110 protein-coding genes (2 of these 110 only partly in view) are annotated in these 115,343 nt (G+C 29.4%); 61 read left to right on the top strand and 49 right to left on the bottom strand.

The window, feature by feature from the left end:
• A protein-coding gene (locus tag L2Z92_RS17780) for a T9SS type A sorting domain-containing protein (RefSeq protein ID WP_236455962.1) crosses the window boundary here: on the bottom strand, nucleotides 1-539 show its 5' portion. It extends 1,087 nt beyond the left edge of the window; only the first 539 of its 1,626 coding nucleotides appear in the window; the start codon lies at nucleotides 537-539; its stop codon lies beyond the left edge, outside the window.
• 201 nt (nucleotides 540-740) lie between these two features.
• Nucleotides 741-1,802, bottom strand: a complete 1,062-nt coding sequence (gene aroC / locus L2Z92_RS17785; RefSeq protein WP_236455963.1) for a chorismate synthase — start codon at nucleotides 1,800-1,802, stop codon at nucleotides 741-743.
• Between the two features lie 208 nt (nucleotides 1,803-2,010).
• Between aroC and L2Z92_RS17790 the strand changes: the two genes are divergently transcribed.
• Both L2Z92_RS17790 and L2Z92_RS17795 read left to right on the top strand, forming a co-directional pair.
• Complete coding sequence (locus L2Z92_RS17790; RefSeq protein ID WP_236455964.1) at nucleotides 2,011-2,805, top strand: hypothetical protein; 795 nt, start codon at nucleotides 2,011-2,013, stop codon at nucleotides 2,803-2,805.
• A gap of 90 nt (nucleotides 2,806-2,895) precedes the next feature.
• Nucleotides 2,896-3,405 (top strand): hypothetical protein, encoded by a 510-nt coding sequence (locus L2Z92_RS17795; protein ID WP_236455965.1) that lies wholly within the window; start codon nucleotides 2,896-2,898, stop codon nucleotides 3,403-3,405.
• A gap of 40 nt (nucleotides 3,406-3,445) precedes the next feature.
• Here L2Z92_RS17795 and L2Z92_RS17800 read toward each other — a convergent pair whose 3' ends face one another.
• From L2Z92_RS17800 to L2Z92_RS17850, 11 genes are all read right to left on the bottom strand, one after another.
• Complete coding sequence (locus tag L2Z92_RS17800) at nucleotides 3,446-3,880, bottom strand: protease complex subunit PrcB family protein (protein WP_236455967.1); 435 nt, start codon at nucleotides 3,878-3,880, stop codon at nucleotides 3,446-3,448.
• Nucleotides 3,881-5,014 (bottom strand): N-acetyl-alpha-D-glucosaminyl L-malate synthase BshA, encoded by a 1,134-nt coding sequence (bshA, locus tag L2Z92_RS17805; protein WP_236455969.1) that lies wholly within the window; start codon nucleotides 5,012-5,014, stop codon nucleotides 3,881-3,883. It lies immediately after the preceding gene.
• Between the two features lie 64 nt (nucleotides 5,015-5,078).
• On the bottom strand, nucleotides 5,079-5,534 hold the full coding sequence (locus L2Z92_RS17810; RefSeq protein WP_236455970.1) for a DUF1801 domain-containing protein: 456 nt from the start codon (nucleotides 5,532-5,534) through the stop codon (nucleotides 5,079-5,081).
• Between the two features lie 2 nt (nucleotides 5,535-5,536).
• Nucleotides 5,537-8,455: a glycoside hydrolase family 3 N-terminal domain-containing protein gene (locus L2Z92_RS17815; RefSeq protein WP_236455971.1), complete on the bottom strand. Its 2,919-nt coding sequence runs from the start codon at nucleotides 8,453-8,455 to the stop codon at nucleotides 5,537-5,539.
• Nucleotides 8,456-8,528: 73 nt separating this feature from the next.
• Nucleotides 8,529-9,011 carry an ABC transporter ATPase gene (locus L2Z92_RS17820; RefSeq protein ID WP_236455972.1) on the bottom strand — a complete coding sequence of 161 codons (483 nt, stop codon included), beginning with the start codon at nucleotides 9,009-9,011 and terminating at the stop codon, nucleotides 8,529-8,531.
• Between the two features lies 1 nt (nucleotide 9,012).
• The gene (locus tag L2Z92_RS17825) at nucleotides 9,013-9,606 is read right to left on the bottom strand and encodes a hypothetical protein (RefSeq protein ID WP_236455973.1); all 594 of its coding nucleotides are present in this window, start codon (nucleotides 9,604-9,606) and stop codon (nucleotides 9,013-9,015) included.
• A gap of 30 nt (nucleotides 9,607-9,636) precedes the next feature.
• Nucleotides 9,637-10,428 carry a (Fe-S)-binding protein gene (locus L2Z92_RS17830; protein ID WP_236455974.1) on the bottom strand — a complete coding sequence of 264 codons (792 nt, stop codon included), beginning with the start codon at nucleotides 10,426-10,428 and terminating at the stop codon, nucleotides 9,637-9,639.
• A gap of 58 nt (nucleotides 10,429-10,486) precedes the next feature.
• Nucleotides 10,487-10,933 (bottom strand): LNS2 domain-containing protein, encoded by a 447-nt coding sequence (locus L2Z92_RS17835; RefSeq protein WP_236455975.1) that lies wholly within the window; start codon nucleotides 10,931-10,933, stop codon nucleotides 10,487-10,489.
• 1 nt (nucleotide 10,934) lies between these two features.
• Nucleotides 10,935-12,266, bottom strand: a complete 1,332-nt coding sequence (locus L2Z92_RS17840) for a (Fe-S)-binding protein (RefSeq protein ID WP_236455976.1) — start codon at nucleotides 12,264-12,266, stop codon at nucleotides 10,935-10,937.
• A 27-nt stretch (nucleotides 12,267-12,293) separates the two neighbouring features.
• Nucleotides 12,294-13,238, bottom strand: a complete 945-nt coding sequence (locus L2Z92_RS17845) for an MlaD family protein (protein WP_236455977.1) — start codon at nucleotides 13,236-13,238, stop codon at nucleotides 12,294-12,296.
• A 34-nt stretch (nucleotides 13,239-13,272) separates the two neighbouring features.
• Nucleotides 13,273-14,397: an N-acetylmuramoyl-L-alanine amidase family protein gene (locus L2Z92_RS17850; RefSeq protein WP_236455979.1), complete on the bottom strand. Its 1,125-nt coding sequence runs from the start codon at nucleotides 14,395-14,397 to the stop codon at nucleotides 13,273-13,275.
• Between the two features lie 100 nt (nucleotides 14,398-14,497).
• Here L2Z92_RS17850 and L2Z92_RS17855 point away from each other — a divergent pair, with 100 nt between their 5' ends.
• Together L2Z92_RS17855 and L2Z92_RS17860 are read left to right on the top strand one after the other, a co-directional pair.
• Nucleotides 14,498-17,194, top strand: coding sequence for a putative LPS assembly protein LptD (locus L2Z92_RS17855; RefSeq protein WP_236455982.1), 2,697 nt, complete (start codon nucleotides 14,498-14,500; stop codon nucleotides 17,192-17,194).
• A 30-nt stretch (nucleotides 17,195-17,224) separates the two neighbouring features.
• Nucleotides 17,225-17,605, top strand: a complete 381-nt coding sequence (locus L2Z92_RS17860; protein WP_236455983.1) for a RidA family protein — start codon at nucleotides 17,225-17,227, stop codon at nucleotides 17,603-17,605.
• Between the two features lie 91 nt (nucleotides 17,606-17,696).
• Here L2Z92_RS17860 and L2Z92_RS17865 read toward each other — a convergent pair whose 3' ends face one another.
• The 5 genes from L2Z92_RS17865 to L2Z92_RS17885 form a co-directional block, all read right to left on the bottom strand.
• Nucleotides 17,697-18,083 (bottom strand): methylglyoxal synthase, encoded by a 387-nt coding sequence (locus L2Z92_RS17865; RefSeq protein ID WP_236455984.1) that lies wholly within the window; start codon nucleotides 18,081-18,083, stop codon nucleotides 17,697-17,699.
• Nucleotides 18,084-18,125: 42 nt separating this feature from the next.
• On the bottom strand, nucleotides 18,126-18,977 hold the full coding sequence (locus L2Z92_RS17870; protein ID WP_236455985.1) for an N-acetylglucosamine kinase: 852 nt from the start codon (nucleotides 18,975-18,977) through the stop codon (nucleotides 18,126-18,128).
• Nucleotides 18,978-19,081: 104 nt separating this feature from the next.
• Nucleotides 19,082-20,092, bottom strand: coding sequence for a type I glyceraldehyde-3-phosphate dehydrogenase (gene gap / locus L2Z92_RS17875; RefSeq protein WP_236455986.1), 1,011 nt, complete (start codon nucleotides 20,090-20,092; stop codon nucleotides 19,082-19,084).
• 53 nt (nucleotides 20,093-20,145) lie between these two features.
• Nucleotides 20,146-21,132 carry a 6-phosphofructokinase gene (gene pfkA / locus L2Z92_RS17880; RefSeq protein ID WP_236455987.1) on the bottom strand — a complete coding sequence of 329 codons (987 nt, stop codon included), beginning with the start codon at nucleotides 21,130-21,132 and terminating at the stop codon, nucleotides 20,146-20,148.
• Between the two features lie 134 nt (nucleotides 21,133-21,266).
• Nucleotides 21,267-25,697 (bottom strand): translocation/assembly module TamB domain-containing protein, encoded by a 4,431-nt coding sequence (locus tag L2Z92_RS17885; protein WP_236455988.1) that lies wholly within the window; start codon nucleotides 25,695-25,697, stop codon nucleotides 21,267-21,269.
• Between the two features lie 182 nt (nucleotides 25,698-25,879).
• Here L2Z92_RS17885 and tsaD point away from each other — a divergent pair, with 182 nt between their 5' ends.
• The 8 genes from tsaD (at nucleotide 25,880) to L2Z92_RS17925 (ending at nucleotide 33,736) form a co-directional block, all read left to right on the top strand.
• Nucleotides 25,880-26,899: a tRNA (adenosine(37)-N6)-threonylcarbamoyltransferase complex transferase subunit TsaD gene (gene tsaD / locus L2Z92_RS17890; protein WP_236455989.1), complete on the top strand. Its 1,020-nt coding sequence runs from the start codon at nucleotides 25,880-25,882 to the stop codon at nucleotides 26,897-26,899.
• A 1-nt stretch (nucleotide 26,900) separates the two neighbouring features.
• Nucleotides 26,901-27,605 carry a 16S rRNA (uracil(1498)-N(3))-methyltransferase gene (locus L2Z92_RS17895; RefSeq protein ID WP_236455990.1) on the top strand — a complete coding sequence of 235 codons (705 nt, stop codon included), beginning with the start codon at nucleotides 26,901-26,903 and terminating at the stop codon, nucleotides 27,603-27,605.
• 1 nt (nucleotide 27,606) lies between these two features.
• A complete protein-coding gene (locus tag L2Z92_RS17900) occupies nucleotides 27,607-28,248 on the top strand; it encodes a DUF4159 domain-containing protein (RefSeq protein WP_236455993.1) in 642 nt (213 codons plus the stop codon).
• A gap of 289 nt (nucleotides 28,249-28,537) precedes the next feature.
• Nucleotides 28,538-29,488 carry a zinc metalloprotease gene (locus tag L2Z92_RS17905; RefSeq protein ID WP_236455995.1) on the top strand — a complete coding sequence of 317 codons (951 nt, stop codon included), beginning with the start codon at nucleotides 28,538-28,540 and terminating at the stop codon, nucleotides 29,486-29,488.
• Nucleotides 29,489-29,832: 344 nt separating this feature from the next.
• Nucleotides 29,833-30,786: a zinc metalloprotease gene (locus L2Z92_RS17910; protein ID WP_236455997.1), complete on the top strand. Its 954-nt coding sequence runs from the start codon at nucleotides 29,833-29,835 to the stop codon at nucleotides 30,784-30,786.
• A gap of 69 nt (nucleotides 30,787-30,855) precedes the next feature.
• Nucleotides 30,856-31,944, top strand: a complete 1,089-nt coding sequence (locus tag L2Z92_RS17915) for an AI-2E family transporter (RefSeq protein ID WP_236455999.1) — start codon at nucleotides 30,856-30,858, stop codon at nucleotides 31,942-31,944.
• Nucleotides 31,944-33,122 (top strand): THUMP-like domain-containing protein, encoded by a 1,179-nt coding sequence (locus L2Z92_RS17920; protein WP_236456001.1) that lies wholly within the window; start codon nucleotides 31,944-31,946, stop codon nucleotides 33,120-33,122. Before L2Z92_RS17915 ends, L2Z92_RS17920 begins: the two co-directional genes overlap by 1 nt.
• A gap of 44 nt (nucleotides 33,123-33,166) precedes the next feature.
• Nucleotides 33,167-33,736 (top strand): hypothetical protein, encoded by a 570-nt coding sequence (locus L2Z92_RS17925; protein ID WP_236456003.1) that lies wholly within the window; start codon nucleotides 33,167-33,169, stop codon nucleotides 33,734-33,736.
• An 81-nt stretch (nucleotides 33,737-33,817) separates the two neighbouring features.
• Here the strand turns inward: L2Z92_RS17925 and L2Z92_RS17930 are convergent, their stop codons facing one another.
• Entirely contained in the window at nucleotides 33,818-35,584 is a 1,767-nt protein-coding gene (locus tag L2Z92_RS17930; RefSeq protein ID WP_236456005.1) for an MFS transporter, read from the bottom strand.
• A gap of 344 nt (nucleotides 35,585-35,928) precedes the next feature.
• On the opposite strand from L2Z92_RS17930, the gene L2Z92_RS17935 reads away from it, so the two are divergent.
• Nucleotides 35,929-36,447, top strand: a complete 519-nt coding sequence (locus L2Z92_RS17935) for a hypothetical protein (RefSeq protein WP_236456007.1) — start codon at nucleotides 35,929-35,931, stop codon at nucleotides 36,445-36,447.
• Nucleotides 36,448-36,547: 100 nt separating this feature from the next.
• Here the strand turns inward: L2Z92_RS17935 and L2Z92_RS17940 are convergent, their stop codons facing one another.
• Together L2Z92_RS17940 and L2Z92_RS17945 are read right to left on the bottom strand one after the other, a co-directional pair.
• The gene (locus L2Z92_RS17940) at nucleotides 36,548-37,102 is read right to left on the bottom strand and encodes a Smr/MutS family protein (protein ID WP_236456009.1); all 555 of its coding nucleotides are present in this window, start codon (nucleotides 37,100-37,102) and stop codon (nucleotides 36,548-36,550) included.
• Complete coding sequence (locus tag L2Z92_RS17945) at nucleotides 37,095-37,280, bottom strand: hypothetical protein (protein ID WP_236456011.1); 186 nt, start codon at nucleotides 37,278-37,280, stop codon at nucleotides 37,095-37,097. Before L2Z92_RS17945 ends, L2Z92_RS17940 begins: the two co-directional genes overlap by 8 nt.
• Before the next feature lie 92 nt (nucleotides 37,281-37,372).
• Between L2Z92_RS17945 and L2Z92_RS17950 the strand changes: the two genes are divergently transcribed.
• The 3 genes from L2Z92_RS17950 (at nucleotide 37,373) to L2Z92_RS17960 (ending at nucleotide 38,900) form a co-directional block, all read left to right on the top strand.
• Nucleotides 37,373-37,648, top strand: a complete 276-nt coding sequence (locus L2Z92_RS17950; protein WP_236456012.1) for a DUF2752 domain-containing protein — start codon at nucleotides 37,373-37,375, stop codon at nucleotides 37,646-37,648.
• A gap of 20 nt (nucleotides 37,649-37,668) precedes the next feature.
• On the top strand, nucleotides 37,669-37,995 hold the full coding sequence (locus L2Z92_RS17955; protein WP_236456013.1) for a CCC motif membrane protein: 327 nt from the start codon (nucleotides 37,669-37,671) through the stop codon (nucleotides 37,993-37,995).
• Between the two features lie 200 nt (nucleotides 37,996-38,195).
• The gene (locus L2Z92_RS17960) at nucleotides 38,196-38,900 is read left to right on the top strand and encodes a hypothetical protein (protein ID WP_236456014.1); all 705 of its coding nucleotides are present in this window, start codon (nucleotides 38,196-38,198) and stop codon (nucleotides 38,898-38,900) included.
• 107 nt (nucleotides 38,901-39,007) lie between these two features.
• Here L2Z92_RS17960 and L2Z92_RS17965 read toward each other — a convergent pair whose 3' ends face one another.
• From L2Z92_RS17965 to L2Z92_RS17985, 5 genes are all read right to left on the bottom strand, one after another.
• Entirely contained in the window at nucleotides 39,008-40,468 is a 1,461-nt protein-coding gene (locus L2Z92_RS17965) for a lipopolysaccharide biosynthesis protein (RefSeq protein ID WP_236456015.1), read from the bottom strand.
• 30 nt (nucleotides 40,469-40,498) lie between these two features.
• Nucleotides 40,499-41,092, bottom strand: coding sequence for a hypothetical protein (locus tag L2Z92_RS17970; protein WP_236456016.1), 594 nt, complete (start codon nucleotides 41,090-41,092; stop codon nucleotides 40,499-40,501).
• A complete protein-coding gene (locus tag L2Z92_RS17975) occupies nucleotides 41,092-42,381 on the bottom strand; it encodes a glycosyltransferase family 4 protein (RefSeq protein WP_236458877.1) in 1,290 nt (429 codons plus the stop codon). Before L2Z92_RS17975 ends, L2Z92_RS17970 begins: the two co-directional genes overlap by 1 nt.
• Nucleotides 42,382-42,485: 104 nt before the next feature.
• A complete protein-coding gene (locus tag L2Z92_RS17980; RefSeq protein WP_236456017.1) occupies nucleotides 42,486-44,927 on the bottom strand; it encodes a YfhO family protein in 2,442 nt (813 codons plus the stop codon).
• A gap of 88 nt (nucleotides 44,928-45,015) precedes the next feature.
• The gene (locus L2Z92_RS17985; protein ID WP_236456018.1) at nucleotides 45,016-45,294 is read right to left on the bottom strand and encodes a DUF4834 family protein; all 279 of its coding nucleotides are present in this window, start codon (nucleotides 45,292-45,294) and stop codon (nucleotides 45,016-45,018) included.
• A gap of 107 nt (nucleotides 45,295-45,401) precedes the next feature.
• Here L2Z92_RS17985 and L2Z92_RS17990 point away from each other — a divergent pair, with 107 nt between their 5' ends.
• Both L2Z92_RS17990 and L2Z92_RS17995 read left to right on the top strand, forming a co-directional pair.
• Nucleotides 45,402-46,364: a transporter gene (locus tag L2Z92_RS17990; protein WP_236456019.1), complete on the top strand. Its 963-nt coding sequence runs from the start codon at nucleotides 45,402-45,404 to the stop codon at nucleotides 46,362-46,364.
• A 1-nt stretch (nucleotide 46,365) separates the two neighbouring features.
• Nucleotides 46,366-47,484, top strand: a complete 1,119-nt coding sequence (locus tag L2Z92_RS17995; protein ID WP_236456021.1) for a GTP cyclohydrolase — start codon at nucleotides 46,366-46,368, stop codon at nucleotides 47,482-47,484.
• 85 nt (nucleotides 47,485-47,569) lie between these two features.
• On the opposite strand, the gene L2Z92_RS18000 is transcribed toward L2Z92_RS17995, so the two are convergent.
• The 3 genes from L2Z92_RS18000 to L2Z92_RS18010 form a co-directional block, all read right to left on the bottom strand.
• Nucleotides 47,570-48,826 carry an aminotransferase class I/II-fold pyridoxal phosphate-dependent enzyme gene (locus L2Z92_RS18000; RefSeq protein ID WP_236458878.1) on the bottom strand — a complete coding sequence of 419 codons (1,257 nt, stop codon included), beginning with the start codon at nucleotides 48,824-48,826 and terminating at the stop codon, nucleotides 47,570-47,572.
• 321 nt (nucleotides 48,827-49,147) lie between these two features.
• Nucleotides 49,148-50,632 (bottom strand): aminotransferase class V-fold PLP-dependent enzyme, encoded by a 1,485-nt coding sequence (locus L2Z92_RS18005; RefSeq protein ID WP_236456022.1) that lies wholly within the window; start codon nucleotides 50,630-50,632, stop codon nucleotides 49,148-49,150.
• A gap of 145 nt (nucleotides 50,633-50,777) precedes the next feature.
• Complete coding sequence (locus tag L2Z92_RS18010) at nucleotides 50,778-53,840, bottom strand: GEVED domain-containing protein (protein WP_236456023.1); 3,063 nt, start codon at nucleotides 53,838-53,840, stop codon at nucleotides 50,778-50,780.
• A gap of 481 nt (nucleotides 53,841-54,321) precedes the next feature.
• On the opposite strand from L2Z92_RS18010, the gene L2Z92_RS18015 reads away from it, so the two are divergent.
• Nucleotides 54,322-54,819, top strand: coding sequence for a hypothetical protein (locus tag L2Z92_RS18015; protein WP_236456024.1), 498 nt, complete (start codon nucleotides 54,322-54,324; stop codon nucleotides 54,817-54,819).
• Nucleotides 54,820-54,895: 76 nt separating this feature from the next.
• Here L2Z92_RS18015 and L2Z92_RS18020 read toward each other — a convergent pair whose 3' ends face one another.
• A complete protein-coding gene (locus tag L2Z92_RS18020; RefSeq protein WP_236456025.1) occupies nucleotides 54,896-57,523 on the bottom strand; it encodes a valine--tRNA ligase in 2,628 nt (875 codons plus the stop codon).
• Between the two features lie 343 nt (nucleotides 57,524-57,866).
• On the opposite strand from L2Z92_RS18020, the gene L2Z92_RS18025 reads away from it, so the two are divergent.
• Nucleotides 57,867-58,244 (top strand): DUF1573 domain-containing protein, encoded by a 378-nt coding sequence (locus L2Z92_RS18025; RefSeq protein WP_236458879.1) that lies wholly within the window; start codon nucleotides 57,867-57,869, stop codon nucleotides 58,242-58,244.
• 6 nt (nucleotides 58,245-58,250) lie between these two features.
• Here the strand turns inward: L2Z92_RS18025 and L2Z92_RS18030 are convergent, their stop codons facing one another.
• From L2Z92_RS18030 to L2Z92_RS18060, 7 genes are all read right to left on the bottom strand, one after another.
• Nucleotides 58,251-59,003 (bottom strand): LytR/AlgR family response regulator transcription factor, encoded by a 753-nt coding sequence (locus L2Z92_RS18030; protein ID WP_236456026.1) that lies wholly within the window; start codon nucleotides 59,001-59,003, stop codon nucleotides 58,251-58,253.
• Nucleotides 59,004-59,024: 21 nt separating this feature from the next.
• Nucleotides 59,025-59,417: a 2TM domain-containing protein gene (locus L2Z92_RS18035; RefSeq protein ID WP_319800383.1), complete on the bottom strand. Its 393-nt coding sequence runs from the start codon at nucleotides 59,415-59,417 to the stop codon at nucleotides 59,025-59,027.
• Nucleotides 59,348-59,650 (bottom strand): 2TM domain-containing protein, encoded by a 303-nt coding sequence (locus L2Z92_RS18040; protein WP_236456027.1) that lies wholly within the window; start codon nucleotides 59,648-59,650, stop codon nucleotides 59,348-59,350. The genes L2Z92_RS18035 and L2Z92_RS18040 overlap by 70 nt, the downstream gene beginning before the upstream one ends.
• 2 nt (nucleotides 59,651-59,652) lie before the next feature.
• Nucleotides 59,653-59,988 carry a 2TM domain-containing protein gene (locus tag L2Z92_RS18045; protein ID WP_236456028.1) on the bottom strand — a complete coding sequence of 112 codons (336 nt, stop codon included), beginning with the start codon at nucleotides 59,986-59,988 and terminating at the stop codon, nucleotides 59,653-59,655.
• A complete protein-coding gene (locus L2Z92_RS18050) occupies nucleotides 59,979-61,316 on the bottom strand; it encodes a 2TM domain-containing protein (protein WP_236456030.1) in 1,338 nt (445 codons plus the stop codon). Before L2Z92_RS18050 ends, L2Z92_RS18045 begins: the two co-directional genes overlap by 10 nt.
• A gap of 8 nt (nucleotides 61,317-61,324) precedes the next feature.
• Entirely contained in the window at nucleotides 61,325-61,951 is a 627-nt protein-coding gene (locus L2Z92_RS18055; RefSeq protein WP_236456031.1) for a hypothetical protein, read from the bottom strand.
• 358 nt (nucleotides 61,952-62,309) lie between these two features.
• A complete protein-coding gene (locus L2Z92_RS18060; RefSeq protein WP_236456032.1) occupies nucleotides 62,310-64,463 on the bottom strand; it encodes a TonB-dependent receptor in 2,154 nt (717 codons plus the stop codon).
• Between the two features lie 157 nt (nucleotides 64,464-64,620).
• On the opposite strand from L2Z92_RS18060, the gene L2Z92_RS18065 reads away from it, so the two are divergent.
• From L2Z92_RS18065 to L2Z92_RS18080, 4 genes are all read left to right on the top strand, one after another.
• Nucleotides 64,621-65,847 (top strand): T9SS type A sorting domain-containing protein, encoded by a 1,227-nt coding sequence (locus L2Z92_RS18065; protein WP_236456033.1) that lies wholly within the window; start codon nucleotides 64,621-64,623, stop codon nucleotides 65,845-65,847.
• Between the two features lie 93 nt (nucleotides 65,848-65,940).
• Nucleotides 65,941-66,855 (top strand): glutaminase, encoded by a 915-nt coding sequence (locus tag L2Z92_RS18070; RefSeq protein WP_236456034.1) that lies wholly within the window; start codon nucleotides 65,941-65,943, stop codon nucleotides 66,853-66,855.
• An 84-nt stretch (nucleotides 66,856-66,939) separates the two neighbouring features.
• Nucleotides 66,940-67,467: a plasmid pRiA4b ORF-3 family protein gene (locus tag L2Z92_RS18075; RefSeq protein ID WP_236456035.1), complete on the top strand. Its 528-nt coding sequence runs from the start codon at nucleotides 66,940-66,942 to the stop codon at nucleotides 67,465-67,467.
• 93 nt (nucleotides 67,468-67,560) lie between these two features.
• The gene (locus L2Z92_RS18080; protein WP_236456036.1) at nucleotides 67,561-68,619 is read left to right on the top strand and encodes a nucleoid-associated protein; all 1,059 of its coding nucleotides are present in this window, start codon (nucleotides 67,561-67,563) and stop codon (nucleotides 68,617-68,619) included.
• Nucleotides 68,620-68,821: 202 nt separating this feature from the next.
• Here the strand turns inward: L2Z92_RS18080 and clpB are convergent, their stop codons facing one another.
• Nucleotides 68,822-71,410: an ATP-dependent chaperone ClpB gene (clpB, locus tag L2Z92_RS18085; RefSeq protein ID WP_236456037.1), complete on the bottom strand. Its 2,589-nt coding sequence runs from the start codon at nucleotides 71,408-71,410 to the stop codon at nucleotides 68,822-68,824.
• A gap of 209 nt (nucleotides 71,411-71,619) precedes the next feature.
• Here clpB and L2Z92_RS18090 point away from each other — a divergent pair, with 209 nt between their 5' ends.
• From L2Z92_RS18090 to ytxJ, 3 genes are all read left to right on the top strand, one after another.
• Nucleotides 71,620-72,114: a hypothetical protein gene (locus tag L2Z92_RS18090; protein ID WP_236456038.1), complete on the top strand. Its 495-nt coding sequence runs from the start codon at nucleotides 71,620-71,622 to the stop codon at nucleotides 72,112-72,114.
• Nucleotides 72,115-72,116: 2 nt separating this feature from the next.
• On the top strand, nucleotides 72,117-72,545 hold the full coding sequence (locus L2Z92_RS18095) for an archaemetzincin (RefSeq protein WP_236456039.1): 429 nt from the start codon (nucleotides 72,117-72,119) through the stop codon (nucleotides 72,543-72,545).
• A gap of 89 nt (nucleotides 72,546-72,634) precedes the next feature.
• Complete coding sequence (gene ytxJ, locus L2Z92_RS18100; RefSeq protein WP_236456041.1) at nucleotides 72,635-73,033, top strand: bacillithiol system redox-active protein YtxJ; 399 nt, start codon at nucleotides 72,635-72,637, stop codon at nucleotides 73,031-73,033.
• 47 nt (nucleotides 73,034-73,080) lie between these two features.
• On the opposite strand, the gene L2Z92_RS18105 is transcribed toward ytxJ, so the two are convergent.
• The 3 genes from L2Z92_RS18105 to L2Z92_RS18115 all read right to left on the bottom strand — a co-directional run bounded on the left by L2Z92_RS18105 (nucleotide 73,081) and on the right by L2Z92_RS18115 (nucleotide 76,733).
• On the bottom strand, nucleotides 73,081-74,547 hold the full coding sequence (locus L2Z92_RS18105; protein WP_236456043.1) for an N-acetylmuramoyl-L-alanine amidase: 1,467 nt from the start codon (nucleotides 74,545-74,547) through the stop codon (nucleotides 73,081-73,083).
• A 6-nt stretch (nucleotides 74,548-74,553) separates the two neighbouring features.
• The gene (locus L2Z92_RS18110; protein WP_236456045.1) at nucleotides 74,554-75,414 is read right to left on the bottom strand and encodes a TolB-like translocation protein; all 861 of its coding nucleotides are present in this window, start codon (nucleotides 75,412-75,414) and stop codon (nucleotides 74,554-74,556) included.
• A 137-nt stretch (nucleotides 75,415-75,551) separates the two neighbouring features.
• Complete coding sequence (locus tag L2Z92_RS18115; protein WP_236456048.1) at nucleotides 75,552-76,733, bottom strand: hypothetical protein; 1,182 nt, start codon at nucleotides 76,731-76,733, stop codon at nucleotides 75,552-75,554.
• Nucleotides 76,734-76,928: 195 nt separating this feature from the next.
• Between L2Z92_RS18115 and L2Z92_RS18120 the strand changes: the two genes are divergently transcribed.
• The 7 genes from L2Z92_RS18120 (at nucleotide 76,929) to L2Z92_RS18150 (ending at nucleotide 84,314) form a co-directional block, all read left to right on the top strand.
• On the top strand, nucleotides 76,929-77,489 hold the full coding sequence (locus L2Z92_RS18120; protein WP_236456050.1) for a hypothetical protein: 561 nt from the start codon (nucleotides 76,929-76,931) through the stop codon (nucleotides 77,487-77,489).
• Nucleotides 77,490-77,738: 249 nt separating this feature from the next.
• Nucleotides 77,739-79,517: a 1-deoxy-D-xylulose-5-phosphate synthase gene (locus tag L2Z92_RS18125; RefSeq protein ID WP_236456052.1), complete on the top strand. Its 1,779-nt coding sequence runs from the start codon at nucleotides 77,739-77,741 to the stop codon at nucleotides 79,515-79,517.
• Entirely contained in the window at nucleotides 79,514-80,458 is a 945-nt protein-coding gene (locus tag L2Z92_RS18130) for a DUF3078 domain-containing protein (protein WP_236456054.1), read from the top strand. Before L2Z92_RS18125 ends, L2Z92_RS18130 begins: the two co-directional genes overlap by 4 nt.
• A gap of 205 nt (nucleotides 80,459-80,663) precedes the next feature.
• Nucleotides 80,664-81,920 carry a Y-family DNA polymerase gene (locus L2Z92_RS18135; protein ID WP_236456056.1) on the top strand — a complete coding sequence of 419 codons (1,257 nt, stop codon included), beginning with the start codon at nucleotides 80,664-80,666 and terminating at the stop codon, nucleotides 81,918-81,920.
• Complete coding sequence (locus L2Z92_RS18140) at nucleotides 81,914-82,357, top strand: LexA family protein (RefSeq protein WP_236456057.1); 444 nt, start codon at nucleotides 81,914-81,916, stop codon at nucleotides 82,355-82,357. Before L2Z92_RS18135 ends, L2Z92_RS18140 begins: the two co-directional genes overlap by 7 nt.
• Nucleotides 82,358-82,569: 212 nt before the next feature.
• Entirely contained in the window at nucleotides 82,570-83,580 is a 1,011-nt protein-coding gene (locus tag L2Z92_RS18145) for an SAM-dependent methyltransferase (RefSeq protein WP_236456059.1), read from the top strand.
• A gap of 98 nt (nucleotides 83,581-83,678) precedes the next feature.
• The gene (locus L2Z92_RS18150; protein WP_236456061.1) at nucleotides 83,679-84,314 is read left to right on the top strand and encodes a peroxiredoxin-like family protein; all 636 of its coding nucleotides are present in this window, start codon (nucleotides 83,679-83,681) and stop codon (nucleotides 84,312-84,314) included.
• A 63-nt stretch (nucleotides 84,315-84,377) separates the two neighbouring features.
• Here the strand turns inward: L2Z92_RS18150 and L2Z92_RS18155 are convergent, their stop codons facing one another.
• Nucleotides 84,378-84,779 carry a TerB family tellurite resistance protein gene (locus L2Z92_RS18155; RefSeq protein ID WP_236456063.1) on the bottom strand — a complete coding sequence of 134 codons (402 nt, stop codon included), beginning with the start codon at nucleotides 84,777-84,779 and terminating at the stop codon, nucleotides 84,378-84,380.
• A 75-nt stretch (nucleotides 84,780-84,854) separates the two neighbouring features.
• Between L2Z92_RS18155 and L2Z92_RS18160 the strand changes: the two genes are divergently transcribed.
• The 14 genes from L2Z92_RS18160 to ribB all read left to right on the top strand — a co-directional run bounded on the left by L2Z92_RS18160 (nucleotide 84,855) and on the right by ribB (nucleotide 99,502).
• Nucleotides 84,855-85,277 carry a DUF1456 family protein gene (locus tag L2Z92_RS18160; RefSeq protein ID WP_236456065.1) on the top strand — a complete coding sequence of 141 codons (423 nt, stop codon included), beginning with the start codon at nucleotides 84,855-84,857 and terminating at the stop codon, nucleotides 85,275-85,277.
• Nucleotides 85,278-85,589: 312 nt separating this feature from the next.
• Complete coding sequence (locus tag L2Z92_RS18165) at nucleotides 85,590-87,518, top strand: vWA domain-containing protein (RefSeq protein WP_236456067.1); 1,929 nt, start codon at nucleotides 85,590-85,592, stop codon at nucleotides 87,516-87,518.
• The gene (locus L2Z92_RS18170) at nucleotides 87,515-88,768 is read left to right on the top strand and encodes a dihydroorotase (RefSeq protein WP_236456069.1); all 1,254 of its coding nucleotides are present in this window, start codon (nucleotides 87,515-87,517) and stop codon (nucleotides 88,766-88,768) included. Before L2Z92_RS18165 ends, L2Z92_RS18170 begins: the two co-directional genes overlap by 4 nt.
• 50 nt (nucleotides 88,769-88,818) lie before the next feature.
• Nucleotides 88,819-89,145, top strand: a complete 327-nt coding sequence (locus tag L2Z92_RS18175) for a DUF4870 domain-containing protein (RefSeq protein ID WP_236456070.1) — start codon at nucleotides 88,819-88,821, stop codon at nucleotides 89,143-89,145.
• Nucleotides 89,146-89,505, top strand: a complete 360-nt coding sequence (locus L2Z92_RS18180) for a hypothetical protein (protein ID WP_236456071.1) — start codon at nucleotides 89,146-89,148, stop codon at nucleotides 89,503-89,505.
• A 46-nt stretch (nucleotides 89,506-89,551) separates the two neighbouring features.
• Nucleotides 89,552-90,067, top strand: coding sequence for a hypothetical protein (locus L2Z92_RS18185; protein ID WP_236456072.1), 516 nt, complete (start codon nucleotides 89,552-89,554; stop codon nucleotides 90,065-90,067).
• A 291-nt stretch (nucleotides 90,068-90,358) separates the two neighbouring features.
• On the top strand, nucleotides 90,359-91,315 hold the full coding sequence (locus L2Z92_RS18190; RefSeq protein WP_236456073.1) for a hypothetical protein: 957 nt from the start codon (nucleotides 90,359-90,361) through the stop codon (nucleotides 91,313-91,315).
• A gap of 268 nt (nucleotides 91,316-91,583) precedes the next feature.
• On the top strand, nucleotides 91,584-92,228 hold the full coding sequence (locus L2Z92_RS18195; protein ID WP_236456074.1) for an alpha/beta hydrolase: 645 nt from the start codon (nucleotides 91,584-91,586) through the stop codon (nucleotides 92,226-92,228).
• 89 nt (nucleotides 92,229-92,317) lie between these two features.
• The gene (gene tpx, locus L2Z92_RS18200; RefSeq protein WP_236456075.1) at nucleotides 92,318-92,815 is read left to right on the top strand and encodes a thiol peroxidase; all 498 of its coding nucleotides are present in this window, start codon (nucleotides 92,318-92,320) and stop codon (nucleotides 92,813-92,815) included.
• Between the two features lie 7 nt (nucleotides 92,816-92,822).
• Nucleotides 92,823-93,197, top strand: coding sequence for a diacylglycerol kinase family protein (locus tag L2Z92_RS18205; protein ID WP_236456076.1), 375 nt, complete (start codon nucleotides 92,823-92,825; stop codon nucleotides 93,195-93,197).
• A 32-nt stretch (nucleotides 93,198-93,229) separates the two neighbouring features.
• A complete protein-coding gene (locus tag L2Z92_RS18210; RefSeq protein ID WP_236456079.1) occupies nucleotides 93,230-95,701 on the top strand; it encodes an FtsK/SpoIIIE family DNA translocase in 2,472 nt (823 codons plus the stop codon).
• Nucleotides 95,702-95,707: 6 nt separating this feature from the next.
• Nucleotides 95,708-96,352, top strand: a complete 645-nt coding sequence (locus L2Z92_RS18215) for a LolA family protein (protein WP_236456081.1) — start codon at nucleotides 95,708-95,710, stop codon at nucleotides 96,350-96,352.
• A gap of 7 nt (nucleotides 96,353-96,359) precedes the next feature.
• Entirely contained in the window at nucleotides 96,360-98,342 is a 1,983-nt protein-coding gene (locus tag L2Z92_RS18220) for an LptF/LptG family permease (protein ID WP_379678241.1), read from the top strand.
• Between the two features lie 23 nt (nucleotides 98,343-98,365).
• The gene (ribB, locus tag L2Z92_RS18225) at nucleotides 98,366-99,502 is read left to right on the top strand and encodes a 3,4-dihydroxy-2-butanone-4-phosphate synthase (RefSeq protein ID WP_236456083.1); all 1,137 of its coding nucleotides are present in this window, start codon (nucleotides 98,366-98,368) and stop codon (nucleotides 99,500-99,502) included.
• Nucleotides 99,503-99,505: 3 nt separating this feature from the next.
• On the opposite strand, the gene L2Z92_RS18230 is transcribed toward ribB, so the two are convergent.
• On the bottom strand, nucleotides 99,506-100,258 hold the full coding sequence (locus L2Z92_RS18230; RefSeq protein ID WP_236456085.1) for a sulfite exporter TauE/SafE family protein: 753 nt from the start codon (nucleotides 100,256-100,258) through the stop codon (nucleotides 99,506-99,508).
• A gap of 165 nt (nucleotides 100,259-100,423) precedes the next feature.
• Between L2Z92_RS18230 and L2Z92_RS18235 the strand changes: the two genes are divergently transcribed.
• The 13 genes from L2Z92_RS18235 to L2Z92_RS18295 all read left to right on the top strand — a co-directional run bounded on the left by L2Z92_RS18235 (nucleotide 100,424) and on the right by L2Z92_RS18295 (nucleotide 110,059).
• Complete coding sequence (locus L2Z92_RS18235; protein ID WP_236456087.1) at nucleotides 100,424-101,446, top strand: M28 family metallopeptidase; 1,023 nt, start codon at nucleotides 100,424-100,426, stop codon at nucleotides 101,444-101,446.
• 164 nt (nucleotides 101,447-101,610) lie between these two features.
• Entirely contained in the window at nucleotides 101,611-102,570 is a 960-nt protein-coding gene (locus tag L2Z92_RS18240) for a S41 family peptidase (protein WP_236456088.1), read from the top strand.
• Nucleotides 102,571-102,579: 9 nt separating this feature from the next.
• A complete protein-coding gene (locus L2Z92_RS18245; protein ID WP_236456090.1) occupies nucleotides 102,580-103,152 on the top strand; it encodes a hypothetical protein in 573 nt (190 codons plus the stop codon).
• 11 nt (nucleotides 103,153-103,163) lie between these two features.
• Complete coding sequence (locus L2Z92_RS18250; RefSeq protein ID WP_236456092.1) at nucleotides 103,164-103,697, top strand: HD domain-containing protein; 534 nt, start codon at nucleotides 103,164-103,166, stop codon at nucleotides 103,695-103,697.
• On the top strand, nucleotides 103,672-104,529 hold the full coding sequence (blaOXA, locus tag L2Z92_RS18255; protein WP_379678244.1) for a class D beta-lactamase: 858 nt from the start codon (nucleotides 103,672-103,674) through the stop codon (nucleotides 104,527-104,529). Before L2Z92_RS18250 ends, blaOXA begins: the two co-directional genes overlap by 26 nt.
• 22 nt (nucleotides 104,530-104,551) lie before the next feature.
• Complete coding sequence (locus L2Z92_RS18260; protein ID WP_236456096.1) at nucleotides 104,552-105,214, top strand: hypothetical protein; 663 nt, start codon at nucleotides 104,552-104,554, stop codon at nucleotides 105,212-105,214.
• A 103-nt stretch (nucleotides 105,215-105,317) separates the two neighbouring features.
• On the top strand, nucleotides 105,318-105,698 hold the full coding sequence (locus L2Z92_RS18265; RefSeq protein WP_236456098.1) for a hypothetical protein: 381 nt from the start codon (nucleotides 105,318-105,320) through the stop codon (nucleotides 105,696-105,698).
• A gap of 40 nt (nucleotides 105,699-105,738) precedes the next feature.
• Complete coding sequence (locus L2Z92_RS18270) at nucleotides 105,739-106,467, top strand: helix-turn-helix transcriptional regulator (RefSeq protein ID WP_236456100.1); 729 nt, start codon at nucleotides 105,739-105,741, stop codon at nucleotides 106,465-106,467.
• A 37-nt stretch (nucleotides 106,468-106,504) separates the two neighbouring features.
• Entirely contained in the window at nucleotides 106,505-106,963 is a 459-nt protein-coding gene (locus tag L2Z92_RS18275; RefSeq protein ID WP_236456102.1) for a GyrI-like domain-containing protein, read from the top strand.
• Nucleotides 106,960-107,304 carry a DUF1801 domain-containing protein gene (locus L2Z92_RS18280; protein WP_236456103.1) on the top strand — a complete coding sequence of 115 codons (345 nt, stop codon included), beginning with the start codon at nucleotides 106,960-106,962 and terminating at the stop codon, nucleotides 107,302-107,304. Before L2Z92_RS18275 ends, L2Z92_RS18280 begins: the two co-directional genes overlap by 4 nt.
• 68 nt (nucleotides 107,305-107,372) lie before the next feature.
• Nucleotides 107,373-108,161 carry an alpha/beta hydrolase gene (locus L2Z92_RS18285; RefSeq protein ID WP_236456104.1) on the top strand — a complete coding sequence of 263 codons (789 nt, stop codon included), beginning with the start codon at nucleotides 107,373-107,375 and terminating at the stop codon, nucleotides 108,159-108,161.
• Nucleotides 108,162-108,213: 52 nt separating this feature from the next.
• Nucleotides 108,214-109,083 carry a helix-turn-helix domain-containing protein gene (locus tag L2Z92_RS18290; protein ID WP_236456105.1) on the top strand — a complete coding sequence of 290 codons (870 nt, stop codon included), beginning with the start codon at nucleotides 108,214-108,216 and terminating at the stop codon, nucleotides 109,081-109,083.
• Nucleotides 109,084-109,183: 100 nt separating this feature from the next.
• Entirely contained in the window at nucleotides 109,184-110,059 is an 876-nt protein-coding gene (locus tag L2Z92_RS18295) for a nuclear transport factor 2 family protein (RefSeq protein ID WP_236456106.1), read from the top strand.
• A 73-nt stretch (nucleotides 110,060-110,132) separates the two neighbouring features.
• On the opposite strand, the gene L2Z92_RS18300 is transcribed toward L2Z92_RS18295, so the two are convergent.
• From L2Z92_RS18300 to L2Z92_RS18325, 6 genes are all read right to left on the bottom strand, one after another.
• A complete protein-coding gene (locus tag L2Z92_RS18300; RefSeq protein ID WP_236456107.1) occupies nucleotides 110,133-110,585 on the bottom strand; it encodes a hypothetical protein in 453 nt (150 codons plus the stop codon).
• A gap of 35 nt (nucleotides 110,586-110,620) precedes the next feature.
• Nucleotides 110,621-111,526, bottom strand: a complete 906-nt coding sequence (locus L2Z92_RS18305) for a ribonuclease Z (protein ID WP_236456108.1) — start codon at nucleotides 111,524-111,526, stop codon at nucleotides 110,621-110,623.
• A gap of 69 nt (nucleotides 111,527-111,595) precedes the next feature.
• On the bottom strand, nucleotides 111,596-111,928 hold the full coding sequence (locus L2Z92_RS18310) for a ribonuclease Z (protein ID WP_236456110.1): 333 nt from the start codon (nucleotides 111,926-111,928) through the stop codon (nucleotides 111,596-111,598).
• A gap of 177 nt (nucleotides 111,929-112,105) precedes the next feature.
• Nucleotides 112,106-113,035, bottom strand: a complete 930-nt coding sequence (locus L2Z92_RS18315) for an aspartate carbamoyltransferase catalytic subunit (protein WP_236456112.1) — start codon at nucleotides 113,033-113,035, stop codon at nucleotides 112,106-112,108.
• 25 nt (nucleotides 113,036-113,060) lie between these two features.
• Nucleotides 113,061-113,603, bottom strand: a complete 543-nt coding sequence (pyrR, locus tag L2Z92_RS18320; RefSeq protein ID WP_236456114.1) for a bifunctional pyr operon transcriptional regulator/uracil phosphoribosyltransferase PyrR — start codon at nucleotides 113,601-113,603, stop codon at nucleotides 113,061-113,063.
• A 166-nt stretch (nucleotides 113,604-113,769) separates the two neighbouring features.
• On the bottom strand, nucleotides 113,770-115,343 hold the 3' portion of the coding sequence (locus L2Z92_RS18325) for an ABC-F family ATP-binding cassette domain-containing protein (protein WP_236456117.1). Its footprint extends 43 nt past the window's final position; only the last 1,574 of its 1,617 coding nucleotides appear in the window; its start codon lies beyond the right edge, outside the window; its stop codon occupies nucleotides 113,770-113,772.

The following is a 115,343-nucleotide window of genomic DNA, read 5'->3' on the forward strand; positions in this document are numbered from 1 at the left end:
GCACTTTTCAACCCATTTGTTAAAGTTGTACTACAAGATGCTACATTACCTGTTGTTGCAACAGTACCTGATGCATTTTGATAATCAAATGCAATATAAAGTCCTCCACCAGTATATGTAAAAGCAGATCCACCAGCAAACATATGATTTAACTGACCCACTGATGCTGGAATAGTAAGTGTACTATTACTGACAGTAGTCATACCAGTAATTGCTGTAGCCCAAGTATTCGATTTTAAATTTGTTGCATCAGTAGTATTTTGCATATACACTGTATAATTACCTGTAGTAGCAACATTTTGAGCTGTTGAATAACTAAAGCCTATTGCATTAATTACATCTCCATTTATCAAACCAGATGCAGTTACTTCTGTGGCAGTAATCAAATATACAGTTCTGGAATAACGTTGTAGACCTTGAGGTGCTCTTGAATTACCCGAAGTTGAGCCATTGCTTAAGAGTGCATTATAAAATTGAGTCTCTTGTGAGTGAGAAAAAAAACTAACAAAAGTTAGCAATAATAGTAATAATTTTTTCATTTTTTTCATTTTTAGTTTAGACAAATCTATACTAAAAAACATTGCGAAATATCTAAAAATTAATACTACACAAAGATTTATTCTTTAAACAAAAAAGAGGCAATAAAGAGCCTCTTTTATATTTTAAAATCAGTAAAACGTTAAAAAAACAATAATTTTTTAACAAAAATTACTTATTTTAACATTAATAATTTACATTTATTACAAATAAGTCTTAGAGAATAAATAAAAATCCGCGAGTACTATTGCTGCCATCGCTTCAACAATAGGTACAGCTCTAGGAACAACACATGGATCATGTCTTCCTTTTCCTTGTTGTTCAATAATATTACCTTTATTGTCTAATACTTCTTGTTTTTGTAAAAGTGTAGCTACTGGTTTAAACGCTACCTTGAAATAAATATCCATTCCATTACTAATCCCTCCTTGAATTCCTCCAGAAAGATTTGTTTTAGTAGATCCATCTGTGTTGAAAGAATCATTATGGTCACTTCCTTTCATTTTAGCTCCTTCAAACCCACTACCATATTCAAATCCCTTTACTGCATTAATAGAAAGCATAGCTTTACCTAATTCTGCGTGTAATTTATCAAAAACAGGTTCTCCTAATCCAATAGGAACATTTTGAATAACACAACTAACAACACCACCAACAGTGTCTCCTTGTTTTTTTATCTCTTTTATATGGGCTTCCATTTCTAGAGCTAAATCCAAATCAGGACATCGAACAGCGTTATTCTCTATTTGAGATAAATCTAATTCTTGATAGTTTTTATCTAACTCAATAACACCTACAGCAGAAACATAAGCACTTATTTTTATGTTTGGTATTACCTGCTTGGCAATTGCACCAGCTACAACCCTACTTGCAGTTTCCCTAGCAGAACTTCTTCCACCACCTCTATAATCCCTAATTCCATATTTTTTTTCATACACATAATCTGCATGACTTGGTCTATATGTATCTTTTATATGCGAATAATCGTCCGATTTCTGGTTTGTATTTGGGACAATAAAACCGATTGGAGTACCCGTTGTTTTTCCCTGAAAAATACCAGATAAAAACTGAACTTCATCTTCCTCTTTACGCTGTGTAACTATCGAAGATTGTCCTGGTTTTCTCCTTTGCATTTCCTTTCTTATCGCATCAATATCTAATTCTATTCCAGCTGGACAACCATCGATAATACCTCCTAATGCTTCTCCATGAGACTCTCCAAATGTTGAAAGTTTAAATAATGTCCCAAATGTATTTCCTGCCATACTATTTAATTCCTAATTGTTTTACGATTGAGAACTCATATTATTCTCTTTAAATTTACTGGCAAATTTAACTAATAAATACAAACTTTTGCTGACTATTGGTTAACATTTCAAATGAAATAAGTTAAAAAGTATTAGTTACCTATAAAACTGATTACTATTATATTATGAAAATAATTGTTATATTAGTCAAATATTTATTTATTTTATGAAAAAAATACTATTTTTAATACTTAGCTCGTTATTTTTCTCATGTTCTAGTGATGAAACAGTAGAAGATAATAATTATCCTCTATTTGAAATACCTTTAGTCGATGGAAACTATTGGACTTACGATATAGAAACAGAAACAAACACATCTAGAGATTCTTTATATGTAGCTAATGATACACTGATAAACAGCATTCTACATAAAAAAATGAAGGTAAAAAACAATATAGCTACAGGTTTTTATTCAAATTCATTAAAAAACAATGGATTAAGAGTTTCTGGAAACAAATTATTATTATCTGGAGATTTATCGTTGAGTGCAGGCCAAACTTTACCTTTCAGTTTGGATTTAGAACTTTTTGAATTTATTGTATTTAATGCTGATGTAAATTCTGGAGAAACACTTTCAACAAAATCTGGAACTATACAAGAAACTGTTAATGGTTATCCTTTAACTATTAACTATACATTAAAATCTGTTTCTGGAAATACATTTGAAAACTATACTGCTCCAAATAATGATACTTACAGTAATGTAAAATCAAATAAAATTATACTAACTGCACGAATTGAAACAAGTGTTAGTGGCTTTTCTGTATTTCTTCTTAATGAACAAGATGTTATGGTTTCAGAGCAGTTTATTGCTAAAAATATTGGTGTCGTACACACAAACACAGTAACTACTTACACCTTAAACCCTAGTATTCCTGCACAATTACTTAATCAAATACCATTTCCAAATAATCAAACACAAACACAATCAGAATTTCTTGATACTTATCAAGTAAACTAAAGTGTAATAATTAGTAATTAATTTATAATAATAATAATTTTATATCGTTTAATGGTTTAATTTTGCTTAAACACTTTAAATTAAATTAGAATGAAAAAATTAATGTTTTCCGTTTTTATGCTATTCGGAATGATGCTTTGCACACAAGGACAGGATATTTCTAAAAATGCCATTGGTTTAAGACTTGGTGACAGCGATGGATTTGGAGCGGAAGTGTCTTACCAAAGAGGACTTTCTCAAAAAAATCGTTTAGAGTTTGACTTAGGATGGAGAAATAGAAACAACTACTACTACAACAATGCTCGATTTGTTAAATTAACTGGTTTGTACCAATGGGTTTGGAATATTGAAGGAGATTTTAACTGGTATGTTGGTGCTGGTGGTGGAATTGCTAATGGAAGTTATAATTATAAGGACGAAGGAAAAAGATATACAGATAATTATACATATGCATTTATTGCAGGTGATATTGGTATTGAATACTTATTCGATTTTCCTCTACAATTGTCGTTAGACTTTAGACCTGAAGTATATTTTTCTGATAGAGTTAAAGATGACTATGGATCAGATATTGGAATTAGTGCTAGATATAGATTCTAAAAAAAAGTAAAAGAGGAAATCGTTTTGATTTCCTCTTTTTTTATTTAACACTGTATTTTTTTGCTTTTGGAATAATGGTTATACAAAATGGATTTGTAATTGCCATTGTTACATTTCCACCTTTTTCAGGAACACTAAGTTTAGTTTGAATTATTAAGGTCTCTTCTTCAAATTCGATTTTTTCAACATCAATACCATAGCCACCTGTATTCTTCTCTCCTAAATGTGCTATTAAAATTACATTATCTTTAAAATCAATATTTGAATTATCAATAACTTCGCTAGGAACATTAAGCCTTGCAAACTCTTGTTTTAAATCATCATAGGAACTAATAATTTGATGACCTTTAGATTCATCTCCGCCATAACCAGATACATAAATCGTTTTAAATTCATTATCCATAATCATTTCTTTTTTAGTTGAACTACAAGCGAGAAATGAAAAAAAAGTAATGCAAAATAGAATTGATTTCATTTATTTATAAGAGTTAATTGCTGTTTGATACACTTCTTCATAAAGCGGCAAAATCTTCTTTATATCGAATTCACTAGCTTCTTTAAGTGCATTTTTCTTAAAAGCATTCAGTTTAACATCATCTTTCAAAATATAAATAGCGTTTTTACTCATTCCTTCTATATCTCCAACATTGCTTAAATATCCCGTAATTCCGTCTTTATTTACTTCTGGTAAACCTCCAGAATTACTTGATATAACTGGAACTCCACAAGCCATAGCTTCTAATGCTGCCAATCCAAAACTCTCTGTTTCAGAAGGAAGAAGAAACAAATCAGTATAACACAAAATTTTATCTATTTCATTACTGTTTCCAAAAAAGATAACTTTATTATGAATACCTAATTCTACACATAAGTTTTCTGCAGCTTCTTTTTCAGGACCATCTCCAACCATCATTAGTTTTGAAGGTATTGTTTTTTGCACTTCATAAAAAATCTTAACCACATCACTAATTCGCTTTACTTTTCTAAAATTTGATATATGAGTTAATACTTTTTCTTCGGCTGTTGCCATTAAAGAACGATGACAAGGATCATTCTCATCTAATCTTTCTTTACTAATTTCTATAAAATTAGGAATAACTTTTATATCGTTCTTAATATCAAAAAGTCTATATGTATCTTCTTTTAAACTCTTTGAAACACTTGTAACAACATCTGACTTATTGATACTAAAACTTACTGCTGGTTTATAGAACGGATGATTTCCTACAAGTGTAATATCGGTTCCATGTAAAGTTGTAACCATTGGAATTCTTATGCCATCTTCTTCAAGCATTTTTTTTGCCATATATCCTGCATATGCATGAGGAATAGCATAATGTACATGCAATACTTCTATTCCATGCAATTTAACCATATCGACTAACTTACTTGACAAAGCAAGTTCATAAGGCTGATAATGAAATAAAGGATATTCTGGAACGTGTACTTCGTGATAATGAATGTTTTGATTCAGCAAAGCTAATCTAACTGGCTGACTGTAGGTAATAAAATGTATTTCGTGACCTTTTCTTGCTAATTCAAGACCTAATTCTGTTGCAACAACTCCACTCCCTCCAAATGTAGGATAACAAACTATAGCTATTTTCATTGATTCTATTTAAATGATAAAAATACTATAATTTTATGGGGTACTTTTTTAAAAATTAGTTAAATTATTTTTTAAATGCATTTTCATAAATAGAAATCCAATCTTGCACTTCTATTTTTGAAACCAATTCACCAATTAAATCATATGGAATGTCTTCTGGTTTTTTAAAACGCATACAACTTTTCCCCATATCTAGTTTTTTCTTTGAATATTTAGGGTATTCAGAAACAAACCAATCATATAAGTTTTTATTTGCATAAATTCCCATATGATAAAAATTGATACTATTTTTTTGAGAAGCAAAACTCATAAAAGGTAATGGCAATTTTGGATCGCAATGATAGCCAGCTGGATAAATATTATGAGGAACAACATAACCAATCATTCCATAACTCATAGCTTCTTTAAAATCTTTTGGTAGATTTTTTAAAATTGTATTTCGCAACTTAATTACAGCTTCTTTTCTATCTTCTGGTAGTTCTTTAATATACTCTTCTGGTGAACTTGCCTTTGATGTCATAATTAACGAATTATTGATTCATAAATTATTTCTTGGATATTTTCCCTAATATTTTCTCTAGAAAGCACATTCGTATTGGCTTCTGGATAGGTTCTATTAGACAAAAATATATAAACTATTTCATTCTCAGGATCTGCCCATGCCATCGTTCCCGTAAAACCAGTATGTCCAAAACTTGTCATAGAAACACAACCACATGTTGGCCCAGATCGTCCTAATTGAGGCTTATCAAAACCTATTCCTCTCCTATTTTCATCTTTACAATAATAACAAGTATTAAATGCATTAAATGTTTTTTCTGAGAAAAATTGATGTCCACCATAATTACCTCTTTGCAGATACATTTGCATAATCTTAGCAACATCTAGTGAGTTTGAGAACAATCCAGCATGTCCACCAACTCCTCCTTGCATAGCTGCACCCATATCATGAACATAACCTTGAACAGTTCCATAACGGTAATAGTTATCTTCTTCCGTTGGGATAGTTTCACTAATATCGAACTTATGAAGTGGATTATATGTTGTTCTATTTGCTCCTAACTTAAAATAATAGTTCTCATTCGCCAGATCATCAAGTCCCATACCACTTGCTTTTTCTAAATATTCTTTCATCAAAATAAAAGAAAAGTCACTGTATTTATATTTCACTCTTGGCAATAAATCACTATCGGCAATCGCTTTTATTATGGTATCATTATAATCTTTTCTCAAATATAAATTTTCTGAAACTTGAATAGGAAACTCTTTAGAAAATGACTTTCTATAATATTTTTCGCTTGGCTTATTTGTTTCTTTATCTAATGTAGCCTTATAAAAAGGTAACCAAGGCTTAAATCGAGCTTGATGCGTTAACATATCTACTAAAGTTGCATCTGCTTTATTTGTTCCTTTAAAAACAGGTAACATAGTACTCAACTTTGTATCTAATTTAATTTTTTCTTTATCAAATTGAATCATCAAATTGGGTAGTGTAGATAGGATTTTTGTTAAAGATGCAACATCATATAAATCTGTGTTTTTTACTTCCTGCTTAGTATCGTAAGTATGATGACCAAAAGATTTTTGATAAATAACTTTACCTTTTCTTGCAACCAAAACTTGAGCACCTGGTGTCATTTTTTTATCTATTGCATAATTTACTACAGAATCAATTTTAGATAAAATCTTAGAATTCATTCCTACATTTTCAGGGCTTTCAAAACCTAAACGCTTTAAACTATTCGTTTTAATTCCGTCATTTATATAAAAATCATTATTAATTGAAACTGGAATTTTTCCTTTAGTATCAATTGCTCCAAAAATAGCTTCAGCAGCAACTGTATGTGCGAATTCATTATTTTGATAAGCTAGGATAAAACCTTCATAATCATCAAACTTATCAATCCTTAACAAGGAATAAGGTTTAGTAAAAAAAGTAACAATAACTTTATTTTGCTTTGCTATTTTATCTAGGAAAGAAATTTCACTTGAATTTAAATTGTGATTTTTCCAAGCACCATCTTCTTTATGAAATCCTACAATTACTTTGGTGAAATTCTGTAACTCTACTAAAACAGTTTTATAATCCTTTACTTCAATTTCCTGTACATTAGCATATTTATTTAATACAGCTAAAAACCCTTCATGATCAGAATCTCCAATCTTTACATATGCTATCTTCTCCTTTTCAATATTCTTTATTGGGATAATTTTATCTTTATTCTTTAAAGTTGTAATAGCATTTTCATATAAAGTATAATTCATTGCATTAAACTCCGATTTATTTAAATCCTCGTATAAATTTTTAAGTTCTATTGGTTTGTATTTATTTAAACCTACTTGGAATTTATACTTTAGAATTTTTTTAACCGAATACGACAAACGTTCTTCAGAAATTCTTTTATCATCAAAAGCTTCTTTAAATCTTTGAACAGCAACAGGAACATCTTCTGGGAAAAGTAAAATATCATTACCCGCAAGAAAAGCTTCTAAATCTATATCTCCAGGTTGTTTAAAATTACTTGCTCCTTTCATATTCAAAGCATCTGTAATTACTAATCCTTCAAATTTCAATTCATTTTTAAGAATATTTGTAATTACATTATAAGAAATAGATGTTGGAAATCCTTTTCTAGACTCTATACTTGGCACATCTAAATGAGCAACCATTACACTTGCTAATCCATTTTTAATTAATTCTCTATAAGGGTATAATTCTATAGAGTCTAATCTTTGTTTAGAAAACTTAACAACAGGAAGCGTGTGATGCGAATCTGACTCTGTATCTCCATGACCTGGAAAATGCTTTGCAGTTGCCAACACACCTTCACTTTGCAATCCTTTAATTAATGCAATAGAAGCATTTGTTACGTTCACTTTGTCTTCTCCAAACGAACGATTTCCAATAATAGGATTTTTGGGATTTGTATTTATATCTACAACGGGTGCAAAATTAAAATGAATACCTAATCTTTTAGATTGTTGTCCCATTTGCTTCCCCATTTGCATAATCAAATTATGATCTTGAATTGCCCCAAGTGTCATATTCCAAGGATAACGATAAGTCGAATCTAAACGCATACTTAATCCCCATTCAGCATCTATACCTATAAATAATGGAATTTTTGATTTAGATTGATACCTATTAGTCAATTGTGCTTGGCGGATTGGACCACCTTGAAAGAAAATCAACCCTCCAACTTTATAATCTTCAATTAATTTTTGAACACTTGAATAATGAGCTTCATTCTTGTTAGAATACGCAGCAACCATAAACAATTGACCTACTCTCTCTTCGAAGGTAAGTGTATTATATACGCTATCAACCCAACGTTGTTCAGCATTTTCAATTTTATTCTTCTGTTGGAAACTTTTAACCTTCTTAGATTTAGTTACAAAAGGAAAAATTGATAAAAATAGTAGAGCAGTATATTTTAACATGAAGCTATTAATTTAAAAAAAATCATCATTAAGTTGATTTAATGATGATTTTCAAATATAATAAAAATTTAATTTAAAAAAATCGATTGTGCCAACTATCACTAGCTGGAACTTCCCAAAAATCTTGCCATTCTTCTATAGTATTTACTAAGTTATTAAAAACTACAGTATTAGCAGAAACAGCTTTTTCTTTTGCCATTTTTTTAAAATCAATTAATGTTTTGTGTGCAATATGTTCTCCTAACTTGAAAGTAACATTCATTTTATCTAATAAATCAACTTGGTATTTACTTTCTAGACTAAGAATAAATTGAACAGAAGCATCTATAGAACAACCTGTTGCAGCTTGAACATCTTGATTTACAGCAATTATTATAAAACGATCGTATACCGTTTTAAATGAAGCCTCTAAACCTTGACCATGTGCAGACCAATTCTCAATAAAATTTTTCATTGACGATTCAATTTCACTTACTTCCTCTTCTGAAAATTTTCTATTCGATTGGTAGATCCAAACTCTAGAATGCAATGGTAATTTATCAAACTCTATATACATATTATTCTTTTATAATGTCTTGAACGACTTTAAAAGTTACAAATTTTTTGGTTTTAGCATCATATAAATCCGCTTCATAATAGGATACTTTAACTTTATCTTTAGGTTTTATAACTGAATCTGTAATTAGATAAGAATTTTCAAATTCTTCCAATAATAATACAGTGTGAGATTTCCCAGATTCTTCTTTTACAGTAAATGTTAAAAATTGCTCCAATTGAGTAGCAGTAATTTTACCATCTATGTATAACAACTCTTCTTCTTCAAACTCTCCTTCACCCATTTTCATGATTATTTCTAGAAAAGCTGGACATGTGAAAGCCATTTTTGCTCCTACACCTTCAGCCAGTTCACCCATTTTTTCTTCATCAGCAATTATGTTTTTGCCAAAATGTTTTTCAACATCTTTTTCATACTTTGTAATAGATTCTAAAATACAAACACCAAGAGTAATATCCATATTTTCTTGGGTAATACCTTTTTCTGTTGTACAATTACAAGTATTTTCAGAAATCTTATCGATCAACTCTTCCTTAGTTAATTTTTGTGCAAATAACACTTGAGTTACTAATAAAAGTACAATTATTTTTTTCATAAAGACAAATATTTATCTATTGTTTATATTTTACAAATCTTGTGCATTCGCAATTAATTCAGCAACATCCATTACTTTTACTGAGCTTTCCTTTTCCTTAAACTTAACCCCATCAGTCATCATAGTATTACAGAAAGGACATCCGGCTGCAATAATATCTGCTTTAGTTTCTATAGCATCTTCGGTACGCTCTACATTGATATCTTTATCCCCTTTTTCAGGTTCTTTAAACATTTGAGCACCACCTGCACCACAGCAAAGACCATTAGCACGAGAACGCTTCATTTCAACCAATTCTGCGTCTAGCTTTTGTATTAACTCTCTTGGAGCTTCATAAACATTATTTGCTCTTCCTAAATAACATGGATCATGAAAAGTGATTTTTTTCCCTTTAAACTGTCCACCTTCTATAGTTAAACGCCCATCATCTAGAAGAGATTTTAAAAATTGTGTGTGATGCACAACTTCATATTGACCACCTAATTCTGGGTATTCATTTTTTAAAGTATTGAAACAATGAGGACAAGCTGTAACTATTTTCTTAACTTCATAAGCGTTCATAACTTCTATATTCGTCATGGCTTGCATTTGAAATAAAAATTCGTTACCCGATCTTTTTGCAGGATCACCAGAACAGCTTTCTTCAGTTCCTAAAACCGCAAAAGGAACATTTGCTCTATTTAATATTTTAACAAATGCTTTTGTAATTCTTTTTGCTCTATCATCGAAGCTTCCAGCACATCCAACCCAAAATAAAACTTCTGGTTGTTTTCCTTCCGCCATCATCTCGGCCATTGTAGGCACTATAATATTTTCAGACATTTTATTATTTTTTTAAAGGAATCTATTTTTAAAATAATCAACTCCTAATTTTTATATTTTACTCGTGATGTTCGTCATCAAAAACCTGAATTGTTACTTCTTTATCAACTAAATCGGTAAACTTTCCTCTATATCTTGTTGCTTTAACCAAATGATTATCTATCCAATGATAATTTCCTCCACGAGGTTTTCCCATTAACATTCCATGATATTTAAAGCCAAATTTATTCAACCAAGCTTCAGTAACTTCTCTATGTGCCTCAGTTCTGGATGTGAAAAAGAAAATAATATGTCCTTCATCATACCATCTATTAAGTGTAGCTAAAGCATCAGGATATACTTCTGCCGTAGCCATTCTTTCAGGTTCTTCATTTGGAATATCATCACAAATAGTTCCATCAATATCGATTAAATAATTCTTGATTCCTTCTGATAAAACAGGACTCAAATGCTCACCATTAACAGTTAAAGCTTGTAAATTCCCGTCGATTTTTTCGTTTTTCATATTAATCTTCGTTTTTCCAGTTTAATCTATCCATTTGATTGTATTGCCATGGTGCACCATTATTTTCAATATTCGTCATCATGTTGTTCAATTCCATAGGTGCAGCACTTTGCTCCATAACTAAGTAACGTCTCATATCCATAATAATAGATAAAGGACTAATGTTTACAGGACATTCTTCAACACAAGCATTACAAGATGTACAAGCCCAAAGTTCTTCTGGTGTAATAAAATCATTTAAAAGAGACTTACCGTCTTCTACAAATACTCCTTTATTCAAGTCTATATTTTTACCAACTTCTTCTAATCTGTCACGCGTATCCATCATAATTTTACGTGGAGATAATTTTTTCCCAGTTAGATTCGCAGGACAAGAGGAAGTACATCGTCCACATTCTGTACACGTATATGCATTAAGTAACTGAACCCAATTTAAATCTTGAACATCGGAAGCTCCAAATTTAGCAGGTACTGCATCAGGATTTGCTGGTGCTGCAAACGGATCGGCTGAAGGATCCATCATCATTTTAACTTCATTTGTTACGCTTTCTAAGTTATCAATTTTTCCTTTTGCATTTAAATCTGCAAAATAAGTGTTTGGAAACGCTAATAATATATGTAAATGTTTAGAGAAGTATAAATAATTTAAAAAAACTAATATACCTGTAATATGTAGCCACCAAGTTATTCTTTCAATCATAAAAACAATACTACTATCCATTCCATCAAAAATTGGTGCAATAAACTGAGATATTGGAAAACTTCCAGCTTGATGATAATGTCCAAAAACTTCTGGTAAATTTTGAAGATGATAATCTGCTGCATTCATAAACAGGAATAACGACATTAAAACTACTTCAAAATATAAAATATAATTTGCGTCATTCTTTGCAAATCCTTCCATTTCTGGTTTCCAAAAACGTTTAATTTTAACAACATTTCTTCTTATCCAAAAAACAACAACAGCAACTAATACTAACAAAGCTAAAACTTCAAACGAACCAATTAATACATCATAAAGTCCTCCTAAAAAACTAAAGACTCTATGCGTTCCAGTCAATCCATCTATTATAATTTCTAATACTTCAATATTAATAATAATAAAACCTACATAAACAATAATATGCAATATTCCTGAAATTGGTCTTTTTACCATTTTAGATTGACCAAGAGCTATCATAACCATATTCTTCCATCTTTCGGAAGCATTATCTTTACGATTTACATCTTGTCCTAATTTAATATTTCTAATTAACTTTTTTACATTTCTAGCAAAATATCCTATTCCTAAAAATAATAGAATGGCAAATAAAATGTTTGGTAAAATACTCATAGTAGATTAGTCTTTATAATTGGTTTGTTATTTTTCTTCTTCAGGTTTTACGTATGGTTTATCTTTTTTTCCAAAAAGCGATACGTTTACATAGCGTGTTGGATGCAATCTTAAATCTTCTAATAATAGCTCTAATTCTTTGGAAGCATTAGTGAAATTAGTATACATTTGTTCATCCTTCATTAATTTCCCCATTGTACCTTTACCAGATTCAATGTCTTTCATAATTTTATCTACACTAGCCAAGGTAGTTTCCAGATTCTTAACTGTTTTTCCAAGATTTGCATTCACTAATGAATCTGAAATCGACTCAAAGTTAGAAACCGTTTTATCTAAACTTGTAAATGTATTGTCTAATTTAGATTTATTTGCTGCCAATAAATTATTCAAATTTTTTGATGCACCACTAAAGTTTGACATTGTAGTATTTAATTCTGCAATAGCATTCTTTAAATCCGTTTTAGATTTATCATTTAAAACATCATTTACATTTTCAAAAAGTATGTTTGCATTATCAAACAACTTTTCTATTTTATCTTTTAAAGGAACCATTTGTTCCGCTAAAGCATCTGTTAAACCTAGTTTTGATGAACCTTTTAAGTAATCACCAGAAACAGAATAATTTTTATCTTTAAAATTTGGTATGATTGCAACTTCTCTACCTCCAACTAATCCAGAATCAAATATTTCAGCAACACTTGTTTTGGAAATTGGAAATTCAGTTAAAATCTGTAATTCTACTAACAGCTTACCATCTGGTTGGATATTTATAGAATTCACTTTACCAATTTTCAAACCGTTTAAAGTTACTTGAGCTGAATTTTCTAAACCTGCAACATTATCATATACAACATACAATTTTTTATTTGTATCAAATAGGTTTCTTCCTTTTAGAAAAGAATATCCCCAATAGAACAATAAAATTGAAGATATGACCAGTATGGCTGTTTTTATTTCTCTAGTTATTTTCAAAATTTACAATTTTTAACAAAAATAAAACTTTATTTTATTTAATCGCTTCTGATAAGCTTATTTTTACTCCATCTTTATAAGCAACTAAAAAGGCAGATTCATATCCTTTTTCTTTTGCTTCATCTAATTTCTTCTTTGCTTGCGCATATGTTGTTTCACTTCCGTAAAAATACTTATATATTTTACCTATTTGATCATAACTTAAGTCATTTAATCCTTTAAAATTAGAAGGAATTGTTTCAATTTTTTTACTGCTTGCAGCTAATTGAACTTTAAATACTACTCCTTTGGCATCTTTCACTACAACAGGCTCTTCTTTTTTAACTTCTGTAATTGTTTTAACTGAAGTACTTATTGTTGTTGATTTGAAATAATTTTTTTTATATAACAAAATTGCTTCTGCAATAGCTTTAGAAATTTCATTTTGTCCTTCTTCAGTATTTAAATACGTTCCTTCCACTTTATTTGACAAAAAACCGATTTCTATCAGAACACCAGGCATATATGAGGCATCTAATACCCACAAAGGAGCCTGTTTAACTCCTCTACTCTTTTTACTCAAATCATTTTTAAAATTCTCTTCTACAAAACCTGCCAATTCTATACTCTGATTTAAATATTCTTCTTGCAATATTTTAAGTCCTAATAATGATTCTGGCTTATTGGGATCAAAACCTTTATAATTTTCTTTATAATCATCTTCAAGTAAAATTACAGAGTTTTCGTTTTTAGCAACTTCTAAATTTGTTGAACTACGACTTAATCCCATCACAAAAGTTTCTGTTCCAAAAGCAGAATAGTTTTTGGCAGCATTACAATGAATTGAAACAAACAAATCTGCATCTTGTTTATTTGCGTTTATAGCTCTATCTTTCAATTCTACAAAGACATCGGTTTTCCTAGAAAAGATAAAATCGAAATCAGCATCTTTTCCTAAATACTCTCCAACTTTGAGCGTTACAGCGAGTGCTATTTTTTTTTCTATGAATCCGTGATGCACGTTTCCATAATCTTTACCTCCATGTCCGGCATCTAAAACCACTTTAAATTTGGATTTAGTTTGCGCAGCAAGACCAAAAGAAGAAAATAAAAATAGTACTATTAGAATTGATTTGAAACTATTTTTTAGGGATATAAAACAACTTGTTTTTATTAGCATAGTTATAATTTTATTAAAAACTTATTTTTGCAAAAAAATATATGTAAGTTTGACACTTCAAAAAGTGAGCCAATTTTTTACAAAAATACTATTAATAGTCTTGCATACAAAGTTATTTTATATCGTTTTTTTAGTAGTTTTTCTAATATTTGGAAAAACAGCTAGCTATTCTCAAGAAATTAAGCCCAAAAATGCTTCTAATGTTGAGACAAAGACCGTACAGTTTAATGAAAAAGGGAAGATAATTATTGAAGATTCTCTTAAAACGCCAACAAACAAAACTACTGAAGATGTAAAAATCAAGAAAGACACCGTTAAAAAGAAAGCTTTACTAGAAGGAATCGTTAAAAGAAAAGCTAAAGATTATGAAAAAGCCAATCAAAAAACTAAAGAGCTAACACTTTATAATGAAGCTGAACTATATTATACAGATATTGAATTAAAAGCGGGTATAATTGTTCTTAATTATGAAAAGAATGAAGTTTATGCTGGAAGAATTAAAGATAGTGCTGGAAATTACATACAAAGACCTGTTTTTAAACAAGGAGAAAATATTATTGAGCCCGATTCTATACGTTTTAACTTTAAAACAAAAAAAGCTTTAGTTTGGAATTCTAGAACCAAGCAAGGAGAAATGAATATTAAAGCCGAAATCTCTAAGAGAGAAAACGATTCTACTTATTTCATGAAAAATGCTAGAATTACTACAGCAAAAGATATTGACGATCCTGAATATTATTTTTTCGTATCTAAAGTAAAATTTGTTCCTAACAAAAAAGTTGTAGTTGGCCCAACCAATCTTGTAATTGCAGATGTTCCAACTCCAATATTCCTACCTTTTGCTTATTTTCCAATGACAGAAGAAAGCACTTCTGGTTTTATTGTTCCAACACCGGGACAAACCAATCAACAAGGTTATTTTCTACAAAACGGTGGATATTATTTTGCTTTGAGCGATTATTATGATTTAGCTGTGTTAGGTGATTATTACACTAATGGAAGTTATGGCTTACGAGTTGAAAGTAGCTATGCAAAAAGATATAAATACAATGGTAGAGTTAATTTTAGGTTAGAAAACAATATACAAAGTGAAAAAGGTTTACCAGATTATTTAAGATCTTCCCAATATAATATTCAATGGTCACACAGCCAAGATGCAAAAGCATCCGCTAATTCTCGTTTTTCTGCAAACGTTAACTTAGGTAGTAGTCAATATTTTAGACAATCTGTAAATTTAGCAAACATAGGTTCTGGTTTAAATAATAATTTGAGTTCTTCAATTTCATATTCCAAAACATTCCAAACTGTGCCACAAGTAAACATGTCGCTAACGGCTACTCATAATCAAAATACAAATACAGAAATTATCAACATGACTTTGCCTACTCTACAATTAAATGTTGATCGAATTTCTCCTTTTGCACCGAAAGATGGTACTAAAAAAGGTTTTTTTCAAAATATTAATTTACAATATAACCTAAAAGGGGATAACAAAATTGCTACAACTGATGAGTTTTTCTTTAAATCTGGAATGTTTAGAGATGCTAAGACAGGTTTTCAACATACAATTCCAATAAATACCAATTTTAAAATTTTCAAGCATTTTAATGTCTCAACAACTGCAAATTATAATGAAGTTTGGACTTTAAATACTATAGAAAAAAAATATGATCCTTTAGTAAACAAAGTTGTTACAGAAGATTTAAAAGGTTTTGATGCCTACAGGACTTATAATTTCAATGCAAGTTTAGGAACAACTATTTATGGAACATTCGATTTTGGAGAAGAAAAAAAAATACAAGCAATACGTCATGTAATGCGACCAACTGCATCATATAATTATACTCCAAGTTTTGAAAAGTATTATGATACTTATGCTGTTGATGCGACTGGAAATACTTTAGATTATTATTCTCGATTTCAAGGTAGTGCCTATGGAGCACCGGACAGAGTATATTCAAGCAGTGTTGGACTTCAATTATCCAATACGTTTGAAGCAAAAGTTAGAGATGATGAAAGCACAACGGGTGAACCTAAAAAAGTAATGCTATTAAATAATTTAAACTTCTCTACAAGTTATAATTTAGCAGCAGATTCATTAGCTTTTGCACCTTTAAGAATAAGTGGTGGAACTCAGCTTTTAAAACAAAAAATGAACGTTAATTTTGGAGCTACTTTAAATCCGTATGCTATTGACAATACTGGTAATGAAATTAATCGTTTCAATATAGACAATGGTGGTAGCTTATTTAGAATGACAAGTGCAAATATGACTGTTAATTATGCTTTTTCAAGTTCGGATGGAAAGAAAAAAGGTAATGCATCTGAACAAACAGCACAAAATGGAGGAAGACAAGATGATTTATTTGGTACAGGTACTGATTTAAATGATAACAGACAAAGCCTTTTTAATAAAGACGATGATGAGGATGAGAATAAAGACAATGGATGGTACTCAACTGAGTTACCTTGGGATTTAAACTTTGCTTATTCGGTCACGTACATTAACAATAACAGGCAGAATGAAATTGGCTCAAATTCGTTAATGGTATCTGGTAATATAGAGTTAGCTCCTAGATGGAAAGTAGGGATGTCTTCTGGATATGATTTTAAACAAAATGGTGTCACATTTACTCAATTGCGTTTTGAAAGAGATTTAGAAAGCTGGAGAATGAGTTTCAATTGGGTTCCTTATGGAACAAACAGTTATTGGGGCTTCTTTATCGGTATTAACTCTTCTATGTTGAGTGATATTAAATGGGAAAAACGAGAATTACCTGATAGAGTTTTTAGATAAAATACAACCAACTCATAATAATTTTACAACATGAAAAAAATAATATTTACAGATAAAGCTCCTGCTCCAATAGGGCCTTACAATCAAGCGGTTTTAGTAGGAAATACATTATATACATCTGGACAAATTGCTATTAACCCAGCAAATGGTGAACTCGTTTTAGACACTATCGAAATAGAAACAAAACAAGTAATGGAGAATATGAAAGCTGTTTTAGAAGCTGCTGAAATGACTTTTGACAATGTCATAAAATCTACGATTTTTATTAGTGACATGAACGATTTTTCAAAAATTAATACTGTTTATGGAAGTTATTTCGATGAAAAAACTGCTCCTGCAAGAGAAACTGTACAAGTTGCTTGTTTACCAAAAAATGTAAATGTTGAAATTTCGATGTTAGCTATAAAATAATTATTATCTAATTCATAAAACAACAAAATCCAGTTCTAGAACTGGATTTTGTTGTTTTATTTTAGTAGCTGATCCATTTACGACAAATAAATTATCTAATTTCATCTAAGCCAAAAAGTAATAATTGAGCAGTCGCTTCATTCGTACCCAAAGGAACATTGTGTACATCGCAAATTCTAATTAACATTGATATATCTGGTTCATGTGGATGAGCTGAATTAGGATCTTTAAAAAACAGAACCATTTTCGTTTTTCCTTCCGCTACTCTTGCAGCAATTTGAGCATCACCACCTAAAGGACCAGATAACATTTTTTTTACTTTTATTCCAATACTTTCTATTTTTCCTCCAGTAGTTCCTGTAGCAATGATTTTTATATTTTCAGTTAATAAAATGTTCTTATTTTTATTTACAAACTGAACCATATCAGCTTTTTTTCCATCATGTGCAATAATTGCAATTTCAAATTGTTTCTTCATGAGGCAAATATAAAAAAAACGACGCTTAGTGTGTGGCAAATATTATGTGTTTAAAACATGATAAGCTATCAAACCATCAATTGGTCTTCGAAGAACATTTCCTATTTTAATATCATTTTTCTGTAATATTTCTGTAAGCTCTTCTTTTAAGTAAAAAGCAATAGAACCTACAAAATGTACAGGTACTTCTCTATAATTATCAAACTGCTTAATGTAGTTTTCAACAAATGCTTCCAACTCTTCATTAATATAAATTTTACAAAAATCGGTATCTTTATGCCTAATTAGAAATTTTGCAAATGTTGCCAAATATGCATTTGGATTTGGTTCTTTATAAAGTTTGTTTTTTATAAAATCGGGATCAACATTAAACTCTTTTTCAAACTCTTGAGCCATTTCTAAAGGCATTTTATTGAAATAATAACCTCTTAATAAATGCCTTCCAAAACGATTACCACTACAATCATCCATAGCAATATACCCTAAAGATTGAACCTTTTGATGTAATACTTTCCCATCAAAATAACTACAGTTAGAGCCTGTTCCTAAAATACAAACAATTGCTTTTTCGTTTTTTGGTGTTGTTGCATAAACTGCCGCATACGTATCTTCAAAAACAGACACTATAGCATTTGAAAAATATTCTTTAAAAATAGCTGTTAAAAAATTTTTCATTCTATCGGTACCACAACCAGCACCATAAAAGTAAATATGTGTAGCATTATTTTTATTATGAGAAATATCAAATTTATTATCTAATCTAGAAATTAACTCTTCTTTAGTTAATACTTCTGGATTGAGTCCTAAGGTTTGAGTTGTAAAAATTACTTTTCCTTTATCATCTATTGCAATCCAATCGGCTTTTGTTGAGCCACTATCTACAAGTAGTTTCATATTTTTTAGTTTTTTAATAAAATAATAGCAGCTATTTTACTTGAATTAGAATAAAAAAAATCCTGCTAAATTATCATGTAATAGAGCAGGTTTTTTTAATTACTTTATTTAACAGACATTACATGAACTGCTAAATCTATAAGTTTTGATGAATATCCGTATTCGTTATCATACCAAGATACAATTTTAAAGAATGTAGAGTTTAATCCAATTCCTGCATTTGCATCTACAATTGAAGTTCTAGAATCGGAAACAAAGTCTTGAGAAACTACTAAATCTTCAGTATATCCTAAAATTCCTTTCAATTCATTTTCAGATGCTTTTTTGAAAACAGCCATAATTTCATCATACGAAGTTTCTTTTGCAACTTTAACGGTTAAATCTACACAAGAAACATCAGCAGTTGGAACACGCATAGACATTCCTGTTAATTTTCCATTTAATTCTGGAATAACTTTTCCTACTGCTTTTGCAGCACCTGTAGAAGCAGGAATAATATTTAACAATGCCGATCTACCACCACGGAAATCTTTTTTAGAAGGTCCATCAACTGTAAGCTGTGTTGCAGTTGTAGCGTGAACAGTTGTCATTAGTCCTTCAACAATTCCAAAATTATCATTGATAACTTTAACTAAAGGAGCTAAACAATTAGTAGTACAAGAAGCGTTCGATACAATTGTATCTGATGCTTTAAGAGTATCATGATTTACACCCATAACAAACATTGGAGCATTTGAAGATGGAGCAGAAATTACTACTTTTTTAGCACCACCATCAATATGAAGCTGAGCTGTTTCTAAAGTTGTAAAAATACCAGTACATTCTGCAACAACATCAACATCAACATTTTTATCATCCCATTTTAACTGTGCAGGGTCTTTTTCTGCTGTTACTCGGATTAATTTGTCGTTTACAAATAATTGTCCATCATTCACTTCAACTTTACCATCGAAACGACCATGAACGGAGTCATATTTTAATAAATATGCTAAATGATCTACATTTAACAAATCATTAATTGCTACAACTTCAATATTATCTCTTTTTATAGATTCTCTAAATACAATTCTTCCAATTCTACCGAACCCATTTATTCCTAATTTTATTTTAGACATATATTTTTATTTTCAATTAATTACTTTTTATTCCTTAGTTTCTTTTATCTAGTTTAGGTAGTCATAATATCAGATACTCTTAGAAGTTCTGTATCGATAGAAAGACTGCCTTTAATTGCTTGTTCTAAAGGAGTTAACGCAACTTTATCGCAAATTAAGCCAACCATAAAATTAGATTTTCCTTCTAAAATAGATTCTACGGCTTTAACACCTAATCGAGATGCTAATACTCTATCAAAACATGAAGGAGAACCTCCTCTTTGCATATGACCAAGAACGGAAACACGAACGTCATATTCTGGTAAATTCTCTTCAACATAATCTTTCAATTCGAAAACATTTTTACCAATTTTATCTCCTTCAGCAACTACAACAATACTAGATGATTTACCCGATTCTTTACTTCTTTTTAATGAGTCCAATAAACGTTCTAATCCTAAATCTTCTTCAGGAATAAGAATTTCTTCTGCTCCTGCTCCAATACCTGTATTTAAAGCAATGTGTCCTGCATCTCTTCCCATAACTTCAACAAAGAATAATCGGTTATGCGAACTTGCAGTATCTCTAATTTTATCGATTGCTTCAACAACTGTATTTAATGCTGTGTCATATCCTAGCGTATAACTGGTTCCAAAAATATCATTATCTATTGTTCCTGGAATCCCCATTACAGGAAAACCATATTCATTATTAAATACTTCTGCACCAGTAAAAGAACCATCTCCTCCTATTACTACAAGAGCATCTACATTTTCTTTAACTAAGTTTTCATGTGCTTTTTTTCTTCCTTCGACTGTCATAAAATCTTTTGAACGAGCCGATTTTAGAATTGTTCCTCCCTTATTAATAATATTATTTACAGACCTTGGTCCAAGTTCTTTAAAATCTCCTTCAATCATACCTTGATATCCTCTGTATATACCTAAGCATTCGATATTATGAAATGCACACGTTCTTACAACAGATCGTATTGCAGCATTCATTCCTGGTGAATCTCCACCAGAAGTTAGAACACCTATTTTTCTAATTTTTGATGTCATTAAATTATTTATTTATTGTAAATTTAAAAAAGGAAAATGGAATATGTAAACATTTTTAACGTATATTAAATTTATTTATAAAATTCAATCGTTTTCGTTAATAACTTTTTATTTATCAATGGAAATATTGCGAATTATTCGATTTCTGGAACATTTTCGTGTTCTTTTTCTTTCTCTTCTGTTTTATTCTTCCTAGGAGGTATTGGTTCTAAAAATTCAAGCTCAAGCTCAAGATCAGAGTCTGGGGCATCATTCGAAGAGTTATTACTAGATTCTTTCTTTTTATTCTTTTTAGTAAATATTTTTCTCCATAATTCTCTATAATTGTCAAAATCTACAGAATAATTAAGTCCTATACCTTGAGTATAACCAATCCCTTCACCAACATAATTGATGTCATTCTCTCTATTAAATACTCTTCCTCTCAATGATCCATCATCATTCAACTTCATCTGAATTTCAACGTCTCCAACTAAAACAGATTCAGATACGCCACCAACAGGAACTCCCACTTTACCATTGATTGAAATATTTTCATTAATCTGTGTACTTAATGTTAGTCCAACCCTATCTGAAATTTGATTAATTCTATCCCCTTGACTATAATCTACACCTACTTGAAGCTTAGAGTCCTCATCAGTAAAAATATCATTAAATAGTGAACTTGCTTTTTCAAATAAAGAACCATATGCAACGTTACCAGCATTTTCTGGAGTTGTAAAAGATCCAAAAGCTAACAAAGCAAAAGCTTGATTTTGACGGACATCTTTATTTTGAAGTCGATAATCAATTTCACTTTTTAAAACACTACTAACTGTTGGAAAATTTATATTAAAATCGGGTTCTGGATTACTTAAACTCCCATTTATTAAAATAGAAACTTGTGTTGGTAATTTTCTATTAGTATTAAACGATGAACTTTCTATTAAAACAGAAGGATTAGATTGGGTTTCATAGATCGCTTCAAGGTTTAGGATTGCTCCAAGAGGATCTCCTTCCCATCTAATTGTACTTCCTTTCTTTACATAAAACTTCTTATCGAATAACCCTACTTTTTTGAAATTATATTCTCCTTCTTGCACTTGAAAATCTCCATACATCAAAAATTTACCTAACGTGTTTATTTCCATTTTCATAGACCCATATCCTCTACCGCGCATAGCATGCCCAGATTCTCTATCTAAAATAACTTCAATTTGTGCATCTGTATCAATATCAAAGTCAAGATCTACTTCAATACCATTGTATTTATTTTTTCTTAATTTTTCTGTTGCATTTTTATTTAAATCTTCTTCTCTTATGAAAGTAATGTATGGTTTCTTACTAACATCTTCTCCTTCTGCAATTGGTATTTTTATGGATGTCCCTTTTTCAGACTCACCGACAACGGAAACTAATAAGGATTCAATTGGACCACTAATACTAGCCTTCCCTTTAATAAAAGCTGTACCGTAATAATAAGCATCTTCCGAATCTTCAGTATTCAAACCTAGAATATTGTCTGATTTTAGTTCCAAATCTAATTCCCAATCTGAAAATGCATTATGCTTTATTGAACCATTTAAAAAACCTTGTGTATTAAAAGCTGTATCTGTTAACAATATACTTCTAAACAAAAATTCTTTTTCTGTAACATCTATAATTGCATTTTTTTCAAGATTGTAATCTACATTCAAATAGGGTGCTTTTAATCCAGCGTCATTTAAATACAATCTTCCATCAATTTCTGGATCTGTAACTAACCCTCTAATCGTTGCGTTTCCAGTAGCATTTCCTCTAACATTTGACAAGACATCGCCAATTAATGAACCAAAAGGAGCAAGATCGAAAGCATTGAATCCTGCATCTAGGTTTAAAGTTGATTTTTTGTTTTTATATTCAATAAGACCATTTAAGAAAAATCTTTCATCACCTTTTTGAATAATATAAGAATCAACATCAAATTCATTTAAACTTTCATTACCTTCTACTAACAAATACAAATCTCCAACAGGATATTTATTTATTTGTAAATTATTAATTTTTATGTCAGATAAAGGCTTATGATAACTATTATCTTGTTCATATTTTGCAAAACCATTCAATCTTCCTTCGATACTTATACTATCTAATGATGGTGTAATTTTATCTAAATCAACATCCTTAAAGGTTAAATTAAAATTCTTATATGTAGAATCTCTCATTTTACCATTAAACATCATATTTTGATTTTTATGTGATATTCTAAAATTTTGGAAATCGAAGTTTTTTAAACCCTTATCAAATACTATTTTATTATCATTACTTTCATTTTCATTAATAAACCACAAGTAATCTTTAAAATTTACTTCTGATTTTTTAAAACCGACAACAGATTCTTTATTTTCATCTATTGTATGATATAAATTTAAAGAATAGTTATCTTCATTCTTATTTCCTCCTTTAAATTCTGTTCTAAAGAATAAAGTATCATTCATTGTCACATTTATCAGGCTAAAATCGGCTACTTTATAGTTTTTTGTACGAATACTATCCATCTCTATATAAGTATTATATAGCGGATTTTTGTTGTCTATGTCTATTTTAATATTACTAAAATAATTTTCGAAAGCAACTACATTTGGGGAATTGAAATCAAATTCAAACTTTCCTAAATCTGCATTAATTTTACCTTTAATTTTTGTATTCTCTGAAATTGAAATTTCAGGAATAAATATCTCAACTATTTTATTATAGATTGTGAAATTAAAATCTAAAAATTGTCCTTTTTGAAGTGTATTTGGGGAATAATTAGCATACAAACTACCAACTGCATTTTCTAGTATTTTTCTAACTTCTTTAAACTTATATTTACCAACAACTTTCCCTGTAATTATATCTGGTGAATTTATAGTTATTGTACGAACTCTTTCCTCATTGAAACTTGATATTAATTCAAAATCATCGAAAAAATAGCTTCTTTTATCATTTTGATACGAAACATCATTTATTCTTAAATTTCCTTCTAAGTCATCAAAAGTATTTCCTTTTGCTAAGAAATGGATATTACCTTTAAAAATTGATACCGTATCTATAACTGATAGTTTTATAGCGTGCAAATCCGCATAGTCAATATGTGCATTAAAATTGTAGTTTTTAACTTTTGCACTCAAATCGACTAATCCTTCAAAATCCATTTTTAAATTTGGATCATTACTATTAAAATAACCTTCAAAATAAGGCATTTTCATATTTCCGTCTACAGTAATATTTTTATAGTTGTATTTATTGAAATAGATTTGATCTATTTTACCTTTAATTTTAGTATTCAGATATTCATTACTAAAACCCTGACCATCAACATCTAAATTCAGTGAGGTTTTACCAAAATCGGGTTCGTTTAAAAATGTTCCTAAATCGAACTCTTCAAGAATTATATTCCCTTGATAGGTTGCGTTATCAATATGTCCTAAATCTTGAATTGAAAGTTTACTAACAATATTTCCTAAAACGGAAGTAACATATACGTCAGAATTAATAAAACTATCTGTCAATTCAACATTTCCGGATAGCGATACACCGCCCAATTTTACAAGTGTAGAAGGCAAACTATTCCCTAAAATATTTGGTAAAATGTTTTTTAAATCGTTATAATTTGATTTTATTTTTTTAAATTTTCCTTTAATGTAAAAAGATTCGTTTTTATTAAACAAATTTTTAAAATTAACGTCCCCAATAATTTCAGAATTGTTTTTATCCTTTAGTATTAAATCGTGTGTAATAAAGTTATTTAATGTCCCGACTAAATGTGTATCAATATCAAATACATTATTCTTTCCAAATTCATTATAAAAAAAATTCAAATCATTTGATGCAATTTTTGCTTCTTGCATTTTAACATCAAAAATTACTTTATTATTAAAATCTGAAAAATCTTTCCTATTGTACTTTAATTCTACTATACCTTTAAGTACAGATTCTGCAGTAATAACATGTAGTTTATCTAATAAAATATTTTTCTTTGTATAAGTAAAATTAGAAGTAAGATTTTTTACAAATAATCCTCGATGATCTAGAAAAGATAATTCTTTAATATAGGTAGTAACATCTGGACCTTTAATAAAGAAATTTTCAATTTTTCCATATAGTTTTTTAAAATCTAATACTTTGTGTGTTTCAAGATTTTCATCGGTATATCTAAATCGACTATTAAGAATCGTCATAGAACTCGATTTCATTCTAAATCGACCAGAAGAAGGTGAACCATCATCAAAAGCTTCAATAAAATTATCTAGATTCGTGAATTTTTCATTCTTATATTGTGTCAACTTACAATCTAATCCATCAAGAATTACATCTCCTAAATAGGGATGTCCGTCATAATATAATTTCTTAACACTAAGAATTGAAGTATTTAATCTTTTTATATGAAATAAAGTATCCTTATGATGATCACGCACCAAAACACCTTTCAGTTTTACAGAACCAAAAGGAGTAATAGCAACCCTATCTATACTAATATTAGTATTAAAACCTTTATTAATTGAGTTTGTCGCATACTTACCCAACATTGTCTGAACAAAAGGCAACGATAAAAGTATGCTCAATACAAGAATAAAAAGCAATAAAAACAATAAGGTGCGAAAGAATATTTTTTTAAATTTTTTGATACTCTAAAAAGGTTTAAATTTGCATAGTTAATAGCTACTCATTAGATTTACAACAAAAATAAGCAATTTTGTAGCACATTAACAACAGCTATTATGCAAATTTCATGCCTTTTTTAATAATGAAAAAAAATATTTATACACTTGCCATTGAAAGCTCATGCGATGATACCTCTGCAGCAGTACTTTGCAATGACAAAGTACTCTCAAACATTGTAGCAAGACAATCTATACATGAAGAATACGGAGGAGTTGTTCCAGAACTTGCATCTAGAGCGCATCAACAAAATATTGTACCCGTAATTGATGTTGCGATAAAAAAAGCTGGAATATCTAAAGAAGAACTTGATTGTATTTCCTTCACGCAAGGACCTGGATTAATGGGCTCTCTCCTAGTTGGTGGATCTTTTGCTAAATCTATGAGTATGGCTTTAAATATTCCTTTAATTGCTGTAAATCATATGAAAGCTCATATTTTAGCTCACTTTATAGATGAAGAAGGCTTCGAAAAACCCACTTTTCCGTTTTTAGCGCTCACTATTAGTGGTGGTCACACACAAATTGTTCAGGTGAATAGCTTTTTTGATTTAAAGATTATTGGAGAAACTACAGATGATGCTGTTGGAGAAGCTTTTGATAAATCTGCTAAAATATTAGGCCTACCCTATCCTGGTGGACCATTAATTGATAAATATGCAAATGAAGGAAACCCAAAAGCTTATAAATTTACTAAACCAAAAGTTGATGGTTTGAATTTTAGTTTTAGCGGTTTGAAAACACAAATTTTATATTTTATACAAAAGAGTGTTGCTACCAACCCCAATTTTATAGAAGAAAATAGAAATGACATTTGTGCATCAATACAATACACAATTATTACTATTTTAATGGATAAGTTAAAAAGTGCTGTAACACAAACTGGAATTAACAGAATTGCAATTGGTGGTGGTGTTTCTGCAAATTCTGGAATAAGAAAAACACTAAAAGAAGCAGAAAACAAATATGGATGGACAACTTATATTCCTAAATTTGAATACACTACAGATAATGCTGCCATGATTGGCATTGTAGGGTATTATAATTTCTTGGAAAATAATTTCAGTAAAAACACAATCGTCTCTAAAGCAAGAATTGAATTTTAATATGCAATTATTTTACAACCCCAACATACAAGATAGTGATACTTCATTTCAATTTGATAAAGAAGAAAGCAAACACATTGTTAAAGTACTACGAAAAAAAGAAAGTGATATCATTCATATATCAAATGGTACTGGACGTGTATTTATTTCAGAAATAACTTTAGCATCTGAAAGAAAATGTGAAGTTAAAATTATCGATACAATTTTTCATGAACCACTAAACTACAAATTACATATTGCAGTTGCACCAACAAAAATGAATGATCGCTTTGAATGGTTTTTAGAAAAAGCAACAGAAATTGGTATAAACGAGATAACACCAATTATATGTGATCATTCTGAAAGAAAAGTTTATAAGATTGATAGAGCCGAAAAAATAATTCAATCAGCAATGAAACAATCCTTACACTACTATTTGCCTAAAATAAACGAACCAATTCGTCTTTCAGAATTCCTTCAAAAAGAACATCAAGACATAAAATGTATTGCTCATTGTGAAGAACAAGATAGAAAAGCTTTCAAAAACATTGTTACTTCTGGAAAAAATATATTAATTTTAATTGGTCCCGAAGGTGATTTTTCTACAAAAGAAATAGAATTAGCACTAAAAAATAATTTTATACCAGTTACATTAGGAAACACAAGACTAAGAACAGAAACTGCTGGAATAGTAGCATGTCATACTGTTGCATTAATAAACGAATAAAATGAAACAAATACTTACATTTATATCTCTACTTATTTTAAACGTATGCTTTTCTCAAGAAATTGCTGTTCTTAAATATTCTGGTGGTGGAGATTGGTATTCTAACCCTACTTCTTTACCAAATCTTGCCAAATTTTGTAATCAAAATATAAATACAACTATAAATACAAAAACCGCTACTGTTGAAGCGAATAGCGTAGAAATATTTTCATATCCATTTATTCACATGACAGGACATGGAAATGTTGTATTTAGTCCAAACGACATTCAAAACTTAAAAAATTATCTAACATCTGGTGGTTTTTTACATATTGATGACAATTATGGTATGGATGAATTTGTGAGAAAAGAAATTCAAAAAATTTTTCCAGACAATAATCTTAGAGAGATTCCTAATCAGCATGAAATTTTCAAAACTCCTTATAACTTTCCAAATGGCCTACCTAAAATTCATGAACACGAAAACAATAAACCACAAGCCTTTGGCATATTTATAGAAAACAGACTTGTTCTATTGTATACCTATGAATCAGATTTAGGCGATGGTTGGGAAGATGAAGAAGTTCATAACGATCCAATTTCCGTTAGAGAAAAAGCATTAAAAATGGGAGCTAATATTGTTAACTATGTTTTTAAAAATTAGATAATGAATATGTTATTATAAATCAAAGTAAAATTTTAAAATTAAAGACAGTTATTCGCTGTCTTTTTTTTATGATTAAAAAAATCTTATTTACAAAAAAAAGACAGCGTTATAGTCTAAATAAATTAACATTAAAATCATAATAAAAGAAATTTCTCGTTAAAAAACATAATTTTAATAAAAATTACATATTTACAATAATTATTTTAGAATTAAAATCAATATTAATATCATTTTTTGTTATAAAATTGTAGTATTAACATTTTAACAACCAAACAAATTAATTATTATGAAAAAAATCTTATTATCTGCCGCAGTATTAATGCTGATGTTTTCTTGTAACAAAGAAGAAAACGAAATTGTAGATTCTCCAGAAACTACTACCCTAGCACACAGAGGTTGTGCTTCACACGAAGTACTAGATCGACAATTAAAAGAAGATCCAAGTTTAGCTCAAAGAATGAAAGAAATTGAATTCAATACAGAAAAAACAATTGCACAAGGCAGAATTGTTAATGGTGTCTTAGAAATTCCTGTAGTATTTAATGTATTATACAGAAGTTCATCTGAAAACATCTCACAATCTCAGTTACAATCACAAATTGACGTTTTAAACAAAGATTTTAATGCACAAAATTCAGATTTCAACACACCAAACAATCCTTACAGTAGTATTAGAGCTAATGTTGGTATCCGTTTCGTTTTAGACAAAGTTGTTAGAAAAAGAACCAACAAAAGATCATGGGGTACAAACGATGCAATGAAAAAATCAAACAGAGGAGGAATTGATCCAACTTCACCAACAACAAAATTAAATTATTGGGTTTGCACAATTGGAGGAGGAATATTAGGCTACGCACAATTTCCAGGAGGATCATCTGCTACAGATGGTGTTGTTATAGATTCAAAATACACTGGAACTAATGGAACAGCTAGCTACCCATTTAATTTAGGTAGAACAGCTACTCACGAAGTTGGACATTGGATGAACTTAAGACACATTTGGGGAGACTCTACATGTGGTAATGACCAAGTAAGCGATACTCCAACTCACAATACCGCAAATTATGGAGTTCCATCTGTTGGACACAGAAGTACTTGCTCCGGAACACCGTTAGAAATGTACATGAATTACATGGATTATACAGATGACAGAGGAATGTATATGTTCTCTAATGGTCAAAAAAGTAGAATGTTATCTGTTTTTTCAACTTCAGGACCAAGAGCATCATTTAGATAATTTCAAACACTCATCAATTAAAAAGACAACTTAACTGTTGTCTTTTTTTTTACATAAAATTCACTTTTTATTTACACGGAAGACAAAAACGATTTTAACTAATATTACAAAAAAAATGTAAGCCTTACCAAAATACACATAAAATGTATTCAAGATTAACCTTTTTTGTAAGAATCAACAAGAATTAACTTGTTAATAAAATAATTTTACTAAAAATGCAATTATATACTAAAAATAATTATAAAACAATAACTTTTTAAAACTTTTAAAAATAAATAACATTTTTTTTTGTTATAAAATTGCAATGTTAATAAACCAACAAATAACAAAAAAACTAATTTATTATGAAAAAAATCTTTTTATCTGCAGCAGCATTAATGCTTATGATTTCTTGTAACAACGAAGACAACAACACAGTTACAGATACTCCTGAAACATCTGTTATTGCACACAGAGGTTGTGCCTCTCATGATGTTCTTGAAAGACAATTAAAAGAAGATCCTAGCTTAGCTAAAAGAATGCAAGAAATTGAGCTCGATACTGAAACCGCAAAAGCTCAAGGTAGAATTGTAAACGGTGTTATTGAGATCCCTGTTGTATTTAATGTATTATACAGAACAGCGGCAGAAAACATTTCTCAAGCACAACTACAGTCTCAAATTGACGTATTAAACAAAGATTTTAATGCTCAAAACTCAGACTATAATACTGCAAACAACCCTTACAGTAGCGTTAGAGCAAATGTTGGTATCCGTTTCGTTTTAGACAAAGTTGTTAGAAAATCAACAACTAAAACTTCTTGGGGAACAAATGATGCTATGAAGAAAACAAGTACAGGTGGTATAGCGCCAACTTCACCAACAACAAAATTAAACTACTGGGTTTGTACAATTGGTGGTGGAATTTTAGGTTATGCTCAATTTCCTGGAGGTTCTTCGGCAACAGATGGTGTAGCAATTGATTCAAAATATACAGGTACAAATGGAACTGCAACATATCCTTTCAATCTTGGTAGAACAGGAACACATGAAGTTGGACATTGGATGAATTTACGTCATATTTGGGGAGATGCTACATGTGGAAATGATCAAGTAAGTGATACTCCTTCTCATAATACAGCAAACTATGGTGTTCCTGCAGTTGGACACAGAAGTACTTGTTCCGGTACTCCACTTGAAATGTATATGAATTATATGGATTATACAGACGATAGAGGAATGTATATGTTCTCAAATGGTCAAAAAACTAGAATGTTAGCAATTTTCTCTACTACAGGTGCTAGAAAATCGTTTAGATAATAAAATCAACTTAATTATATTTACTAAAAACTCGCTACTAATTAGCGAGTTTTTTTATACTTTTGATTCATGACATCAAAAGAACTTTCTAACGGATTATTACGAACCGTTTTTATACTCTTCGGAATTACTTTAGTATTATTTTTATGCTACAAACTATCTACTTTGATGGTATATTGTATTGTATCAATTGTATTTTCACTAATTGCAAATCCATTAGTAAAATTTCTAAAAACAAAATTAAAGTTTAAAAATACCTTAGCAGTAATAACTACCTTACTATTATTTATACTTCTCGTTATAAGCTTTATTCTTTTGTTTGTACCACTACTTATTTCACAAGGAGAAAATCTTTCACTTTTAGATATTAATGCACTAGAAGCAAGTTATAATGAATTATTTCAAAATATTACTAGCTATTTAGAATCACACAACATCAATATTGATAAAATTGTGAACCCAGAAGAAATCACTTCAAAAATAGATTTTAATTTTATTCCTGATATATTTAATGGAATTTTAAGCTTAGTTGGAAATTTTGGAATGGGTTTAGCCTCCGTTTTATTCATTTCCTTCTTCCTATTAAAAGAAAAAGACAATGCTTTTAGAGTATTTAAATTTGTTTTACCTAGAAATCAGAAAAGTAAAATTTTAACTTCTATAGACAAAATTCTACATTTACTAACACGTTATTTTATTGGTTTATTAATTCAATTATTTATCATATTAGTATTATATCTTATAGTTTTCTTAATATTTGGAATAGAAAATGCATTCATAATTGCATTACTTTGTGCTGTATTAAATATAATTCCATATTTAGGACCATTATTAGGGATGATTGTTGCGTCTATTTTAATAATGATTAGCGGTATAGGCGATCATTTTGTTAGTAATACTCTACCAACAACGCTTTATGTACTCATTGGTATGTTTATTGTGCAATTAATAGACAACAACTTTAGTCAACCTATAATTTTCTCTAAAAGCACTAAATCGCATCCTTTAGAAATATTTTTAGTCATTTTATGTTCTGGTATTTTATTTGGTATTACAGGAATGATTGTAGCTGTACCAACATATACTGCTTTAAAAGTTATTGGAAAGGAATTCCTACCTGAAAACAGAATTATTAAAGCTTTAACAAAGGATATTTAGTGAATCATTTAAACTTATTTTTAACAAAAGAAATTCAAGATTTTATAAATGAAAACATTAATTCTAATATTAGTGATTTAGCATTACAAAAACATAATTTTAAAACAATTGGATACAGTCAAATCATTAACCAAATTGTAGCCAAACAAAAAGCAAAAGACAAATTACCAACTTGGTTTACTACGGAACATATTATTTATCCTCCAAAAGTTTCTATAGAACAAACATCTTCCGAAAGGGCTGCAAAATATAAATCATCAATAATTGAAGGAGAAAATCTAATTGATTTGTCTGGCGGATTTGGAATTGATGATTACTATTTTTCAAGTGTTTTTAAAAATGTAATTCATTGTGAAATTAACGAAGAGTTATCATCTATTGTATCTCATAACTACAAACAACTTAAAAAAGAAAACATTAAATGTATTGCAGGAGAAAGTGCTGAAATATTAAAAAAACTGAACTCACAATTTGACTGTATATATATTGATCCATCACGAAGAAATGATAAAAAAGGAAAGGTTTTCCTTCTACAAGATTGCGAACCCAATGTTCCAGATTTATTAAGTTTTTATTATAACTACACAAACAGAATACTTATTAAAACTGCTCCTATTCTTGACATTCAAGCTGGTTTAAACGAGTTACATAATGTAAAAAACATTCATATTGTTGCTGTAGATAATGAAGTGAAAGAACTATTATGGGAAATTGAAAAAGACTACACTAATGATGTTACTCTTATTTCCGTTAATCTTGAAAAAGAAAATGATTCAATCGTTAAAACAATCTTAGGAAAAGAATATTCACCAACGTTTAGCTTACCCGAAACTTATTTATACGAACCAAATGCTTCTCTTTTAAAATCTGGAAATTTCAATGCAATTTCAGAAATTTTTCAATTCAATAAGCTACATCAACATTCTCATTTGTATACATCAAATAACAAAATAGACTTTCCTGGAAGACGTTTTAAAATTAATTCAATAATTCCATTTCAAAAAAAAGAAATAAAAGGAATTATCAATTCTAAGATGAATGTAACGACACGGAATTTCCCTTTAAAAGTTGATGAAATTAAAAAGAAATATAAAATAAAAGATGGTGGAACAGTTTTTGCTTTTTTTACTACAAATATTGAAAATAATAAAATAGTTTTGCTTTGTTCCAAAGTATAACCTACTATTGCATAATTCTAAGACACTATTTAACCCATTATAAAATGAAAAAAATTGTTCTACTGTTCATATTGATTCCTTTATTTCATGTTGCACAAACAAAAGATTGTATATATGATTTAGAAGAAAAGACAGACTCTACTTTGATTAAAGTATTGCCTAAAAAATTAATGTATGAAAGAGTTTTTGGAGATTCTAAAGAATTTATTCAATTTGGATTAATGAATAACAATGGTGTACCTACTTTGATTTATCAGCTTATTCAGAAAAGCACCGATTTTATTCCAACAAATTGCTTAAATAAATCGTCTAGAATTATTATCCAGTTAGATAATGGAAAAATAATTTCACTACTAAGTATCAACGAAGCTTTATGTTCAACACTAACTTATGATGAAGTTGACAAAAGTAATATTAGAATTTTGACTAGTTATTTTGTGTTTTCTAAAACAAATTATGACGAATTAAAAAAATCTCCAATTAGCATCATAAGAATTCAATATTCAAATGGTGGAAAAGATTATGTTATAGAAAAAGAAATTCAATCAGAATTATTAAAAGCAACCTTTCGTCCTAATCAATTTTTTATTGAAGACTTACCTTGTATAGAATAACAAATAATTATTATCAAAAAGCATAACAAAAAACGCGATACAAATTTGTATCGCGTTTTTGTTATATAATATAACTAAAGATTAATGAGAACCTTCAGTCTCAATAGCATCAACATCTATATTTTGTTTTTTCAATATTCCTTTCACTAAAATCGCAAACAATGTTAAATATGCAAAACACAGTACAGCAATAATATACGATTGATGAATTCCAATAATATCAGATAATTTCCCTTGAATTGGAGGAATAATTCCACCTCCTAAAATCATCATAACCAAAAATGCAGATCCTTGTGATGTGTATTTTCCTAAGCCAATAATAGACAAACTAAAGATTGAAGGCCACATAATAGAACATGCTAATCCACCCGCTAAAAATGCATAAATAGCTACCGTTCCAGTAGTAAAAAGACCAATTAACATTGCAAAAACACCAAATAATCCGAAAATAATTAACGTTCTAGCAGGCTTGTCTTTACTTAAGAAAAATGCACCTATTTGAATCAAAACACATAGAACATAATAATACAAAGGCTTCATGTCTTTTCCTGTGACAATATTAACACCTAAAATTATTCCAAAAGCAATTAGAGGCACAACAATTAGCGCAATTGTTTTCTTTATTCCTGACAGATTGAAAACACTAATTGCACCAGCCCAACGACCAATCATTAAACTTCCCCAATACATTGAAATATAAGGAGCAATAGCAGATGACTCTAAGCCACCAAAATCTTTTAATTTTAATAATTCCCCTAAATTACTTCCAATTGCTACTTCTACACCAACATAGGTAAATATAGCCAACATTCCCAAGACCAATTGTGGATATTGCATTGCTCCCCAACCTTCAGATTTCTTTTTAGCAGAAGTGTAAGAAAATAAAATACCACCTAAAACCACAGCCAATGCTCCAATTAGCCAATTCATTCTACTTTGCTCTAAAGGCTCTTGCAAGACTTTAATTTCTGATTCTTTAGCAGCTATTAAATGGTAAGTACTATCCTTATCTATTGTATCATTCTTTAAATCAACATCTTTCAATTGCGTTAATTCTTTATTTAATGATACAATTTTAACTGCTTCATCACTTTTATAACTTTGAAAAACGGGTGTAAACATTACACCTAACAAAAGCGTCATTGTCCATAATGTAATAATTGCTTTATTCGCTTTTTCCACTGGTTCTTCTGAGACACCAGAAGGTACTTTTTTAGAAAAATAAAACAAAGCAGCAGCGCCTACAAAAAGTAAACCTACACATATATATAGAATAACTACTTTATTTAATTCTAATAATTTGATTTGATCATCAGTAATAGAAGTTGCAGTTCCAAATAAAGCTAAACCAACTACAATAGGTCCAATTGTAGTTCCGAAAGAGTTAATTCCGCCACCAAGATTCACACGACTTGCACCAGTTTTTGGATCACCTAATAATATTGCAAAAGGATTTGCTGCAGTTTGCTGTAAAGAAAACCCAAGAGCTACTATAAAAAGTCCAACTAACATCCCTGTATATAAATTAGCTTCCACAGCAATAATCATAGCACCCGCTCCAAGTGCTGAAAATAGTAGCCCATAGATTATACTTTTTTTATATCCCCATTTACCAACAATATCATTTCCCGTAAAGTTACCAATGGTAAACATCCATAAAGCACCCATATAATAAGCGGTATAAAAAGCGAAATCGATCAATTGAGATTGAAATTGATCTAATGAAAAATAATGTTTACAAAAAGGAATAAAAATACTGTTTCCAGCAGCAATAAATCCCCAGAAAAAAAAGACCGTTATAAGAGTATATAAAGCCGGATAGTTTGTTTTGATTTGTTTGTTGTTCATATAAATAAATATTTTATTGTTTTAAGGCTTAAGTGTCAGATTAATCAATCTAAATTATAATTATTGTAATGATAGTATTACTGTGAAATTTTTCATAAATATACATTTATAAGCTATTTATAAACACAATTCCTCTAAATATTTATTAACGAAAACGTTTTCTTAACCAAAAAAAATCATTTAATAATAAAAATTACAACGTTTGCGTTTGTTAATAACTCACATTTATCATTTTAAGAATAAAAACCACAATCTGTTAAATAAGTTTAAAAATGATCCTGTATTAAAATATTAAACATATTTTTGTAAAAATAAATTTGCATTATAAAACAAGTCAAATTGTTATGAAAAAAATATTGTTGTTCCTTTTTGTTGCTTTCAATTTATCTTCTTGCGATGATGGAGATATTACATTAGAATCATTTAATTTTGATGATGGACTAATCCAAAAATGTCCCGATTCTAAGGAATTAATTTTCAAAACATCAAATGACGAGTTATTGTTGATTAATTTAGGTGAAACAAATTATAATTCCCTTTTCCAACCAATTGAAACTGGAAGTACACCAAGAACATTGACAATTACTTCTACTCAAAATCAAGTAATCTATAGAAAATATTCAAGTACAGTTTCTCAAAACACAGTGTGCTCAATAGTACCCGTTTCTTCCCCTACAGTTACTAAAGAATGGCTAGCAACTGGTGGAACCATTTCAGTTTTAACCAATGAGCTTACAAATACTGATGATGAAGTTATAGGTCATTCTCATAATGTTACATTCTTGAATGTAAATTTTTCAAGTAGTGACAACTCTTTTAGTTTTACGAGTTATAATTATGGAAATCATGAAATACTCGACTAAAAATATATAGTATAAAGCAATCACATATGTCCAGCTGAATTTACTCATATAATTAACAAGTTTTATAAGTAAATTCAGCTGGATATTTTTTTATCCATTTTTAATTGGTGTTTTGCTTAATATGAACCGCAGTTGCTCCAAATCCATATTTTTGAAAACTAGCCTCTTGAAAACTAATTTGATCATATCGAGATAATAGAAATTCTAATTCCGATTTTAGAACACCTTCACCTACTCCATGAATAAAAACTAATTTTTGCATTCTATTCCTTATAGCAAACTCAAGTTGTCCTTTAGCCGTATCCATTTGAATATTTAATATATCGTAATTAGACATACCTCTTGTTTGAGGAACTAATTTTTCTATATGCAAATCTACTTCTAAAACGAATTCTTCTTTTTTCGATTTTTTTTCTTTAACAAATGATCGTTTTTTAGGTTCTGTTTTTTCAGATAGAACCTGAGATAAACTTTTAGAAGAAAACAAATTCTTTAAAGAATCATTATTTACTTTCACTAATTCCTCACTTTGAAAAGTCATTACAAAATCTTCACTAGTTTTAATAACTATATCTTTACCTGCTATTTTAATGATTTCTCCATCTATGGCATCATCTAAAACTGAAACCCTATCTCCTATTTCAAAATTATTCATCTTCATCTATTTCTTGATCGTTCTTACTAGGTATTTTATTCATTAATCTAAAAAGTCCATACATGAATATAGCAAAAGCTCCAATCATAATAAACTTATTAGGTTCTGGTTGCGATTGTTCATATAAAGCATACAAACCAAATGCAAAAAATAATATTATATATATAAATTTATTCATGTTTCTTTAATTTCTTCAAATATAAACTAAAAATTAAAAGCATGTTTTTTTCCACTATTTTTTTTGTAAACTTGTATTAAATTTAAGTAAAAATGGAAGAATATATGATCCCTTGCTTTAGCAAAACACTTTTTGGAGTGGAATGTTTAGGTTGTGGTATTCAACGATCTTTAGTTTTTTTATTAAAAGGAGAATTAATTGCCGCATTTAAAATATATCCTGCTATCTATACATTAATACTGTTCTTTTTATCTATCTCACTCCATTTTATAGATAAAAGAAGAAACTATAATTCACCTATAAAATGGTTAGCAATAATTAATGGCTTCATAATGATAACATCATATCTTATAAAAATTAATAATTAAAATCAATTAAACTATAAATCATGGAAAAACAAAAATTACCTAATGAGCAAGCTATAATGATACTTGGTATAGTATCCTTTATTGGATGTTGCTGTACAAATGGTGTCCTTGGCTTAGTATTATCTGGAATTGGACTTTATTTGACCAATCAATCAGAAAAATTAATTCAAGCAAATCCAGAACAATATAATCCTGGTTCATTAAGCACATGGAAAATTGTGAATATTGTTAGTTTTGCAATAAGTACAGTATTTGTTATTTATTTAATTTATTTACTAGCAACTGGAAAATATCAAGAATCAAATGAACAAATGAGAGAATTAATCGAACAATTTCAAAATAGATAAAAGTTTTCTTTAAAAAAACACTAAATCCAGCTCAACAGCTGGATTTTTTAATTAAACATAAACATCTAATAAACAAATACTTAAATAAAATTTTTCAGATATTACAATTTTTGGCACGTAAATTGAATATACCTAAGCAAGCAACCCAATTAGAAAGTTTATTCTAAGAAAGTTGAAGTTTAACCTTAAATTGATGTATTATGAAAAAAATTACTCAAATATTAGTTATTGCAATCTTAAGTTTAGGATTTAGCACTGCAAAAGCATCAGATAAAAAGGTATTTGATGATGTAAATGAAAATTATTATCCACCTGTAGATTATAGAAATGCAGATCCAATTGTATTTTTAGAAAGAGGAATCGAGTTTTATGTATTCCCAAATGGAGATTTTGATTTTAATACTGTAGAAACAACAGCTCCTAGATCTTCTTCAGGAAGAGAAAATAGAAATACAACATATGGAGCACCAGGTGTTCGAACAAGATCATATAATCATTATTCTCCAAGAAATTATGGCACAAAAATTGAACATGATTATTATGGAAGAGTGAGACGAATTGGAAATGTTTTTATCAACTATGATTTTGACGGAAGAGTAAAAAGAGTGGGATCTGTTTATATGAGATATAATAGCTTTGCACTTACTCAAATTGGAGGAATGAGAATAGTATATGACAGACATGGATGTATTGTGAATAGCATTGGATATGTAAACGCTTCTAGTCATTCTCATGGCTATAGCCATCAAAACAATCATTATCAAGCTGATAACTATTATAACAATAATAATGATGCAGATAATTATAATGCAGATAATGATGAAGATTATTATTACTATCGTAAAGATGGTTCAAAATCTAAAATGTCTAAAGATGATATTAAAGAGTTAAAAGAAAAAAATTAGTGAAATGAAAATTTCATACTATAGTTTTTGATTGGTTTAGTTTGTTAAAATCCTGCGGAACAGTAATGTGTCGCAGGTTTTTTATTTTATATTAAATAGTAAAAAAACTATTTTATCCTTTTAATCAATGTATCAAATATGTTGTTTATATCTAAAGATAGCTTCAAATAATACGACAAACCTAAATAAAACAGAGTTATTAAAATAGATTTAATACCAATATTTAAAATAGGATGAAACTTAAAATCCCAAAAATAAAACAATAAAAATGTAAGCAATAAAACGCCAAAAGATTGCAATGTAGCTTTTGTAAAAGGGAATAATTTCATTTTAAACACTACAAATAATAATTTCGATAAACTATAAAGAGTAATTGATAATAGCGTTGCGAAAGCAGTTCCTTTCAAACCATATAATGGAATAAAAATCATGTTTAACCCAACCGTTATTAAAACTAATAAAACACCTAGAAAAAGTACTGTTCTATAATATTTTGAATTAAAAATTATTGCATTATTATTACCTAAAATTAAATCGAAATATTTAGATAAACCAATTGTGAATACAACAAAAATTCCGCCCGAGTATTTTTCAGGTAACAACAAATAGAGTTGGTTTATATTAGCTAGAATTCCGATAAATAGTAAACCACCAATGACTTGAAGCGTAATTGATGTTTTCTTATACAATTCATTAAGTTCCTTTATTTTATTTTCACTAATCAATTTTGCGGTAATAGGATAAGTTATTTGATGCATAGCTCTACTTGGAACAGCAATAACAGTTGCAATAAAAATAGCTACAGAATAGTATGCAATATTTTCAATTTTCACATAACCATTCAACATTATCTTGTCAATTTCTAAAAACAAATTGGCAATTCCACCTGTTAAAATAATGAATAAACTATAACCAATTATTGCTTTATAATTTGAAGGTAATTTAATTTGAAACTTAGGAAATCTTTCTTTAAAAGCGAAAAATTTCATAATAAGCATTGAAAGAATATAAATCCCCATCAAACTATACACAAAATCATCTGGAGTTATCCAATTGAAATAAACTGCAAATAAAGAAACACTTACTAAAATACGCAAAAACACTTCCTTTATAAAATTACCTAAAACCGATTTTAAATGCACTTTTACCCATGCATAAAAAATTTCGAAATATCCCATTGACAAGCCTATAACTGGAATTTGCCAAACATAATCGTAAACAATGTCGTTTTTTTTAGACAATAAAAGTGCAATTTGATGATACCCAAAGTAAGCAATTAATGAAAAAGGAATAACTAAAAGTAAAGGCAAAAATAAAACAAAACTTAAAAATTCTGATTTTTCCTTTTCTGTCTTATATTCATTAAAATATTTAATTAAAGTATTATGAACTCCGAAAGCCATTAAAGGCATTAATATATTCGCACAAGAAAGTATAAAACCAACCAAACCATAATAAGTATCTCCTAGAAACTGAACATACATATATAATGTATTCACAGCTCCAATGGCAAAGCCTATGTAGGTAATAATTGTATTCTTTATAGATTGATTGATTACAACACCCATAATTCATTTAAAATTGAGAAAATAAAAAGTTTATTCTGCACAGATATCATTATAATATCTTACAATAGTTTGTATATCGTTTGAAAACCATTCCCCCGATTTAATATTTTCCTCAATTCTAATACAACCCGAAAAATATTTTAATACCTTTTTTTTAAAGCCAAAATTTAAACTTGTTGGGTATTCTTCATCCATTCTTTTAATAAAAATAGATGTACTATTAAGTTTACCAGAATCCCGTTCTTCGTTAAAATATTTTTTTTTACTAATATTAAAGCGTATTCCATTATTTATTCTATTATTTATACTAGTAAACTCTAACGTTTCAACATACAATGAAACATTACCTTCTTCAATTACTTCAAAAAGTCTATAGAAAGCATTCTTACTCGTTTTTAAATATTCAAATTTTATATCAAAATCAAACCCATGAAATGTAATACCTTTAACCATATCCTCATTCCAAATATCGGGATCATCATCTTTAGTTAATCTAAATTTAATCTTATTCTTTTTTATTGAACCATATCCAATTAAAGAAGTACCATCAATAAAGTTCAAAGTAGCTTCTTGATCTTGCGCATGTATGAATTGAAATAACAAAATAAAAATTAGAAGTCTCATTATGATAAAATTGAATTAGCTAACTGTTTTGTTAAATTCTTCCTACTATATTTTTGTAAGCCTACTGGGTATGACATTAAATTATTTTCTTTATATAAATTAAAACATTTCAAAATATATTCTTTAAGCATTTCTTTTTCTTGATAATTAAAAAAAGAACCCGAATTGGTTTCTTTTATAATTTTTTCAAAATCGGTTTCGTTTGGACCAATTGCTAAAATGGGACGTTCAGAAACCATATATTCAAATAATTTACCTGGAATAATACATTTTGTTTCCTCAGAATCTATTTCAACTAAAAGTAAAACCTGTGAACTTTTCTGTTCTTGTAATGCAACATCATGCGATACATAGCCTAAATGATTCATAAACGAAGTTAAACCATGATTAGAAATACTTTCTAACACTTCATTACTCACAGCACCAATAAGTTTCAATTCAAAATCATTTGAAAAACCTTCATTTTCAGCTATTAATTCTGCTAAAGATTGCCATAAAATTTGCGGATTACGTTCAGAAAGAAAAGAACCAATATGCGCTAATGTAAATTTTATATCTAAAGGTTTTTTAATAATTTTCTCCACATCATAACCATTTGTAATCACTTCAATAGGTTTAGATGTAAGTGCTGCAAACTCTTTTTTAGTTGTTGGAGAGGTAACAATACAAGTATCACAACTATTTAAAACTTCTTTTTCAAATGCTTTATGTTTTTTGGCTGCCCAATTACTTAATTTCAATTGTTTATGATAACCAATTGTTGTCCATGGATCTCGAAAATCGGTTATCCAATTAATTTTTAATTCTTTTTTTAGCTGTAAGCCAATCAGATGTAAACTATGTGGTGGACCTGTTGTTATTATTGTATCTATTTGATTCTCTTCAATATATTTTCTCAGGAATTTTACAGATGGTTTCACCCAAAAAACACGTGCATCAGGAATAAAAACATTTCCCCGAATCCATAGCATTACTTTTTCAATAAAAGTTTGCCTTTTTCTATTGGGAATGATCCCTGAGCTTATTTTTTTTGCCTTTTTTTTAGAAAAAATAGAAGCTAATCCATAAGGTTCAAAAATTTTATTTTTTATAACAATAACTTCATCTGATACCTCACTTAGTAGCTTATCATCTTGTAAAGGATAAGTGGGATTTTCTGGAATATACACATGAGGCTCAATACCAAATTCAGGTAAATATTTCACAAATTTTAACCAACGTTGCACACCTGGTCCTCCTGCTGGTGGCCAATAATAGGAAACGATGAGTATTTGTTTTTTATTGTTGATTTTATTATTTGTTTAAATGTTAAACCATTTACTTCTGTCAAACTGAAATTGATTCAGCTTTTAATTTAATTCTTGTTAAGCTAAAATAAATTTAGCTTGCTACTTTATTCTTGCATCCTTGCTCTTGCTTCTTTGTTCTTTCTCTCAAAATACAAACCACCTAAAACTAAAAATAACATCCCAATTGAACTTATTAAAGCAATAGTACTTCCTGTTTTTACTACTGGAGGATCAAAAGTAAATTCAATAGTATGCTTTCCAGCAGGAATTAAAAGTCCTCTCAAAGCATAGTTTGTTCTAAAAATCATTGCTTCTTTACCGTCGATAGTTGCATTCCAACCATTCTTATAATACATTTCTGAAAACACAGCGAATCCATCATTTGAATTATTAGATGTATATTTTAGACTATTTGGTTTATAAATATCTAATTTAATTGAAGCTAATGAATCTCTTTTAAAATCTTTAAAATTAGTTTTAGCTTTTAAAGAACGAGGATTAATAATAGCCACATCTTTAGTATTTAAACTATCTAAGGCTTTCATCTCTTCATCTGCTGAGTTTACTTTTTTAACTTCATTTACAAACCATGCATTTCCATTTGCAGCAGGATTAGTTAATGCAATAGATTCTCCTTGTTCATTATTTTGAATTATGTATTTTGTATTCAACATATTCAAAACATTCACATTGTTTTTTGCAATCTGATAATCAAATAATTGTTGCATTCTTCTTGGTTTAGCAGCATGATAACCACCAATCGAATTATGAAAATAAGAACTTCTTGCACTACTCATTTGTCCTGCAATTTCAAAAACTCTAAAATGAGTTGTGTCTTGAAGTATTTTTAAATCTGCTTCTGAAGCTTGAAAAGGTTCATTCATTTCTCTTGGAGAAACAAAATCATGTTTATCTACATAATTTTTATCAATAAAAAACAAATCGGCACACATCAATAAACCAATAACAATAACAGATGTTGTAGTTTTTATCATGTCTTTATTATATAAAAACAAAGCGATAAATGCACAAATAACATATCCCATAGAACGTAAAACATCTTTAGTATATAATGACATTCTATCTTCAGAAAGCGCTCTAATAAACTCTGGACCATAACTTTGAGCATAATAATCATCATTTCCTCCAGAAAAATCAAAAGTCCCTTTCAGTAAAAATAATCCAATTAAAAGTCCAAAAACAATTGCGCTCGTTTTCCATAAATAATCCCATTGCACTTTTTTATCTTCAATCTTAAAGAACTGATAGAATCCTAAAATAGCTAAAGTAGGAATACATAATTCTAAAATGACTTGTATGGAAGAAACCGCTCTAAACTTATTATACATTGGAATAGTGTCAATAAAGAAATCGGTTAAGAAAGAGAAGTTTTTACCCCAAGAAAGGAATAAAGATACAAGTGCACTCGTTAATAATGCATATTTTATTTTTCTATTATCTGAAATAAATAAGGACAATACAAAAAAGAAAAAGATTACTACACCAATATATGCAGGCGCTGCAACAATCGGCTGATCTCCCCAATAAGTAGGCATTTGTTTGACTAATTCAACTGCTTCATGAGCAGGAACACCTTGTTGCGTCATGAAACTATACATTTCAGAATCTACTCCTAAATCCTCGTGATTAGAACCTCCAAATAATCTTGGTGCAATTAAATTAAAACTTTCTGCTTTACCATAACTATATTCCGTTATGTATTCATAGCTCATTGCATTGGTGTTTATTTTTGGAGAACCATTTTCATTAAAAGTAAGTTCACTTTTATCACGAGTTGAAAACTTAGCATATTCTGATGTTGCCATCAAATTTGTAGCATTTGAACCAATCGCTAATAAACCTGCAATAGCAAAAACTCCAACAATTTTACCTAAATCTTTAAATGCTTTTTCTTTGATAAATTCATAGATATGAAAACCACTTATAATCAATAATAAAATCAATAGGTAATATGTCATTTGAAAGTGATTCGCTTGAATTTCTAAAGCGGCCGCAATCATTGTAAGAATTCCTCCTAAAATATATTTCCTTTGAAAAACCAATAAAACTCCAGCCAGAACCATAGGCATATAAGCAATTGCGTGTGCTTTTGCATTATGACCTACTCCCAATATTATAATTAAATAGGTTGAAAAACCAAATGCTAACGCTCCAAAAAATGCTTTTAGTGGATCAATTTTTAGAACCATTAAAAGTATATAAAAACCAATAAAATATAAAAACAAATAATCAGCAGGACGCGGTAAAAAACGTAAAACAGAATCTAATTTTTTCACATAATTATGCGGGTAATTAGCTCCTAACTGGTACGTTGGCATTCCTCCAAACGCACTATTTGTCCAATAAGGCTCTGCATCATTTTCTTTTCTAAAATCATTTTGTTCTTTTGCCATACCTGTATATTGTGCAATATCAGATTGGTATATTTTTTTCCCTTCAAGTACAGGATAAAAATAAATAATAGCTACTAAAACGAAACCAAAAATGGCTGCAAAATGAGGTAATAATGATTGTATTTTTTTCATTGGTAAGAGATAACTGTAATAAAACGCTAAGGTAAATAAAAAAAGGATATTGAAACAATATCCTTTCTAACAACTCATAAAAGTATTTTTAATCTAATTCTTCAAAGTCAACATACTCACCTACTTTTTTCTTTTCTGTAGGTCTATCTTTTTTTGTATTCTTTTGATTTGTATCATTATTCGAATACGTATTTTGTTGTTGTCCGTACTGACTTCTCATTTGCTCTTCCATCTTTTGTTGTACCTTACTTACCGCTTTCTTCATTAAAATTGGTGCGAAAATTTTAATAAGAAATTTGAATAAATACCAAAACAAAATAATGTAAACGATGGTCTTTATAAAACCAATAAACGATGCTGTTTCCATTTTTAATCTATTTAATAATTCAAAAGTATGCATATTAGTAGATAAAACCCCATTATTGTTTCTTAAAATTATTATAAAAATACTATTTTTGAAGTAAAATTTGCAAAATGAAACATTATAAAGTATTAGTCATACTATTTTTATTCGTATTTCAAGTCCAATATGCGCAGTATACAGACGAAATTAACTCCAATCGTCCAGGGAAATCAATGATGGCGTTCTCTGTAGGAAAGTCTGTATTTCAAACAGAAATGGGTCTAAATTTCCAAAATGAAGATCATTCAAAATTAAAATATACAGCCAATGGATTCATTGGTGAAATAGATTTTAGATATGGTTTATTTTTTGAAGAATTAGAATTTATTGCTGAATTGCAATATCAAAATGATAGCTATAAAACATCATTTGACAAAACGAGACGGTCTGCACTTAAAAAAACATTAATTGGAGCAAAATATCTTATTTATGATCCATTTAAAAATTATGAAGTAAAAGAAAACTTATACAGTTGGAAAGCAAATCATAAATTTAATTGGAGACAATTTCTTCCAGCGGTTTCTGGGTATGTTGGTGTGAATTTAAATTTTTCTGACAATCCTTTTAATTATGCTCCTTCCTATATAGAAGAGCCAGTTGTTAGTCCTAAAGTAATGCTTATCACTCAAAATCATTTTGGAAAACAATGGGTTTTTGTAACGAATATAATGTATGATAAAATTGCTTCCGATTTTGCTTCCATAAATTATATATTAACTCTAACAAGAGGTTTTAATCAAAAATGGTCTGGTTTTTTAGAACATCAAGGCTATAAAGGAGATTATTATTCTGATGGTGTGTTTCGTGTTGGTGCGGCATATTTATTTGATAAATCAATACAAATTGATGCATCTGTTGGAACGAATATTAAAAATACGCCAAGTATATTTAATGCAGGTCTAGGTTTTTCATGGCGTTTTGATTCTAATTATAAAGAAGTTAAAATTGAAAAAGACAAAGGAAGCAAAATGGATAAAAAAATGAAAAAGAAAGCAGAAAAAGAGAATAGAAAACGTAAGGACGAGGTAGAATAAAATGATAACAATAAAAGAAGCTATTACCAAGAAAGAGTTAAAAGATTATATCATGTTCTCTTTTGAACTCTACAAAGACAATCCATATTGGATTCCTCCCATCATTGCTGATGAGTTGGAAACTTTCGATAAAGAAAAAAACCCCGCTTTTCAAACTGCAGAAGCACATTTTTATTTAGCCTATAAAGACAATAAAATTGTAGGTAAGCTTGCTGCTATCATTAATTGGGATGAAATTAATATCTTAAAGAAAAGTAAGGTACGTTTTGGTTGGTTTGATGTTATAGATGATATTGAAGTTACAAAAGCTCTTCTGAACAAAGTCTATGAATTAGGAAATAAACATAATTTAGAAATGATTGAAGGTCCAATTGGGTTTTCAAATTTAGACAAAGTTGGTATTCTAATTGAAGGATTTGAAGAAAAAGGAAACATGGTCACTTGGTATAGTTTACCTTATTACAAAGAACACTTTGAAAAACTTGGTTTAACTAAAGAGAAAGAATATATAGAAAGTACCTTTTCGTTTTCTAATATAAACCCAGAATCATTTAAAAAAGTAAGTACTCTAATAAAAAAAAGATACAATTTAAAGCCGTTAAATTTCACAAAAACAAAGGATATTATGCCTTATGTAGATGAAATGTTCGATTTATTCAATGATACATATTCAAAATTACAGTCCTTTGTTCCAATAAATGATATTCAAAAAGAATATTTCAAGAAGAAATACATTAGTTTCATAAATCCAGAATTTATAAAGTTTATTGTAGACAGTGAAAATAAAATGGTAGCATTTGCAATTGTAATGCCTGGTTTTAGTGAAGCACTTCAAAAAGCAAATGGAAAGCTATTCCCTTTTGGCTTTTATCATCTTTTGAAAGCAAAAAAGCATTCTAAAGAAGCCGTTTTTTATTTAATAGGAGTAACTCCAGAATACCAAAGCAAAGGTGTTACAGCTATTATATTTGAAGAATATTACAACATATGTGCCGCAAAAGGAATAGAAACATGTATTAGAACTCCTGAATTAGAAGAAAACACAGCTATTCAAAATTTATGGAAACATTTTAATACAAAAATTAATAAAAGAAGAAGAACATACAGCAAGAGGTTATAACTTGAAGTATTAAATTAAATACAAAAAAAAACCATTCATAATGAATGGTTTTTTTACATAAATATTGTAAAGTTAAAAATGCTATTTAGACATCTTGAACACTAGCTTCTGCAATCTTTTTATACTCTCCACTAACTAATCGGTCTCTAATTGCTTCAAAAGCAGTTAAAGTTTCATTAACATCTTCTAAAGTATGTGAAGCTGTAGGAATCATTCTTAATAAAATAATACCTTTAGGGATTACTGGATAAACTACGATTGATAAAAATATACCATAATTTTCTCTTAAATCATTTACCATAATCATTGCTTCTGGTATTGAACCTTCAAGATAAACTGGAGTAACACATGTATTTGTGTCTCCAATATTAAATCCTTTTTCTTTCAAACCATTTTGCAAAGCGTTTACATTTTCCCAAAGTTTATTTTTTAAACCTGGGTTATCTCTTAATAATTGCAAACGTTTTAAAGCTCCAAGTGTTTGAATCATTGGTAATGATTTAGCAAACATTTGTGAACGTAGGTTGTATTTTAAATAATCAATAATATCTTTATCAGCTGCTAAAAAAGCACCAATACTTGCCATAGATTTTGCAAATGTAGAGAAATACACATCAATACCATCTTGGCAACCTTGCTCTTCTCCTGCTCCTGCTCCTGTAGCACCTAAAGTACCAAATCCATGAGCATCATCAACTAGTAAACGGAAATTGTATTTTTCTTTCATTGCTACAATTTCTTTTAATTTACCTTGTTGTCCTCTCATTCCGAAAACTCCTTCAGTAATGAATAAAATTCCACCACCAGTTTCTTCGGCCATCTTTGTAGCACGTTGAAGATTTTTCTCCATGCTTTCAAGGTCGTTATGCTTATATGTAAAACGTTTACCCATATGTAAACGAACACCATCTATAATACATGCATGAGCATCTACATCATAAACAATAATATCATTTTTAGTAACCAAAGCATCAATAGCAGACATTATACCTTGATAACCAAAATTCAATAAATAACATGATTCTTTTTTAACAAAAGAAGCTAATTCTTGCTCTAACTGTTCGTGAATACTTGTATGACCACTCATCATACGCGCACCCATTGGATAAGCTGCACCATATTCTAAAGCAGCTTCTGCATCAGCTTTCCTAACTTCAGGATGATTAGCCAATCCTAAATAATCATTAATACTCCAATTTAAAATTTCTTTTCCATGAAACTTCATTCTCGGTCCTAAATCTCCCTCTAATTTAGGAAAAACAAAGTATCCTTCTGCTTGTGAAGCCCATTTTCCTAGAGGACCTTTATTATTTTGTATTCTCTCAAATAAATCTTTTACCATAATATTTTTCATTTTGAAAACGTGCAAAAATAAGAATAAATTACGTCCTAACATAATTTATTTTATATGCAAACGAGTAATCTAATTTTATTTAGTTGATGTAAACAGCTATAAATCAACAAAAAAAAGCAATATTTAAAAAAATATCAGAAAAATATTTTTTAATTACATTTTTAGCGTATATTTGCACCAGAACGCACAGAAATGTGGTTACACGTTCTACTTTAAAAGTCAGGGGCTCCACCTTGGCTTTTATGCTTTATACTAGTTTCTACAAAAAGAAGCCTATCTAATTTTTAATTATAAAGCAAAAAAAATGGTTTATTCAAACCATTTTTCTACTAACTTCTTTTCAAAATTTGTTGCTTTTTTATGCACAAACTCATTTGATTTATTACTGTAAACATAATCATCTTTCCATTCATTGTGATGTAATGCTAAATCTTTAATTGCTTTACATACATATTTAATCTCTTCTGTTGTTGTAGTTGGATGGATAGACATTCTTATCCAACCTGGTTTCATCTCTAAATCTCCTGAAGAAATTTTACACACAATATTACGCGAAGTTTCCTGATCAACATGCAATAAAAAATGTCCATAAGTACCTGCACAGCTACAACCTCCACGTGTTTGAATTCCGAATTTATCATTTAAAATTTTAACCCCTAAATTATAATGTAGATCATTTATATAAAATGAAATTACACCTAATCTATTTTGATGTTGTGGAGCTAAAATATTAATATTTTCTACATTATCTAGTTCTGAAAAAATATAAGACGTCAATTCGTGTTCTCTTTCTAAAATATTACCTACTCCCATCTCTTCTTTTAACTGAATTGCAAGAGCCGTTTTAATTACCTGAAGAAAACCTGGTGTTCCTCCATCTTCTCTATCTTCTATATTATCTATATAGTGATGTTCCCCCCAAGGATTTGTCCATCTTACAGTTCCTCCACCTGGACAGTCAGGAATATTATTTTTATATAAATTTTTATTAAAAACCATAACTCCACATGTACCAGGACCACCTAAAAATTTATGAGGCGAAAAGAATATTGCATCTAAATAGGAATCATGTTTTTCAGAATGCATATCAATCTCCACATAAGGGCCTGAACAAGCAAAATCAACAAAACAAACACCATTATTGTCATGCATTAGCTTTGCAACCTCAAAATAAGGCGTTTCTATCCCTGTAACATTAGAACAAGAAGTAATTGAAGCTATCTTAAAACTCCTGTCTTTATATTTCTCTAATTCAATTTTAAGATTCTCCAAACAAAACAAACCTTCTTCATTTGCTGGAATAACAACTACATCTGCAATTGTTTCCAACCAAGAAGTCTGGTTTGAGTGGTGCTCCATATGAGAGATAAAAATTATTGGTTTTAATTCTTTTGGAAAATTTGTAAATTCTTTTAAATTCTCAGGAATACGCAAACCTAAAATACGTTGTAATTTATTTACAACACCAGTCATTCCAGTACCGTCTGTTATTAATATATCGTTATCATTTGCATTTACATGCTTTTTTATAATATGTCTTGCATGATGATATGCCATTGTCATTGCAGTTCCTGAAACTGTAGTTTCTGTATGTGTATTTGCAACAAAAGGACCAAACTGATTAATCAATTTTTCTTCTATAGGACGGTACAAACGACCACTAGCTGTCCAATCGGTATAAATAATCTTCATTTGACCAAAAGGAGAGTCAAAGTTCTGGTTCACACCTATTATATTGTTTCTAAATTTATTAAAATATAATTCTAAATCTGTGGTTATTTCTGTTGTAGTCATAGTAGAATTGATTTGACATCAAAGATACATTTTTTTTAAATTTTAATATTAAATACCAAATTAATTATTACTCTCAAATAGTTTTTACAAAAAAAAGCTCCGATTTCTCGGAGCTTCAAAATTCTAATTTAATATATATATGAAATTACTCTTTAATAATTTTAATAGTTTGCATTGCACCTTCAATTTCAACATTAACGATATAAGCACCACTATTTAATTGTGACATATCTACATTTACAGAAGCTGCATTTAAAGTTTTAGATAAAACTTCTTGTCCTAATAAATTAAATACTTTTACTGAAGTAATATCAGAAGTGTATTCTAAATTAAGAATATCTTTTACAGGATTAGGATAAGCGCTAAATCCTGATAAATCAAAAGCTGAAGAACCTAATGCAGGATCTGTACCAACACAAATATCGAAAGTAGACGTTTGCCCAGCTGAAGAAGTATAACTATTCACTCTAACGTAATATGTTTGCCCGATAGATAAACCAGTTGGGTTACTAGTATTTGGATCAGAACAAGAACCAGCTACTAAAGTTAATGTATTACAATCTGGACCAGTCCATAAAGAATGATACATATCAGTCGTTGAACCAGCGATATTTGTCAATTGAATTCTATGTGTTGCTTGAGTAGCAACAAAAGAATACCAAACATCATCATTTTCTGTTCCAAAACAAGCTGTCGCGTCTACTGATGAAGCTGTTGCTGCAAGAACAGTACCTGAAGTGACAGAACCACAACTATAATTACTATTTACCGTTAACGAAACAGCATTTGCACATTCATCATTTGCTGGAGGACATGTGTATGTAAATGTTCCTAATGGCAAATCACAAGTAACATCAGAGCCATGATAAATAGTCAAGTTAACTGAAGCTCCATTAGTGAAAGGACCAACTGTATTTATTCCTGTAGCAGTAATATCCCATGTAGTAACACCATCAGAAACTGTAGGTGTTCCATCTCCTAGAGTAGTTACATCAAGTTCTACTGAAAATTGTGAATTTGCACAATCTGACACAATATTTGTTGAAGCTAAAGTAACTGGTGCGCAAGTTGCAGCTATCACATTAATTGTAAAATCAGCCGTCTCCCCATAAGTACCACTATAACAAGGATTTGAAGGAGATTGAACAACATCAGTAGCAACAATTCTCATTCTATGTTGACCTAATGATGTAGTCGCTGGCAAAATAAATGATGCATTTAGAATAGTTGTTGGATCATCTACTGATAAACCTGTATAAACTATTTCACTTGATTCAAATGTAAAATCATCATTTGCATCAATCCAAATTACAACACTATAATCATATCCAAAACCAGTATCAAAAGAAATTTGCACATTATTATTAATACCCTGACTCATATCAACAGCAGTAGCTGTATGATCATTATACACAGGTGATGTTGATACAGTATTTGCAAAATCTGTGGCAACAATTTGTACATTTGTTATTCCAACACCGTCAACCGAAGTTGGTGTTGATGGACAATAACACCCTGTTACATTAGTCATATAGGTTATTTCTGTACAACCTACTGCATTTCCATTCGCATTATATGGATAAATAGTTACAAAATAATTTGTATTAACTAAACCTAAGTGACTATATGATAATGCTGTCCCTAAATCAACATTATCCAAAACATCATTACCACCAGTAGTAGTTCCCATTGTAATTCTATACCCATCTGCACCACTTACAGCATCCCAAGAAATTGCTGTTGCAAAATTACCACATGAAGCGTCCGGAGTTGCTACAACATTTGTAGCGCAAACCGGTGGAGTTGATGGAGTTAAACGAATTTCAAAGTTATCTATATAAAAATTAATATCTGCAGAACCATTAGCAGTACCTTCTACTACTCTAAAAGCAAATTTTACATTTTGTCCAGCATATGCATCTAAATCAATAACATTTGGAGTACCCGCAGGAGCTGGTACATTTGTATCATTATAAGTATAAAGTACCGTCCAATTTGTTGTTCCAGTAGTAGATATTAATACTTCTACATAATCATCAGCTTCCCAAGGTGTAGTTGGAGCAGCTGTTGTATTATATTGTGTTGCTGCAGCATCAAACTTTAATTCATAGCCTGTAACTGGAATAACAAAAGTAGGTGTAATTAACCAATCATTAGCACTCGCTAACCATATTTCATAACGAGCTGAACCAGTTGTTCCATTATTTCCAAAACCATCAGATATCCATGAACTTGAACCATATGTTGAAGGTCCAGCAGTTAAATCACCATTATCTGCTTCTTCCCAACATCCAGGAACATAAGTAGTAAAAGATTCTAAAGCCGGAACAGAATAAGTAGCACATTCGGTCGTAAAATTCACTGGACCTAACCATGAACTTTTCTCTGTAAAACTACATACTGATCTTACGTATACTTCATAAGTAGTATTTGCTGTTAAACCTCCAATTGAATAAGGGTCATTTGCATCTGCTGGTGTTCCATTAACTGTAGGAACCCCAGTACCTGGTGCTTGAACAACATATTCCCAATCAAAAGTAGAACCGATTTCTACCCAATGTAAATCCGCTGTTACATCTGTAATATTATCAACTGTTAAAGTAGTTGGAGACGGACAAGCCTGAACAATACCTCCTAAAACAACATTAGGAACATATGAAACTCTTGTACCACTTGGTGGTGTTGCTGGGTCTGGATTTGTATTGTCATTTGCATAATATATACTTCTACTACCCGTTACGGCTGAGTTATAGAAATCATCCGAAGAAGAATCATAGCTAGCCATATTCTCATCTACGGCAATTATTAAATTATCTGTTCCATTATAAGCAAATGGAGTATCCAATGTTATTGTTACCCATCCTGCACCTGTAACTGGAATTGTTCCAGTATATGAAGCCGTTAAATTTGTAACTGGTTCCCAATCGGTATTACCCGCAAATACAGTTTTTGTTGAATGTCCTAAATAGATAGTAATATCTTGACAGTTTGGTAACAATGACGTACCACTGAAATACCATTGTATACTATTAATATTCCCTGAAGCATTAATTTCAGAAGCTAAGTAAATACTTTGTGTATAGGAATAACCAAAATAAGGATCAAAAGGCACTGCTTGAGCTTCATTATTCCCAGCACCTATACTTACTTGGCTAAAACCAAGTATAGAAATAAAGAATAAAAAAATTGATAGCGTAATTTTTTTCATAATATATTAAGAATTTGTTAAGTTTTGGCTAATATAATTAAAATATTATTCAATCCCATTTAAACTCTTAAAAATATCGACATAATGCATAAAATATAGCTGAAATGCAAAAAAAGGAGATTTAAACAAACAACAAGTCATATAATATGTAAGAATAATTGCAACAAAAAACATTATTTAATATATAAAATTTGATTTGATAATTGAATCTTTTTTATAAGTACATCGGATAAATCATCTCTTTATTTTAGAATAATTTACTTTTATGCATTAGCAAAAGTTCTTCATTTAATAATTAAAACTATATATTTAAGTGTTTACAACAATAGAAAGAAGGCTTAATGATTTAAAATTGCTTGATTCTATTTTACAAGTTTTATCATTTGCTTTTTGTATCTTCGCCTCAAATTATGAACTGTGTTTAGTAGGTTATTATGAATCTGCTCAATATGATTCACAAAACTAAAGAAAAGTATACATTATGACGGTTCAAATTTGTTCATGTGAAGGTTTAAATGCTAAGTGCGAAAAATGTTTTGGTAGTGGCTATATGAATACTGAAGAAGCAAAAAAATCAAGTCCTAAACGTAAAGAATCGGTTAAAAAAGAAAAACCAGATTCTTTTGTACAAGTTGACATGAGCTCTTTACAGCGAAAAGAAATTCAAAATATAATAGATAAAATTATCACTAGTTTAGATTTAAAATCGATGCAACAAATGCGTATGCTTCATTCTATTCCATTCAACACTACTACTTTTAGAAGAGATTTCAAAGATAAATTTGAAAGCTTGAGAATTATGGAAAATGAAAAACGCAACTTAAGAAGTGAATTAAATAGTCTTTTAAAAGAGTTAGCCAGTAGTAATTTCAGTAGTCATATAAAATTCAATCATTTACTATCTGATAAAGATATTGATGTTACTTCAAACCGAGAACTTAAAACTTTATTAAGAGAATACAAGAAACTTAAAAAATAATACGTTTATAAGTAAACACAAAAAAGAACAATCTTTAAAGATTGTCCTTTTTTGTAACTATTAAAATTTTTTATTATTATTTCAAACTCATCAAACTTTGCTCAATTGTTGCAATTTTTGCTAAAGCATCTGCTTCTTTGTTTCTTTCGTTTGCAATTACTTGTTCTGGTGCTCCAGCAACAAATTTTTCGTTTTTTAATTTTCCTTGTACCGACCTTAAGAAACCCTGAGTGTATTTTAATTCTGCTTCTAATTTTTCAATTTCGGCAGCTACATCAATATTTCCTGCAATTGGAATAAAATACTCATTCGATTTTACTCTGTAAGTCAATGTTCCATCAACTGCTTCGGTAACATATTCTAAACTTTCAATGTTACCCAGCTTTAAAATAACAGCATCAAAAGTAGTAGCTACTTTTTCGTTATTGATTACTTTTAAATCAATACTGTCTTTATTTGTAATATTTTTTTGTTTACGAATTGTTCTGATTCCAGCTACAACTTCAGTAACAAAATCAAACTCAGTGATTAAATCAGCATTTGTATTTTGCATTGTTGGCCAAGTAGCAACAATTAATGCTTCTTCTGGAGTTCTTTCTGCAATATATTGCCAAATTTCTTCCGTTAAGAAAGGCATAAATGGATGTAATAATTTCAAGTTAGCTTCTAACAGTTCTATTGCTTTATCAAATGTTGCTTTGTCAATCGGTTGTTGATAAGCTGGTTTTATAATTTCCAAAAACCAAGAACAGAAATCGTCCCAAACTAGTTTATAAATGCTCATTAAAGCATCAGACAATCTATATTTTTCAAAATTATCTTCAATTTCAGCTAAAGTTTGTTGCAACTTCGCTTCGTACCAATCAATCGCTATTTTTGATGCTTCTGGTTGCGCAATATCAGCTACTTCCCAACCTTTGATTAATCTGAATGCATTCCAAATTTTATTCGCGAAAGCTTTACCATTATTACATAATTCTTCATCGAACATGATATCATTTCCTGCTGAAGCACTTAAAAGCAATCCAACACGAACTCCATCAGCACCAAACTTCTGAATTAACTCTAACGGATCTGGAGAATTTCCTAATGATTTTGACATCTTACGACGTTGTTTATCACGAACTAATCCTGTTAAATATACATTATTAAATGGTTTTTTTCCAGTGTATTCATAACCTGCAATAATCATACGTGCTACCCAGAAAAATAAAATATCTGGACCAGTTACTAAATCATTTGTAGGATAATAGTATTTAAAATCTTCACTTTCTGGATCTAGAATTCCTCCAAAAACAGCCATTGGCCATAACCATGACGAGAACCAAGTATCAAGCGCATCAGCGTCTTGCTTTAAGTCGCTAGTTGTTAGTTGTTGATTGTTGGTTGCCTTTTTTGCTAATTCTAAAGCATCTTCTATGTTTTCTGCGACTACGAAATCTTCTTTTCCATCGCCATAGAAATAAGCAGGAATTTGTTGTCCCCACCACAATTGACGTGAAATATTCCAATCTCTAATATTTTCTAACCAATGGCGGTAAGTATTATTAAATTTACTTGGATATAATTTTACTTCTTCAGTTTCTAAAACGGCTTTAATGGCTGGTTTAACTAAATCTTCCATTTTTAAGAACCATTGATCTGATAATCTTGGTTCAATAACAGCTTTAGTTCTTTCTGAAGTTCCTACTTTGTTCATGTGGATTTCAGTTTTCACTAAAACACCACTCGTTTCTAATTCTTTAGCCACTTCTTCACGAGCTAAAAATCTATCTTGTCCTTGAAAATGTAAACCAAAACTGTTTAACGAAGCATCTTCATTAAAAATATCTATGATTTCAAGGTTGTGTTTGTTTCCAAGTTCTTTATCATTAACATCGTGAGCTGGTGTTACTTTTAAACAACCTGTTCCAAATTCGATATCAACATATTCATCTTCTATAATAGGAATAACTCTGTTACAAATAGGAACAATAGCTTTTTTTCCTTTTAAATGCGTAAAACGCTCATCGTTAGGATTGATACAAATGGCAGTATCTCCAAAAATAGTTTCCGGACGTGTTGTTGCGATCGTTAAAACATCGTTTGTTCCTTCAACTTTATAATTGATGTAATATAACTTACCTTGACGTTCTTCGTGAATTACTTCTTCATCAGACAACGTAGTTTTTGCTTCTGGATCCCAGTTTACCATTCTGTATCCACGATAAATCATTCCTTTGTTATATAAATCAACAAATGATTTAATTACAGAAGCTGACATATCTTCATCCATTGTGAACTTCGTTCTATCCCAATCGCAAGAACATCCTAATTGTTTTAGTTGTTCTAAAATGGTTCCACCGTATTTATCTGTCCAATCGTAAGCATGTTTTAAAAACTCTTCACGCGTTAAATCGGCTTTATTAATTCCTTCTGATTTTAGTTTAGCAACAACTTTTGCTTCTGTAGCAATTGAAGCATGATCTGTTCCTGGTACCCAACAAGCATTGAATCCTTTTAAACGTGCGCGACGAATTAAGACATCTTGAATAGTATTGTTCAACATGTGCCCCATGTGAAGGACTCCTGTTACATTTGGTGGAGGAATTACTATTGTATAAGGTGTACGCTCGTCTGGTGTAGAATGAAAATATTTGTTCTTCATCCAGTAATCGTACCATTTTTGCTCTACGTCTTTTGGATTAAACTGTGCTGGTATCATCTATTATTAATTATTTATTTTTAAATTATTAGGTAAAGAAATAAAAAAATACTCTTTTTACCCAATGTCTTTTCTATTCTTTTACAAAAATTTTATGGCTTACTATCTAGCCCTGATGGAAGCGATAGCTTCCTGAACTTATTTCAGGAACTAAAGCGAACAGCAGGAATATGGATAACAAATACAAGCTGCTTTTTCGCTTCAAAAAAATGAGTTTGGTATTATTTTTGATTTGTATAGTTTGCAAAAGTAATGATATATGACAAAATAAAAAAAGTTAATTTAATTTGTTGATTGAAATTAAAAAATATATTTTTACATAAACACTTAAACTAGAATTATGATGAAAAACCTACTTAGTATTATAATAGTATTTCTATTTGGTATTAATTCATTTGCACAAGATGGCCCCAAAATAGAATTTAAAGAAGAAACTATTAATTATGGTGATGTTGTTAAAGGTGTGGATGATGGTGTTCGTGTTTTTGAATTCACGAATACTGGAAATGCTCCTTTGATTATTAAGAATGTTACTTCTACTTGTGGTTGTACAGTTCCTACTAAACCAACAGGTGAAATTTTACCTGGAAAATCGGACAAGATTACAGTAAAATATAACATGAATCCTGGACCAATTAGTAAAACTATTACTGTTGAAAGTAATGCGGTGAACAAACCTATTGTTCCTTTAAGAATTAAGGGTACAGTAGTTGTTAAATAACAACTACTACCCTATCCAGTTTTTAAAATCGTTTACTTTTTCTCGTGCTACTATTACGTCGTCTGATTTATAACTTGGTAATATTATTTTTAAACGAGAATTAGTATGCATTTGTATTTCTTTTATACTATTTAATGGCACAATGAATTTTCTATTAATCCTGAAGTAATCTTTGGGATTAATTTCATTTTCTAGTTGTTCCATTGTTATATCTAATAGGTAATCGCGATTATCGTTTGTATGTATATAGGTTCCTTTGTTTTCACTAAAAAAACATTCTATTTCTTCGATTTGAATTACTTTTATTTGATGTCCAATTTTTACAGAAAAACGTGTCTTATATTCTCTTTCAACAGGATTTACAAGCATTTTCTTAATGGCTTCGAAATCTAAATTTACGGGTTTATTCGCTGTTCTTGCCTTAAACTTATTTATTGCTTCTTCTAAATCTTCTTCATCTATTGGTTTTAACAAATAATCAATACTGTTTAGCTTAAATGCTCTTAGCGCATACTCATCATAGGCTGTGGTGAAAATAACAGCACTTTTGATATCTAATTGCTCAAAAATTTCAAATGAAAGTCCGTCTGATAATTGAATATCTAAAAATATTAAATCGGGATGTGCATTGTTTTGAAACCAACTTAAAGATTCTTCTACCGAATGAAGCATTTGATTGACTTGCAAACCTAGTTTTTCTACTTTTCTTTGTAATAATCGTGCAGCTGGTTTTTCGTCTTCAATTATGATGATATTCATTTTTCGTTTTTTTTATTATAATTATTGCCAGTTTTTAGTTTCTTTTTCTTTCTCCATTAATTCTCTTATTTTTCTATTTTCCCAATCTTGTCCTAAAAACATTGTTGGCAAAAATACTGATAAACCATGGGCTAACAAACCAATTCCCCAAAAGAAGGCTGTCGTGAAGTTTTTAAACTGAAAATAGCTTTCCGCTTCACCTAAATTTTGAATATTTGCAATAACTATCATACCGTTTATAACAACATACACCATTAAATGTGTATAAAATCCTTTTATTTTTTTTACTCTCTTTAAGGCTTCTTGGTATTTTATTTCGTCTTCTAAAGTTCCTTTTTCCATAATCATTTGAATTGTTGTCTTTCTTTTTGTTTTTCTTCTTCCATTAATTGTTTTATCTTTTTTTCTTCCCAATTTTTACTAAAAAAAGGAAACAAATCAAAAACTCCCATAGCGTGAAAAAAGACGCCAATTCCCCAACCTAACATTGGGTACACAAACCATATATGTTTTGGTGAATATCGTAAATTTATAAAAGCTAAAAATGATATAACTAATATGTAGGTTATTAAATTACTATAGAATCCTTTTATATCTTTTACTTTTTTCTGTGCTTTTTGATAGCGTTCGTAATCGTTATTGTCCATAATTATTCCCAATTTTGTTTGTTCGTATTTTCTTTCTCCATAATTTCTTGAATTTTTCGTTCTTCCCAGTTTTTTCCTAAAAATTGGTCTTTCATAAATAATTTTATTGCTTGAACAGCTATTATAAATGTCCAACACCACATGAAGAAGCTATTAATAAAGTTGATTGGCCAAAAGTTTAATGGCAAACCAAAGTATTTTTTTGAAACAAAAATTGCAACTCCAATACTATAAATGAACAAGTGTGTATAAAACTTTTTAATTTGTTGCACTTTTTCTCTTGCAATATCTTCTAAGATTCTTTTCTTTTCGTTTTCTTGTGTCATTGTTAATTCCATTTTGATTCTTGTTTGTTTTCTTTATCTAATATTTCTTGAATTTTTCGTTCTTCCCATGATTTTCCATATCCAAATGTTTCAATTGCATGGAAAGCTACTCCTAATCCCCAACCGAACATTGGAAACCAAAACCACTGAAAATGTGATGTTTTTAAATTTATAAAGATCAAAAACGGAATCACACAGCAATAGGAAATTAAATTACCGTAGAATCCTTTTAGCTTTTCTACTCTTTCTTTGGCTCTAACGTAAGCCATGTTTTCGTTATATATATTTTTTGAATCCATAATACTTATTTGTTTTGTTAAGATTGGCAAAAAAACTTTAAAATGCTCTTCGTTTTCTTCAATCATTACATTTCTTTTGGTTAATATCGCATAGCGATTTACTATATTCTGAAGTCCTACTCCTTTTCTATCTTGTAGCACTTCTTTCTTTTGAAAATTATTGCTAATTGTTAATTGATTTTCTTCAATTTCTATAACAATATGTAAAGGTCTTTTTTCGCTTACTACATTATGTTTGATACAGTTTTCTAATAATAGTTGTAATGACAATGGTACTACTTTTGCTTCTTCATTACCTAAACCGTTTGGTAATTCGAATGTGATACTGTTCTCAAAACGCATTTTTAGTAAATTCATATAGGTTTTTGCAAACTTCAATTCTTCATCTACCGAAACTAATTCTTTGTCTCTTTGCTCTAAAACGTATCTATATATTTTAGATAAAGATGTAGTGAATTTTTGTGCGTTTTCTGGATTTTCTTCTATTAATGAACTTAAAACATTTAGACTGTTAAACAAAAAATGAGGATCTAATTGATTTTTTAAACTTTCAAATTTTGCTGATGCTGTTCCTGCAATTATTTTTTGTTCTTTTATTCTGTTTTCTTGATACGCTTTATAAAAGTAGAATACATGAATTCCAAGTGTAACTATTATAGTTATAATTATTGCAACAAGATAATTACCCGCTTTTTCTTTGGATAAAAACTCTTGAAAGCTTCTATTTTCAATAATTACATCTTCTACAATTCTTAATACAAAAATGATAAAAACAGAAAGTAGAAATGAAAATATGAACCCAACAAACACTCTTCTTTTATCGAATCTATCGTCTTTAAAAAACGAATCTAATTGAATGAAAACAAAAGCATTTGCATAATATAATGTGTATCCATAAAGCATATTATAGAAAAATACCCAAGCTAGTCTTTCATTAAAACCTACATGTTCTCCACTAATTATTCTAATTAACATTAATACTACAAATACTGAGAAAGAAATATATGTTGCTCTAGGAAATTCTTTTATATACTTATTCATTTTATTTCTTATTTATTACAACTTGCTAAAGATTCTTTTGCTCTTTCTAACCCCCAAGTTGGATGAAAAGGTGTTTCAGGGATAAAGTTAGCAAAAAGTTCTAATGATTTCTCTATTTCAGCACACATCGGTTTTGTATCTTGACCAAAATAGGTAGCCGAACCTTTTTCGAAATCTGCTTTACTGAAAACCACTCTTGGATTTTTTGGATCAATTTTATACGCTTTATTGTAAATATACATTACGTCTCCCGAAAGTTTTTGTCCGTTTGTCATAGGATCATAAACTATCCAACCTGTGTGAATTAACGCTTGCATTACTAGCACTTCTGGATTATCTAAAGCAATTGCATTCATTTTATCTTGTGCTTTTTGAGCGGCTTCTAAACATTCTTTTGCTTTCGATTTATCATTCATGTAACGAAATGAATCTTTAAAGTGAATCATTGCGATATAATAATTCGGCAAGCAATTTTCTTCTTCTACAGATGCAATTCTTTCAAATAGAGCAACTGCTTCTTTCGATTTATTGTTTTGCCAAAGTGATAATGCTTCTTGCATTCCTTTTTGATAATCTGTTTGTGCGAAAACTGCTGAAACAATAAATAATGTAATGAATGTGATAACTTTTGTCATGATTTTTATTTTTAATTTGTTAGTGATTGTTTTACTTATTTTGATGAGACAAATTTCGGTTAGAATCGTGTCATATAAAATTGAATGTTACTGAACTGTCATTTTTTGATGATGAATTGTAAAGGCTAGTGATTAGTGAAATTTGATACTCTTTTTACTTATAATTACTTACTTTAAGTTAAATAAAACTAACTTTTAGTAACTATTCACTTACTTTTAGTTATTAAATATTTACTTTAAGTAAATCAAAATATACTTTAGGTTAATAAATATTTACTTTAAGTATATAAATAGTTACTAAAAGTTAGTATTTAATGTTTTTTTACTAATCACTAAAGACAAATTACTAAGTAGTCAATTACAAATTATCTAAATTATTCGTTTTCTTATCGTCGCTAATGGTCCAGAAGAAACCAACAAAGAAAAATTGATTTGCTGGCTGTGTGATGGCTTGTCTTTGAAACTGACCACTTAAATCGGGTGCATTTGCATATTCATATCCGAAAACATTGTTATTGTTCAAGATATTGGTAACAGAAAAATAGAGTATCTTCTGTTGTGATAGTAAATAGGCCCAACTCAAACTTAAATTATTAAACGATTTTGTTTTTTCATTCATAAAATCGCTTGTGTTTGGATTATTATATGGTCGTCCAGAATTGAAACTATAGGTCGCACTTATTTGCGATTTCAATTTTTGCGAAAAGTATTTAGTCACTACAGAAAAATTATGATTGGCTACAAAACTAGGAGTCACTTTTTCAATGTAATTCTTATAATCTCTTTCAGAATCTATAAAAGAATAGGAAATCCAATAATCTAAGTTTTTAATTGTTTTACTATCTCTCCAAAACAAATCGATTCCTTTTGCATATCCTAGCCCATTGTTATTATATTCACTATCAAAACTAGCACGATTACCGCTATATTTCACTAAATCTTTATAGTCTTTAAAATAGGCTTCTGCCCTAAACATTTTACCTTCTTTATTATACATATAATTTAAAATATAGTGCGATGTTTTTTCATAATCTAAGTTATCATTAAACTTCAAATAATCTTGATTGGCAGTTTGGTTGAAAGCACCATATGCGAGCGAAAACTGACTGTTCTCTGCTGTTTTATAAGCCAAAGACAAACGAGGTTCAAAAGTGAATTTATCTACAACAGAAGCATCCGAAGTACGCAAACCAACATTCATAGCTAATTGTTTAGAAAAGAAAATCTCTGCTTCTGTAAAAAAAGCAACACTATTATTTTTAAAACCATATTCGAAACGATTCATTTGAAACGGTGTAAAACTTTCATCTAAATTGGTATGAAAATACTCTCCTCCAAGATTCAATTTAATTCTAGAAGTTAATTTTTGACGTAATTTTAATTTATAATGCAAGGTTCTTTCATCATTTTGCAATTTATCAGTATCAAAAATTATTTTGTTTTTACTATATCCATAACCTACACCCGTCTGTAATTGTAAATCGTCATTTAAATATCCTTTATAACTTCCATTAAAATAAAAATTATTATTTCCTAAATCGAATCTTGTTTTATTAGTAGCATTAATTGTTTTCTGATTCAAATCGAAAGTACTATAATCAAATGCTCCATAAATTTTCAACAAACCGTCTTTAATTTTTCTTCTATAAACACTTTCTCCAGACAAAGCTTGAACAGGTTTGTTCCAGTCTATTTTTTGAGGTACAATTAATTGATAAGGAGCCAAATTGATATAGCTTGTGTTAAATGTTAATGAACTTTTTTCCCATTTCTGTGTATTCCCTAAGCCCACACCTACTGTCATTACTGAAATATCAGTCTGACTTTGTACTGGTTCGTCTATTGTATTCAATAATAAAACACTTGATAATGCATTGCCATATTCGGCACTATAGCCACCTGTAGAAAAAGTCATTCCTTTGAATAAAAAAGGAGAAAATCGACTACGGGTTGGTAAATTATTTGCTGTTGCACCATAGGGTTGAGCCACACGAATTCCGTCTACAAAAGTTTGTGTTTCATCAGATTCTCCACCACGAACAAATAATCGACCACTCTCACCTACTGCTTGTGTTCCAGGCAATGTTTCTAATGCAGCAATAATATTTCCTGCAGAACCAGCTGTTGTTACTATATCTAAAGGTTTTAACGCAGTATTTTTAGAGTTATCTCCTGCACTAAATGTTCCAGCAGAAACCACAACAGCATCGAGTGTATTGATATTTTCTTTTAATGTAAACGTTTTAGATTTATAATTTTCAATGTTAATTTCTTGCGTAATGGTTTCATAAGACATAAAACTAATTTGCAAAATTTGCTTGCCTGTTTTTGAAGTTTCAAACTTAAAATTTCCATTTTCATCTGAAATTGTTCCATCATACGATCCTTTAATATATATATTCGCACCTGAAAAAGCAGTTCCAAACTCATCCATGACCTTACCTGAAATGCTTGTTTGTGAAAATCCAATGGAACTAAAGATTAAAACGAATAGACTAAATAATGTTTTCATTTTTTATGTTTTACTAATTTGATGAAGCAAAAATCTTTCAAAAACTCTCGGAAATAAATTTATAATTACCGAATTGTTGAATTCTATCTCTGAAATGTTGGCTTCTTTTTATAAAAAAACTACTTTTGAAAATCAAAACACTAACTAACAATCTATTATGAAAACAAAACACTACTTATTAACTTGTATTTGTCTATTTGTATTTCAGTATTCATTTTCTCAAGAAAAAGTGCTTTTTGTTGGAAATAGCATGACATATTTTAATAACATGCCTAATCTTTTTCAAGAAATTGCGAATGACAAAGGAAGAAATGTTCAAGCGGAATATTATGCACCAGGAGGAACAGGTTTTGTGAATCATTATGTAGATAATAATGTGTTTAACCTTTTTGAAAACAATATTTGGGATGTAGTTGTACTGCAACCAGGAACAGGAGAATCTGCTGGAGCTTCATGGCCTGTAGATACAACTATAGAAAGAGGACAGAAATTAATAGATTCGATAAAAAAATACAGTCCGTGTGCGAAGATTTTTCTTTATGAAATTCCATATGGCATAAAAGCAACCAATGCTATTCCAGATTATAATGATTATCAGGCTATTCAAACCAAAATAAAAGATTCAATTACTAAAATAGCTAATGCTTTAGAAGTACCATTTGTACCCGCTGGAGAAAGCGCTAGAATGCATTTAACAAGTCAGCAAGATTTATTATTGCATAACAGTTACAATGATGTTCATCCTAATTTAAATGGTTCATATCTTGTAGCTTGTTCTATGTATGCTGCCATCTATCAGGAAGAAGTTACAATTTCTAACTATTTAGGAGGTGTTTCTCAAGCCAATGCAACCTATTTTCAAGATATAGCAGATCAAATTGTATTACAAAATAAAGCCAATTGGCTCATTAACACCTTTAATCTTCATGCCGATTTTGATTCTCAAATTAATAATTTCACAGTCAATTTTACTAACAATTCAGTAAATTATGATAGTTTAGAATGGGATTTTGGTGATGGAACAACAACTACAGACGAAAATCCAATACATGTTTTTAGTTCAAATGGGATTAAAACGATTCAATTAAAAGCCATAAAAAATGGTTGTGAAGAAATCATTACAAAACAAATTACAATTGGTACGTTAGCCAATGAATCATTTAACAAAAAAACAATAAAAATATATCCAAATCCTGTAAATGAAGTACTTCATTTGTCAAATAGTGATTACTTCACTTTTAAAATTATTAATTCACTAGGACAAGTTGTCTATGAAAATGTTTCTAATGTTTCCGAATATTCAATCAATCTTTCTTTTTTAAATAGTGGAATATACTATATAGCTACCAATAAAAATCAGAAATTCAAGTTTATCAAGCAATAGTATTTTCTGCAATTAATTTTTGTTAATAGAAAAAAGGAGCTACCTATTATTGAAAAATAGATTTAACTACTTTTGTTTTTAAATTATGAATATATGGAATACCAAAAAATCATCAATGCAATATATGATGAAGTAAAGGAATTAAAAGACGAAGGTAGTATTGCCGATTATATTCCAGAATTAGCAAAAGTAAATGCAAATAAATTTGGAATTGCATTATTAGATAATGAACAAAATGTTTATAAAATTGGAGATGCACAAGAAAATTTCTCCATTCAAAGTATTTCAAAAGTAATTTCTACAGCAATCATTTTTTCTAAAATTGGTAATGAATTATGGAAAAGAGTAGGTTTTGAACCATCGGGAAATTCATTTAATTCTCTGGTTCAGTTAGAATATGAAAATGGAATTCCAAGAAACCCTTTCATTAATGCAGGTGCATTAGTTATTGCCGACTTAATGCTGGAGCATTTTGAAAATCCTAAAGAATATTTCTTGAATTTTGTTAGAGAACTTTCAAATAATGATTCTATTCAGTACAATGAAAATGTAGCACAATCTGAAAAAGAAAATGGGTATAGAAATACAGCATTAGTAAATTTCATTAAATCGTTTGATAATATTAAGAATGAACCAAATGATGTATTAGACTTTTATTTTCATCAATGTTCAATAGAAATGAATTGTATCGATTTGGCTAAACTTTTCCAAGTTTTTGCAAATAATGGAGTAATTTCAAAAGAAAAAACAATATTTTTAACCACTAGTCAATGCAAGAGAATGAATGCTCTAATGCAGATGTGCGGATTCTATGATCAAGCTGGAGAATTTACATTTAAAGTTGGATTACCTGGAAAAAGTGGTGTTGGTGGAGGTGTTGTTGCTATTTTTCCAAACAACTATACTGTAGCAGTTTGGAGTCCAAAATTAAACAAAAAAGGAAATTCCTATTATGGCTTAGAAACTTTAGAACGATTGACAACAATTACCGAAGCGTCAATATTTTAAATAAAAACTGAATAATAAAACCTAATTCAAAAAACTTATATCGCAAATAATCATTACTTTTGCGTTTCCTAAAATTTCAAGATTATGATTTATAAATTCCGAGCGATACTCGATGCAGAAGAAGATATTTTTAGAGATATTGCAATTGAAAAAGAAGCTACGTTAGAAGATTTACACAATGCTATTGTTAATGCCTTTGGGTTTGACGGTACAGAAATGGCTGCTTTTTACACTTGTGATGAAAGCTGGACACAAGACCAAGAGATTCCATTATTCGATACAGGTGATGTTCCTGGTGAAACAAGAATCATGAACGATTTCATATTAGAAGATAACTTAGACAAATATGAAACTAAGATTATCTATGTATATGATTTCTTTAATATGTGGACATTCTTAGTAGAATTGGCAGCAATTGAAGAAAAAGAAGATGGACAAACCTATCCTTCTTTATTATTTTCTCATGGAGAAATTCCAACAACTGCTCAAGATAAATCTTTTGAAGCGGAGTTAACAAACGACTTTAATGATGACTATGATGAAGATGATTTAGACATGTTAGAAGGTGATGACGGTATTGAAGATTACGGTTTTGAAGAAAACTGGAATTAGAGTATAGAACAAAGAAATATAGATACAAAATTTAAAAACACACAGAACATATCAAGAGCCATTCTCTTTATCTATGTTCTTTATTCTTAAAAAATGATAAATTTATTTAACACACATATTGAAAACCTATCTATTCATAGAGTAGGTAACAAAAGTAGAAATGAAGCCATTTTTTTATCTGAGAATCCATACGGGTTAAATGATGAAGTAATGCCTTTATTGAAAGAATATTTCTTTAAACCGTTTCGTGATAAAGAAGAAAACTATTATCAATTTGCTCATGAAGTTGATTTAGAATATAATGAAATGTATAATTTAGCAACACAGGTTTTTGAAAACCCAGAGCAAATTCATGCTGTTTCAAAAAAAATTACCAATCATCTTTTTGAGCAATCCAATCATCCACACATTAAGAATGGAGAAGTTTATGTAACTTATTTTTCTAATGTTTCTATAGATAATAATGTTGTTGATGCTATTGGGGTTTTTAAAAGTGAGATAAAAACCGATTTCCTTCAATTTGAAGAAAAAGGAAGTAATTTAGAAATGATCCTTCAACAAGGAATCAACTTAAATAAATTAGACAAAGGTTGTATTATCTTTAATCATAAAAAGGAAGAAGGATACAAAATACTAACAGTAGATAGTAACCGTTATGATGCTCGTTATTGGTTAGAACATTTCCTTTCGGTAGATGTTTTTCAAGATGAAAATTTCATGACGAAGAAATACTTAAAGTTTTGTCAAGATTTTGCTAAAGATGTAGTTCTTCCTGCAGAAGACAAACAACAAGAAGTATTATTTATGAATAGAGCTGTAAATCATTTTGCAAAAAATGATGAATTTGAAGAAACAGCTTTCCTAAATGAAGTAATGCAAAATCCAGAATTTATTCCAGAATTTAAAAATTATAAAGTAGATAAAGGTGCTAAATACAGCATTGAAGATGTTTCTAATTTTCCTATTGCAAATGCTGCTGTAACAGACGCAAGAAAGAAAATGAAAAATGTTATCGAACTTGATACTAATATTCAAATTAAACTTGATTTCATTAATACTGAAAGTGCAGAAAAGTTTGTTGAAAAAGGATGGGACGAAGAAAAACAAATGTATTATTATCTTATTTACTTTAATAAAGAACAAAAAAGTTAATATTCTAAATATTCAAATTATTTAAATCCTCAATTAGAAATAGTTGAGGATTTTTTTTATTTACACAAATAAAAACACCTTACATTCTTTTACAAATGCAAGGTGCTTTCAACCAATTAACTAAATTACAAAAGTCAAACTTTATAAAAACATTCAATCTTTTCTCTACTTTCTATATTTTTTTCACTTCTTCAAGTTCAAATTATTGATTCCTAAAAACCAATTTTCCATCAAAGCAATCTAAAAGAATTATACTATCATTTGAAATAGTTCCTGAAAGAATTTCTTTCGACAACTGATTTAACACTTCTCTTTGAATAACTCTTTTTACAGGTCTTGCTCCAAATTCTGCATCATATCCTTTCAATGCTAGATAGTCTATTGCTTCTGGAGTAGCATCCATAGTTATATTTTGTTGCACTAACATTTTTGTTAAACCTTTCAATTGTAAACTTACAATTTGACGGATATTATCTTTTGTTAGCGGAGTAAACATTACAATTTCATCAATACGATTAATAAATTCTGGTCGCACTGTTTGTTTCAAAAGTCCTAATACTTCAATCTTAGCCGCTTCTGTTGCAGCATCAATTCCACCTTTAAGGTTTTCGAATTTCTCTTGTATAATATGGCTTCCCATATTTGAAGTCATAATGATAATCGTATTTTTGAAATCAGCCAAACGCCCCTTATTATCTGTAAGACGACCTTCATCTAGTACTTGTAATAAAATATTAAAAGTATCTGGATGTGCTTTTTCAATTTCATCTAATAATACAACTGAGTATGGTCTTCTTCTAACTGCTTCTGTTAATTGCCCACCTTCATCATAACCAACATATCCTGGAGGTGCACCCACTAATCGACTTACACTGTGTCGCTCTTGATATTCACTCATATCGATACGTGTCATCGCATTTTCATCGTCAAAAAGATATTCAGCCAAAGCTTTTGCTAATTCTGTTTTTCCTACTCCAGTTGTTCCAAGAAATAAGAATGATCCTAATGGTTTCTTCATATCTTGTAAACCCGCTCGACTTCTACGAACTGCATCAGAAATCGCTTCAATAGCTTCTTCTTGTCCAACAACACGTTTGTGTAGCTCCTCTTCTAATTTCAATAACTTTTCTCTATCACTTTGAAGCATTTTTGTAACAGGAATTCCTGTCCATTTGGCAACCACTTCTGCAATATCTTCGCTAGTTACTTCTTCTTTAATTAAGGAAGTACCAGATTCATTTTCATGCAATTGAGCTTGAAAAACATCTAACTTTTCTTGTGCATCCTTAATTTTTCCGTAACGAATTTCTGCTACTTTTCCATAATCTCCATCGCGTTCTGCACGTTCAGCTTCTCCTTTATAATCTTCAATTTCTTGCTTTATTGCTTGAATAGTATCTACAACATCTTTTTCCGATTTCCATTTGGCATAAATTTCATTACGATCTTCTTTTAAGTTAGCCAATTCTAAACCTAATACTTTTAGTTTAGTTTCGTCTTGCTCACGCTTAATCGCCTCAATTTCAATTTCCAATTGCATTATTTTTCGATCTAAAACATCTAATTCTTCAGGTTTAGAATTGATTTCCATACGCAATTTAGAAGCCGCTTCATCCATTAAATCAATTGCTTTGTCTGGAAGAAAACGATTTGTGATATAGCGTTGTGATAATTCGACAGCAGCTATTATTGCATCGTCTTTAATACGTACTTTGTGATGTGTTTCATATTTTTCTTTAATTCCTCTAAGAATCGAAATGGCACTTTCTGTATCTGGTTCATCTACATTCACTTTTTGAAAACGACGCTCTAACGCTTTATCTTTCTCAAAATATTTTTGATATTCATCCAAAGTAGTTGCACCTATTGCTCTCAATTCTCCACGAGCTAATGCAGGTTTTAAAATATTGGCAGCATCCATAGCTCCTTCACCTCCACCAGCACCAACAAGTGTGTGAATTTCATCAATGAAAAGCACAATGTCTCCTTCTGCAGCAGTAACTTCTTTAACTACCGATTTTAATCGTTCTTCAAATTCTCCTTTGTATTTTGCACCAGCAATTAATGCCCCCATATCTAATGAAAAAATGATTTTATCTTTTAGATTTTCAGGTACATCTCCATCTACAATTCGATGCGCTAAACCTTCTGCAATAGCCGTTTTACCAACACCTGGTTCACCAACTAATATTGGGTTATTTTTTGTTCTACGTGTTAGAATTTGTAAAACTCTTCGTATTTCTTCATCACGACCAATTACTGGATCTAATTTTCCACTTTTAGCTAATTCACAAAGATTTTTGGCATATTTATTTAGTGCGTTATAGGTTTCTTCAGCCGAAGCAGATGTTACTCTTTCTCCTTTTCGAAGTTCAACTATGGCACTTTCTAATCCTTTTTGTGTTACACCTTGATCTTTTAAAATTTGAGCAATTTTACTTTTCGATTTAAAGATAGCTATCACTAAATGTTCTATAGAAACGAACTCATCATTCATTTTTTTAGCAATTATAGATGCTTCATTCAAAGCTGTACTTGCTTCTCTCGATAACATAATTTCTCCTCCAGAAACTTTTGGAAAACTTTGTAATGTACTGTCAACTATTTTTTTAAATAAATCGACGTTTACATTTAGTTTTTTTAACAAAAATGGTGTTACATTTTCATCTACTTCAAGTATTCCTTTAAAAATATGTTCGTTCTCTATTTGTTGATGCCCAAAACCTTGCGCAATTTGTTGTGCTTGCTGAATGGCTTCTTGGGATTTAATTGTATAATTATTAAAATTCATATTGTTTTATTTAATGTAGGTTAATCTATACTTTTATTTGTAAACTTTATATTGTTATTTTAATTTCCAGTTGTATTTAGTCAATTTATGTTCCAATCCGTTTTTTACGTCAAAATGTCTTATAATTATTCTATTTTATCTTATTTAGCACAAAAAACAAGTCAATTTGGCTCTTTTTTTGCTATATTGTCTTAACTAATACTTTATTTATGAAGCCATTATTTACATTATTATTATTCGCCCTTTTGTTTTCTTGTACTGAGAAAACAAAAAAAGCAGAAATAATAGCTAAACATATAAAACTAGAAAAAGGAGACTTAAAGCTACCAAATTATGAAGCATTACTAGACTTGAATTTAGTTTTGGAAGCTCCTAAACCTGGAGAATGGTTATATGATCATTATGAAAAAGGACAATCCTATGGTGATTATATAAAATCGAATCCAGTTGCTCCATTTGAGGATATAAAAACTATTTACATTCAACCCATAGGTGAGTTTACCGATTGGGAACAAAAAGTAATCAATTGGAATACCGAATATATTGAACTTTTTTTTAATTTAAAAACCATTCAGCTTCCTCCAATCTCTGAAAAAAGTATACCAAAAAGTAAACAAAGAATTTATTATGGAAATGAACAGTTAGATGCAACTTATATTATTAATACTATGCTACCTAAAAAAAACCTAAAGACGGTATTGTAATTATGGGTTTAACTGCTAAAGATTTGTACCCAAAGCCTTCTTGGAATTTTGTTTTTGGATTAGCTAGTTATAAAAAAAGAACTGGTGTTTCGTCTATTGCTAGATACTCTGAAGAAGAACTAAATGAAACTAATTATTCTAAGTGTTTGATGCGACTAATAAAAACATCTACCCATGAAATAAGTCACATGTTCACGATTAAGCATTGTACTTATGCTATTTGTTTAATGAATGGCTCTAATAATCTCAATGAATCTGATTCTAGGCCAAATGGTCTTTGTTCTGAATGTTTATCGAAATTATCATGGAATTTGAATTTTGATAATGTTAGTCGATTAAATAAACTAATTGCATTTATGAAAACACATCATTTAAGTGATGATGCTTCTTTTTTAAGTAAGCAAAGAGAGGTTATGCTTATCCAAAAATAATTCTTTAGGAAATTTTGTTATATAAATATGTAAAAAAGCTAATTCAAAAGCATTTGGATTTCAGTAACTTTGTATCAAATAAAATTATTATGAGTTTTTTAAAAAATATTTTTGGAGGAAATACTTCAAATGAAAAGAGTGAAAATAATGAAAAAGCAAAATTTTACACTTTAAATTCTAATGATGAATTTGAAACAATAGATAAAGTTTCCCATCAAAAACCAGTTGTGCTTTTCAAGCATAGTACAAGATGTAGTATTAGTCGATTTGCTTTGAAACGCTTTGATGCAGAATATAATTTTACCGATGAACAAATGGATTGGTACTTATTAGATTTATTGAGTTTTAGAGAAGTTTCTAATGAAATTACAAGTCGTTATAATGTTGTTCATCAGTCTCCACAGATTGTAGTTATAAAAAACGGAAAAGCTATTTATACAGCTTCCCATGATGATATTGTTTTTGAAGATCTTAAACAGTTTGTATAAAAAAAACGCTTTCAAATTGAAAGCGTTTTTAGTGTAAAACAATTCATTTATTTTTTAATAAACTTCTTCACGTATTCTTTATTATCAATTGTGAAATTCATAAAATAAATCCCACTAGCAAATTCAGAAATATTAATTTCTTGTTTTAATAATTCTTCGCTAGAATTTAGTTTGATATTTTGTATGTGTTTTCCTGAAATATCAAAAATATCTAAATTTACATTTCTATTTTGAACATTATTTATTTCAAATGTAATTTCGCTTATTGCTGGATTTGGATAAAGTCTAATTTCATTTATAAAATTAACATCTTCAATTGTTTCATTTTTTGCACCACAATTTGTAGCGGTTACACTTTTATTTCCATTTGAATTATTAATTGTTCCTGAACTGTTTTTTGCTTTAATATAATAAGTATAAACAGAACCTGCATTAATTAAATAGGTATTGAAAAATGAGTTCCCAGTAACATTACTTGCGTATAAATTACCATTTCGATAAATATCATACGAAGTAGCACCTGAAGAAGCTGTCCATGTAAGGTTAATTGCACTTGTAGTACCACTGCAAGTTGCAGAAGCCGTTAATGTGAATGCACCAGGCACACAAGAAGCTGTTCTCGTTAAAGTTCCATTAGAGTTGTTAGTAGCACCTGATGAATTTTTTGCTTTAATAGAATACGTATAAGTAGTACCTGTAGTAACATATGTGTTCAAAAATGATGTGCCAGCTATATTACTTGCATACAAAGAACCATTTCGATAAATATCATACGACGTTGCATTGGCTGCTGAAGTCCAATTTAAGTTGATTCTACTTTCATTATTAACACATTCTGGAGTTGCTGTTAATGAAAAACTACCTAGTACAGCTGATCCACTACATGTAATATTTAAACTCGATTTTAAAGAATTAAAATAAGATAATGCAAATTTATCTCTCCAAGCATTATTATTTAGCTTTGAAGCATCGGTTGAATTATCTACAAATCCAATTTCATTCAAACAAGCCGTTGCAGATGAATATCTTAAAACGCCTAAATGATAGGACAAATAGGAATTATCTTCCACACAACGTCTGTTGTTAAAAGTACCATTACTTACCATATCTGCTTGTATTTTTTTAGAGAAATTTATGTCTGGTGTGGTATTAGTATCATCATAAGTACAGTAAAAAGTTTCTGTGCCCGTTCCACCTCCTGCATTACAATGAATACTAACAAGTCTGTCTGCATTCCAATTGTTTGCCATTTGAGCTCTTTGCGTAACTGATGTCCAACCATTTACATTTGTTGTTCTAGTCATATTAACTGTTACCGCAGAGCAACTATTTTGAATTAAAGCTTTTGTTTTTAGGCCTACAGCTAAAGCCGTTTCTATTTCCGTTGCAGTTCTTCCATCTGGATTGTTACTTGTTGAAGCTCCATATCCATGGCCTGGATCAATTACTATTATTTGCGCATTTAAACAAAATGAAAATGCCAATAAAGCAAGTAGTATATATAGATTTTTCATAGTGTCTTATTGTATGTTAAATGAATATATTCGACCTGTTTTATCATCAGAAAATAGAATTTTATTGTCTTCTATAAATGATGGAAACATTTCTGAAAACACTTCTGTATTTGTTATTTTTTTTGGACTATACTTTTCAGAATTATAAATATAAATTTCAGAATTATCTATAGTATGCCCATCAGAACTTTGATCTAGAAATCCTATCAAATAATTATCATTTGGAGACCAAGACGTTGCTATTCCTGTACCAATTTTTACCGCTTTTTCATTTCCATATATATTATATACATATATATCTGCTCCATTATGTACTGCTACTTTTTTTGAATCATGAGATAATATCGCATTATAAAATTGTCCGTCATCTTGAGTTACAACCCAATCTTTTTGAGTAATTAAATCCTTAGCATGAATTTTCAAAGTCGTTATATTAGTGTAAACAATAATTTGTGATTCATCCTCTTTATTAAAACCATTAAAGGAAGGTAAATAATTATGATTAATTTCTGACAACTCTGTAATTTGCTTAGTATTTATAGTATAACTATATGTTTTTGAATTTAAATAATAATCATCCTTGTTTTTTTGCTTAAAATAGAATGATTCACTATCCTTGTTCCAACAATACCCATAGCCACTTCCTTCCTTTTCAGAAATCTGGTTAATCTCTTGTGTGCTTAAGTCTAACAAGAATACTCCATTAAAGTGTTCTGAGGTTACCAATGCAAATTTCCCGTTAGGAGATGCAACGGGGTTTGTAAAATAACCTTCCAAATTGATTCTTTCAAGATTTTTTAATTCCTGAGCGTTGCCTAGTGTGACACTAAAAGCAAACAGAAAATAGTAAAATAGTCTTTTTTTCATGTTTGTTTGTTTTGTATTATACAATTGTAAATTTAACATTTTATTAGAAAAAACATTAAACTAATTGTTAAAAAAACATTAAAACAAAAAAAACACATTATAGACATAATATGCTTTTTACTATTAAGTTAGATATACTATCTCCTAAACTTATTGTTAGTAATAATACTTTTTAATTTAGCTTTAAGATCTTCACCAGTATCAAAAATCATTTGCTCATTATTTGGAAAAGGAACAGCTCTTCTTTCAAAAAATTGATAATAATCGGATTCACAAGCTCTCTTATCTCCATTGTAATTTGCATAAATATAATCGAAAACGAATTCGCTACTTATTGGAAAAGTATCAATTAATTGATTGTTTCTAAAATCAATATAATCAACCTTTGCTGTTACTTGACACGATTTGAATTGTGTAAATTCATAAATACTCACAGAGATTGTTTTAAAATTATCGATCTTAATTGCATTTCCAAGACTATCTTTCACTACATTTCCATTAGTGTCTAAAAGTGTTTTTGTACCGTCTTTTAATTGTTTTTCCTTTATGAATTGTTTCTCACGAACTTGTTCTGGTGAAATAACAATATCTCTAAAATTTACAATCATTCCATAATCGTATTTGATAGTCTTCTGACGATTGTTGTGATAAACTGTCCATTTATCGTTAATTCCATACGTACTAAAATCTAACATGTCGTCTTGTAAACGAGCAGGAATAACCATATTTGTTTCATTTTTTGTATAAACATGAACAAAATCGGTTCCTTTTAATTGTGCTTCATCCATTAAAGAACGAACATCTTTATAATTTGGATTCAACTGGTCTAAATAGGTTAAATCATCAAATGCTTGTCGAAAATCTATTTTATTTTTAGATGCCATCAATTTCTTAGCATTACTATATAAATAATCCGACAGTTTTGTTTTACTACTTATAATTTCATCAGAATAATCATCCATTGGAAAAATAGCATCTCTACCTTCTTTCAATAATGGCAAAGGCAATAAAGGCCTAATTCGTTCTTGACGATTTCTTAATTGATTATACAAAGCATAAATACGTTCATAATTCGATGGTCTGTTCTCCTTAATCAATAAATTTAGAGAAGATTCATCTCTTGCTTTTGCTTTTGCAAACGATTCTTCTAATAAATAAACATAGTCTTGTTTTCCTTTAGAAGTTTTGTTAGTACGTAATGCATCTATTGCTTTTTCAATAGCTCCATCATAATTTCCATTACTAAGCATTGATTGTGTTTGTTTTACTCCGCAACTAACAACTATAAGTGATAAAATAATTAAAGTAATTTTTTTCATAAATAAATCATTTTGACAAAGATACTATTTTTTAAAAGCAAGAAACTGCATTGCTATATCTTTTTGTTTTTTTTAGTTTTAGACAAAAAGGATGCCAAAACCATGATTGATAAGTAATAAAAATAGTTGAAGTATTCTAAATGGCATATATTTTGATATAGTATCATACAAAAAAATCACTCTAATTATAGTATCATGCAAAAACTAAATCTATCTGTACCGAAACCTTGTCATGAGAACTGGAATGAAATGCTTTCCGAAGAGAAAGGTAGATTTTGCCAATCATGTTCTAAAACTGTACTCGATTTTACAGGTAAAAGTAATGATGAGATTATCGCACTTTTCGAAAACAATAAAACAGAAAAAGTTTGTGGCCGTTTTAGAAAGGATCAATTAGAAAGTATTAAAATTGAGATTCCAGAAGTTCTTTTATTTAGTCAAACTTCGTTTAGAAAATCATTTTTATTAGCCCTATTTGTCGTGATGGGAACAACACTTTTCAGTTGTAAAGATTTCAATAATAATGTACATACTTTAGGAGAAGTAGTTGTTATTGAAGATAGTATTTCTAACAATATTGATACTATCTATAATAAGAAAATCGTAGCAGATAGTGCAATTAAAAAGTGTAAAACGATTAAGAATGAAAAATTAAGTATTCCACCTCCTCCAGAAATACCAGAATTGATAGAAGAGCCTGAAATCATGGGAGAAATTATTATGGGAATTCCTATTATGCCAGTAAATGAAGATTAAACTAAAAAATACCTACAAAATAGCATTCTCAATTATCGGGCAGTTTGATACATTATACAACTATAATTACTTCTATTTCATTCAATGCATTCAATCTAACTAAACATAAACAAAGAAAATTACATGTATAAAAAAGTGTAAAACAATTTGAAACACGGCCTTTTTTCAAAACTAATTCTACTTATACAAAAATCAATTCTTTAAGAAGGTATTTTGTATTTATAAATGCTATTTTTGCATTTTAATATTATGTCAGACACACTTTTAAATACAATTAATAATCCCATAGATTTAAGAACACTATCTGAAAATCAATTGCCTCAGCTTGCACAAGAACTGAGAAGTTTTATAATTGATATTATTTCTCGAAAAGGAGGTCATCTTGGAGCTAGCCTTGGTGTTGTTGAACTTACAGTTGCGTTGCATTATGTTTTTAACACACCCGAAGATCAATTAGTTTGGGATGTTGGACATCAAGCATATGTTCATAAAATTTTAACAGAGAGAAAAGAAGTTTTTCATACCAACAGAGAGTTAAACGGAATTTCTGGGTTTCCAAAAAGAAGTGAAAGTATCTATGATACTTTCGGTGTTGGCCATTCCTCTACTTCCATTTCTGCAGCATTAGGAATGGCAATGGCTTCTTTATTAAAAGGAGAAATAGAAAAACAACATATAGCCTTAATTGGAGATGCATCTATTGCTAGTGGAATGGCTTTTGAAGGTTTAAATCATGCAGGTGTTACCGATGCTAATTTATTAGTTATTTTAAATGATAACGCCATTGGAATCGACCCAAGTATTGGTGCTTTAAAAGATTATTTAACTGCCGTTAAAGAAGGAAAAAACCCAAGACAAAACAATATTATTAAATCACTCAATTTTGATTATTCTGGCCCAATTGATGGTCATGATTTACCTAAATTAATAGCTGAATTAAAGCGATTAAAAAAAATAAAAGGCCCCAAATTTCTACACGTAACGACAACAAAAGGAAAAGGGCTTCAACTTGCTGAAGAAGATCAAGTAAGATATCATGCTCCAGGTAAATTCGAGGCAAAAACAGGAAAAATATATCCTAAAAATGAAGACGGTTTACCTCCAAAATTTCAAGATGTTTTTGGACATACATTAGTTGAACTTGCTAAACAAAACGAAAAAATAATTGGAATTACTCCTGCTATGCCTACTGGTAGTTCTATGAAGTATATGATGGATGCTTTTCCAAAAAGGGCTTTTGATGTTGGTATTGCAGAACAACACGCTGTAACTCTTGCAGCAGGAATGGCAACACAAGGAATGGTCGTTTTCTGTAATGTTTATTCTACCTTTCTTCAACGCGCCTATGACCAAGTTATACACGATGTTGCCCTACAAAAACTACCTGTAATATTTTGTTTAGATAGGGCTGGGTTAGTTGGTGAAGATGGTGCTACACATCATGGTGCTTTTGATATTGCCTATCTTAACTGTATTCCCGATTTAATTATAATGGCTCCAAAAGATGAAATGGAGTTACGAAACTGTATGTATACCGCTCAATTAGGTTTAGAAAAACCGATTGCTATACGCTACCCTAGAGGAAGAGGAGAAACTAAAGATTGGCAAAAGCCATTTGAGAAAATAGAAATTGGTAAAGCAAAAAAATTAAAAAGCGGTACTAAAATAGCTGTTTTATCCACAGGAATAATGGCAACTAATGTTGAAAAAGCAATTGCAAATTGTTCAAACTCTGAAAAGGTTGCTCATTATCATTTTCCATTCATAAAACCGATCGATGAGAACACATTATTAGAAATAAGTAATACTTATGAGCACATAATAACAATTGAAGATGGAGTGATAATAGGTGGATTTGGTTCTAGTGTAAACAAATACATCATCGATAAAAAAAGCCCACTAAGTATACTAAATCTAGGTATTCCAGATGATTTTATTGAGCACGGAAGTGTTGAAGAATTACAACAAATATGCAAAATCGACGTTAAAAACATTATTAATCAATTAAATATTTTACTTCAATTATGAAAAAGACCTACCTACTAGGGTTTTTATTATTTATTGTTCAATACAATTTTAGTCAAATCGTGAGAACAAAATTACCCGATACAATTTCATACTGGTCAAAATCAAATAAAGTTGGTTTAGATATTTCTCAAATCACCTTCGTGAACTGGAATGCTGGAGGAAACACTTCTATCTCAGGTTTAGCAAAAGGTAATTTTGTTAGAGAATATTCTAAAAAACATTTAAACTGGAAAAATGAATTAATAATTCGTTATGGTATTAATAAGCAAGAAGGTCAAGAAGTTAGAAAAACTGACGATCAACTACAAATAAACTCAACGTTTGGTTTTAAAAGAGATACAATTTCTAACTTGTTCTATAGTGGAAAACTAAATTTCAATACACAATTCGCAAATGGTTATTCCTACCCTAATACAGAAAACCCAATATCAAAACCTTTTGCACCAGCCTATTTTTTCTTAGGTATTGGTGGAGAATATTCTAGAAAGGATCTAAATTTAAATGTCTACTTGTCTCCCTTAACACAAAAAACTACAATAGTTTTAGATCGAAAATTATCTAATGAAGGAGCTTTTGGTGTTGATCCTGCAATTATAGATCCAACAACTGGAGAAGTACTACAAAATGGAGCGAGATCAAGAACAGAAGTAGGTATATTAATAACAAACCAATGGGAAAAAGAAGTTTTCAAGAATATTAATTTAGAACATCGAATTAGCTTATATACTGATTATTTAAATAATTTTGGAAATGTCGATATCGATTGGCAACTTCAATTGAACATGACTATTAATGAATATGTGAGAGCTAATATTGGTACTCATATTATTTATGATGATGATATAAAAGCTAAAGAAGAAAGAGACGGACAACAAATAATTGTTGGTCCAAAACTTCAATTGAAGCAACTTTTGGGTGTTGGATTGGTGTATACTTTCTAAAAAAAATAGAACTAATACATAAATAGAATTCAAAATAGTTACTAATTACATTTTAATACTCGTATTTTATAGTGAAGTTTTTAAGAGCCCTATAAAAGGTCAAAAACAATTGAAATTTCATACAATATAATACGAGTATTAATTTTTTATTAACATTAACTTTTGATTACTTCATTTTGTACTAGATATAGGCTAATTTTACAAAATGTATGCTTTAATCGACTGTAATAACTTCTACGCTTCGTGCGAACGTGTCTTCCAACCTCAATATAATGGAAAACCAATTGTTGTACTTTCAAACAACGATGGTTGTGTTATTTCACGTAGTGATGAAGCAAAAAAACTTGGAATTCCAATGGGTGCTCCAGAGTTTAAATGTCGTGAATTATTAAAACAACACAATGCAATTGTATTCTCTTCCAATTATCCATTATACGGAGATCTTAGCGAAAGAGTAATGAAAATTCTAGAATACTATTGTCCTTCTATAGAAGTATATAGTATTGATGAAGCTTTTTTAAATTTTAATGGAATGCAAATAGACAACTTTAACGACTATGGTATTCAAATAAAAGAAAGAGTTCAAAAATGGATAAGCATACCAACATCTATAGGTTTTGCTCCAAGTAAAGCACTCGCTAAAGTAGCAAACAAAATTGCCAGAAAATTTCCTGAACATACAAAAGGTGTTTATGTTATTGATACCGATGAAAAAAGAATTAAAGCTTTAAAATGGACTAAAGTAGAAGATATTTGGGGAATTGGCTTTCGATTGAGTAAAAAAATGAAGGCAAGAAATATACTAACTGCCTTAGATTTTGTTCAAGCCTATAATGAAGCTTTTATAAAAAAAGAGATGGGCATTACTGGTTTACGACTAAAGTATGAACTCGAAGGAAAATCTGTAATCGATATTGACGAACCAAAAAACAAGAAAAGTATTGCTATTACACGTAGTTTTAAGCAAGACATCACCGATATTTTAGAGTTGAAAGAACGTATTTCTACATTTGCAATGGTTTGTGGAGAAAAACTTCGAAAACAAAAGTCCTGTTGCTATAATATTATTGTTTACCTAAGAAAAGACAAATACCAAGATTCGCAATATAATTTCTACAAAATGGAAACGCTTCCATTTGCTACAAATTCTGGAATAACAATAAGTAATACTGCTATTAAAATGCTAAATGAAATCTATCAAAAAGGAAGCATCTATAAAAAAGCAGGAGTTATTGTTACTCAAATTATTCCCGAAGACAAAAAACAATTTCATTTGTTTGAAGAAGAAAATCCAAAACATCAACTTCTAATGAAAATAATGGACGATTTTCAGAAAAAAACAGGAGAGCGAAAAATAAAATTAGCTAATCAAAACTTAAAAGCCACATGGATAATGAAACAAAATCATTTATCTAAAAAATATACTACCGATATTAATGAAATATTATGTGTTAAATGTTAAATAAAAAATTACAATTCCTACTACCCGATTTTGAAAATAGTACCGAGCTACCTTTCATTTCTGAAGGAATAAAAGCGGGATTTCCTTCTCCTGCTGCCGATTTTGAGGGAACAAGAATTAGCCTCGATTCAATCCTAGTTAAAAATAAAGAAGCCACTTTCTACGCGAAAGCAAGTGGAGATTCTATGATTGGAGCTGGAATAGATAATGATGACATTCTGGTTATAGATCGAAGTTTAGAGCCTACAGATGGTAAAATTGCAATTTGTTTTATTGATGGAGAATTTACCGTAAAGAGAATAAAATTTACAGATAAGAAACTCTTTTTGCAACCAGAAAATGATGGATATCAACCTATAGAAATAAAAGAAGAAAACGATTTTATGATATGGGGCATTGTCACTTTCGTAATAAAAAAATTAAGCACTTTAAAATAGATAAAACAAAAAAACAGGTAAAAATACCTATAAATAAAAGTTCAATTATATATAAGTTTGTCACGAAAATAAAAAGTAATACAAATCACAATTCCCTAATTGATAGTTCCGACAAACTACTTCACAAACAAAAGCAAATAGGCAAAAAGCTTAAGGGAATTGTCGATTTGTATAACCTACTTCAAAAAAAAACAGTAAGTTTGAAATAAAATATGTCGCACAAAGCAATCCTTCAAAATATAGGTTCTATTTTTAAAAAAGAAGAAAATGATTTTCTAGAGCTAACACAAACAATTAATAATTATAAAGAAATTACCTATAGTTTATCCGATATAAACCTTGAAAATGAAGCAAATAGAGCTGATATTCATTTTAACAATGGAAAAGCACTAGGAACAGCTTGGGCAGCAATGTGCATTGACGATATTATTAGAACCAAAATTTTCGTTAAAAGTGTTTTCAATGCAATCGAAACATTAAAAGAAAAAAAATCGAGACCAATACATATACTTTATGCTGGAACTGGACCATTTGCAACATTATTATTACCCATATTTGCAACCTATTCCCCTAAAGAGGTTAAAGCAACTCTTTTAGAAATTAACCAAGAAAGTTTTGATAGCGTAAAACAAGTGATTAGTAAATTAGGTTTCGAAGGACATATTGTTTCCTATGAAAATGAAGATGCAACTACGTTTACAATTGATAAAGCGATACCTGTTGATATTATTCTAAGCGAAACATTACAATGTGGTTTAGTGAAAGAACAACAAGTTCCAATTACACTCAATTTATTAAATCAAGTACCAAAAAACACAATTTTAATTCCGGAAATGCTTGCTCTAGATGTTTGCTTACTAAATTTGAAAGCTTACGAAAACAGAACAGAAACTACACCAGAAACTGATTATTGTATTGTTTTAGACCGATTAATTGAAATTAATAATACCAGTAATATTGAATTTCAACTAGATAATACTACTACAGAAACAAAAATATTATCTGAAAAAGAAATCACTGTTCTTCCGAAAGAAGCAACACAATTTGAAACCCTCGTACTAATTACAAGAATGACTATTTTTGGAGACAATAAAATTAAAATTAACGAAAGTGGTTTAACCGTTCCAATTATAATTCAAGTATTTAACAACCAAACAACAGAAAAAAAGTTTAAAATATCCTATAAAATTGATAGTGAGCCTGGTTATGTAATACATTGGTAAATAAAATAGATTTATAAATTTCAGACCTTGTGTTTTATAACTAACATTCTAATCATTCCAAAAGTTCTTTCTTTGTTTATCATAAAAAAACAAAGAAAATGAACTTAACAGAAGAATTAAAAAAACACGCCGATCAAAGTGCTGCCAAAATACCTTTAGAGATTCAAAACGTAATGAAAAAGGCAATTAAAGATCTTGAAGAAAGTGGCTTAGTAGCAAATGCATTAAAAAAAGGTGACACAATTCCAGAAATTACAGCACCAAATGCAACAGGTAAAACCATTTCTGTACAAGAGAAATTAAAAACAGGAAAAGTAATACTTACTTTCTATAGAGGTGGTTGGTGTCCATACTGTAATTTAGAACTAAAAGCATTACAAGAAATACTACCACAAATTGAAGAAAAAGGAGCTACTTTAATTGCTATAACACCAGAAAAACCAGATAATTCATTAAGCACTACAGAAAAAAATGCTTTAACTTTTGAAGTTGTAACCGATAAAGACAATAAAATAGCATCTGCTTTTAATTTAACCTATAAGTTACCTAAAGAACTCGTAGACATCTATCTAACTTTTGGAATAAACTTAGAAAAAAGTAATGAAAACATATCCAATGAACTCCCTATTGCCGCAACTTATATAATAGATACGGATGGAGCAATTGTATATGATTTTATAAAAGAAGATTATAAACTGAGAGCAGATACAGCAGAAATACTTGCTGCACTTTAATAATTAAAACAAGGTTATCTATGAGTTTCAAAACTATAGATAACCTTACTATTTTATTAGAAATTAGTTATGTTGCTCACTAAAAACAGACAATAAAACATTTCCATCAACCATTCTATCTGGAGAATTTTTCATTAAATGCAAAACACGTTTCATTGCATAAGGATTTAAACCCATATTAATTCCAATTTCATTAATCTTAATTTGTTCTTTTTCATGCAAAAAACCATCTGAGTGCATCAATAAAGCTAATCTATAGAATTGACAAATTCTACTAAATTCATCTTTTATTGCTATTTTTTCTGCTTTTTTATCAAAAAGTTTCAAAAAAGTTTCTTTATCAATTTCCAATTCTTGAGAAACCATTTCTATAAAGTCATATTCCCTATCATGTAACTCTCCATCAACAAGAGCAAAGGAAATCATCTCCTGAAGCAAGCTAATTTTTTCCTGATAATCTTCCATATTTATACATTCTTTTTTGTAAAAATAATAATTCTAAATTTAATTAAATATCTTTGACATCTATATTTTATAAACATGACAAATAACGATATATTTAAAAAGCTTAGAGTTGCACTTCAATTGCGTGATGATCAAATAGTTGAAATCCTAGAATTAGTAGATTTTAGAATTTCAAAAGGAGAACTAGGAAATGTTTTTAGAAGCGAAGATCACCCTAACTATATAGAATGTGGAGATCAATTATTACGCAACTTCCTTAATGGATTAGTAATACATTTACGTGGCACAAAAGAAGCTCCAAAAAATCCAATGGATGTTATTAAAACCCATAAAAAATTGGCTCCTTCAGAAAACAAGGTAGAGAAACCAAAATTTGATGGTCCAAAAAAACCCGCAGGTTCATTCAAACCAAATTACAAGAAGAAAAATGAACCTAAAAAAGAACCAATTGTAGAAAAGGTTCGTTACAAAAACGGAAAGAAAAAGCCGAAAGAATAATGATCTTAAAGTTAATAATACTACTTCCTTTAATTGCGTTATTTTATGATGGATATCTAAAAAACGGAATTAAAGGAGGTCTTATTTATGTATTTTCATTTGGACTTTTATTATTTATAGCTGGTATTTTCCTAAAACAATTTCAACTAAAATTCGCTTTATCAATACCTGTACTATTTCTATTTTTAATCGTGTATAATAGCATTCAAAAAAATAAATAACAACAACTTTATAGTTTTAATTAAAAACCATAAGAATTTTGTATTTTTGGACGTTGTTATAAAAAACCTTATCCGTAAAAAAACAAAATAAATGCAGTTTAAACATCCAGAGATTTTATACTTCCTATTTTTATTGGTAATTCCAATTTTAGTGCATTTATTTCAATTACGTAGATTCAAGAAGCAATATTTCACCAATGTAAAGCTACTTCGACAGTTACAACAAGACACAAGAAAAAGTAGCACTATAAAAAAGTGGTTACTTTTAGCAACACGATTACTACTCCTTGCCTTATTAATTTTTGCCTTTGCACAACCTTTTTTTTCCGCAAAAGAAGCTAAGAGTAAAGAAAATGAACTAATAATCTTAGTAGACAACTCCTTTTCAATGCAAGCTAAAGGAAGCAAAGGAGAATTATTAAAGAGAAGCATACAAGAACTACTAGAATCATTACCAGATACTCAAAACTTCTCTCTTTTAACTAATAATGAAGCCTTTTGGGATGTAGACATTAAAGCAATACAACCCGAATTACAAAAACTAGATTATTCTGCACTTCCCTTTGAGTTGGATTATTTACTAACACAAGTAGCAACAAAAAAACCAAACACTCAAAAGGATTATATTATTATAACTGATGTAGTTGCAACAAATTCAAAGAAAATTGAAGACATTAGTAAAAACAATCAAGTCTATTTTATTCATCCTAAAGCTGAAAACAAAAATAATATTAGCATAGAAAACGTTCAATTATCACAAATATTAGATGCTTTCTATGAGATTAAAATCGATTTGAAAAGCTATGGAACAACAGAAGAAGCAATTCCTGTAGCTGTCTATAATAATGAAACTCTAATTGCAAAATCGCAAGTTACATTCGATAAGACAGATAAAGAATTAAAAATTAATATTCCAAAAACTGCTTTTCACGGAAAAGTGAGTCTTCAAGATAACAGTTTACAATATGACAACGACTATTATTTTAGTATTTCTGAACCAAAAAAACAAAATGCAATTGTAATTGGAACAGATGAAAAAAACAAATTCATCAATAAAATTTTAACCGAAGATGATTTTGTTGTAACCAACACAGAATTAGCTCAACTGAATTATAATAAAATTGACGTACAGCAAACCATTATTCTTAATGAAATTGCAGAAATTCCTCAAGCATTAGCAACAACACTACTCTCTTTCTATAATAAAGGTGGTAACATTATAGTTATACCATCACAAGAAAATAGCATACAAAATTTAAATAGTTTTTATAAAAAATTTGGATCTTTCCAATTTATAAGCAAAATAGAGACCGAAAAGCAAATCACTAAAATTAGTTTTAGTCATCCGCTTTATAAAAACGTTTTCGAAAAAAAAATCACCAATTTCCAATATCCAAAAGTAAATCAATCCTTTACAACTTCTGGAAACGGCTTGCCAATATTACAGTTTGAAGACAATACGAATTTTGTAGTTGCTATTACAAACAAAATCGGGAATTTATACGCATTTACTGCACCTATAAATAAGGAGAATTCAAACCTACAAAACTCACCTTTAATTGTACCAACCCTATTTAACATGGCACAAGCAAAGAATACTTCTAAAACCAACACCTATACTATTGGAAATAATGAAACATTAGTAATTGATGCCATTTTATCCAAAGACGAAGTAGTAAGCATAACAAAAAAAGACAATAGTTTCATTCCACAACAACAAATCATCAGTTCCAAAGTAAAACTTAGCTTTGGAGACTATCCAGAAATTTCTGGGAATTATGATGTAATGCAAGCTAAAAATAGCATACAACAAATTAGCTTTAACTATCCAAGAACAGAAAGCGATTTAAACAACACAAACACAACAATCTTTGAGAAAGCCACAACAGTCAACAATGTAGCAACCGTTCTAAATGATTTACACACTAAACGAACCGATACTGCATTATGGAAATGGTTCATCATAGGCACATTACTTTTCTTATTGATTGAACTACTAATTCAAAAATTCGTAAAATGACACCCGTTTTAATTAAAAAAGCAACCATAATCGACAAAAAAAGTGCTTTTCACAATCAAATAGTAGATATAAAAATTGAAAATGGCATAATTACAGAAATTGCAAAAGAAATCGCTTCAAATGATGATTTTGAAGTCGTAGAAAAAGAAAACCTTCACGTTTCACAAGGTTGGTTTGATTCTTCTGTTTCCTTTGGTGAACCTGGCTATGAAGATAGAGAAACCATTGAAAATGGTTTAAAAGTAGCTGCAAAAAGTGGTTTTACAGCAGTTGCCCTTCAACCCAATAGTTTTCCAATAATCGACAATCAATCGCATATTAAATTTGTTTTAGACAAAGCTAAAAATCAAGCCACTACATTATTTCCTATTGGAGCACTTACAAAAAACAGTGAAGGACAGGATTTAGCCGAACTATTCGACATGAAGAATGCAGGGGCAATAGCTTTTGGAGATTATAAAAGAGCAATACAAGATGCTAATATTCAAAAAATTGCATTACAATATGTACAAGATTTTGATGGATTAATTATCACCTATTGTCAAGATAATTCATTAAAAGGCAAAGGAATTGTAAACGAAGGAATAGCCTCGACCCGATTAGGTTTAAAAGGAATTCCTACTTTAGCTGAAGAACTTCACATTGCACGTAATTTATTCCTATTAGAATACACTGGTGGAAAATTACACATTCCAACCATTTCTACACAAAAATCAATTGCTCTAATAAAAGAAGCAAAAGCAAAAGGACTACAAGTAACTTGTAGCGTTGCCATACATAATTTAGTCCTAAACGAAGAAATACTATCTGGTTTTGATTCAAGATATAAAGTAGCTCCTCCATTACGTGATGAAGCAACAAGAAAGATGTTGATAGAAGCTATTTTAGACAACACTATAGATTGCATAACTTCCGATCATAATCCGTTAGATATTGAACACAAAAAATTAGAGTTCGACATGGCAAAAGACGGAACAATAGGTCTAGAAAGTGCTTTTGGAGCCTTATTAACAATACTACCACTAGAAATAGTCATTGAAAAACTAACCAATGCCAAAACAATTTTTGGTATAGCGCAAAACACTATTGCAGAAAATACTATTGCTGCGTTAAGCTTATTCACACCAAACGAAGAAGGAACTTTTACTAAAGAAAACATACTTTCCAAATCTAAAAATTCTGCTTTTCTAGGGCAACAAACCAAAGGAAAAGTATACGGAATTTATAATAACGGGAAATTGTTAGTTTAAGAAAAAAGAATAAAGAAAAGAGAATAAAGAGAACAAAAAACTTAAAAAAGATGATTAACGATATCGAAAAAGGGAAAAACGCAGCCATAGTTAGTTATTTGACAATAATTGGAAGCATCATTGCAATTTTCATGAATCAAGACGAAAACAAAAGTGAATTTGCTAGTTTTCACAACCGACAAGCATTAGGTATTTTTCTAACATGGGCAATATTAGGTTATTTTATAGGAAACTTTGATAGCTGGATTATCTCAACAGCACTATATGTAATGATATTTATGCTTTGGATTTTTGGTTTTTTAGGTGCTTTAAATGGAGAAAAAAAATTAATACCAATTGTTGGTGATTTTTTTCAAAAGATTTTTAAGAGCCTATAAATGAATGGAATATTAAACAATAGAGAACAAACTATTGCAAATATAATAGTATTATTAATAATAATTACATCATTTTTTTTTGGAAATAATTCTGAAGTGAAACGTAAAAAAGAAGAAAAACAACAAAGATTAGAATTATCATTTGATGGTTATGTTACTAATATCATTTTAGATTCTTTAAATCATTCAAGAAAAGCAACAACTAGAACAATTATTATTAATGATAATTTATTTTTTAGAGATGAAGAAAATAGCTTTTTTTTCGATAAAGTAAAGCTTGGAGATTATTTAGTTAAAAAAGAAAACGATAGCATGGCTAGAATCAATGCTACATTTTATAATTTTTTAGAAAAACACTAATACCATTACACATCGAAATCTAGATTTTTACTTTAAAAATTCATAAATGAACACCTCCAAAAATAGCAAAATAAAAGCCAAGATTAGCATAACCGATCTAATTGAACTAAAAAGTAAAGGAATATTTATCATTCTTTTACTTTTTCCTTTTGCACTACTACTAAATTCTATTAATACTGCTTTCAACAGTCAATTAGAGATATCAAATAGTATAACAATCGTTATTAGTTTTCAAATTATCGTATTATTAATAAGTATTCCGTTAGTTAAAAAAGGAATAGCAATAGATTATCAAAAAAACAGTTACAACTGCTACATTCTTGGAGATAGTATAATTTACAAATACAACTTCATACCAAACGATTATAATGAGCTTATAATTGCAGAAGAAGAATTTTTAAAATTAAACACAAATATCAATATAGATAACACAGCTGCAACATTCAACTATCCAATTTATAAATTCATCGCTCAAAAAAATAATTCTAAGAAAAACATCATCAAAGTCGATAACGAAACTGACAAAAATATATTGATAATGTTTTTTAGAAAAGGAAACTAATTTAAGACTTTAAAGTTATTTACTTTAAAGTCTTAAATTATCAATTCACTTTCAGAAGCTTACTTAAAGTATAATTAGCAAATATTTCAAAAAAGAAATAATCGTTTTAAAATTCTTACTTTTTTCCTTATTTTATTTCTATATTAGCCAACTCAAAATACCAAATCGGTATAATTAATTATTTTATTTAAATCAAATTTCAAAATTTACATTTAAAAAATAATTTTAGTTTTTTTTCTAAAACAATACAAATTATAAAATCTAGCCCAACCTATACTTTATAAAACTTCTATGTATAAAACATCCTTTAAATTTTCGAGATTATTATTAATTATTCCTATCGGAGTATTTGTGTTCATTCTATTACCCGAATTAACAAAAAAATATAATGATTTTAAAAAACAGGAAACAGAATTAAAAGAGTCTGCAATACAGTTAGTAGAATTACAACAAATAGAAAAACTTACAACGAGTGAGTTTCATAAACTAAAAACACTCGAAATTGGGCTTCCAATAAGACAACTAAGCTTCGAAAGACAAAAATTTCTATATTACAAAACAGGTGGAATGCTCATCGTTTTACTCTTTATGGGGATTGGAATGCTTCTCACAAGTTTTCTAACCCAAAGAAAGAAAAATAGTCCAAATAATAGAACAGTTGATTTTCAATTCAACGATCCAGATTTAGATACGATTGGCAAACAAATTTCATGGGAAGCAAAAGAAAATTCTGGAAGTAACTTTGCGAGTGAAACCCTTAAAAAAACAGCATTTGGATATAAAATAACTTCTAGTTCATTTGTAAAGGTTTTTGCTTGGAGTTTCTTTTTAGTTGGACTAAACTATGTTGTACTTTCATTTACAGAGTTTTACAGTATTTCTCAAAAACAAATGACAATCATGGAAGGAGGAAAACTTTTCTTCTCTTCAGGTGGAATATTTTTATTAATTGGATTGTTTTTACTTTTCTCATTTGGAGCAAAAGTTCATATCAATAAACAAAAAAGAAAAATTATTATTGATGGTCAAATTCTTTCCTTTAAAGATCTACATGCATTACAAATTCTAGAAAAATTTTCACAAGGAAAATCCTCTGGCGGTTATTTTTGCTATGAAGTAAACCTAATAACCAAAGACGGAAATCGATATAATTTATTGAACCATGGAGATAAAGTAATTTTATTTAGCGACATGATGAAAATACATCAACTATTTAAAACCCAAGTTTGGTGTAGAGTGCAGCTTTAAATAAAACAAATTACAACATAAAAATGGTGTTTTGAATATGAATTCAAACACAATTCTCTATTACAACACAATTCATAAACAAAATTTCAAACTCTATCCTTTTATATAAAGAAAACAACTAATAATGCATTGTGAAATACTTTTCAACCTTTAAATCATTTAAAAAAAAAATTGCATCCTACTATTTTTATAAAAAACAACTAACAAAACAGTAGTAAGTTAAAATTTAGTAATAATTTTGAAAAAAAATAATTAGAATACACTATAAATGAATTTACACTATATAATTAAAGAGCCAAAAATAAAACAAGAACAAAACCCCGTTATCATTTTATTACATGGCTATGGAAGCAACGAAGAAGATTTATTCTCTTTCGCTACTGAATTACCAGAAGAGTATTATATAATTTCTGTACGCGCACCCTACGATTTAAAACCCTACGGACACGCTTGGTATGCCATTCATTTTGATGCTGATGAAAATAAATTTTCAGACGATGTTCAGGCCAGAGAATCAAGAGATTTAATTGCAACTTTTATTGATGAAATTACAGACAAATACCCGATAGATAAAAGTAAAGTAACATTAGTAGGATTCAGTCAAGGTACAATTCTAAGCTACGCAACTGCGCTATCCTATCCAGAGAAAATTGCTAGAGTTGTGGCTTTAAGCGGTTATTTAAATGAACAAATAATAGTAGAAGACTATCAAACTAAAAACAACAAGCACCTACAATTTTTCATTTCTCATGGAACTGTAGATCAAGTAATTCCTTTAGATTGGGCAAAAAAAGCAAAACCTTTCATGGAAAATCTAGGATTAAAAGCCGAATATAGAGAATACCCTGTAGGTCACGGAGTTGCTCCACAAAACTTTTATGATTTCAAAAACTGGTTAGAACAAACGAAGTAAAAACAAACGAAGATTTAAAATTAAGATTCAATCCATAAATGGCAATTCAATAATATTTCTTACTTTTGAACTTCATTAAAAAACACACTATGGCAACTGTAACATTAGGCGGAAACGCTATACATACTAACGGAGAATTACCAAAAGTAGGATCAAAAACTCCAGATTTCAAATTAACAAATACAGATTTAGGAAATGTTTCTTTAGCAGATTTTGCAGGAAGCAAATTAGTTTTAAATATTTTCCCAAGCGTAGATACAGGTACTTGCGCTACTTCTGTTAGAGAATTCAATGCAAAAGCAAGTCAATTAGAAAATACAAAAGTATTGTGTATTTCTCGTGATTTACCATTTGCTCAAAAACGTTTTTGTGGTGCAGAAGGTTTAGAAAAAGTAGTTAACCTTTCCGATTTTAACACAGGAAGTTTTGGTAAAGACTATGGTTTAGAAATTACTGACGGTCCATTAGCAGGATTACACTCAAGAGTAGTAGTTATTGTTGATGAAAACGGAATTGTGAAGTATACAGAACAAGTAGCTGAAATTGCTAACGAACCAAATTACGAATCTGCTTTAGCAGCTTTATAATTAATGTATGAGCTTTAAAAAAGATAATACTTTCTTCACAGGAAGACTAAAAAGTATCGTTTTTGCTATAAAAGGTGCATTTAAACTAGCTACAACTGAACATAGTATTATGGTTCAGTTGTCGTTAGGTTTATTAATGACAGTAGCAGGAATTTACTTTCAAATAACAAAAGAAGAATGGTTAGTTCAAACTTTAGCAATTGGATTAGTATTAAGCATTGAAGGTTTAAATACGGCTGTTGAAAAAATTGCAGATTTCATTCATCCAGATTATCACGAACGAATCGGTTTCATTAAAGATATTGCAGCTGGTGCTGTATTATTTGCTGCTTTTACTGCAATTATCATTGGTGGAATAATTTATACACCTTATTTATTTTAAATTCTCTATTTTTGTAAAATAGTGTTCCCTAAATGGCAAAAAAAAGTAAACAAGATTCAAAAAAAACTGCTTCAACAAAAGAAAAGACAACATTTAAACTATCAAGACAACAAAAATTCAGTATTGGTGTTTTATTCGTTTTATTTTCTATTGCATTGTTGCTTTCTTTCATTTCCTATTTTATTACAGGTAATCATGATCAGAGTGAAGTTGTCGATTTATTAGATAGAGAAATACAACCAAATAATTGGCTAGGAAAGTTTGGTGGTTTTTTAGCAAATTTCTTCCTATATAAAGGTTTTGGTGTTGCCTCTTTTTTAATAATTAGACTATTCACTTTAACAGGAGTATATTTAATTTTAGATATTTCAATAAAAAAATTAAAAAGAACACTTTTTTGGGATTTATACATTATAATAATTCTTTCCATTCTTTTCGGTTTTTTTTGGGACATAGTACCCGAACTATCAGGAACAGTAGGTTTTGAAATGAACCTTTTCATACAAGACTATATTGGAAAAATTGGAACATTATTTGCCTTAATTTTTGGTGTAATAGCGTTTCTAATTTTCAAAATAAAAATTTCACCAGATAGTATAAAAAGCTTTTTTGAAAAACCAATTAAATCCTATGATGAAGTATTAATTGAAGATAAAAGTAGTGAAGTATTAAAATCAGAAGCAAAAAACAACAAAGCTATTGAAGACGAAAGCTTCACGATTACAGAAGATGACGATATTATTTCAAACTTTGAAGTAAAAACAGTTTCAAACTTTGAAATCAACAAAGAAACATTAAAACCAACAATTTCAAACGCTTCCGAATTAAGTTTAGACAATAAGCCTAAAAAAGAAAATTCCAATATTGAATTAACAACCAATATTACTACAAATGAAGAACCAAAAGAAAATAATGATTTTGTTATTGAAAAAGTAGAGGAAGAAGAAGTTATAGAAGAAAACTTAGCATCTAGATTAGTAAAAGATTTCGGAGAATTCGACCCTACATTAGAACTTTCCAATTACCAATTCCCTCCTATTGAATTATTAAAAGAATATGCAACTGGTGGAATTACTATCAATCAAACAGAACTAGAAGACAATAAAAACCGAATTGTAGAAACATTAAAAAACTACAATATTGGAATTTCACAAATTAAAGCCACAGTTGGACCAACAGTTACGCTATATGAAATTGTTCCTGATGCAGGAATTCGTATTTCTAAAATTAAAAACTTAGAAGATGATATTGCATTATCATTGGCGGCATTAGGAATTCGTATTATTGCACCAATTCCTGGAAAAGGTACAATTGGTATTGAAGTTCCAAACAACAAACCAACAATGGTATCTATGAAGAGTGTTATCTCTTCTCCTCGCTTCCAAGAAGCTGAAATGGAGCTACCAATTGCCTTAGGAAAAACAATTTCAAATGAAACTTTTGTTGTCGATTTAGCAAAAATGCCCCATTTATTAATGGCTGGAGCAACTGGACAAGGAAAATCTGTTGGATTAAATGCAATTTTAGCCTCTTTATTATATAAAAAACATCCTGCAGAAGTTAAATTTGTTTTAGTAGACCCTAAAAAAGTAGAACTTACGCTATTTAACAAAATTGAACGTCATTATTTAGCTAAACTTCCAGATAACGAAGAAGCTATTATTACAGACAACACTAAAGTAATCAATACATTAAATTCTCTTTGTATCGAAATGGACAACCGTTACACTTTATTAAAAGATGCAATGGTTCGAAATATTAAAGAATACAACGAGAAGTTTAGATTACGTAAATTAAATCCTGAAAACGGTCACAGGTTCTTACCTTATATTGTACTTGTCGTTGATGAGTTTGCCGATTTAATTATGACAGCTGGTAAAGAAGTAGAAACACCTATTGCTCGTTTAGCACAATTAGCTAGAGCAATTGGTATTCACCTAATTATAGCCACGCAACGTCCGTCTGTAAACGTAATTACAGGTATGATTAAAGCCAATTTCCCTGCACGTATAGCTTTTAGAGTTATGTCTAAAATTGACTCGAGAACTATTTTAGATGCTGGTGGAGCCGATCAGTTAATTGGACGTGGAGATTTATTATACACCAATGGAAACGATATGGTACGTGTACAATGTGCGTTCATAGATACTCCGGAAGTTGAGAAAGTTTGCGACTTCATTGGAGGACAAAAAGCATATCCAGATGCCTACTTACTTCCAGAATATGTTGGAGAGGAGAATGGCACGAATCTTGATATTAACATCTCGGACAGGGATAAACTCTTTAGAGATGCTGCAGAAGTAATTGTTACTGCACAACAAGGGAGTGCGTCATTAATTCAAAGAAAATTAAAATTAGGATATAACAGAGCAGGTCGAATAATTGATCAGTTAGAAGCTGCTGGAATTGTAGGTCCTTTCGAAGGAAGTAAAGCACGATCTGTTTTAATTTCCGATTTAGTTGCATTAGAACATTTTTTAAATAACGAACAAAATAATAATTAACACACAATGAGTAAATTTTTTAAATTAGTATGTTTTCTTTTAGTCGGTTTCTCAACCCAAGCACAAGACGCTGCTAAAGCTAAAAGTTTGTTAGACGATGTTACTGCTAAAGTGCAAACATATGAAAATATTGTTATCGACTTTAAATATGCAATCAGTAACCCTAAAGAAAACATCAATCAAGAAAGTAAAGGAAATGTAACCCTAAAAGACAATTTATATAATTTAAATTTTATGGGTGTTACTAAAATATTTGATGGTAAGAAAGTATACACTATTGTTCCAGAAGATGAAGAAATTTCTATTTCTAAATTTGATGAGAATGACGAAAGTGCTGTTACACCTTCAAAAATGTTAACATTCTTCAATTCAGGATACAAATATTCTTGGGACATATTACAAGATGTAAAAGGAAGAAAAATTCAATACATCAAATTAATTCCAATTAGTTCTAAAGATCAAAGAAAAGAAATCCTTTTAGGAATCGATGTACAAACAAAGAACATCTACAATTTGATTGAAACTGGAAAGAATGGCACGAAAACAACATTAACTGTTAATTCTTTTAAAACAAATCAACCTATTTCGAAAAATCATTTTACCTTTACGGAATCAAAATATCCTAATTACTATATCAATAGATTAGACTAAGAACAAGGTGAAATTATTAGATAAATACATTGTCAAATCCTTTATGATTACATTTACTTCGGTATTTGTAATCCTTTTTTTTATATTCGTTTTACAAGGAATTTGGTTATTCATAGCCGAACTTGCAGGTAAAGATTTAGACCCTTTTACTGTTTTCAAGTTCTTATCCTTTTACGCACCAACAATAGTACCGATGGTTTTACCACTTTCAGTACTACTTGCGTCTATAATGACTTTTGGTAGCTTTGCCGAAAATTATGAATTTGCGGCAATGAAATCCTCGGGAATATCTTTGCAAAGAGCTATGAGAATGTTGACTGTTGTAATTTTCTTACTGAGTATTGTTTCTTTCTTTTTCGCAAACAATGTTATTCCAAAAGCGCAATATAAATTTCTTAATCTACGAAAAACAATTGTACAACAACGACCAGCAATGGCTATCGCTGAAGGACAATTTAACCCTATCGGATCGACTATTAACATTAAAGTTGAGAAAAAATCAGGAGACAATGGTGAGTTTTTAGAAGATGTTACCATGCACATTAAAAATGTGAATGCAGGCTTAGGAGCAAATACTGTTATAAAAGCAAAGAATGGTGTTCTAAAAAGCGATATTAATTCTAATTATCTTCAACTAGAACTTTTAGATGGAAATTATTATGAGAATATAATTCCAAAAAAATATGAAGACAGAAACAAACATCCGTTTGCAAAAAGTAGCTTCAAAAAATATATTTTAAATTTAGATTTAACAAAATTAGATAATAACAGTGCAGATGATAATGATATAACATCTGAAAAAATGTTAACATTAAGCGAGTTAAATTATACTATAGACTCTTTACAAAATAACTATAATAAAGATATTGTTTCCTTTACCGATAACATTGTGCAACGTAATGATTATGTTTTCCAGTTAAAAAGAGATCAGAACATTATTAAAGAGGCTAAAGTGAAAGATTTACTTTCAATATTCACACTTACAGAGCGACAAAAAATACTAGAAATGGCTAAGAGTAATATTTCTAGCAATGAATTTAGTATCAACAACAGTAAATCTGATTTAGAATATAAAAAGAAAAATATTAATGCACACTGGATTGTTGTTCATGAAAAATTTGTAATCGCCTTTTCTTGTTTACTTATGTTTTTCATAGGAGCTCCATTAGGTGCAATTATTAGAAAAGGAGGAATCGGTTTACCAATGGTTTTTGCAATCATTATATTCATTACTTTTCACTTTATTAATACTTTCGGTAGAAAATTAGCTCAAGAAGATTCAATCACACCCTTTTTAGGAATGTGGATGTCTTCTTTAGTATTACTTCCACTTGCTGTGTTTCTAACTTATAGAGCCACAAACGATATCGGTGTAATGATCAACTTTGATTTTATTATTGATCCATTTAGAAAATTATTTCCTAAGAAAAAAGAAAACCAATTTTCAAAAGAAATAGTAGAGATTAATACAATTAAAGTCGACTCTAATGATCCTGAATATTTATTGCTTTTAGAAAAAGAAATTTCAACTTTAAAAGGCATTATAAAAAATGCTGACCAATTTGGCTACTCAAACGAATATAGAATAAAAGTTTTAAAAGTTCTAGAAACAAAAGGCATAAATCAAGAACAACTGAAATTAGAAAACAATCTATACAACAGTGAGTTCCTAAAATTAAAATTCTACAAAGAAGAATATTTAAGAAAAAGTAAGAACACATTAATTTTATATATTCTTGCTTTTCTATTTATAATTAGTGTAAATGTTTCTGCGAAAATTCCATTAATAATTCTCGGTTCAATTAACATTATTTTATTTTATGTGAATTTATATAAATCTATTTCTAATTTAAATGAAATCTCAAGAATAATCAATAAAAAACCGTTTGTAAATATTGGTCTTGAATTGATTTTTGGATTTCCTTTTTACATATTAACCTTTTTATACAATAGAAAAAAACTCAAAGAAGTAATTTCTGAATTTAACTAATAATACACAACCAAACTACAATAATGTCAAACAACAAAATACAACTAAACACAATTGAAGAAGCTATAGAAGATATCCGTCAAGGAAAAATCATTATAGTAGTAGATGATGAAGGCAGAGAAAATGAAGGTGATTTTTTAGCAGCAGCTGAAAAATGTACACCAGAAATGATCAACTTCATGGCTACACACGGAAGAGGTTTAATTTGTACACCATTAACAGAAAGCCGTTGTAAAGAATTAGATTTACACTCAATGGTTCGTAATAATACAGATCACATGGAAACTGCTTTTACAGTTTCAGTAGATTTAAAAGGCCAAGGAGTTACTACAGGTATCTCTGCTTCCGATAGATCAAAAACGGTAATTTCATTAATAGACAAAGAAACAAAACCCTATGATTTAGCAAGACCTGGACATATTTTTCCATTAATTGCAAAGCAAGGTGGTGTTCTAAGAAGAACTGGACATACAGAAGCAGCTATCGATTTTGCAAGGTTAGCAGGTTTTAAACCCGCTGGTGTTATTTGTGAAATTATGAATGATGATGGAACAATGGCTCGTTTACCAGAACTTGTTGAAGTGGCTAAAAAATTCGATTTAAAATTAGTTTCTATTGAAGATTTAGTTGCTTATAGAATGCAACACGATAGTTTAATTCAGAAAAAAGAAGATTTTGAAATTCAAACTCGTTTCGGAACTTATAGATTGAGAGCTTATCTTCAAACTACAAACAAACAAGTGCATTTAGCTTTAACCAAAGGTACTTGGAGTAGTGGTGAAACAATCTTAACAAGAATCAATTCGACTTTAGTTAACAATGATATTTTAGGAACATTAACAAACGATGCAGACAAAAGGCTAGATGTAATGTTCAAAAAAATTGAAGAAGAAGGAAAAGGAGCAATTGTCTTCATTAATCAAGAAGTAAAATCTTTAGAATTACTAACTCGATTAACAGAATTAAAAGAACTTCAAATAAGCGGAACAATTAAAGCACCACAAATCAAAATGGACAATAAAGATTTTGGAATTGGAGCGCAAATACTACACGATTTAGATATTTCAAAAATCAACCTTTTATCCAATAGTTCAGATCAAACAAAAAGAGTTGGAATGATTGGGTATGGTTTAGAAATTATGGAATACATACACTTTTAAATTTTAGAAGAACCACAATTTTATAGCCAAAGATGATACTGTAATAATTAGAAACCACTTAATTACAGTATCATCTTTTTTTACGGACCATCGGCTTGCAAACCAAGCACCAGAAGCATTACCTATTGTAAGTATAAAAGCCAAAGTATAATTAATCTTATTTTCTAGAGCAAAAACAATAACGGCTCCAATTGTATAAACCCAAACAACAAAAACTTTAGTTGCATTCGACTTTAATAATGATAGACCATTCAAGTAAGGTAAAATTATTAACATTAAAAAGCCTATTCCTGCATTTATAAATCCACCATAAATGCCTAAGAAAAAAAACAAAAAAACAGCCACATATAAAGGTTTCCCAGTTGTTTTTTCAAAACCATCTAAATAATTTTTCTTTGGTCCAAAAATCATGGTTAATAGCACCATAATCATTATTATAGATAAAATTCTATTAAATAATTCTCCATCAATATTAACTGCTAATTTTGCTCCAATAAAAGAACCTAATAAAGCAGAAATACCTAAATACAAACTAAAAGGATATGTTGAAACACCTTTGCTTTTAAATCCTCTAACTGCTGCAAAAGTTTGCACTAAAATGGCAATTCTATTCGTTCCATTAGCTACTGGAGCAGGCAAACCAAAGAAAATTAACGCAGGAAGTGTTAGTAAAGTTCCTCCACCAGCAACAGTGTTTAAAAATCCAGCAACAAAACCAATTGGAATCAATAAAAGATATTCATAACTAAAGTCCATAAAACAATAAAATTGGGTTACAAATATACTTCAAATATTTCTCTAGAGGTGGAAACAAAGCGTATTAAGACTTCAAAATAATTATAAAACTTTGTTAACATACGTCATCATATAATGATAAATATCCTATTTTTACCTATTATTGAATTTTAACCAAATAAAAGAATGAAGAAAATTTTAATTTCTGGATCTATACTAACAATGCTTTTAGCTAGTTGTAGTTCAGTTCCAAAAGCTAAAAAAGAAGCTGATGTTTTAAAGTACATGAACAGTATTACTGCTTCAGAATTGAGTACCTATTTACACGTTGTCGCTTCTGATGAAATGGGCGGGAGAGATACTGGAACTGAAGATCAAAAGAAAGCTGGAAAATATCTTATTGAACAATATAAAAAAATTGGTTTAAGTTTTCCTCCTGAAGCTACAGATTGGTATCAAAAAGTACCTGCTGAATTTATGGCAAGAGGTTTTGCTCCAAAATTGAATGATTCTGAAAATATTTGGGCATTCATAAAAGGAAGTGAAAAACCAGAAGAAATTCTAGTAATTTCTGCTCATTACGACCATGTAGGAACTAAAAATGGTGAAGTATATAATGGTGCCGATGATGACGGTTCTGGAACTGTTGCTCTTTTAGAAATTGCTCAAGCTTTCAAACAGGCTGCAAAAGAAGGTCATACACCAAAACGTTCTATTCTTTTCTTACATGTAACAGGAGAAGAGCATGGACTTCACGGTTCACGTTATTATTCTGAAAACCCTTTATTTCCATTAGCAAATACAATTGCTGATATAAACATCGATATGATTGGAAGACGTGATTTACTACATCCTGACACTAATAATTATATATATGTAATTGGTTCTGATAGATTAAGCACAGAGTTGCACACAATTAATGAAGAAGCAAACAAGAAATATACGCAACTAGAATTGGATTATAAATTCAACGATAGAAATGATCCTGAAAGAATCTACTATCGTTCAGATCATTATAATTTTGCAAAAAAAGGAATTCCTTCAATATTTTTCTTTAATGGTGTTCATGATGACTATCACATGCCAACAGATACTCCAGATAAGATTGAATATGATGCTTTAGCAAAAAGAGCACAACTTGCTTTTACTTTAGCTTGGGAATTAGCCAATAGAGACGAAAGAATTAAAGTAGACAGAGACGGAAAATAGCCTTATCTTCTAAAATAGAATACTAATTGTCATTCTGTACAAAGTTGAAAACATTACTATGTTTCAATCATTTGGCAGAATGACTTTTTTTTTAGCCTTCTCTCCTACTTTTTTATATATTTGAATAAGCAATACTATTCATCAACACTATTATCATACATTCAATGATTAAAAATTACATCTATTTATTAATCTTACTTATTTTTACTGCTTGCACTAAAAAAAATGCTATCAAATTAGTTCCTGAAGTAAAAGAATATTTAGATGAAGTGATTACTATTTTAGAGCATAATTCTGTTAATAAATATAACATTGAATGGTATGCTTTTAAAAATGAAGTTTACACACATGCAAGTAAGGCAAAAACAATTGAAGAAGCATACCCGTCTATCACTTTTGCTATATCAAAGTTAAATGATAAGCATAGTTACTTTGCTCCAAATATAACTTCTGAAATAGAAGTTGAAAAAAAAGAATTACCAATACTAAAAGACGAAATTGTTCCAAACTCGATTGGGTACATTCGAATTCCTTTCTGTATTGGAGACGAACAAACAATCCAAACCTATATACAAAACATAACTAATAAAATTAAAACACAAGATAGTCCAATGATAAAAGGTTGGATTGTTGATTTGCGAGGAAATTTTGGAGGGAACATGTGGCCAATGCTTACCGCTATTGGTCCAATACTAGGAAACGGAAAAATTGGATATTTTATAAATGCTGAAAATAAATCATCTACTTGGAAATATGAAAATGGAAAAGTTTATCTAGAGAATACAATTGTTGAAGAAACTAAAAATGCATATCATCTAATAAAAAAAGAACCTTACGTAGCCATACTTATAGATACTATAACTGCTAGTTCTGGAGAAGCTATAACAGTAGCTTTTAAAAATAGAAAAAGTACACGCTTTTTTGGAGAACCAACTTTTGGCGTTTCGACAGGAAATAAATCCTATACTTTATCCGATGGTTCAAGGATAAACCTAACTGAATCTGTTTTTGCAGATAGAAATAAAAACAAATATGGTAAATCTATTTTCCCAGATGAAGAATGCAAAAGCAGCGAAGCAATAAATAAAGCGATAAAATGGTTCAATAAAATTGATATTCAATAAATCAAATTCATGAAAATAAAATTAGATGTTTTTTTTACTGTTTTTTTCTTTGTCTTTATCGTACTTGACTATTTCATTGGTTTTGAAAAATACATACCTAATTACTATATTCTAGTATTAAATTCTTGGATATTATTATATGTATTTGATGTTATAGGTGATCGAAAAAAAATAAAAAATACACCAAAAAATGAGATGAGAATAAATAGTAACAACGACAATTATTTTGCGGTTTTACCTTTTATTATAGGTGCAATAATTGTATTTGTAAGTTGTATCCTTTTTTTAGTTAATAAAAACTTTACTCTTTCTATTATCTTGTTTATTGCAGGAATAGCTAATATTTTAAGAGGAATTTATTTCATACCTAGTGCGCTAATCAGAAAAGAAGATTCTCAATTATATTTAGAAAATGGAAAAGTAAAAAAAACCATTCCACATGAACAAATTGAAAGTATAAACTGTAGTAGTAGAGACATAAAATTCATATTAAAAGATGAAACAAGTTATATTTTTTCTCATTTAGAACTGAACGAAATGACAATTACTAAAATAAATGATTTTATAAATACAAGCCAATAAAAAAAGACGCTATGCAAACACTATATCAAAAAGCCTTACTATTTGCTGCAGAAAAACATACAGAAGCAAAACAATTATTAACGGGTAGTCAATTACCATATGTGGTTCACCTCAGTAATGTTGCAATGGAAGTACTTGTTGCATCGCAACATTCAGAAAATTTAGACATTAATTTTGCAATACAAATTGCATTACTACATGATACTATTGAAGATACTGCTACGACATTTAATGATATTGAAGCACATTTTAATAAAGAAATTGCAGAAGCCGTTTTAGCTTTAACCAAAAATGAAAATTTAGAAAAAAATATACGAATGACAGATAGCTTAACGCGTATAAAAAAACTAAAAAAAGAAGTTGCAGCTGTTAAGTTAGCCGATAGAATTACCAATTTACAAACTCCTCCAAAACAATGGGATAATGAAAAAATTAAAAACTATCATAAAGAAGCGCTACAAATTTTAGAAACATTATCTGGAACCAACGAATATTTAGAAAACCGCCTTCAAGCTAAGATTGAAGAATATAAACACTTTTTTTAAGATGAATAAAATCATAATTCTTTTTGTATTATTAATTTCTTGCAAAGAAAAAGAAGCCATTAAAGTTTCTGAGCCATTAGAACAAACAAAGGAAATCATAACTGATGCATTTCAAAAAATAATTGATTCAGCAACTGTAAATGGTTCAATCTTGGTTTACGATGCGAAAGATGACCTTTATTATTCCAATGATTTTGAATGGGCAAATTCTGGAAAACTTCCTGCTTCAACATTTAAAATACCTAATTCTATCATTGCTTTAGAAACGGGTATCCTTGAAAATGATAGTACAGTTTTAAAATGGGATGGAAAAATTAGAAATATGAAAAATTGGAATCAAGATTTAACTTTGAAAGAAGCTTTTCATTATTCTTGCGTTCCATGCTATCAAGAAATTGCACGAAAAATAGGTCTTGAAAAAATGAAAAGTTATGTTACTCAATTCAATTATGGAAACATTCATATTGACTCAACTACATTAGACAATTTTTGGCTAGAGGGAACATCAAGAATTAACCAATTTCAACAAATTGAATTTCTAAAAAAATTCTATGATGCTTCGCTTCCAATTAGTAAAAGAACAACGGAAATAATGAAAAGCATCATGCTTATTGATAAAAACAATGATTATCAATTAAGTGCAAAGACAGGTTGGTCAACAGAAAACGGACATAACGGTTGGTTTGTAGGCTATTTAGAAAAAGACAATTGTGTGTATTATTTTGCAACCAATATTGAACCCAAATCAACTTTTAACAAAGAACATTTTATTTCAACACGAAAAGAAATAACAATGAAAGCATTAAGAAATTTAAAAATAATCGCTAAATAAAATTTCACCTTAACGATTAAAAATGAACTCAATGATATGGGTTACAATAGAAATTATGAAGAAAACATTATTAATTCTATGTTTATGTTTCTTTTTTACACTATTAAACTATTCTCAAGAAAAGAAATTTGTCTTTTATGATGATACTTCTCAAATAGTAACAGAAGAAGAATTTTACAAAAAATTTAAAACTGGATATTCAGATTTAATTTTCGAAAACGACTCTATTATTCAATATTTTCTAATAAAAACAATAAATCATGGTAAATTAAATGATGAAGATTTTAATAAAGTAAAGAGTAGTCTTTTAAAAGAAGATGAAATTGAAAATGAAATCATTGTAATTGTGTATATTCCTGGTCAAGATAGTTGTAATAGCAAAATTAAAAACTCTACTTGGAATATTTTTGATCGCGATTACCGTAGGAAATTAAAACAGATAACACCTATTAAGCATTTTTGGATTTATAAAGAAGGCTCAAACATAAAATATTATTATCCAAAATCCTATCGTTGGCAACAAGATCCAAACCAGTTAATAGAATCTCTGTTTTTTAAATATCATTATTCTTGCTGTAGTGCTGTTGTTATTGATGAAAATGGCAATTATGTTACATATTTTGGAGAATTTGGAAAAAGAGAAGTCTGGAAAATAGCTCAAGAATTAATCGATTTAAATAAATAATACCTCCCATTTTTACCCCTAAAATCATAAAAAATTACTAAATTTGAGTCTGCTATTACTAAATAAAGACCCAAATTATAACCTACTAATTAATAATAGCCTAATGAAACCCTTTTTAAAACTTCTATTTCTATTAATGTTATTTACATTAATGTCCTATACTAATACAGAAAATAATTGTAAAATTGCCCATCACGGAACATTTGTTTACGGAAGTGGCTCAACGTTTGTAAAGGTTGTTATTACAGACAAAGATCATACAGAATACCATAATAATGGAAAGTACTATATCAAATCTAAAATTAAATGGATCAATGATTGCGAATTTGTTGTCACATTTATAGATTTTACGGTTCCTGATTTTGAATATACAAGAGACGATCAAATGCATGTGAAAGTGAACCAAATAATTAATAAAGAGATTTTTTTCACATCAACCATTAATAAAAAAAGTTGGAATGGTAAATTAATTAAAATAAAGTAAACACTTTTTTTTAGCTTGCACTTTTCAATGAATCTATAAAATGGAAGAAAACGAAAAACCACGAATTTCGAGACTAACCGCTATTGTTACACAGTTACAATCTAAAAAATTAGTAACTGCTAAATTATTGTCTGAAAAGTTCAACGTAAGTGTTCGTACTATTTATAGAGATATTCGAACACTTGAAAAATCAGGAATACCAATAGTAACAGAAGAAGGAAAAGGGTATTCTTTAATGGATGGTTTTCAACTGCCACCAATAATGTTTACAGAGAATGAAGCCAATGCATTAATAACCGCAGAAAGGTTAATCAGTCAAAACAAAGACCTATCATTGGTTGAAAATTATACTAATGCAATTACTAAAATAAAATCTGTTTTACGTTATTCTCAAAAAGAATCTACTGATTTTTTAACTGAAAGAATTGTTTTCAGAACCAATGTAGAAAAGACAACGACAAGTCATCATTTAATGACCTTACAATCGGCAATAACTAAACTTCAATTAACAACAATCGATTATATATCATTAAAAAATGAATTCAGTACACGAACTATCGAACCATTTGCCTTATATAGTACACAAGAAAACTGGATTTTAATTGCTTTTTGTAGACTACGCAATGAATTTCGCTCCTTTAGAATCGATCAAATTGACCAGCTAAAATTAGAAAATGATACTTTTGAATCGCACAAAATGACTCTGCAAGACTATTTTGAAACTTGTAGACAAAAATATCTTACTAGCCCTGACATACCCTTGTCATAAGCCTACTTTACTTTTGTAATATTAAAATTTACAAAAAATGGAAAATACAAGTATTGAAACAATCCACATTGTTGGAATTGCAAAGAGAACAACCAATGAAAATCAACAAGCAGCAAAAGACATTCCGTTGCTTTGGGAAAAATTCATAAGTGAAGACATTGCCAACAAAATTTCTAAAAAGACAAATGACAACATTTATGCAATTTACTCAGATTATGAAAGCGATCATACCAAACCGTATACAATCTACATTGGCTGTCCAGTTGAATCATTAGATAATATTCCAGAAAATATGGTGTCAAAAACAATTTTTAAAGGAAATTACACTAAATTTATTGCAAAAGGAGATTACAAACAAGGAAGTGTTTACAATGAATGGATGAAAATTTGGAACACACCTTTAGACAGAAAATACACAACTGATTTTGAAGTTTATAGTGAAAAGTCTAAAGACCTAGCGAAAGCTGAAGTACCTATTTATATATCAATTAAATGAAAGCTTTAGAACAATTTTATTTAGCACAAGAAGAACCAAATAGAAGTATATTTTTAGCATTGAGAGATTGTATTCTTTCTCTCGATGCTGAAGTATCAGAAGAATGGAAATATAAACTCCCTTTTTTCTATTATAAAGGTAAAATGTTTTGCTATTTGTGGAAAGATAAGAAAACGAATAAACCCTATATTGGAATTGTGCGAGGTGAAGCCGTTGTTCACCCATTACTTATACAAGGCAATCGAAAACGCATGAAAATCTTTCCAGTTAATCCAAATGAAGATATACCAGTAAAGATTATAAAAGAAATTTTAATTCAAGTACAAAGCATCTATAAATAACTAATTTGTAATTATCTCATTATATTTGCACTTTCTTTTAAAAAAAGAACTAAGAATAAATGAAAAAAATGCTAATTAACCTATTTACTATTGCTCTCGCTTTATACGTTATCTCCTGTGTTGTACTCTATTTTTATCAAGAAAAATTACTATTTTTTCCAGAAAAGCTAGAAAATGATTATCAATTTCAATTTCAAAATACTTTTGAAGAAATCAATACAGAAGTTACAGATGGTAGACTTCTCAACGGACTACTTTTTAAAGCAGACACCACAAAAGGTCTGATTTTTTATCTTCATGGCAATGCTGGTTCCTTAGCTAATTGGGGAGATGTTACAAAAACCTATACCGATTTAAATTACGATGTTTTCATTCTCGATTATAGAGGCTATGGAAAGAGTGAAGGTGAAATTAAAAGTCAGGACGAAATTTTTCATGACAATCAAGTCATTTATAATGCACTTAAGAAAAAATATAATGAAGAAAAAATTACTATTCTAGGCTATTCCATTGGAACGGGTTTTGCTAGTAAACTTGCTTCAGACAACAATCCTAAACATCTCATTTTGCAAGCACCATATTATAGCTTAACCGATTTAATGAGAAACACTTATTCTATACTTCCTACCTTTATTTTAAGATATAAATTAGAAACTAATGAATATTTAAAAAAATGTAAAATGCCAATAACACTTTTTCACGGTGATAATGATGAAGTTATATATTACAATTCCTCTGTGAAACTTAATGAAGCGTTTAAAAAACAAACCACTTTGATTACATTAGAAAATCAAGGACATAATGGAATGACGGATAATGAGCAATATAAAGCTGAAATTAAAAGAATCTTACAATAATTGTTTCAACTTATAAAAAAATCATTTTCTTTATATTGTAAGTTAAAATAGAATGAAAAAAGATATTCAAAAATATGATTTTAAAAAAGGATTACCGCAAGAGTTTGAAATACTCAACATGGGACAACTTTGTGCTGAGTTTTCAAAAGAAGTAACAACACCACATAGAGCAGAATTCTATCAAATACTTTGGTTTGAAAAAGGTTCACCAACACATATGGTCGATTTTAATTCTATAAAAACAGAACCAAACACACTTGTATTTGTAAACAAAAATAGTGTACAACAATTTGATACTACTCTTAATTATGATGGAAAAGTAATTCTATTTACAGACAACTTTTTTTGCAAAGAAGAAACAGATGTAAAATTTCTTAAAAGCACAATTCTATTTAATGATCTAATTTCTGTTTCTGGTGTTTCCATCTCAAATATATCATCGCTATTTTCAAATTTTTTGAAACTAATTGAAACCGAATTTAAAAACTCAAAAGATCATTATCAATCAGATATTCTTAGAAATTATTTGCGTAATCTATTATTGCTTTCAGAAAGAGAAAAGAAAAATCAAAATTTCATTGAAATTAAAAAAGGAACAAATTTAGATCATGTTATGCTCTTTAAAGACCATTTAGAAAATCAATTTCTTCATGATAAGCTTGTAAATAGTTATGCAAACCAAATGCATATTACAAAAAAACGTTTAAATACAGCAACCACTTCTATACTAGGATTATCACCAAAACAAATTATTGATGCTCGTATTATACTTGAAGCAAAACGACTTTTAGTACACACTAATCAATCTGTAAAAGAAATTAGTTTCCACTTAGGTTTTGATGAATCTACCAATTTCATTAAATTTTTCCGAAAACATCACAACACAACACCATTAGAATTTAGAGAAAGTTTCATACACTAAATCAGATATTGGAACAAATTTACCATTGAAAGGCATTTTTATATCACACCTTCTACTCTACTTTATCGCAACTTTGCAGTATTAATTAACAACATTAAAAATGAAAAAGACAATACTAAGCACAGCGATAATTTTAAGTATCAGTTTATCGTCATGTAAAGATCAAAAAAGTACAGGTACAAACATAGAAACTAAAGAAGAAAAAAGTATGGAAATTTCAAACAAAGAAAAAGTAGTTGCCTTATTAAAGAGTATAGAAACTGGTGCACAAGAACCTGCAGGATATATTAACCCAGAAAAATACATTCAACATAATTTAGGCGTAGCAGATGGTTTAGCTGGTTTTGGTGCGCTTTTACAACAATTACCTCCAAATTCTGCAAAAGTAAATACAATTCGTGCTTTTGAAGAAGGTGATTATGTTTTTACACAAACCGAATATAATTTTTTTGGACCAAAAATTGGTTTTGATATTTTTAGATTTGAAAATGGAAAAATTGTAGAACATTGGGATAATCTACAAGAAACTCCTGCTAAAGCGAACCCAAGTGGTCACACCATGATTGATGGAACTACAGAAATTAAAGATTTAGATAAAACTTCGGAAAACAAAGCATTAGTTAAAAACTTTGTAGAAGACATTCTAGTTAACGGAAAAATGGAAAAATTAGCAAGCTATTTCGATGGAGATAACTACATACAACATAATCCAAATATTCCTGATCTATTATCTGGACTTGGAGCAACTTTAGAAGCTTTGGCAAATCAAGGAATCTTTCTAAAATTTGATAAGATTCATAGAGTATTAGGAGAAGGTAACTTTGTTTTAGTTGTGAGTGAAGGACATTTTGGTAAAGACCATAACTCATTCTATGATCTTTTTAGAGTAGAAAATGGTAAAATTGCAGAACATTGGGACGTAATAGAACCTATTGCTGCAAAAGAAACATGGAAAAATAATAATGGAAAATTCTAAGCTTATTAAAACATTAAAAAAGGTTTAATTATTTAACTAAATTACAGCTTGGATTCAGTTTCGAGCTGTAATTTTATTTTAAATACTTCATTTCTCCCTCATAAATCCTTTTTGTTTCATATTCAAAATTGTCTATATAACCAAAATACCACTCTTTATTTTCATATACAAAATGCATTGTTTTAAAGGGTAAATATGGTCTAGTCTTTGTATCAATTTCAATATGCTTATATCCATTACTTATAACTAATTCATCACCGTCAATAGGGATATACTCGAAATCAAAGCAATCTAATTTATTTAATTCCTCAACAATTAACTCAGCAGTTATTACATCATTAATTTTTTTTATTGGAATCTTTATTTCACCAATGATTAAGTGTTTTTCCTTTTCCTCTCTTTTCTGAACAATACTGTACAAAGTCCATTCATAAACTTCTGTCAAATACTCTTCTTCATTATAAAGACTTAGATAAGCATCTCTTTTTTTTATAAAAGATTTTTTTTCTAAACAAGTACAAAACATAATCCTATTTAAAGAAATACACATAATAAAAACAATTAAAATTCAAATTCCCTACCATCATCTGCAAGGAGTACGTTATCAAAAATAGTTTGAGCTTCTTCTTTAAATATTTCAATATTTCCGTATCGTGTAGAGTAATGTCCCATCACCAAATTTTTTACATTTGCTTTTTTAGCAATAGTAGCAGCCTGAATTGCAGTACTATGCATCGTCTTTTCTGCTAGATGTGCTTCGGATTCTAAAAAAGTAGATTCATGATATAATACATCTGAATTTTCAATTATTGGAATGATACTTTCATCATATAAGGTATCACTACAAAAAGCATAACTTTTCTCAGGATTAGGCGGAAAAGTTAATTCTTCATTAGCAATTATAGTTCCATCATCTAAAGTAATATTTCCTCCCGATTTTATTTTTTGATAATAACATTTGTCAATATTTAATTCTTCAATCGCAACAATATCTAATTTTCGTTGTGTATTTTTTTCTTTAAATAAATAGCCGTTTGTATAGACTCTATGTTTTAAAGGAATGGTTTTAACAATGACATTATCATCTTCAAAAACGACTTCACTTTCTTTCGACTCTAGTTCATGAAAATACAAATTATAGCCTGTGAAAGAACCAGAAGCTCTCAATTGAAGTAAAATAATTTCTTTTATTCCTTTTGGACCATAGACATGTAAATCGTTTACGCGGTTTAGCAACATAAACGTTGATATTAAACCTACCAAACCATAAAAATGATCTCCATGTAAATGAGAGATAAAAACACGATTAATACGATCGAACTTTATTTTGTGTTTTCTAAGCTGAACTTGTGTCCCTTCACCACAATCAATAAGAAACATTTGGTTTTTTATTTCTAATAATTGCGAAGTTGGATTGGTAATAGTACGTGGTGTGGCTGCATAGCAACCCAATATGGTTAATTTCATTTTTTAGTATTCAGTAATTAATAATCAGTTACAGTAACAAAGCACTGCTAACCGTTACTGCATACTTGATTAAAAGCCTAAGTCTCGCTCAATTTCTTCCATTTCAATAATATCTTGTGCTTCTAAAACAGAAGGAACAACAGTTAGATATTCAGGAACATCATTAAACTCAATATCATTGGCAACAATAACAAACGATTTTTTAGCATCATTATGTTTCTTAGATAAATCTTTAAAGTTGATTATATCGTTAAGTGTAACATTTTTGTCATATGAAACATCTAAGATTAAATTTTGTCCTTTAAATGTTGCGTATTGATTTGAAACATTTTCTATAAATGCAATTATATTACCTTTTGTTTCTTTAAGTACTGTTGTATGTCCTTTTTTATCTACTTTCATAGAACATTATTTTTAAATTGATTACTGTAAATATATAATGCTAAATTTAAATTAACAATTGTAAATAGAAAAATTTATAAGTATAAAAAAACACCCTAAAGAATTGATAGAGTAACGACTTTTATCTTTCCTTTTTAATTTTTAAAAAACAGAATAGATTTACCAAATTTGAATTAATTACTGTTTAATTTTACTTGCCAATAAATAAATAACTGCCATTCTAACAGCAACTCCATTTTCAACCTGATTAAGAATAACCGACTGTTGTGAATCGGCTACATCTGAAGTAATCTCCACTCCTCTATTAATAGGTCCTGGATGCATTATAACAACTTCTTTGTTTAGCGAATCTAATAATTCTTTAGTAACACCATATTGTTGTGCATATTCTCTTGTTGAAGGAAAATAATTAACATCTAAACGTTCATTTTGCACACGAAGCATATTCGCTACATCTGCCCATTCTAATGCCTTACGAAGGTTGGGTTCTACTTTAACTCCTAACGATTCTATATATTTAGGCATTAAAGTTTTCGGCCCGCACACTTTGACCTCTGCTCCTTGCAATTGTAAGGCAAAAATATTGGATAGTGCAACTCTAGAGTGTAAAACATCTCCTACTATAACTACTTTTTTTCCAGCTACATCTCCTAGCTTTTCTCTAATTGTATAGCTATCTAGTAAAGCCTGTGTTGGGTGCTCATGCGCTCCATCTCCAGCATTTACAATACTTGCATTTACATTTTTCGATAGAAAATGAGCTGCACCAGGACTACTATGACGCATAACGACCATATCTACTTTCATAGAAAGGATATTATTAACTGTATCAATAAGTGTTTCTCCTTTTTTAACAGACGATTGTGCTGCTGAAAAACTAATAACATCTGCAGAAAGACGCTTTTGAGCTAATTCAAACGATAATTTTGTTCGTGTACTGTTTTCAAAAAAGATATTTGCAATGGTAATATCTCTCAAAGAAGGAACTTTCTTTATAGGTCTATTAATTACTTCTTTAAAATGATCAGCCGTTTCAAAGATTAAATCAATATCATTTTTATTAATATGTTTTATTCCTATTAAATGATTTACTGATAATTCTTTCATTTATATTGTTGTGTTGTAGTTGTTGTTATTTTTTTTGCTCTAATAAAACCAAATCCTCGCCATCATTATCTTTCCATTTCACGATAACTCTCTCATCGTTTATAGCATCTACTTGTCTTCCTCTATAATCGGGTTGAATTGGTAAATGACGACTGAACCTTCTATCTATTAAAGTTAATAATTCAATTTCAGCAGGTCTTCCAAAAGATTGAATTGCTGTTAAAGCGGAACGAATACTTCTTCCAGTATATAGTACATCGTCAATAAAAACTACTTTCTTATCTTCAACGATAAAGTTAATTTCTGTTTTATTTGCCTCTAATGTTTTTTCTCCTCTTCTAAAGTCATCTCTAAAAAAAGTGATATCTAAAAAACCAAGTTTTACTTCTTTAATATTATACTCATCCTTTAAAGTTGAAGCCAAACGTTCAGCTAGAAACTTACCTCTTGGCTGAATTCCTATTAATATTGTATTCGAAAAGTCTAAATGATTTTCAATAAGTTGGCAAGCCAAACGATGCAGAATTATATTAACTTCTTTTGCAGTTAGCAATATTTTTTGACTCATGTGTTGCGTAGTTTGAGCAAATTTAAAATTATTATTTCTATTTTCTTCCAAAAAACTATTTAAATTTCAGTTCATAATAGGCTTGAATTCTTATAGTAAAAACAAGCGCATAATGAAATTTTAAATTTAGCATAAAAAAAATCCCGAAAACGGGATTTTTATAGTATTAAGAATACATTTCTTTTCTTTGCTCTTTAATTTTTGGATCATCTAAATATTCATCAAATGTCATGTATCTATCAATAACACCTTTTGGAGTAATTTCAACCACTCTGTTTGCTACTGTTTGAGCAAATTCATGATCATGTGTTGTGAACAATACAGAACCTTTAAAGTTTTTCAATGAATTATTAAATGCTGTAATCGATTCTAAGTCTAAGTGATTTGTTGGTTCATCAAGCATTAATACGTTTGCTCTTTGCATCATCATTCTAGACAACATACAACGTACTTTTTCACCTCCTGAAAGAACGTTACATTTTTTTAATGCTTCTTCTCCAGAGAAAATCATTTTACCTAAAAATCCACGAACATAAACTTCATCACGCTCTTCTTCAGTTTTCACAAATTGACGTAGCCAATCTACTAAGTTTAAATCGCTTGTGAAAAAGGAATGATTTTCACTTGGTAAATACGATTGGTTTGTAGTAATTCCCCAATCAAAAGTACCCGAATCTGCTTTTAAATTATCGTTTAAAATTTCATAGAATGCAGTAGTTGCACGCGAGTCTTTAGAAAAAACAACAACTTTATCTCCTTTAGCCATATTAAGGTCAACATTTTTAAATAATGTTTCACCTTCAATACTTGCGCTTAGGCCTTGAATATTTAAAATTTGATCTCCTGCCTCTCTTTCTGTTTCAAAAATAATAGCTGGATATCTTCTACTTGATGGTTTAATTTCATCTAAGTTTAATTTTTCAATCATTTTCTTACGAGAAGTAGCTTGTTTAGACTTTGCTACATTGGCACTAAAACGACGAATAAACTCTTCTAACTCGGCTTTTTTCTCTTCTGCTTTCTTATTTTGTTGTGCCTTTTGCTTTGCAGCTAATTGACTAGATTCATACCAGAAAGTATAGTTTCCTGAATAGTGATTTATTTTACCAAAATCGATATCAGATACATGTGTACAAACTGAATCTAAGAAGTGACGGTCATGCGAAACTACTAATACAGTATTTTCATAATTAGCTAAGAAATTCTCTAACCAAGTAATTGTTTCAAAATCCAAATCATTGGTAGGCTCATCCATAATAAGAACATCAGGATTTCCAAATAAAGCTTGTGCTAATAACACACGTACTTTCATTTTACCTTCCAAATCTCCCATTAAGTTATAATGTAAATCCGCCGATATACCTAAGTTAGATAACATTGATCCTGCATCACTTTCTGCATTCCAACCATTCATTTCATCAAATTGCAATTGCAACTCTCCAATTCTATCTGCATTTTCATCTTTATAATCAAGGTATAAAGCATCCATTTCTGTTTTAACAGCATGCAAAACTTTATTCCCCATTAAAATGGTATCAAGAACCGTGTGTTCGTCAAACATATTATGGTTTTGGTTTAAAACCGACATACGTTTACCTGGCTCAAGAATTACTCTACCAGCAGTTGGGTCTATATCACCTGAAAGGATTTTTAAAAAAGTGGACTTTCCTGCTCCATTTGCACCAATAATACCATAGCAATTACCTTGTGTAAAAGTTACGTTTACTTCGTCAAATAAAA

This window comes from Flavobacterium jumunjinense, from assembly GCF_021650975.2.
GTDB lineage: Bacteria > Bacteroidota > Bacteroidia > Flavobacteriales > Flavobacteriaceae > Flavobacterium > Flavobacterium jumunjinense.

Bases quoted from the DNA above. Each gene is read 5' to 3' on its own strand.
- L2Z92_RS18165 (WP_236456067.1), top strand. From the start codon at position 85,590: ATGCAGTTTAAACATCCAGAGATTTTATACTTCCTATTTTTATTGGTA.
- L2Z92_RS18180 (WP_236456071.1), top strand. From the start codon at position 89,146: ATGAATGGAATATTAAACAATAGAGAACAAACTATTGCAAATATAATA.
- clpB (WP_236456037.1), bottom strand. From the start codon at position 71,410: ATGAATTTTAATAATTATACAATTAAATCCCAAGAAGCCATTCAGCAA.
- L2Z92_RS18275 (WP_236456102.1), top strand. From the start codon at position 106,505: ATGGAAAATACAAGTATTGAAACAATCCACATTGTTGGAATTGCAAAG.
- L2Z92_RS18300 (WP_236456107.1), bottom strand. From the start codon at position 110,585: ATGTTTTGTACTTGTTTAGAAAAAAAATCTTTTATAAAAAAAAGAGAT.
- L2Z92_RS18130 (WP_236456054.1), top strand. From the start codon at position 79,514: ATGAAAAAGACCTACCTACTAGGGTTTTTATTATTTATTGTTCAATAC.
- L2Z92_RS18280 (WP_236456103.1), top strand. From the start codon at position 106,960: ATGAAAGCTTTAGAACAATTTTATTTAGCACAAGAAGAACCAAATAGA.
- L2Z92_RS18110 (WP_236456045.1), bottom strand. From the start codon at position 75,414: ATGAAAAAAAGACTATTTTACTATTTTCTGTTTGCTTTTAGTGTCACA.
- L2Z92_RS18065 (WP_236456033.1), top strand. From the start codon at position 64,621: ATGAAAACAAAACACTACTTATTAACTTGTATTTGTCTATTTGTATTT.
- L2Z92_RS18305 (WP_236456108.1), bottom strand. From the start codon at position 111,526: ATGAAATTAACCATATTGGGTTGCTATGCAGCCACACCACGTACTATT.
- L2Z92_RS17840 (WP_236455976.1), bottom strand. From the start codon at position 12,266: ATGAGTATTTTACCAAACATTTTATTTGCCATTCTATTATTTTTAGGA.
- ribB (WP_236456083.1), top strand. From the start codon at position 98,366: ATGTCAAACAACAAAATACAACTAAACACAATTGAAGAAGCTATAGAA.
- L2Z92_RS17820 (WP_236455972.1), bottom strand. From the start codon at position 9,011: ATGTATATAGAGTTTGATAAATTACCATTGCATTCTAGAGTTTGGATC.
- L2Z92_RS17980 (WP_236456017.1), bottom strand. From the start codon at position 44,927: ATGAAAAAAATACAATCATTATTACCTCATTTTGCAGCCATTTTTGGT.
- L2Z92_RS17950 (WP_236456012.1), top strand. From the start codon at position 37,373: ATGGAAGAATATATGATCCCTTGCTTTAGCAAAACACTTTTTGGAGTG.
- L2Z92_RS18090 (WP_236456038.1), top strand. From the start codon at position 71,620: ATGAAGCCATTATTTACATTATTATTATTCGCCCTTTTGTTTTCTTGT.
- L2Z92_RS18270 (WP_236456100.1), top strand. From the start codon at position 105,739: ATGGAAGAAAACGAAAAACCACGAATTTCGAGACTAACCGCTATTGTT.
- L2Z92_RS17915 (WP_236455999.1), top strand. From the start codon at position 30,856: ATGACATCAAAAGAACTTTCTAACGGATTATTACGAACCGTTTTTATA.
- L2Z92_RS17930 (WP_236456005.1), bottom strand. From the start codon at position 35,584: ATGAACAACAAACAAATCAAAACAAACTATCCGGCTTTATATACTCTT.
- L2Z92_RS17860 (WP_236455983.1), top strand. From the start codon at position 17,225: ATGAAAAAAATAATATTTACAGATAAAGCTCCTGCTCCAATAGGGCCT.
- L2Z92_RS18195 (WP_236456074.1), top strand. From the start codon at position 91,584: ATGAATTTACACTATATAATTAAAGAGCCAAAAATAAAACAAGAACAA.
- L2Z92_RS18030 (WP_236456026.1), bottom strand. From the start codon at position 59,003: ATGAATATCATCATAATTGAAGACGAAAAACCAGCTGCACGATTATTA.
- L2Z92_RS17940 (WP_236456009.1), bottom strand. From the start codon at position 37,102: ATGAATAATTTTGAAATAGGAGATAGGGTTTCAGTTTTAGATGATGCC.
- L2Z92_RS18010 (WP_236456023.1), bottom strand. From the start codon at position 53,840: ATGAAAAAAATTACGCTATCAATTTTTTTATTCTTTATTTCTATACTT.
- L2Z92_RS18155 (WP_236456063.1), bottom strand. From the start codon at position 84,779: ATGGAAGATTATCAGGAAAAAATTAGCTTGCTTCAGGAGATGATTTCC.
- L2Z92_RS18060 (WP_236456032.1), bottom strand. From the start codon at position 64,463: ATGAAAACATTATTTAGTCTATTCGTTTTAATCTTTAGTTCCATTGGA.
- L2Z92_RS17970 (WP_236456016.1), bottom strand. From the start codon at position 41,092: ATGAGACTTCTAATTTTTATTTTGTTATTTCAATTCATACATGCGCAA.
- L2Z92_RS17800 (WP_236455967.1), bottom strand. From the start codon at position 3,880: ATGAAATCAATTCTATTTTGCATTACTTTTTTTTCATTTCTCGCTTGT.
- tpx (WP_236456075.1), top strand. From the start codon at position 92,318: ATGGCAACTGTAACATTAGGCGGAAACGCTATACATACTAACGGAGAA.
- L2Z92_RS18160 (WP_236456065.1), top strand. From the start codon at position 84,855: ATGACAAATAACGATATATTTAAAAAGCTTAGAGTTGCACTTCAATTG.
- L2Z92_RS17955 (WP_236456013.1), top strand. From the start codon at position 37,669: ATGGAAAAACAAAAATTACCTAATGAGCAAGCTATAATGATACTTGGT.
- L2Z92_RS18260 (WP_236456096.1), top strand. From the start codon at position 104,552: ATGAACTCAATGATATGGGTTACAATAGAAATTATGAAGAAAACATTA.
- L2Z92_RS18285 (WP_236456104.1), top strand. From the start codon at position 107,373: ATGCTAATTAACCTATTTACTATTGCTCTCGCTTTATACGTTATCTCC.
- L2Z92_RS18115 (WP_236456048.1), bottom strand. From the start codon at position 76,733: ATGAAAAAAATTACTTTAATTATTTTATCACTTATAGTTGTTAGTTGC.
- L2Z92_RS17900 (WP_236455993.1), top strand. From the start codon at position 27,607: ATGAAACAAATACTTACATTTATATCTCTACTTATTTTAAACGTATGC.
- L2Z92_RS17850 (WP_236455979.1), bottom strand. From the start codon at position 14,397: ATGCTAATAAAAACAAGTTGTTTTATATCCCTAAAAAATAGTTTCAAA.
- L2Z92_RS18125 (WP_236456052.1), top strand. From the start codon at position 77,739: ATGTCAGACACACTTTTAAATACAATTAATAATCCCATAGATTTAAGA.
- L2Z92_RS17895 (WP_236455990.1), top strand. From the start codon at position 26,901: ATGCAATTATTTTACAACCCCAACATACAAGATAGTGATACTTCATTT.
- L2Z92_RS18025 (WP_236458879.1), top strand. From the start codon at position 57,867: ATGAAAAACCTACTTAGTATTATAATAGTATTTCTATTTGGTATTAAT.
- L2Z92_RS17815 (WP_236455971.1), bottom strand. From the start codon at position 8,455: ATGTTAAAATATACTGCTCTACTATTTTTATCAATTTTTCCTTTTGTA.
- L2Z92_RS18245 (WP_236456090.1), top strand. From the start codon at position 102,580: ATGAAAATAAAATTAGATGTTTTTTTTACTGTTTTTTTCTTTGTCTTT.
- L2Z92_RS17960 (WP_236456014.1), top strand. From the start codon at position 38,196: ATGAAAAAAATTACTCAAATATTAGTTATTGCAATCTTAAGTTTAGGA.
- L2Z92_RS18080 (WP_236456036.1), top strand. From the start codon at position 67,561: ATGATAAATTTATTTAACACACATATTGAAAACCTATCTATTCATAGA.
- L2Z92_RS18240 (WP_236456088.1), top strand. From the start codon at position 101,611: ATGATTAAAAATTACATCTATTTATTAATCTTACTTATTTTTACTGCT.
- L2Z92_RS18310 (WP_236456110.1), bottom strand. From the start codon at position 111,928: ATGAAAGTAGATAAAAAAGGACATACAACAGTACTTAAAGAAACAAAA.
- L2Z92_RS18205 (WP_236456076.1), top strand. From the start codon at position 92,823: ATGAGCTTTAAAAAAGATAATACTTTCTTCACAGGAAGACTAAAAAGT.
- L2Z92_RS18015 (WP_236456024.1), top strand. From the start codon at position 54,322: ATGACGGTTCAAATTTGTTCATGTGAAGGTTTAAATGCTAAGTGCGAA.
- L2Z92_RS18235 (WP_236456087.1), top strand. From the start codon at position 100,424: ATGAAGAAAATTTTAATTTCTGGATCTATACTAACAATGCTTTTAGCT.
- L2Z92_RS18265 (WP_236456098.1), top strand. From the start codon at position 105,318: ATGAAACCCTTTTTAAAACTTCTATTTCTATTAATGTTATTTACATTA.
- L2Z92_RS17965 (WP_236456015.1), bottom strand. From the start codon at position 40,468: ATGGGTGTTGTAATCAATCAATCTATAAAGAATACAATTATTACCTAC.
- L2Z92_RS18070 (WP_236456034.1), top strand. From the start codon at position 65,941: ATGGAATACCAAAAAATCATCAATGCAATATATGATGAAGTAAAGGAA.
- tsaD (WP_236455989.1), top strand. From the start codon at position 25,880: ATGAAAAAAAATATTTATACACTTGCCATTGAAAGCTCATGCGATGAT.
- L2Z92_RS18000 (WP_236458878.1), bottom strand. From the start codon at position 48,826: ATGGTAAAAGATTTATTTGAGAGAATACAAAATAATAAAGGTCCTCTA.
- L2Z92_RS18135 (WP_236456056.1), top strand. From the start codon at position 80,664: ATGTATGCTTTAATCGACTGTAATAACTTCTACGCTTCGTGCGAACGT.
- L2Z92_RS17995 (WP_236456021.1), top strand. From the start codon at position 46,366: ATGATAACAATAAAAGAAGCTATTACCAAGAAAGAGTTAAAAGATTAT.
- L2Z92_RS17830 (WP_236455974.1), bottom strand. From the start codon at position 10,428: ATGTCTGAAAATATTATAGTGCCTACAATGGCCGAGATGATGGCGGAA.
- gap (WP_236455986.1), bottom strand. From the start codon at position 20,092: ATGTCTAAAATAAAATTAGGAATAAATGGGTTCGGTAGAATTGGAAGA.
- L2Z92_RS18230 (WP_236456085.1), bottom strand. From the start codon at position 100,258: ATGGACTTTAGTTATGAATATCTTTTATTGATTCCAATTGGTTTTGTT.
- L2Z92_RS18175 (WP_236456070.1), top strand. From the start codon at position 88,819: ATGATTAACGATATCGAAAAAGGGAAAAACGCAGCCATAGTTAGTTAT.
- L2Z92_RS17985 (WP_236456018.1), bottom strand. From the start codon at position 45,294: ATGGAAACAGCATCGTTTATTGGTTTTATAAAGACCATCGTTTACATT.
- L2Z92_RS18075 (WP_236456035.1), top strand. From the start codon at position 66,940: ATGATTTATAAATTCCGAGCGATACTCGATGCAGAAGAAGATATTTTT.
- L2Z92_RS17910 (WP_236455997.1), top strand. From the start codon at position 29,833: ATGAAAAAAATCTTTTTATCTGCAGCAGCATTAATGCTTATGATTTCT.
- L2Z92_RS18315 (WP_236456112.1), bottom strand. From the start codon at position 113,035: ATGAAAGAATTATCAGTAAATCATTTAATAGGAATAAAACATATTAAT.
- L2Z92_RS18045 (WP_236456028.1), bottom strand. From the start codon at position 59,988: ATGGAATTAACAATGACACAAGAAAACGAAAAGAAAAGAATCTTAGAA.
- L2Z92_RS18105 (WP_236456043.1), bottom strand. From the start codon at position 74,547: ATGAAAAATCTATATATACTACTTGCTTTATTGGCATTTTCATTTTGT.
- L2Z92_RS18040 (WP_236456027.1), bottom strand. From the start codon at position 59,650: ATGGACAATAACGATTACGAACGCTATCAAAAAGCACAGAAAAAAGTA.
- pfkA (WP_236455987.1), bottom strand. From the start codon at position 21,132: ATGACATCAAAAATTAGAAAAATAGGTGTTCTAACTTCTGGTGGAGAT.
- L2Z92_RS17935 (WP_236456007.1), top strand. From the start codon at position 35,929: ATGAAAAAAATATTGTTGTTCCTTTTTGTTGCTTTCAATTTATCTTCT.
- L2Z92_RS18250 (WP_236456092.1), top strand. From the start codon at position 103,164: ATGCAAACACTATATCAAAAAGCCTTACTATTTGCTGCAGAAAAACAT.
- L2Z92_RS17990 (WP_236456019.1), top strand. From the start codon at position 45,402: ATGAAACATTATAAAGTATTAGTCATACTATTTTTATTCGTATTTCAA.
- L2Z92_RS17945 (WP_236456011.1), bottom strand. From the start codon at position 37,280: ATGAATAAATTTATATATATAATATTATTTTTTGCATTTGGTTTGTAT.
- aroC (WP_236455963.1), bottom strand. From the start codon at position 1,802: ATGGCAGGAAATACATTTGGGACATTATTTAAACTTTCAACATTTGGA.
- L2Z92_RS18210 (WP_236456079.1), top strand. From the start codon at position 93,230: ATGGCAAAAAAAAGTAAACAAGATTCAAAAAAAACTGCTTCAACAAAA.
- L2Z92_RS17790 (WP_236455964.1), top strand. From the start codon at position 2,011: ATGAAAAAAATACTATTTTTAATACTTAGCTCGTTATTTTTCTCATGT.
- L2Z92_RS17925 (WP_236456003.1), top strand. From the start codon at position 33,167: ATGAAAAAAATTGTTCTACTGTTCATATTGATTCCTTTATTTCATGTT.
- L2Z92_RS18055 (WP_236456031.1), bottom strand. From the start codon at position 61,951: ATGACAAAAGTTATCACATTCATTACATTATTTATTGTTTCAGCAGTT.
- L2Z92_RS18190 (WP_236456073.1), top strand. From the start codon at position 90,359: ATGTATAAAACATCCTTTAAATTTTCGAGATTATTATTAATTATTCCT.
- L2Z92_RS18020 (WP_236456025.1), bottom strand. From the start codon at position 57,523: ATGATACCAGCACAGTTTAATCCAAAAGACGTAGAGCAAAAATGGTAC.
- L2Z92_RS17835 (WP_236455975.1), bottom strand. From the start codon at position 10,933: ATGAAAAACGAAAAAATCGACGGGAATTTACAAGCTTTAACTGTTAAT.
- L2Z92_RS18145 (WP_236456059.1), top strand. From the start codon at position 82,570: ATGTCGCACAAAGCAATCCTTCAAAATATAGGTTCTATTTTTAAAAAA.
- L2Z92_RS18120 (WP_236456050.1), top strand. From the start codon at position 76,929: ATGCAAAAACTAAATCTATCTGTACCGAAACCTTGTCATGAGAACTGG.
- L2Z92_RS17865 (WP_236455984.1), bottom strand. From the start codon at position 18,083: ATGAAGAAACAATTTGAAATTGCAATTATTGCACATGATGGAAAAAAA.
- L2Z92_RS18140 (WP_236456057.1), top strand. From the start codon at position 81,914: ATGTTAAATAAAAAATTACAATTCCTACTACCCGATTTTGAAAATAGT.
- L2Z92_RS18005 (WP_236456022.1), bottom strand. From the start codon at position 50,632: ATGACTACAACAGAAATAACCACAGATTTAGAATTATATTTTAATAAA.
- L2Z92_RS18170 (WP_236456069.1), top strand. From the start codon at position 87,515: ATGACACCCGTTTTAATTAAAAAAGCAACCATAATCGACAAAAAAAGT.
- L2Z92_RS17795 (WP_236455965.1), top strand. From the start codon at position 2,896: ATGAAAAAATTAATGTTTTCCGTTTTTATGCTATTCGGAATGATGCTT.
- ytxJ (WP_236456041.1), top strand. From the start codon at position 72,635: ATGAGTTTTTTAAAAAATATTTTTGGAGGAAATACTTCAAATGAAAAG.
- L2Z92_RS18185 (WP_236456072.1), top strand. From the start codon at position 89,552: ATGAACACCTCCAAAAATAGCAAAATAAAAGCCAAGATTAGCATAACC.
- L2Z92_RS17810 (WP_236455970.1), bottom strand. From the start codon at position 5,534: ATGACATCAAAGGCAAGTTCACCAGAAGAGTATATTAAAGAACTACCA.
- L2Z92_RS17905 (WP_236455995.1), top strand. From the start codon at position 28,538: ATGAAAAAAATCTTATTATCTGCCGCAGTATTAATGCTGATGTTTTCT.
- pyrR (WP_236456114.1), bottom strand. From the start codon at position 113,603: ATGAGTCAAAAAATATTGCTAACTGCAAAAGAAGTTAATATAATTCTG.
- L2Z92_RS18290 (WP_236456105.1), top strand. From the start codon at position 108,214: ATGAAAAAAGATATTCAAAAATATGATTTTAAAAAAGGATTACCGCAA.
- bshA (WP_236455969.1), bottom strand. From the start codon at position 5,014: ATGAAAATAGCTATAGTTTGTTATCCTACATTTGGAGGGAGTGGAGTT.
- L2Z92_RS18050 (WP_236456030.1), bottom strand. From the start codon at position 61,316: ATGAATAAGTATATAAAAGAATTTCCTAGAGCAACATATATTTCTTTC.
- L2Z92_RS17870 (WP_236455985.1), bottom strand. From the start codon at position 18,977: ATGAAACTACTTGTAGATAGTGGCTCAACAAAAGCCGATTGGATTGCA.
- L2Z92_RS18150 (WP_236456061.1), top strand. From the start codon at position 83,679: ATGAACTTAACAGAAGAATTAAAAAAACACGCCGATCAAAGTGCTGCC.
- L2Z92_RS18215 (WP_236456081.1), top strand. From the start codon at position 95,708: ATGAGTAAATTTTTTAAATTAGTATGTTTTCTTTTAGTCGGTTTCTCA.
- L2Z92_RS17825 (WP_236455973.1), bottom strand. From the start codon at position 9,606: ATGAAAAAAATAATTGTACTTTTATTAGTAACTCAAGTGTTATTTGCA.
- L2Z92_RS18295 (WP_236456106.1), top strand. From the start codon at position 109,184: ATGAAAAAGACAATACTAAGCACAGCGATAATTTTAAGTATCAGTTTA.
- L2Z92_RS18095 (WP_236456039.1), top strand. From the start codon at position 72,117: ATGGGTTTAACTGCTAAAGATTTGTACCCAAAGCCTTCTTGGAATTTT.